Here is a 114,606-nt window from a genome sequence, read left to right as displayed (position 1 = left end):
ACGCTGACGCGCGAGAGGCTGCGGAATGAATTGCCGTCGAGCGAGGCGATGCTGGACTGGAAGTCGACAGAACCGACACGGTACTGCTGGCCTTCCTCGATCTTGAAGGTGACGAGGAAGCCCTTGCGCTCCGGATCGTACTCGGTCAGCGCGGCGACGATCTGAACGTCGGCGTAGCCGTTCTTGAGGTAGAACCTCCGCAGGATATCGCGGTCGGCCTCGATGCGGTCCGGGTCGTAAGTGTCTGCGGAGCCGAGGAAGCTGAGGAAGTTGGTTTCGCGAGTCTTGATCACGTCCCTCAGACGATAGCCCGAATAAGCCTGATTGCCGACGAAATCGATCGATTTCACGCCGGTCTTCGCGCCTTCGGTGACCTCGAACACGAGATCCACGCGATTGTTCGGCTGCTCGATGATCTTAGGCTCGACCCTGACGTCGTAACGGCCGTTGCGGCGATAGATTTCGGTGATGCGCGCGGTGTCGGACTGAACCATCGCCCGCGACAGGGTTCCGCGTGCCTTGGATTGCACTTCGGCTTGAAGCTGCTCGTCCTTGACCTTCTTGTTGCCTTCGAAGGCGACGCGGCCAATGACGGGGTTTTCGACAACGACGACGACCAACCGGCCGCCGGCCTGGTTGATTTTCACGTCCTGGAACAGGCCGGTCTCGATCAGGGCCTTCAGGCCGTCGTCGATACGCGCGCTGTCGAGGCGCCCGCCGGGACCCGGCTTGAAATACGAACGAATGGTGTCTGCTTCGATCCGGCGGTTCCCTTCCACGCCAATGGAAGCCGCTGTCTGGGCCACAGCCTGCGACGATACGAGCGAAGCCGTCGCAACCGCGACGACCGGCAAAGCAACCATGATCAGGGCAGCGGTCAAACCACCCCGTAGCACTCGCAATCCAACCATCATGCGCCAGGCGCCCTTGTCATTCCAAAGCCGGTCCGTTTCCGGGCCGGGAGATTCCCCAAATATTGCACTGCTTGTAGCCAATTTTGCCTAACGGGCAAACGACCTTTCGCAAGACAATTCCAATTTCCCAACAAGACGTTGCTGATCGGCCACGCCTGTAAAAAAGCCGCAATCAGGACGCGGCCAAATGCAGGATGTCATTGTAGGTCGCGAAGATCATCAGCATCAGCACGAGGGCCAGTCCGACACGGAAACCCAGCTCCTGCGACCGCTCCGACAGGGGCTTTCCCCGCACCGCTTCGACGGCATAGAACAAAAGGTGTCCACCATCGAGCAACGGGACCGGAAACAGGTTGAGAAGGCCGATCGAGACCGAAAGAACCGCAGCAAGGTGAATCAGCGCCGCCAGACCGATGGTGGCGACCTGACCGGATATCTGGGCGATCCGGATCGGACCACCGACCTGATCCGCATTCTCACGGCCGGTGAAGATTCCGCCAATATAGGCCACGGTCCGGTCAACCACGAACCAGGTCTCCTTGATGCCCAGCCAAACAGCGGTCGCGGGATTCACTGGTTTGGTGACGGTATCGCCGGGACCCGTGGCACGGGTGATTCCGAGAATTCCGACCCGGTGGACGTTGCCGAAGGTGTCCTTGATTTCGCGAAGCTGGGGCGTTCCGGTCAGCTTCACGACCTCGTCGCCGCGCTTCACGGTGAAGACCAGCGGCGTGCCCGCCTTGGTGCTCACCAGACGCTGCATGTCGGTGAAGCTTTCGATCGCGTCGCCGTTGATCGCGGTCACGATGTCGCCGGGCTTGAAGCCGGCCGCGGCGGCAGCGCTGTTTTCCTGGATGGAATCGACGCGGGCGGTCTGGCTCGGCTTGCCGAAGAACGTGAAGAGAGCCGCGAAAATGACAATCGCCAGCAGGAAATTCGCAATCGGACCCGCGGCCACAATGGCAGCGCGCGGCCCGACCTTCTTGTGATGGAAACTGACCTTGCGCTCTTCGGCCGTCATGGTCTGGAGCGTGTCGGCGGACGGCGTGCTGGCCTCGGACTCATCGCCGAAGAACTTGACGTAGCCGCCGAGCGGAATCGCCGACAGCTTCCAGCGCGTGCCGTGGCGGTCGTTGAAGCCGAACAGTTCCGGCCCGAAGCCAAGCGAGAATGTTAAGACCTTCACCCCGGCCCAGCGGGCGACGAGGAAATGACCGAGCTCGTGGAAGAAAACAACGATGGTCAGGACAAACAGAAAGGGGATGATGTAGCCGATCAGACCGTGACTCAACGTGTTGAAACCATTCAAGAAAAAATCCACAACCCAATCCCTCGCCTCTGGGCCGTCCGGCCCGGTCCCCAACGCACCTAGTGTCCCAATTCCGAAGTTCGTACCGTTTTCCCGCGCATGCTCAAACGAACTTCGGAATTAAAGGGACACTAGTAACCTTATGATTCTAGTGCGGTTTTAGTTCGCAAATCCGCAAATGATATTACAGCGGGCATTATGCGGATTTGCGAACTACCGCACTACGATGCCTTTAAGGCAATTTGAGGCAAGAGGGCGGCAGCACTATTTCGTGCATCATGGTCAACGGAAATCGCGTCATCGGCCGACGTCAGCGGCGCGAGATTCCCTGCCCTCACCCAGTTGTTCAGGGTGGCTTCGACCAGTTGCGCAATCCCGCCGAACCGGATTCTCTGCGCGACGAACGCCGCCACAGCGACCTCGTTTGCCGCATTGTAGACGGTGGTCGCACCATTGCCGGTACGCAGCGCGTCATAGGCAAGTTTCAGTCCGGGGAACCGCTCGTAATCAGGTGCCTCGAACGTGAGCGAGCCGATTTTGGCAAGATCCAGCGTCGCGGCACGTCCGGCGATGCGATCCGGCCAGCCGAGGCAATGCGCGATCGGCGTGCGCATGTCGGGCGTTCCGAGCTGCGCCATGACCGAGCAATCCGAGAATTCGACCATGCCGTGAACGATGGACTGAGGATGCACCAACACGTCGATCTCGTCCGGCGACAGAGCAAACAGATAGGAGGCTTCGATGACCTCCAGCCCCTTGTTCATCATCGACGCGGAATCGATGGTGATCTTCTGGCCCATGCTCCAGTTCGGATGCTTCAGCGCCTGCGCCAGCGTCGCCTGCGCGATGTCGGCGGCCTTCCAGGTCCGGAACGGGCCGCCCGACGCCGTGATGATGACGCGAACCAGCTCTTCGCGGTTGCCGGAGGCGAGCGCCTGAAACAGCGCGTTGTGTTCCGAATCCGCCGGCAGAATGCACGCGCCCGCCTTGGCGGCGCGATCCATGAAGAAGTCACCGGCGCAAACGAGGCATTCCTTGTTGGCGAGCGCAATCGTGGCGCCGCGGTCAGCTGCGGCCAGCGCAGGCTTCAGTCCGGCCGCACCGCTCACCGCAGCCATCACCCAATCGGCCGGACGTTCCGCCGCCTCGATGATGGCGCTCTCGCCCGCACCAAACGCAATGCCGGTTCCAGCCAGAGCGTCGCGCAATTCACCGAGCTTCGACGCATCGGCCACGGCGACAAACCGCGCATTGAATTCCTTCGCGAGCTTGGCCAGTCCCTCGACGTTGCCGTTCGCGGTCAGCGCCTCGACCTGATAACGCTCGGGCGACGCCCGCAGCAGATCCATCGTGCTGTCGCCGATCGAACCCGTGGCGCCCAGCACTGTAATGGACCTCACGGCGGATGCCGCAGCCTTGTTGTTACGCAACGGAACAGCGTTCATCATATCACCAAACCATGAAACCGCGGCCGACGCCATCAAGGCCGCCGCGCATAAAGCCAATGAGGGCGGCGAAAACAATCGCCGCAACGAAACCGTCGAGCCGGTCCAGCAATCCGCCGTGACCCGGAATGATGTGGCTCGAATCCTTGACGTCGAAGCGGCGCTTGACGGCGGATTCGAACAGGTCGCCGAACTGCGAAACAATCGACAGCACGGTGCCGAGCAGGAGCATCGGAAGCATCTTGCCGAAACCGAGCAGCGCGAAGGCCGCCGCGATCACGAGACTGAGGACCAGGCCGCCGATTGCGCCCGCCCACGTCTTCTTCGGGCTGACGCGCGGCCAGAGCTTCGGTCCGCCAATGCCGCGCCCTGCGAAGTAACCGCCGATGTCGGTCCCCCATACAATGAGAAGAACAAACATCAACGCGACAAACCCGAAGTCCGCGTCGCGCCGGACGACAATCGAAGCGATCAGCGCGGCAGCGGCATAGACCAGCCCGCTTGCAACCCATCCGCGCCGTTCGCGCACGAGACCCGCGGCCAGCACAATTCCCATAGCCACGATCCCGAACGCGAGGTCCGTCCGCCGCAGCATCAGACAGATGCCGGCAACGGCGAGTGAGACGATGCCGACAGCAGCAACCAGCCTGTTGCCGGAGACGCCGGCGATCATCAGCCATTCGAAATACAGCAAGGCCGCGGCTGCGATCACGATGCAGGCCCAGGGCCAGCCGCCGATCCACGCGACGGCGATGGTCAGCGGTGCAAGCACCAGCGCCGCGACAACGCGCATGTAGAGATTGCTCGACCCTTTCGCGGTATCGGGTGTGACTGGGGTCTCCGGGGCCACGCCGCTCACGATCCGGTTTTGGCGACCAGCCCGCCGAAGCGGCGCTCGCGGGTCGCGTATTCGGCAATCGCGCCTTCGAGCGCAGCCTTGTCGAAGTCCGGCCAGTGAATCGGGACAAACACCAGTTCGCTATAAGCGGCCTGCCACATCAGGAAGTTTGAGAGACGCTGCTCGCCGCTGGTGCGGATAATCAGATCGGGGTCCGGAATGTCCGAAGTATCAAGATAGCCGCCCAGCACCTCCGGCGTGATCGTCGCCGGATCGCGCTTGCCCTCGGCGGCTTCGCGCGCAAGCCGCTGCGCCGCGTTGGCGATCTCCTGCCGCGATCCGTAGTTGAAGGCGACGACCAGCGTGAGCCGGGTGTTATTCCGCGTCAGATCCTCGGCTTCGGTGAGCAGCGCGCAGATGTCGGACTCAAGTCCTTCGCGTTCACCGATGACGCGAACACGGACGCCATCGGCATGCAGCGTCGCCAGATCGTTGCGGATGAAGCGGCGCAGCAGGCCGAACAGATCGCCGATCTCGCTCGCGGGCCGCGACCAGTTTTCGGAACTGAACGAAAAGATCGTGAGAAAGGAAATCCCGAGTTCGTGCGACGCGCGCACTACCTTGCGAAGCGCATCGACTCCGCGGCGGTGTCCTTCGGCGCGAGGCAATCCCCTCGCCGCCGCCCAGCGTCCATTGCCATCCATGATGATCGCGACATGCCGCGGCGCATCGGCACGATCCGGTTCTCCTGGCTTTGGCATGGCGCCGTTCGACATTGGCGATCTCTTAAACCGTGAGAATTTCTTTTTCCTTGGTCGCAAGCGCCTTGTCGACGTCAGCGATGGCGGCATCGGTGACCTTCTGAACGTCGTTCGAATGGCGCTTCTCGTCGTCCTCGGATATCTGATGATCCTTTTCGAGCTTTTTGAGGACATCGAGTCCATCGCGGCGCACATGACGAACCGCTACGCGCGCGGCTTCGGCATACTTGTGCGCGACTTTCACCAGCTCCTTGCGGCGCTCTTCGTTGAGTTCAGGAATCCGCAAGCGGATGACCTGACCTTCGGTCGCCGGGCTGAGGCCGAGGTTTGAATTGACGATCGCGGTCTCGACCGCCTTCACCATCGACTTGTCCCAGACCTGCACCGACAGCAGGCGCGGCTCGGGCACACTCACGGTGGCCACCTGATTGAGCGGCATGTGGCTGCCATAGGCCTCGACCTGCACCGGCTCGACCATCGAAATCGCTGCACGGCCGGTACGCAATCCGCCCAGCTCGTGCTTGAGCGAGGCAATGGCGCCTTCCATGCGCCGCTTCAGATCGTTGATATCGAAATTCCCGGCCGTCATGCGATGCTACTCCTTCAGTCTGACGCGGCTCAAACAATTGGCCGCATCGCGTATCTTATTGTTCGGGCGCAATTTTTCGTCTTCGCGCCACCGCGGCCTCCGCGCCTAGCCGGAGACAATCGTGCCCTTGCCCTTGCCGCTCAAAATAGCGCCGATAGAGCCTGGCTCGGCGATCGAGAACACGATGATAGGCAAGGACGTTTCGCGGGCAAGCGCGAAGGCCGTCGCGTCCATCACCTTATAGCCGCCTTCCACCGCCTGAGAATGGCTCAGCCGCTCGAATCGCTTGGCGGATGGGTCCTTCTTCGGGTCAGCGCTGTAGACCCCGTCGACATTGGTGGCCTTCAGCACCGCCTGCGCCCCGATTTCGGATGCACGCAATACCGCCGTGGTGTCGGTCGTGAAGTATGGATTGCCGGTGCCGCCGGCGAGCAGCACGATGCGGCCTTCGGCGAGATACCGATGGGCCGCGGCGCGGGTGAAAAGTTCGCTGATCTGCGGCATCACGAACGCGCACAGAGTGCGGGCCGACTGGCCCTTGCGCTCAAGCGCCGATTCCAGCGCCAGGCAATTCATTACAGTGGCGAGCATGCCCATCGTGTCGCCGGTGGTACGGGACACGCCACGCGAGGAAACTTCGACACCGCGAAAGATGTTGCCGCCGCCGACGACGACGGCGATCTCGACGCCAAGTTCCCGCGCCTTGATCAGGTCGCTGGCGATCCGGTCGATGGTGGGCTGGTGAATACCGAAGGATTGGTCGCCGGCGAGATATTCGCCGGAAACCTTGACCACGACACGCCGATAAGCCGGTTCAGCCATACGATCGCTCACTCATTCGAATTGAACGCATTCCAGAGCAAAACGGGGTGTCTTGCAGAATGCGCTCAGAATCCCGATCGGCGCGCGTCGTCTCGTTACCCCTGACCGGCAGCGGCGGCGACTTCAGCGGCGAAATCGGATTCCTGCTTCTCGATTCCCTCGCCCAGAGCATAGCGCACAAACCCGGCAACCTTGATAGGCGCGCCGACCTTGCCCTCAGCTTCCTTCACGGCCTGCGCCACGGTCTTGGCGCTGTCGTGGATAAACGCCTGCTCCAGCAGGGTTACTTCCTTGTAGAAGGTCTTGAGGCCCGATTCGACGATCTTGGCGATCATCGCATCCGGCTTGCCCTGCTGGCGATACTTGTCCGCCATCACGTCCTTCTCGCGGGCGACCAGCACGGGATCAAGACCCGCCGCGTCGAGCGCCTGAGGGTTGGAGGCGGCCACGTGCATCGCGATCTGACGAGCCAGGACTGCCAGCTCATCCTTCTTGCCGGTGGATTCCAGCGCGACAATCACGCCCATTTTGCCGAGACCGTCGACCACGGCGCCATGGACGTAGCTTCCGACAACGCCATCGCTGACCGAAAGCTCGGCCGCGCGGCGCAGCGTCATGTTTTCGCCAATGGTCGCAATCGCATCCGCGATGGCGCGATCGACGTCGAATTCACCTACCTTGGCAGCCTTGATCTTCTCGACGTCCGCGCCTGCCTTGAGCGCAACCTGGCCGATCATCTTGACCAGGCCCTGGAACTGCTCGTTGCGCGCAACGAAGTCGGTCTCGGAATTGACCTCGACGAGCACGCCCTTCTTGCCGTCGGTGACGGCTGCGATCAGGCCTTCGGCTGCAACGCGGCCAGACTTCTTCGCGGCCTTCGAGAGGCCCTTCTTGCGCAGCCAATCAACCGCCGCATCGATGTCGCCCGCGGTTTCAGTGAGGGCCTGTTTGCAATCCATCATGCCCGCGCCGGTTTTCTCGCGCAGATCCTTGACCATTGCCGCTGTGATTGTTGCCATTGCCGGATGTCCTTTGCCTGTGCGGGCCGCGCGGCGCAGCGATTGCTGGCTAGCCGGATTCGACGCGCAGGATTTTTCTAGTCGGGGAATGTCGCGGCCGGATGAACCGGCCGCGGGATACGTTTAAGGCTTATTCCGCTTCCGCGGTCAGCGCCTTGGACTGGGCGACCCAGCCGTCGGCACGCGCCGGCAAGCCGACTTCTTCGCCGATCTTGTGAGCGGTGTCGTGGTCGAGTTCGGCGATCTGCCAGTAGTGGAAGATGCCGAGATCGTTGAGCTTCTTCTCGATGGCGCCGGATACGCCGCTCAGCTTCTTGAGATCGTCGGCAACGCCGCGCGGACCCGCAAGACCCTGGAAGCCATCCGACTTGGCCGACTCGATGGCTTCCGGAATCGGATTGGCCATTGCGCCGATATCGATGCCCGCGCCGCCCTGAGCGCGCGAGATGCCGTCGATCGCAGCGCGGGCGATGAGATCGCAATACAGCGAGATCGCGCGGCCGGCGTCGTCGTTGCCGGGAACCACATACGAGATGCCTTTCGGATCGCAGTTGGTGTCGACGATCGCGGCGACCGGAATGTTGAGGCGCTGGGCCTCCTGGATCGCAATGTCTTCCTTGTTGGTGTCGATCACGAAGATCAGATCGGGCAGACCGCCCATGTCCTTGATGCCGCCGAGCGAGCGGTCGAGCTTGTCACGCTCACGCTGAAGCGTCAGGCGCTCTTTCTTCGTGTACTGGTGGCCTTCACCCGAGGCGAGCATCTCGTCGAGCTGGCGCAGGCGCTTGATCGAACCGGACACGGTCTTCCAGTTGGTCAGCGTGCCGCCGAGCCAGCGCGAATTGACGAAGTACTGCGCGGAACGCTTGGCGGCTTCCGCCACGCCGTCCTGCGCCTGGCGCTTGGTGCCGACGAAGAGGATGCGGCCGCCCTTGGCAACGGTGTCGCTGACAGCCTGCAACGCGCGGTGAAGCAGCGGCACGGTCTGAGCGAGATCGATGATGTGAATGTTGTTGCGGGCACCGAAGATGTAATCCGCCATCTTCGGATTCCATCGGTGAGACTGGTGACCAAAGTGAACGCCAGCTTCCAGAAGCTGACGCATAGAAAATTCAGGTAGCGCCATGGTTCAATTCTCCGGTTGGTTCCTCCGGAAGCGTGTGAGCAAACGAACTGCAAGAAAAATGACTTGCGTCCCGGTTGCCACCGGACGGCTTTTTAGAGCCATGCTTCCGTGTGAGATGCGCGGCTTATAACCGCCGCGCCGCGTCGAAGCAAGGATTTATGGCCGTTTTTCTTGGTCTTCAAGGCCCCGCAGAATGCCGGCTGGAGCGTGGTCCAGCCGGCATCGCATTCAGCATTTTGGAACATTCGGCGGACATCGCTTGACCGGAGCCGGTCTGGGCGGTGGGGCCGCCCGTGGCGGCGCTGCGGGGCGCGGCGGAGCCATTTGGGGCCGAGGCGCCATCTGGGGTCGCGGTGGCGGTGCCGCCGGCCGTTGGAACTGCGGTTGCGGACGCGGCGCCATCTGCGGCTGGGGCCGTGGGGCCACGGCGGGCCGCTGGAATTGCGGCTGCGGGCGTGGAGCCGCCTGCGGGAGCCGCTGGAACTGGGGCTGCGGCCGTTGAATCTGCGGGCGCGGCGCTATCCGAGGCCGTGGCTCGGGCCTCTGGAATTGCGGACGGGTCCGCTCCGGACGAACCTGGGGGCTTGCCGCTGGCCCTGACGGAGCGGCAGTTCCCGGCTGAACCGAAGGCCGAGCCAGGCCCGGTCTGGGACTGCGGTCGGGACGGCCCGGACGGCGATCCTGTCCCGGTTGCGGGCCCGTGGCGCCGGGCGCGGGCAACGTGCTGGGCAGAGGCCGGACGCCCGGCCCGGTTCCCGGAGCCTGCCCCGGCAGCACATTGCCCGGACGGAGATTGTTACCCGGCCTGACAGTGCCAGGTTGGACCTGGCCCGGCTGGACCTGGCCCGGACCACCCGGACGGCCGGTGCCCGGCAGAACGCCCGGAGGTGCCGCGACCTTGCCCTGGCGAATCAGGTTTGCACGCCGCGTCGCCGACGGCGGCAACGCCGGAGCAAATGCCGGACGGGTCGTCGCCACGACGCCCGGTCCCGGCCTGAGCTGCCCGCCCTGCCCGAACTGGCCGCCGGGTCTGCCCGTTCCGATCGCTCCGGCCGGCGGGCGCCGGTTGATGACGCTGTTGATGACTTCCCTGTTGTGGATGTTCGTGAACAGGAAACGGTTGATCGGCGGACGCACGTAGATCGGCGGCCTTATGAAGACCGGGATCGGAATGAACACCGGCTGCGGCAGGTAGTAGACATCGTCGTAGTAGATCGGCGGATCGAGCACGACGAAATCTTCCGGCGGCGGCGGCAGGAAGAAGATCGGCGGCGGTGGCGGCGGCGCGAACGCAAACACCGGATCGTCGAACATCAAGTATGGCCGATCGACATACTCGTATTCGTAGTCCGGCGGCGGCGGCACATCATAGGCATATGCGTCGAAGGCCGGCGGCGGCTCGAGCGCGGCAGCGATATTGGCAAGCCGGCGGCGCGCATCGGCGGCATGCGGTCCCTTCGGATAGCGCCTGAGATAGGACCAATAGGCCTGCTGCGTGTTCGCGCGATAAGTCTGCCGCCATGTGATCGCCTCGCGGCGTGCGGCGACGATCGCCCTCACCCGCTTCGCCATCGGATCGTCGGGATAGGCAGCGAGGAAGGCTTCGTAGTCGGCAATTGTGTCGCGCTCGAGCGCCGCCGTGTAAGCCTCCTGCGCGCTGAAATCGCGAATGGGCTTCGAGCGCGCGGCGGCGTCCTGATTGGCCTGAAGCGGCGGTGCGTCCGGCGCGCGATCGAAGAACACGAAATCACCTTCGAGCTTCTGCGCATCCCATGGTACCTGCGCACCCTTGGTCACCTCGTTCACGCGCAGCCGCACGCGGTTGAAAACCTCGGGAAGCGAAATGCCGCCGGTGCGCATCATCTCAGCCAGCGCCTGCGCGTAAGGACCGTAGTTGCCGGTGGGGTTCGGGGCCACCGTGCCCGGCGCGGCGTTAAACGCGATCAGACCTTTCGGCTCCGGCTCGATCAGTGCGAGACCACCGGCGAGCGGCTGGCCTTCCTTGGCGAACGGAGAATTGTATGCAGCGTCGAGCACGACGATGTTGGCCCTGAGCGGCAGCGCCGACAACTGGCGCACGTAATCGCCGATGCGAAGACCCTCGACCGGAACGTCGGTGTCGCGCGCCATGCTGGCGTCGACGGGCACAAAGTAATTCTCGCCCGCGAGTTGCAGGCCGTACCCCGCAAGATAGACAAATGCGACCGTATCCGGTCCCGCCGCTTTCGCCTTCTTGATGAAGTCGCCGAAGGTCTGGCGCAGTGTTTCGCCATCGAGGTCGCGCGCGCCGACCACATCGAATCCGGCGGCCTGCAATGTCTGGGCGATCAGACCGGCATCATTGGCCGCGGTTGCAAGCGGCGCGCTCTGATAGTTGCCATTGCCGATCACCAGCGCGATGCGGCTTTGCTGGCCCTGCGCGGGCGGCGGGGTTTGAGCGTGAAGGGGTAACGCCATGGCCATGAAAGCCAGTACAGCCGCAACGCCGAAGAACCTGCTCATTCCGCGCATGACATCATTCCCGTTCAGCCCAACGGCGCAGTCAATCCTGCGCCGCATGAACATTGTTTGAACGAAAGATAGTCGGAATAAGGCGGCAGCCCCGAAGGGCAACCTTTAAGGGCAATCGTCAGATTGTCTGCACGTCTACCACGCCGGAGACCGCCTTGAGCGCGCCGGCGATCTGGGGCGACACCTTGAACTTGCCCGGCAGCTTCATCTCCACCTCGGTCTGGAGATCGAGCATCATGATCAGCGTAACCTCGCCGTCGCCTGCCGGCGGCCCGGAAGACGCTTTCGCGGGCTGAAGCTTGTTGCCCCCGCCGGCTGCGGCCTGATGGCCTTCCAGACGCTTGGCGATCGACTCCAGCGGTTTGTCGTCGCGCACGAAAATGCGCAGGCCCTTCTGGGTTTTGGCAGCGGCATCGTCGAGCGGTTCGGCATGCAGAATCCGTGCGCGCACATCCTCGCCCTGTAGTTCCGCGCCGATCTGCATGAGTACGGCCGTGCCCGGTTCAAGTACGTCGCGATACTGCGCCAGTCCTTCCGAGAACAGCACCGCTTCGAAATGTCCGGTGGGATCGGACAGCCCGATGATTCCCATCTTGTTGCCGGTCTTGGTGCGCCGCTCCATCCGCGACACCACCGTCGCGGCGACGCGTCCCGCAGTCGCGCCGGTTTTCACCGCGCGGGAGAACTCGCTCCACGACTGCACGCGCAGCCGCTTCAACGCAGTGGCGTAATCGTCCAGCGGATGGCCCGACAGGAAGAAGCCGATGGCGTCGTACTCACGCCGCAGACGGTCTGCCGGCAGCCATGGCTCGAGGTTCGGAAGCACGATGCTCGGCGCATCCGCCATGCCGCCGAACATGTCGTTCTGTCCGATGGTTGTGGCTTCATGGCTGCGCTGACACGCCGCGACAATGGCGTCGGCGCCCGCGAACACCCGCGCGCGATTTGCGTCGATGGTGTCGAACGCCCCCGCCGCCGCGAGGCTCTCCACCACGCGCTTGTTGATCGCACGCGGGTTCACACGCGAGGCGAAATCGGCCAGCGAGGTAAAGGGCCGGTCGCCCCGCGCCTCCACGATCATCTCGACGGCTTGCTGGCCAACACCCTTGAGCGCGGCGAGCGCGTAATAGATCGTGTTCTCGCTGACCTCGAACGTCGCGCCCGAGCGATTGATCGACGGCGGTTCGACCTTGATGCCAAGCCGCTGCGCCTCGGCGCGAAACTCCGACAGCTTGTCGGTGTTGTTCATGTCGAGCGTCATCGACGCCGCGATGAACTCCACCGGATAGTGCGCCTTCATGTAGGCGGTCTGGAACGACACCAGCGCGTAGGCGGCGGCATGGCTCTTGTTGAAGCCGTAGTCCGCGAACTTCGCGAGCAGTTCGAAGATCGTCTGCGCCTGCCCCTTCGGCACGCTGTTCTTCGTTGCGCCGGCGACGAATATCTCGCGCTGCTTGTCCATTTCAGCGCGGATCTTCTTGCCCATCGCGCGGCGCAGCAGGTCGGCGTCGCCGAGCGAATAGCCGGCCATGACCTGCGCGATCTGCATCACCTGTTCCTGATAGATGATGACTCCGAAGGTCTCCTTCAGGATCGGCTCGAGCATCGGATGCATGTAGTCCGCCTCTTCGTCGCCGTGCTTGCGCGCGCAGTAGGTCGGAATGTTCGCCATCGGACCCGGGCGATAAAGCGCCACCAGCGCGATCAGGTCCTCAAGCCGGTCGGGCCGCATGTCGACCAGCGCGCGCCGCATCCCCTGACTTTCAACCTGGAACACGCCGACCACTTCGCCGCGCGCCAGCATCTCGTAGCTTTTCTTGTCGTCGAACGGCAAATGCGCAAGATCGACGTCGATCTTGCGCTGCTTCAGCAGCTTCACCGCGACATCGAGAACCGTCAGCGTCTTCAGGCCAAGAAAGTCGAACTTCACGAGGCCCGCGGGCTCGACCCACTTCATGTTGAACTGGGTGACCGGCATGTCCGATTTCGGATCGCGATACATCGGCACCAGTTCGGAGAGCGGCCGATCGCCGATCACGATACCCGCGGCGTGGGTCGAGGCGTGGCGGGTCAGGCCTTCGAGGCGCTGCGCGATGTCGAAGGCCCGCGCGACCACCGGGTCTTCGTCGCGGAACGCCTGCAACTTGGGTTCGCTGGCGATGGCCGCCGACAGCGTCACGGGCGCGGCCGGATTCTGCGGCACCAGCTTGGTGAGCCGGTCCACCTGCCCGTAAGGCATCTGCAACACCCGACCGACGTCGCGCAGCACACCACGCGCCTGCAACGTGCCGAAGGTGATGATCTGCCCGACCTGCTCGCGGCCGTAGCGTTCCTGCACATAGCGGATCACCTCAATGCGGCGGTCCTGACAGAAGTCGATGTCGAAGTCCGGCATCGACACGCGTTCGGGGTTAAGGAAACGCTCGAACAGCAGACCGAACCGGATCGGATCAAGGTCCGTGATCGTCAACGCGTAGGCAACCAGCGAGCCCGCGCCCGAACCACGGCCCGGTCCCACCGGAATGCCATGCGACTTCGCCCACTTGATGAAGTCCGACACGATCAGGAAGTAGCCGGGATATTTCATGCGCGTGATGACGTCGATCTCGAACGCCAGCCGCTTTGCGTAGTCTTCTTCCGTTGTACCCGGAGCAAGACCGTACTTTTGCAGACGCCAGGCCAACCCCTCCTCGGCCTGACGCCGCAGTTCGACGGCTTCATCGCTTTCGGCATCCGCGGCGTTGGCGCTTCCGACCACCGTGAAGCGCGGCAGGATCGGCTTGCGCGTCTTGGGACGGAACGAGCAGCGCCGCGCGATCTCGACGGTGGACGCCAGCGCTTCCGGCAGATCGGCGAACAGCACGGCCATCTCGGCGCGAGTCTTGAAACGATGGTCCGGCGTCAGCTGATCGCGGTCGGTTTCCGACACCAGACGCCCGCCCGCGATGCAGAGCAGTGCGTCGTGCGCCTCGTAATCGTCGGCGCTGGCGAAATACGGCTGGTTGGTCGCGACCAGCGGCAGGCCCATGGCATAGGCCATGTCGATCAGTGCGGGCTCAACGCGGCGCTCGCTATCAAGTCCGTGGCGCTGCAATTCGATGTAGAGCCGGTCGCCGAACAGCTTCGCGAGACTATCGCAGCGCGCCTGCGCCAGCGCGGGCTGATCGGCATTGATGGCCTGCCCGATCGGCCCTTCCGGCCCGCCGGTCAGCGCGATCAGCCCGGCGGTCTCGCCCTCCAGCCACTCGATCTTGATGTGAGGGGTCTGATTGACCGGCGTTTCCAGAAACGCGTGGGAATTCAGCTTCATCAGGCTGCGGTAGCCGTCCTCGCTGGTCGCGAGCAGCACGAGCCGCGCAGGCCGAAGCGCATTGCGTGCGCTGGTATCCTGGTCACCGAAATCGACTGTCACCGCGCAGCCGGTGATCGGCTGGATGCCGTAACCGGCGAGCTTGTCGGAAAATTCCAGCGCACCGAACATATTGTCATTGTCGGTCAGCGCCAGAGCAGGCTGATGGTCAGCCTTGGCGAGTTCCAGGAGCTTGCTGATGGTCATCGAGCCTTGCAGCAGCGAATAAGCCGACTGCACATGCAGATGGACAAATCCGGGGTCGAGCGCGGACGACTTCGGCGAAACGGTTTTGGACATGCGGACCTTGGCAACCTTCGCAGCGATTCACCGGCGCGATGAACCATTTGCGACGACGGAACGACTCATGTGGGTCGATGGTGGTGCCTTGTACAACAGGTGTCCACGCTACAGACGTGGACCCGTCGATCTATGCCGGATCCATCATCGTTTTCCCCAGCCCCGGCTATTCCGAGGCCGGGCAAGTCACTACATCTCAAGTCACTACATCTGAGGAATGACCTGCGCCCAGATCGCAATCATTCCGACGAAAAGCACAACCGAGGTCAGCGCAGCAGCTTCTTCAACGAATGTCTTCAACATGACCGAACTCCCTATCGACGCTCCAGCGACTCCATGAGAACGTAATAAGAACATTGTTCCTTTTTTGTTCTCAGAGTCAAGCGCCGGAAATCCGGCCTCACGGGTAGGCTCCAGCCAATGCTAACAAAACGTAAACGGCCCGCAACTTTCGCAAATCCATCAACAGCTACGCAGGAACGTGAGTTGACGGACGCGGTTGGAAACAGTCTGGCTCACAACCTCAAGACACACCGGGGATCGACCCGGCAGGAGAACATCATGCGCAGTACCCTTTTGGCCCTCGCCGTGCTTGGCGCCGGCTTCGCCGTCCAGTCAGCCCCCGCCGAAGCCCGAGGGAATTATCCGTTCTGTTTGCAGGGCCGGGATATTGCCACCGGTCAGGGCGATTGCAGCTTCGCGACCTATCAGCAGTGCCAGGCGACCGCGGCAGGAACTTACGCGGGCTGCTACGCAAATCCGTATTTCGCCTATGACGAAGAGCGGGTGTATCAGCCGCGCCGCCGCACGCAGCGGTCCTACTACTGAATTGCCGGGGTCAGTCGAGCTCGATGACGTGACCGTCCTGGAGCGAGACCCGGCGGTCCATTCGGGCCGCCAGATCCATGTTGTGCGTCGCGATCAGCATCGCGACGCGCGTCGCTCTCACAAGCTGGGTCAAAGCGTTGAAGACGTGGTCAGCGGTATGCGGATCGAGATTGCCGGTCGGCTCGTCCGCCAGCAGGACACGAGGCGCGTTGGCGACCGCGCGCGCAATCGCCACACGCTGCTGCTCGCCGCCTGATAATTCCGCCGGCCGGTGCGTCACACGTTCCGCCAGTCCGAGATACGCCAGGATTTCCTGCGACCGCTTCACGGTCTCCTTGCGCGGCAGGCCGCGGATCATCTGCGGCATCATCACGTTCTCGAGCGCCGAGAACTCCGGCAACAGCCGGTGGGACTGGTAGACGAACCCGATATCGGTGCGGCGGATCTGCGTCCGCTCGACGTCGGACAGCCCCGAGGTCGCGGTGCCACCGACATAAACCTCGCCCTCGTCGGCCTGCTCCAGCAGACCGGCGATATGAAGCAGCGTCGATTTGCCGGTGCCCGACGGCGCGATCAGCGCGACGGACTGTCCCTCCCACAGCGCCAGACTGGCGCCGTCGAGAATGGTCAGCGTGGCTTCGCCTTGTTTGTAGCGCCTGCGGACGTCGTGCAGATAAACGACCGGAACGCCATTTTCCCCCTGCTCCATCTGTGTACTCATTCGTATCTGAGCGCTTCGATGGGATCGAGACGCGCGGCGCGCCATGACGGGTACAGCGTCGCCAGAAATGACAGCGTCAGCGCCATGATGACAACGGCCGCGGTCTCTCCGACATCGACTTCGGCCGGGAGCTTGGAGAGGAAGTAGAGTTCGGGCGAAAACAGTTCGGTGTTGGTCATCCAGGAGATGAACTGCCGGATCGTCTCGATGTTCAGACAGATCACCAGTCCCAGCAGGAAGCCGACAAGCGTTCCGACCACGCCGATGGCGGCTCCAGTAATCAGGAACACCCGCATCACCGAGCCCTGCGACGCGCCCATGGTCCGCAGGATCGCGATGTCGCTGCCTTTGTCCTTCACCAGCATGATCAGGCCGGAGACGATGTTCAGCGCCGCCACCAGCACGATCAGCGTGAGGATCAGGAACATCACGTTGCGCTCGACCTGTAGCGCATTGAAGAATGTGGAATTTCGCTGCCGCCAGTCGACCAGGAAGATCGGCCGCTGTGCCGCCTCCGTCACCGATTTGCGAAAGACATCGATCCTGTCGGGATTGGTCGTGAAGACCTCGATGGCGGTGACGTCGTTGGCCCGGTTGAAATAGGCCTGCGCCTCGGTCAGCGGCATGAACACGAATGACGCGTCATACTCCGACATGCCGATCTCGAACACCGCCGCCACTTTGTATGGCTTGATGCGCGGCGTCGTGCCCATCGGCGTGACCGCGCCGCGCGGCGACACCAATGTGATGCTGTCCCCGGCCCGCAGCGACAACTGGTCCGCGAGCCGGCGGCCGATGGCGACGCCCTGTCCCTCGTCAAACCCTTCCAGCGTGCCCTGCTTGATGTTCTTGGCGATCGACGTGACGGCGTTGAGATCCTGCGCGCGGATGCCCCGGATAAAGACGCCGGCGGCATTGAACGGCGACGAGCCGAGGCCCTGTCCGTCAACCACCGGCGCCGCGAGGCGGATGCCGTCGGACTTGCTGATGCGCTCGGCGACGTCCTTCCAGTCGGTCAACGGCGATTCCAGCGGCTGGACAACGATATGGCCGTTCAGGCCGAGAATCTTGTCGAGCAATTCCTTGCGAAAGCCGTTCATCACCGCCATCACGATGATGAGCGTCGCCACCCCGAGCATGATGCCGAGAAACGAAAAACCGGCGATGACTGAAATGAAACCCTCTTTGCGGCGCGCCCGCAGATAGCGGGTCGACAGCATCCATTCGAATGGCGCGAAAGGTGGGGTCCGAACTGGCTCGCTCATGTTGGTTCCATAGTCCGGATTTTCACGCGAATCGGGCTAATTCTAGTCGCGGCCCGCAGCGACCGCGACCTTACCGAAGATTATTCAGTGGACGATCATGATTGCGTGAAGCGGTTGATCGCCTCATCCAGGCTCATGAACTCGCGCGATCCGTCGCTGCGGCGCTTGATTTCCACCTTGCCCTCGGCAAGGCCCTTCGGGCCGATCAACACCTGCCAGGGAATACCAATCAGGTCGGCGGTGGCGAACTTGCCGCCCGGCCGCTGGTCGGTGTCGTCGTAAAGCACGTCGACGCCCCTGGCGTTCAGCGCAGCATAAAACCTCTCGCAGGCCGCCCCGGTTTCCTCGCTGTCCTGCTTGAGATTGAGGATCGCGACGCGGAACGGCGCAACTTCCTCTGGCCACTTGATGCCGTTCTCGTCGTGGCAGGCCTCGATGATCGCGCCGACAAGACGCGAGACGCCGACGCCATAGGAGCCGCCATGGATCGGCTTCTCCGCGCCGTCCGGGCCGGACACAACCGCTTTCATCGTGTCGGAATACTTCGTGCCGAAATAGAAGATCTGCCCGACTTCGATGCCACGGGTCTGCACCCGCTTGTCGGCGGGCACTTCGCTCTCATAGCGCGCCGCGTCGTGAACGTCCTCGGTGGCGGCGTAGAGATCGGTCCACTGCTTGATGATCGGTGTCAGGTCGCCGTTGTAGTCCACATCCGCGCCCGGCACCGGCAGGTCGAGAACATCCTTGTTGCAGAACACGCCGGACTCCCCGGTCTCCGCCAGAACGATGAACTCGTGGGACAGATCGCCACCGATCGGTCCGGTCTCGGCCCGCATCGGGATCGCCTTCAGCCCCATGCGGGCGAAAGTGCGAAGGTAAGCCACAAACATGCGGTTGTAGGACAGCCGCGCCGCTGCCTCGTCGACATCGAACGAATACGCGTCCTTCATCAGGAATTCGCGGCCACGCATCACACCGAAACGCGGGCGCTGCTCGTCGCGGAATTTCCATTGGATATGATAGAGATTGAGCGGAAGGCTCCGGTAAGACTTCACGTAGGACCGGAAGATTTCCGTGATCATTTCCTCGTTGGTCGGACCATAGAGCAGCTCGCGCTTGTGGCGATCCTGGATGCGCAGCATCTCCGGCCCGTAGGCGTCATAACGCCCGCTCTCGCGCCAAAGGTCCGCAAGCTGCAACGTCGGCATCAGGAGTTCGATGGCGCCGGCGCGGTTCTGCTCCTCGCGCACGATCTGCTCGATCTTCTTCAGCACCCTGAAGCCGAGCGGCAGCCACGCATAGATGCCCGCCGCCTCCTGCCGCATCATGCCAGCGCGCAGCATCAGGCGATGCGACACGATCTCCGCCTCCTTGGGCGTTTCCTTGAGAATTGGCAGAAAAAAACGCGACAATCGCATGGGAACACTCAGGGTTTCGGGATTGATACGGGAATCGGTGGGGAAGCTTGGGAACCTTTTCAGTGAAAGCGGATCAAATGGCAAAACACAAGAGGAAGCATGGGTGTGGTTTTGGGGCCATTTGCGGTTCCCGCGCCCCGTGGTAACAGCCTGATGGGGTTTCAATGGCTGCAACACGGATCAGATCGATAGGACGATGGGCTGCGTTTGTCGCAGTCTACGCGCTTGTCTTCAACGTGATGCTGACCAGCGCCCTGTTGGCCTCGATCTCGCCGCTCAAGTTCAACGCCCTGCACGAACTCTGCCTCAACGGCAGTTCAGCGGCCCCTGACGCCGACGGCAACAGCGATCCCGCCAAGCCGATCGTCCGCTGCCCGCTGTGCCTGTCCAGTGCCGCGGCGATGGCTGACCAGCCGCCGCAGAGCCCGGCGCTGGCCATCCGCATCGCGCTGCGTGTTCTGTTCGAAACGGTGCAGCACGACGACGGTATCGCGCTTTTTGCAACCAGCGATCACCAGCCCCGCGGCCCTCCCCACCTGAGCTGACGACTTAGCGCTTTCGCGCATCCGTTCAATCGTCAATCTTATTGGTGGAACTCAATCCATGTTTTCCGTTTCAAGACGGGCGCGCAGCATTTTGCTGGCGTCCGCGTCAATCGCTGCTGCGATCCCCGTCACGCAATCCGACGCGCAAACCGCGCCCCCGCAAACTCTCCCAACAGTCAATGTTGAGGCGGAAAGGCAGCCTCGCCCGGCGCGAAGCCGCATCGTCATACCAACCCGCGCTGCGCAGAGTCCGGCACCTGCCGTGCCTGAACAGCTCGGCGTCAAAACCGCCGATCAGGCCCGCCAGGAGATTCAGCAGACGCCCGGCGGCGTCGCGATCGTTTCCGCGGAGGACTACAAGAACAACTCCGTCGCCAGCACGATCAAGGATGTCCTCGGCTATGTGCCCGGCGTCTTCGCGCAGCCGAAATGGGGCGACGACACCCGCCTCTCGATTCGCGGCTCGTCCCTGTCGCGCAACTTCCATCTGCGCGGCGTCCAGCTTTACATGGACAGCATCCCGATCAACACGTCCGACGGCTACGGTGATTTCCAGGAAATCGATCCGACCGCTTACAAGTATGTCGAGGTCTACAAGGGCGCGAACGCCTTGCAGTTTGGCGCCAACTCGCTCGGCGGCGCGATCAATTTCGTGACCCCGACCGGCCGCGACGCCAAGGTGAACAGCGCAGGCATCGACATGGGCGCGTTCGGCTATCGCCGCTTCCAGGGCAGCGTCGGCGGCGCCAACGGTCCGTGGGACGCTTTCTTCACGGCGTCGAACCAGAGCGCCGAGGGCTTCCGCGATCACAGCTACGGCCACTCGACCCGCGCCAGCGGCAACATCGGCTATCAGTTCTCGCCCGACTTCGAGACGCGCTTCTACATCAACGCCAATGACATCCGTCAGCGCATTCCGGGATCGGTGACACGAGCATCGGCTCTCACCTCTCCCGAGACGGCAGCTGCGGGCAACGTCATCAACGACCAGCAGCGCAACATCGACAGCGGACGGATCGCCAACAAAACGACAATCCGGTTCGGCGCGACCACGGTGGAGTTCGGTGCCTTCGCGGTGGACCGCCACCTGATGCACCCGATCTTCCAGTGGCTGGACTATCAGTACAAGGATTACGGTGGCTTCGGCAAAGTCACCGATGACCGGATCATCGGCGGCTTCCGCAACCGGCTGGTCGCAGGCGTCAATGTCGTCAACGGCGAGATCGACAACAAGCAGTATCAGAACATCGGCGGCTACAAGGGTGCGCTGCTTTCCTCGTCGCTCGACAAATCGAAGAACACGTCTGTCTACGTGGAGAACTCGTTCTACTTCCTGCCAAACGTCGCGGCGATCGGCGGCACGCAGTTCCTGTACGCGACGCGCGATCGCACCGCCCGGTCCGGCGCGACATCGAGCGGCTCAACGGAGTTCAACCTGTGGAGCCCGAAGGCCGGACTGCTCTGGGATATCGACCCGACCTGGCAGGCCTTCGCCAACATCTCGCGCAGCGCCGAAGTGCCAAGCTTCGGCGAAGGCTCGGCGATGGTTGGAATTCCGTTTTATCTGATCCGCCCGCAGACGGCGACGACCTATGAAATCGGCACACGCGGCAAGCGGCCTGACCTGACGTGGGAGCTCACCGGCTATCGTGCCGAAATCAAGAACGAACTCCAGTGTCTGACGACCATAGCAACCCCGGGCTCGTGCAATGTGATCAACGCCGACCGCACGGTCCATCAGGGCATCGAGGCGGGCCTGGGCGTCGCGGTGCTGAAGAACATCTTCACGCCCGACGCGGACAAGCTGTGGATCAACCTCGCCTACACCTACAACGACTTCCGCTTCGACAACGACGCGACCTTCGGCAACAACCAGTTGCCCGGCGCGCCGCGTCACTTCCTGCGCGCCGAGGCGCTCTACAAGCACGCGAACGGTTTCTACATCGGCCCGAATATCGAATGGGTGCCGCAGGCCTACTACGTGGATAACGCCAACTCGTTCACCACGCAGGCCTACGCGATCTGGGGCCTGAAGGCCGGCGTCGATGATGGCAAGTACTCGATATATCTCGAGGCACGCAACATCGCGAATACGGCTTACATCGCAAGCACGAGCATCGCGCGAAACGCAAACGCCACTTCCGCGCTGTTCGAGCCCGGCACAGGGCGCGCCGTTTACGCCGGAATGAAAGTGAGATGGTAGTTTGGCACCATTATTGGAGCGCGCAAATCCGCGCGCTCCAAAACCCCTTCAAAAACGGCCTGTTATCGGCTCGAATCCGAAAAATTGTGCGCTGCCGCAAAACTGGACATTTATTGCTGAAAAACGTGACAACTCGGAATCCTTCGGCTACAAAAACGCGTCAGCGCGATACGGCTATTCGTCGCATCGTCTGGTGGTCCAAGTCTCGGGAGGAGCCCCTGACGCGCACAAGCAGCGTCGCCCCGTCTAACCAAGGATAAATCCAACTTTTTCGGGGAAAATAGGGTCGACACAATTTTTCGAGCAGGGCTTCGGCCCTGCTCTTTTTTCTTTCGGGCATATTTGAAGTTGCGCGCTCGGTTACATCGAGCACAAACGCTACATACTCAGGATGAAATATATCGCCGGTGCGGGTGCGCGATTAGAGCGGAATGCCCATGAGCTGCGACAGGCGCTCGATATTCAGGTAACCGGCCCTGAAGGCCCACATCCCGATCGCGAAAATCACCGCCGAGATCGCCGTGGTCCATAGCAGCTTGCGTCCCATCCGCGCGGCGCTGGGCGCGCCGGGATCGGTGCCGGCGATCTCTTCTTCGCCATTCTCCATCTGACTGCGCACGCCGAACGGCAGCACTGCGAACAGCACCACCCACCAGAGTACGAAGTAGATCGCGAACGCGGTTGAGACCGAATAGACCATCTAATTTCTCAAGACTGTTCGATTTCGACGAGCGCGCCGGAGAAATCCTTGGGATGCAGGAACAGCACCGGCTTGCCGTGCGCGCCGATCTTTGGATTGCCGTCGCCCAGCACGCGGGCTCCCTCCGCGATCAGCGTATCACGCGCGGCAATGATCTCGGGCACTTCATAGCAGATGTGGTGGATGCCGCCGTCCGGATTACGCTCGACAAACTTCGCGATCGGCGAATCCTCGCCAAGCGGCTGGATGAATTCGATCTTGGTGTTGGGCAGCGTCGCAAATACCGTGATGACGCCATGCTCGGGCAGCGGCACCGCGCCGGAAATTTCCGCGCCGAATGCCTTGCCATAGATCTGCGCGGCCTTCTCGGCGTCCTTCACCGCGATCGCCACATGATTGAGCCGGCCCAGCATTTTTAGCTCCTTCAGAATATCGACGGGAATCAAACCATCAGCACGTGAACGACGCAAAGCGGCTTCTTGCCCCACTGGTCGTTGATCTCGGAGCGGACAGCGCGCCGCACGGACTCGGCGATCGCATCGGGATCGCGCTTGCGCGCCCGCGGCAGGTTCTCCACCGTCGAGACGACGAGATCGAACACCTCGTCCGCGATCACCTCGCCTTCCTTATTCTTTTCCGGAATGCCGACCAGATCAACCTCGGGATCGTCGGCAAGATCGCCCTTGTCGGTGACCGCGATGGCGACGAATGCGCAGCCTGCAAACGCCAGCCGGCGCCGCTCGATCACGGCGCGGGCCTTGTCCGGTTCGAGGATGTTGCCGTCCTTGTAGAGCCGCCCGCTCGGCAGTTCCGCGATGATCGCCGGATCGCCCGGACCCAGCCGCACCAGATCGCCGTTCTTGCAGATCAGCACCTTCGGCACGCCGCACTCGCGCGCGAGCTTGGCATGCTCGGACAAATGCAGCGCCTCGCCGTGCGCCGGGATCAGCAGTTGCGGACGAACCCACGAGATCATGTCGCGCAGTTCGTCGCGCCGGGGATGGCCGGAAACATGCACCATGTGGGTCCGGTCAGTGATGACCTCAACGCCCTGCATGATCAGGCCATTGATGATCGCACCGACCGATTTCTCGTTGCCGGGAATGGTCCGCGACGAAAAAATCACGGTATCGCCCTTGTTGAGCGTCACCTGCGGATGATCGTCGTTGGCGATGCGGGCCAGCGCCGCGCGCGGCTCGCCCTGGCTGCCGGTGCAGAGCGCCAGCACCTTGTCCGGCGGAAAGTTGCCATAGTAGTCAGCACTGCGAAACGCCTGCACGCCATCGAGATAGCCGGTCTCGCGGGCCACCTGCACCACCCGCTCCATTGCGCGGCCGACCACGACGACCTCGCGGTCGGCCGCCTTCGCGGCATCCGCGACGGCCCGCAGCCGCGCCACGTTGGAAGCAAATGTTGTCACCGCCACGCGTCCGCGCGCGGCCTTCACCAGTTCGGTGATGTTCTTCGCGACTTCCCGTTCGGACGGCGAGCGGCCTTCGCGCACCGCGTTGGTCGAGTCGCCGACCAGCGCCATGACACCTTGGTCGCCGATTTCGCGCAACCGCTTCTCGTCGGTCGGCTTGCCGATGATCGGCGTCGGGTCGATCTTCCAGTCGCCGGTATGCAGCACGGTTCCGGCGGACGTGCGGATCGCGAGTGCATGGGATTCCGGAATCGAATGCGCCACCGGAATGAATTCGACGCTGAACGGGCCGATCTGGACGGTGCCGCCGGACGGAATCACGGTCACGGGAATCTTTGGCGGATTGCGCTCGCTGGCGCATTTGGCCTCGAACAGCGCGGCGCTGAACTGCGTCGCATAGATCGGGCATTTCAGTTGCGGCCACAGATCGATGATCGCGCCGAAATGATCTTCATGCGCATGGGTCAGAACCAGCCCGACAAGGTTCTTCCGCTCCTTCACCAGAAAGCGGATGTCCGGCATCACCACGTCGATGCCCGGCAGGTGTTCCTCGTTGCCGAACGAGACGCCGAGATCAATCGCGAGCCAGCTTCGCTGCTGCCCCTTGCCGAGGCCGTAGATCGACAGGTTCATGCCGATCTCGCCGATGCCGCCGAGCGGCGCGAAAGTCAGTTCGTCGGGGCTAGTACCCAGTTTCCGAAGTTCATTAGTCATTGCAGCGCGCTCTCAAATGAACTTCGGAAACTCAAGGGGACCAGCAAACTCAAAGCCTCAGCACCGCTTTCGATCTGAAGTTCCTGAGGCCGAACTTGCGTCAAATGGTGTAGCAACTTCAGATCGGCGGTACTGGACATCAGGCTGCTCCAGACGATTTGGCTGATCCAAAATGGACATCGCCGGCGGCGATGATTGTGCGCTTGCCATCACGTCCGGCGACGATCAGGCATCCGGTCTCATCGATGGTCTCGAAAGTACCCTCAATGCTCGTTCCGTTCGACTGGATCGAGACAGCCTCACCGAGCCCGGCCGCACGATCGAGCCAGAGGCTGCGAATTTCGCCGAAGCCCCGGCCGTTGTCCCAGATGCCGCGGAACTCGGCCCACGCATCGGAGAGCGCCATGAACAGGTCGCCGGCTCCGGCCGTGATGCCGAGCGAGGCCAGAGAGGTCGCCGGATACGGCGTTCCCTCAGGTGCTGAGATCACATTGGTTCCCATGCCGACGGCGACAGCGAGATCCCCGCCGATCGTTTCCGCCTCGAGCAGGATACCGGACAGCTTCTTGCCGTCCGCCAGAACATCGTTCGGCCATTTCAGGAGAAATTTTGTGCTGCCCGATCCGCCGGATCGCATCCGATGCTCCACGCTCACCGCCTGCAAGGCAGCTTCAAGCGCGAGACCTGCGGCAAATCCAAGCGTCGCGGCAATTGGAGGCTGCACGTCCAGCGTCTCGACGATGGTAGCGGCAAGATTACCGCGCGGGGAAATCCATGCGCGCTGACGGCGTCCGCGTCCAGCGGTTTGGAGATCCGTTACCAGCCAGAGCGGCCCGCGCTCACCCGCCCGCGCCCGCTCGAGGGCCTCGGCATTGGTCGATCCGATGCTGTCGAACGTCTCGAGGCGATATCCCTGCGAGACGGCTCGCGGACCGAGCGCGAACGTCATTAAAACAGCGACTTCGCGGCCACCGTGGCTGCGTTTACCAGCGGTGCGGGATAGACGAAGAACAGCACGTTGAAGATGCCGGCGACAGCCAGCACCACCCGAAGCTCGACGCCCATCGGCTCCATCGCGTCCTTCGGCTCGTCGAAGTACATCACCTTGACGATGGCGAGATAATAGAACGCGCCCACCACGCTGGTCACAACGCCGATCACCGCGAGGGTGAACAGTCCAGCCTTGATCGCGGCGAGGAACACGTAGAACTTCGCAAAGAACCCGGCGAGCGGCGGAATGCCCGCCAGCGAGAACAGGAACATCGCGAAGAAGAACGCCAGCACCGGATTGGTGCGCGACAGTCCGGCGAAATCGCCGATGGTCTCGACAGCCCGGCCATTGCGCTTCATCGCCAGGATGATGGCGAAGGTGCCGAGCGTCATGGCGACGTAGATCGCGATATAGACCAGCACGCCCTGCGCGCCCTGCTCCGTCCCGGCGGCAAGGCCGACCAGCGCGAAACCCATGTGGCCGATGGACGAATACGCCATCAGGCGCTTGATGTTCTTCTGGCCGATGGCCGCGAACGATCCCAGCGCCATTGAGGCGATGGAGACGAACACCACGATCTGCTGCCACTGCGGCACGATGCCGGGGAACGCGGTGAGCGCCACGCGCGCGAACACGGCGAGCGCGGCAACCTTCGGCGCGGACGCGAAGAACGCGGTGACCGGCGTCGGCGCGCCTTCATAGACGTCGGGCGTCCACATGTGGAACGGCACCGCGGAAACCTTGAAGCAGAGACCGGCCAGCAGGAACACCAGTCCGAACAGCAGGCCGATGTTGCCGCTCTTCGCTTCCGCGGCGATGCCTGCGAAGCTCACAGTGCCCGTGAAACCATAAATCAGCGACGCGCCGTACAGCAGCATGCCGGACGACAGCGCGCCGAGTACGAAGTACTTCAGACCGGCTTCGGTCGACTTGGTATCGTCGCGATGGCTCGCGGCCACGACGTAGAGCGCAAGGCTCATCAGTTCCAGGCCGAGATAGAGCATGATGAGATCGCCGGCGGAGATCAGCACCATCATGCCGACGGTGGAGAGCACCACCAGGATCGCGTATTCGAAGATCTTCGCCTGTTCCGCGAGATAGGCGCGCGAAAGGATCAGCGTCACGGCGGAGCCAAGCAGCGTCAGGATTTTCAGGAACCGCGCATAATCATCGACGATGAAGCTGCCGCCGAAGGTCGTCAGCTTTCCGGCCGGCAGCCACAGTTCGAGAGCGCCCGTCACAACGAGCAGAAGGACGGCAATGGCGGTCACCAGCGACGTCGTCTGCGGGCCGCGGAACGCGCCCAGCATCAAAAGCGCCATGGCACCGGCGGCCAGCACCAGTTCCGGCAGCACGGGAAGCAGCGAATATCCTGCGAAAGTCATCGACCCGATTCCGTTACTGAACCAGCGCCGCCGCTTTCACGGCGGTAATGGCGGTGTTGTAGTTGTTGACAAGCTGCTGCACCGACGCCGCCGACATATCGAGGACCGGCTTCGGATACACGCCAAACAGAATGGTGAGGATCACCAGCGGCGCGAGAATGATCCCTTCCCGCAGCGTCAGATCCTTGATGCTCGCCAGCGACGGCTTGTCGAGTATGCCGAACACCACCTTGCGGTACAGCCACAGCGCGTAAGCCGCCGATAGAATCACGCCCAGCGTCGCAATCGTCGCGGTTGGGATGCTGACCTTGAAAGTGCCGATCAGGGTCATGAATTCGCCGACGAATCCCGAGGTGCCCGGCAGGCCGACGTTCGCCATCGTGAACACCATGAACACGAAGGCATAGAGCGGCATCCGGTTCACGAGGCCGCCATAGGCAGTGATCTCGCGGGTATGCAGCCGGTCGTAGACCACGCCGACGCAAAGGAACAGCGCGCCCGAGACGATGCCGTGCGACACCATCTGGAACACGCCGCCGGCAACGCCCTGCATGGTGCCCGCGAAAATGCCCATGGTGACGAAACCCATGTGCGCCACGGACGAATAAGCAATCAGCTTCTTGATGTCTTCCTGCATCAGCGCGACCAGCGACGTGTAGACGATCGCAACCGTCGACAGCGTGAAGATCAGCGGCGCGAAGTCATGCGACGCCAGCGGGAACATCGGCAGCGAGAAGCGCAGGAAGCCATAGCCGCCCATCTTCAGCAGGATCGCCGCCAGCACGACGGACCCCGCGGTCGGCGCCTCGACGTGCGCATCCGGCAGCCAGGTATGAACTGGCCACATCGGCATCTTGACCGCGAACGAGGCGAAGAACGCCAGCCACGCCCAGGTCTGAAGGCTGCGCGGGACCGCCGTGTTCATCAGAGCCGGGATATCGGTGGTCCCGGCATTCAGATACAGCGCCATGATGGCGAGCAGCATCAGCACCGAGCCGAGCAGCGTATAGAGGAAGAACTTGAAGCTGGCATAGACCCGGCGCGGGCCGCCCCAGACGCCGATGATGAGGAACATCGGAATCAGGCCGCCTTCGAAGAACAGATAGAACAGCACGAGATCGAGCGCGGAGAACGTGCCGACCATCAGCGTTTCGAGGAACAGAAACGCCATCATGTATTCGCGCACCCGCTGCGTGACCGACTTCCAGCTGGCCAGAATGCAGAACGGCATCAGCGCCGTGGTCAGGATCACGAACGGCAGCGAAATGCCGTCGACACCCATGTGATAGGTAATGGTGTTGGCGAGCCACGGCGCTTTTTCCACGAACTGGAAGCCCGGATTCGACGGATCGAACCGCATCACCAGAATGAGCGACACCGCGAAGGTGATGATCGTGGTCCACAGCGCGATCCAGCGCGCATTGCCGCGCGCGGCCTCGTCATCGCCGCGACTGAGATAAATCAGGATCGCGCCGACGATCGGCAGGAACGTCACAACGGAAAGGATGGGCCAGGTTGTCATCATTGGCCCCCGAGACCGAAGATAAACCACGTGATGAGACCGGCCACGCCGATCAGCATCGCGAATGCATAGTGATAGAGATAGCCGGTCTGGAGCCGCACGACGTTACGCGTGACATCGAGCACGCGGGCGGAGACGCCGTCGGGACCGAACCCGTCGATGATGAAACCGTCGCCCTTCTTCCACAGGAAGCGTCCGAACCATTTGGCCGGCCGGACGAAGAGGAACTCGTACAGTTCGTCGAAGTACCACTTGTTGAGCAGGAAGCGGTACAGGCCCGGATGCTGGTTCGCGAGTTCGACCGGCAGATAGGGCTTGCGGATATAGAACAGCCACGAGACGAAGAAGCCGATCACCATCATCACCGTCGGCAGGTAGGCAATCGCCGCTGGAATATGATGCATCTCGTCGATGATGTGCGGGTTCATCTTCAGCGACTCGCGGAAGAACTCATGAATGCCGTGGCCCGCGAACAGCTCCTTGAACGGGAAGCCGGCGAGGATCGAGCCGACCGCCAGCACCGCCAGCGGGATCAGCATGGTGTACGGGCTCTCATGCGCCGCCTCGTAGTGCTTCTGGTCGTGCGGCTCGCCATGGAACGTCTTGAAGATCAAACGCCATGAGTAGAACGAGGTCAGGCCCGCGGCGATCACGGTGCAGAGGAAGCCGTAGAGCGCGAACGGATTGTGCGCGACGAAGGCGGACTCGATGATCGCGTCCTTGGAGAAGTAACCCGCCGTCAGCGGGAAGCCCGTCAGCGCCAATGTGCCGATCACCATGGTGATGTAGGTGAACGGAATCTTGTCCTTGAGGCCACCCATGTTGCGGATGTCCTGCTCGTGATGCATCGCGACGATCACCGAGCCGGAGCCCAGGAACAGCAGCGCCTTGAAGAAGGCGTGGGTGAACAGGTGGAACATGCCGACCGAATAGGCCCCCGCGCCCATCGCCACGAACATGTAGCCGAGCTGCGAACAGGTCGAGTAAGCGACGATGCGCTTGATGTCGTTCTGCACGAGGCCGATCGTGGCGGCGAACAGCGCGGTGGTCGCGCCGATCAGCATCACGGCGGCCTGCGCATTCGGAGCGAGTTCGAACAGCGGCGACAGGCGCGCCACCATGAACACGCCTGCGGTCACCATGGTCGCGGCGTGGATCAGCGCGGACACCGGCGTCGGACCTTCCATCGCGTCCGGCAACCAGGTGTGCAGCAGGAACTGCGCGGACTTGCCCATCGCGCCCATGAACAGGAACAGGCAGATCAGCGTCAGCACGTCGATGTTCCAGGCGAAGAAGTGGATGGTCTTGCCGGTCAGGCCCGGGGCCGCTGCGAAGATCGTGTCGAAATCGACCGAGCCGACCATCATGAAGATCGAGAAGATGCCGAGCAGGAAGCCGAAGTCGCCGACGCGGTTGACGACGAACGCCTTGATGGCGGCGGCGTTGGCCGACGGCTTCTGGAACCAGAAGCCGATCAGCAGATAGCTCGCAAGACCCACGCCTTCCCAGCCGAAGAACATCTGCACGAGGTTGTCGGCGGTCACCAGCATGAGCATCATGAAGGTGAAGAGCGAGAGATAGGCCATGAACCGCGGGCGGTTCGGATCTTCGTTCATGTAGCCGATCGAATACAGATGCACGAGCGACGACACCGAGGTCACCACCACCAGCATCACAGCGGTCAGCGTATCGACACGCAACGCCCAGTTGACGATGAGGTCACCGGAGCCGATCCAGGTGAACAATTGCACGCGCGCGTCGTGATGCAAGAATCCGACATCGACCAGCGTCATCCATGATAGCGCGGCGGAAATCAGCAGCAGCGCGGTCGTGACAATTTCGGCGGTGCGTGAGCCAGCCGCTGGCGGCTCGGCCGGGCCATGATCGTTATGTCCGTGGTCGCCATGTCCATGATCGTCATGCGCCGCATGGGCGTGAGCGGTGCCGTGCCCGTGGTCATCGTGACCGTGGGCATGATCCATCTCGTCGCCACTCGGATTGCGTGAATGCGCGCCAAACAGCGACACCGCGCCCGCAATGAGCGCGCCGATCAGCGGCAGGAAAACGATAGCCTGAATCATTGCAGCGCCCCTGAGCGAAGCCTGACAGCACAACGCATCACCCGACCTCTACTCTTAGTATTGAGCATGATCTGATCCGAAAACCGGTTCCCACTTTTCGGGGTCATGCTCATCAGCCCTTCATCAGATTGATGTCCTCGACCGCGATCGAACCGCGATTTCGGAAGAACACCACCAGCACGGCAAGCCCGATCGCCGCTTCAGCCGCGGCCACCGTCAGAACCAGCAGCGCGAACACCTGTCCCACGATGTCGCCGAGGAACGAGGAGAACGCGACCAGATTGATATTTACGGCGAGCAGAATGAGTTCGATCGACATCAGGATGACAATGACGTTCTTCCGGTTGAGGAAGATGCCGAGAATGCCGATCGTGAACAGGATGGCGGCGACCGCGAGATAGTGACCGAGACCGATCGTCATCGCACCCACTCCCCGGAATCGGCGTCCTGAAGGCCCTGCCCCGACGCGACCTTGCGCACATCCATCGCGGCGGCCTTGGTGCGCGCGTTCTGCGCGTTGATGTCCTGCCGCTTGACGCTCGGCTTGTGCCGCAGCGTCAGCACGATGGCGCCGATCATGGCGACCAGCAGCACCAGACCCGCGAGCTGGAAGTAAGGCAGATACTTCGTGTAAAGCACGAGGCCGAGCGCTTCGGTGTTGCTGACCCCGCCCGGGATCGGCGACGTGATCGCCTTCGAGATCGCAGGATTGATCGCCCAGCCGAGCGCGACAAGAAGCAGTTCTGCGAGGAACACCGCTCCGATCAGCAGGCCGACCGGCAGATATTCGATGAATCCCTGGCGCAGTTCGGCGAAGTCCACGTCCAGCATCATGATCACGAACAGGAACAGCACCGCGACCGCGCCGACATAAACCACGACGAGGATCATCGCGAGGAACTCCGCCCCGAGCAGCATGAACAATCCCGCCGCGTTGACGAACGCGAGGATCAGGAACAGCACGGAATGCACGGGGTTGCGCGAGGTCACAACCATGATCGCCGACGCCACGCAGACGCCGGCAAAGAGATAGAAGAAGAGTGCGGGACCGATCATGAATGAAGACCCCACTCATTTACCCGCGATCGCGCCGCACTGTTCCCTCCCCCCTTGCAGGGGAGGGTCAGGGAGGGGGGTGAAATACGATCACCGAGAGGGAGGCATACCCCCCTCTCCACCTCTCCCCCGCAAGGGGGGAGAGAGCCGATCGTGCGCGTTGGAAGTTTACGGAACAACATATCCAACATCCTCACCGGTACGGCGCGTCGAGTTCGATGCTTTTCGCAATCTCGCGCTCCCAGCGGTCGCCGTTGGCGAGCAGTCTCGCCTTGTCATAATAAAGCTCCTCGCGCGTTTCCGTCGCGAATTCAAAGTTCGGGCCCTCGACGATGGCGTCGACCGGGCAAGCTTCCTGGCAGAGCCCGCAATAGATGCACTTCACCATGTCGATGTCGTAGCGCACGGTGCGGCGCGTGCCGTCGTTACGGCGCGGCCCGGCCTCGATGGTGATGGCCTGCGCCGGACAGATCGCCTCGCACAGCTTGCAGGCGATGCAGCGTTCCTCGCCGTTCGGATAACGGCGCAGCGCATGCTCGCCGCGGAAGCGCGGCGAGATCGGTCCCTTCTCGAAGGGATAGTTCAGCGTCGGCTTCGGTTTGAAGAAGTACCGCATGGCGAGGATGAACGCCGAGACGAACTCTTTCAGCAGAAGCTGGTTGGCTGTGCTTGCTATGCCCATGAATCTGTACCCATCATTTCGGTGCAAGCCCCGCGAATTGCAGCACACCGGCGACAATCACGACCATCGCCAGCGACAACGGCAGAAACACCTTCCAGCCCAGCCGCATGAGCTGGTCGTAGCGGTAGCGCGGCACGATCGCCTTCGCCATCGCGATCAGGAAGAACATGAAGAACAGTTTCAGCACGAACCAGATCACGCCCGGCACCCAGGTGAACGGCGCGAACGGGATCGGCGACAGCCAGCCGCCGAGGAACAGGATCGTCGCCAGCGCGCACATGGTGGTGATGGCGACATACTCGCCGAGCATGAACAGCAGATACGGCGTCGAGCCGTATTCGGTCATGAAGCCGGCGACCAGTTCGGATTCCGCTTCGACCAGATCGAACGGCGGGCGGTTGGTCTCCGCCAGCGTCGATACGTAGAAGATCACAAACATCGGGAACAGCGGCAGCCAGTACCAGCCGAGAATGCCGAGCTTGGTGTCCTGTGCCGCGACGACAGCCGTGAGATTGAGCGACCCGGCGCACAGCAGCACAGTGATGATGACGAAGCCGATGGAGACTTCATAGGAGACCATCTGCGCGGCGGAGCGAAGCGCCGCGAGGAACGGGTACTTCGAGTTCGACGACCAGCCGGCCATGATGATGCCGTAGACCGACAGCGACGAGATCGCGAAGATGTAGAGGATGCCGACGTTGATGTCCGCGATCACCCAGTTGAGATTGACCGGGATCACCGCCCACGCTGCCAGCGCAAGCACGCACGACACCAATGGCGCGAGCAGAAACACGGCCTTGTTCGAGCCGTCCGGAATGGTCGGCTCCTTCAGCACGAACTTGAGCAGATCCGCGAACGATTGCAGCAGGCCCCACGGCCCCACCACGTTGGGGCCGCGCCGGATCTGCACCGCCGCCCAGATCTTGCGGTCGGCCAGCAGGATATAGGCGATAGCGACCAGCAACAGCACGAGCAGCAGCACGCTCTGCGCGACCATGATGATGATCGGCCAGAGGTAGCCCGTCCACAACTCGCTTGCGAAGAATTCGGTCATCGGATCACGCTCACTCCGCCGCCGTCAGAAGTTGCCCGGAGGCGAGCTTGGAACATTCGGCCATCACCGCGGATGCCCGCGCGATGGGATTGGTCAGATAGAAATCCTCGACCGGGCTCTTGAATGTGCCCTTCTCAACCGTGCCGCCGCGCGCCGCAAGCGCTTTCACGCCCGCCGCGTCGTTGCCTTCGATCTGGTCGATCCGCATCAGATGCGGCGCGGCCTTGAAGATCGCCTGGCGCAGTTGCCCGAGCGAGTCGAACGGCAGCTTCTTGCCGAGAACGTCCGACAGCGCGCGGATGATCGCCCAATCCTCGCGTGCATCCCCCGGCGGGAACGCGGCGCGGTTGGCCATCTGCACCCGGCCTTCGGTGTTGACGTAAAGACCGGCTTTCTCGGTGTAGGCGGCGCCCGGCAGGATCACGTCGGCACGGTGCGCACCCTTGTCGCCGTGAGTGCCGATGTAAACCACGAACGTACCGTCGGCCGGGCTGACATCGTCCGCGCCCAGCGAGAACAACACATCGAGCGTGCCGAACGTGGTCATCTGCGCGACGTTGAGGCCGCCCGCACCCGGCGTGAAGCCGATATCGAGCGCGCCGACGCGCGACGCCGCGTTGTGGAGCACCGCAAACCCGTTCCAGCCGTCCTTCAGCGCGCCGAGATCGACAGCGAGCCTGGCGGCCTGCGACAGCACAGCCGCGCCATCGTGACGGGCGGCAACGCCCGCGCCGACCAGCACGATCGGATGCTTCGCGCCCTTCAGCACGTCGGCGAACGAGTGCTTGCCAGCGGCGAGATCGCCCAGCGTATCGGTGCCTGCGCCGAGATGCTCATAATCGTAGGTCAGATCGGCCTTGTCGCCGATCACACCGATCTTGAGCGCACCCGTGCGCCAGCGCTTGCGGATGCGTGCGTTGAGAACGGCAGCTTCCTTGCGCGGATTGGAGCCGACAATCAGCAGCGCGTCGGCCTGTTCGATGCCCGCGATGGTCGGATTGAAGATGTACGACCCGCGGCCCGCCTTCGGATCGAACCCGCCGCCATCCTGGGTGGCGAAATTCGCCGACCCGAACGAGGTGAGCAGTTCCTTGAGCGCGAACATCTCCTCGACCGCGGCGAGATCGCCGGCAATGGCGCCGGTGCGCCGGCCATCGGAGCGGGCAACCGCCCTGGCGATCGCCGCGAAAGCTTCGGTCCAGGTCGCCGCGCGCAGCTTGCCGTTTTCACGGATGTACGGACGATCCAGACGCTGGGTGCGCAGACCGTCGACGATGTGGCGCGTCTTGTCGGAAATCCACTCTTCGTTCACATTCTCGTTGACGCGCGGCAGAATGCGCATCACTTCGCGGCCGCGGGTATCGACGCGGATCGCAGAGCCGATCGCATCCATCACGTCGATGGACTGGGTCTTGCCCAGTTCCCACGGACGCGCGGCAAATGCATATGGCTTCGATGTCAGCGCGCCGACCGGGCAGATGTCGACAAGATTGCCCTGCAATTCGGACGTCAGCGCGCTCTGGAGATACGTCGTGATCTCGACGTCCTCGCCGCGGCCGGTCAGACCCAGTTCCGGCACGCCGCAAACCTCCGTGGTGAAGCGGACGCAGCGCGTGCATTGAATGCAGCGGGTCATCGAGGTCTTCACCAGCGCGCCGATATACTTGTCTTCCACGGCGCGCTTGTTTTCGGCAAAGCGGCTGGTGTCCACACCGTAGCCCATCGCCTGATCCTGCAGATCGCACTCGCCGCCCTGATCGCAGATCGGGCAATCGAGCGGATGGTTGATCAGCAGGAACTCCATCACGCCTTCGCGCGCCTTCTTCACCATCGGCGAGCGTGTCGAGATTTCCGGCAATTCGCCCTTCGGGCCCGGGCGGCAATCGCGCACGCCCCAGGCGCAGCTCGCCACCGGCTTCGGCGTGCCCTTCACCTCGACAAGGCACATGCGGCAGTTGCCGGCGATCGACAGCCGTTCGTGATAGCAGAAGCGCGGAATCTCGGCGCCCGCCGCCTCGCACGCCTGAAGCAGCGTGTACTCGGCAGGAACGTCAATCTCTTTTCCGTCGACGAGAATCTTGGTCATCGCCATTACTCCGCCGCGACCATGTTGACGGGATCGAGAACACCGATGTCATCGATGGTCGACTTGCGCGTGAAATCGTCGATGCGCCGTTCGATCTCCGGACGGAAGGCGCGGATCAGTCCCTGGATCGGCCATGCCGCCGCGTCGCCGAGCGCGCAGATGGTGTGGCCTTCGACCTGCTTGGTGACTTCCAGCAGCATGTCGATCTCGCGCTTGTGGGCGCGGCCCTCGACCATGCGCGACAGCACGCGCCACATCCAGCCGGTGCCTTCGCGGCACGGCGTACACTGGCCGCAACTCTCGTGCTTGAAGAAGTAAGAGATACGCGCGATCGCCGCGACCACGTCGGTGGACTTGTCCATCACGATGACGCCGGCGGTGCCGAAGCTCGACTTCACCGCGCGGGTGCCGTCGAAATCCATGATCAGATCCTGGCAATCCGCCGCCGGGATCAGCGGACACGACGCGCCGCCGGGAATGATCGCCAGCAGATTGTCCCAGCCGCCGCGAATGCCGCCGCCATGCTTCTCGATCAGTTCCCTGAACGGAATGCTCATGGCGTCCTCAACGACGCACGGCGTGTTGACGTGGCCTGAGATGCCGTAAAGCTTGGTGCCGACATTGTTCGGACGGCCGATGGCGGCGAACCACGCCGCCCCCCGGCGAAGAATGTCCGGCGCGACTGCGATCGACTCGACGTTGTTCACTGTGGTCGGGCAGCCATAGAGACCGACATTGGCCGGGAATGGCGGCTTCAGGCGCGGCTGGCCCTTCTTGCCCTCGAGGCTTTCGAGCAGCGCGGTCTCTTCGCCGCAGATATACGCGCCGGCACCGTGATGAACGTACAGATCGAACGGATAGCCGTGAATGTTGTCCTTGCCGATCAGCTTCGCCTCATAGGCCTGATCGACCGCCGCCTGAAGGTGCTCGCGCTCGCGGATGAACTCGCCGCGCACATAGATGTAAGCGACGTGCGCGCCCATGGCGGCGCTGGCAATCAGGCAGCCTTCCACCAGCAGATGCGGATCGTGCCGCATGATCTCGCGATCCTTGCAGGTGCCCGGCTCGGACTCGTCGGCATTGACCACAAGATAGCTCGGACGCCCGTCGGCATTGTCCTTCGGCATGAACGACCATTTCATGCCGGTCGGAAATCCCGCCCCGCCGCGCCCGCGCAGGCCCGACGCTTTCATTTCGGCAACGATCCAGTCGCGGCCCCGGTCGATGATCGCCTTGGTGCCATCCCACGCGCCGCGGCGGCGCGCACCCTCGAGGCCCCAGTCGCCCTGACCATAGAGATTGCGGAAGATGCGGTCCTTGTCGTCGAGCATAGTCGCTACCTTAAGACCCTGAACGCTTGGATTGCTGATAGGCGAGCCCGCCCGCCATCGCACCGAAGCCAATGGCCCAGAACACGGCTGACTGGAGTTCGGTTTTCAGAATGTAGAAATTCAGAAAGAAGATGAAAACGGCGGCGACAACCGCGTGAAGCGCAATGTAGCGAAGCGTGGCACCGCTCATGACTTCTCTCCTTTCGGAGGATTCGCCGCTTCGCCGTTCAGCGACGTCAGGCCGGCCGCGGGCGCGGCATGCTGGCGATCGATCTGCGGACCGGGCTTCGGCGGATTGCCAGTCTCGAAGCCGTCGAGCACCCTGTTCAGACTCTCCGGCGTCAGATCCTCGTAGGTGTCCTTCCAGATCATCACCATCGGTGCGTTCACGCACGCGCCGAGGCACTCGACCTCTTCCCACGAGAAGTTGCCGTCAGCCGACACGTGGAACGGATCGTGATGGATGCGATGCTTGCAAACCTCGATCAGATCCTTCGCGCCGCGCAGCATACACGGCGTCGTGCCGCAAACCTGCACATGCGCCTTCTTGCCGACTGGCTCGAGCTGGAACATCGTGTAGAAGGTCGCGATTTCCAGCACGCGGATGTAGGGCATGTCGAGCAGGTCCGCGACCGCGCGGATCGCAACCTCCGAGACCCAGCCGTCATGCTGTTCCTGCACACGCCACAGGATCGGGATCACCGCCGAGGCCTGACGGCCGGGCGGATATTTCTCGATCTGGGCCTTCGCCCACGCCAGATTCTCCGCGCTGAACGCGAAGCTTGCGGGCTGCACTTCTTTCGGGGCCAAACGGCGGACGGCCATCGTTTAACTCTTTCGATCTTTCATTGCGCCAAGTCTCATTGCACCAAGTCTTACTGCGTTAAGCTTCACTGCGTCATGGCGCGGCGCGCGTTGCCTGAATTCATGCTGTAGATACGCTGCTCCCAGAACACGCTCGAGGTCGCGAACACGTTATAGCCGACGTGCGATGCGACCTTGATACGGTCGAGCGTGGACAACTGGGTCAGCGCTTCGAAGCGATCCGTCGCCGGATCGTGGATGATTGCCTTCATCGGCGTCTGTTCGAGAATGTAGCGCGACACGCTGTGGGTCGGATCGTTGCCGTGTTCCTCGCAGACCACGACCGAATCCGTCTCCAGAATCCGCTTGCCGCCCTTCATGGCGTCGATCTCGACGCCCTCGACGTCGAGCTTGATGATGTACTTGCCCTGCGCCGGGATCTTGCCGTCCTCGATCAGGTTGTCGAGCGCAAGCACCTTTACGTCCTCGCCGCCGGCTTCCGGGGCGCCAGCGATGCTGAACGCTTCATGCTTGGTGCCGGACAGACGCGCCGTGCCGCGCGCGGAGCCGATGGCGGCATTGACCGCCTCGAAGCGGTTGCCGTTGATCTTCGCGTTGTGGGCCAGCCGCGGGAAATTCCGCGACGACGGTTCCATCGCAATCGAAGGCCGCGAGCCGAAACGCTTGCTGGACACCATCACCGACCAGTAGCCGTAGTTGGCGCCGCAATCGATCAGCGTGTAATCGACGTCCCGCGAGTCCAGCAGGAACAGTTCGAGTTCGTCCTCGTACTTGAAGGTGCGGTTGAGCAGCTTGCTCCAGTAGCCGTCGCCGAAAGGAAACGAAAACGTCGCGTCCGGATTGAGCATGATATTGATGTCGCGCTCGGGCAGCAGTGTCTTGAGAAGATTGGCCGCGCCGTTGTAGCCGCGATGCGAGATATACGCCCCGACCTTCGATCCCGCGAGCAGCGCGAAGCCGATGGTGCGCTCCCAGGGCGTAGCCCCGCGCATGTCACCGGTCGTTCGGTCGAACTGGATCGGCGGCTGGGACATCAGCGGTCCACCTCGCCGAACACGATATCGAGGGAGCCGAGAATCGCCGACACGTCGGCGAGCAAATGGCCCTTGCAGATGAAGTCCATCGCCTGAAGATGCGCGAAACCCGGCGCACGGATCTTGCACTTGTACGGTTTGTTGGTGCCGTCGGCGACCAGGAACACGCCGAACTCGCCCTTCGGCGCCTCGACCGCGGCGTAGACTTCGCCGGCGGGGACGCGAACGCCTTCGGTGTAAAGCTTGAAGTGATGGATCAGTGCTTCCATCGAGCGCTTCATCTCGCCCCGGCGCGGCGGCGCGATCTTGTTGTCCTCGACAACAACCGGCCCCTGCCCCTCGGGCGCGCGCAGCTTCTCGATGCACTGCTTCATGATGCGCACCGACTGACGCATCTCTTCCATGCGGATGCAGTAACGGTCGTAGCAGTCGCCGTTCTTGCCGATGGGAATATCGAAATCCATCTCGGCGTAGCATTCGTAAGGCTGCGACTTGCGCAGATCCCACGCCGCGCCCGAACCGCGCACCATCACGCCGGAGAAGCCCCACTCCCAGGCCTGCTCAAGCGTCACCACGCCGATGTCGACGTTGCGCTGCTTGAAGATGCGGTTGTCGGTGAGCAGCGTTTCGAGATCGTCGCAGACCTTCAGGAACGGATCGCACCACGCATCGATGTCATTGATCAGCGCGGGCGGCAGGTCCTGATGCACGCCGCCGACACGGAAGAACGCCGCGTGCATGCGCGAGCCGGATGCGCGCTCGTAGAACACCATGAGCTTTTCGCGCTCTTCGAAGCCCCAGAGCGGCGGCGTCAGCGCGCCGACGTCCATCGCCTGCGTGGTGACGTTGAGCAGATGGGAGAGGATGCGGCCGATCTCGCAATAAAGCACGCGGATCAACTGGCCGCGGCGCGGCACGGTGATGCCGAGCAGCTTTTCCGCCGCGAGGCAGAACGCATGCTCCTGATTCATCGGCGCGACGTAGTCGAGCCGATCGAAATACGGGATCGCCTGCAGATAGGTCTTCTGTTCGATCAGCTTCTCGGTGCCGCGATGAAGCAGACCGATATGCGGATCGACGCGCTCGACGACTTCGCCGTCAAGCTCCAGCACCAGACGCAGCACACCGTGCGCGGCCGGATGCTGCGGCCCGAAGTTGATGGTGAAGTTGCGCATTCCAGGTGCTTCGGTGCGAGCTGCCTCGGTCATCAGCCACCTGCCTTCGGCGTTTCAGCCTTCTCATCACCCGGCAGCGGATAGTCCGCGCCTTCCCACGGCGAGAGAAAGTCGAATTTGCGGAACTCCTGATTGAGCCGCACCGGCTCGTACACCACGCGCTTCTCCGCGTCGTCGTAACGGACCTCGACAAAGCCCGTCAGCGGGAAGTCCTTGCGCAGCGGATGACCGTCGAAACCGTAGTCGGTCAGCAGGCGACGCATATCCGGATGTCCGGTGAAGATGACGCCGTAGAGATCGTAGGTCTCGCGCTCGAACCAGTCCGCGCCCGGAAACACCGAGATGATCGACGGCACCTGCGTGGTCTCGTTCGCCTCGCCGCGCAGGCGGATGCGCGCATTCAGGACCGGCGACATCAGGTGATAGATCACGTCGAAACGGTTCTCGCGGCCCGGATAATCCACCGCTGTCGCGTCGGTGAAGTTCACGAAGCGGAAGCGCGGATCGGTCTTCAGCACGCGGACGACATCGACGATCTTCGCAAGATCGACCGAGATCGAGAGCTGATTGAACGCAACCGAATGCCCGAGCGCCGCGCCGGGAAGCGCGGCCACAATGGTCTGGCCAAGAGCGTCTAGCTTCGCATCATCCATGTGCGATTACCGTTCAATCGTTCCGGTGCGCCGGATCTTCTTCTGCAACAGCAGCACGCCGTACAGCAGCGCCTCCGCGGTCGGCGGACAGCCCGGAACATAAATATCGACGGGCACGATGCGGTCGCAGCCGCGCACCACCGAATACGAATAGTGATAGTAGCCGCCGCCGTTGGCGCACGATCCCATCGAGATCACGTAACGCGGCTCCGGCATCTGGTCGTAGACCTTGCGCAGCGCCGGCGCCATTTTGTTCGTCAGCGTGCCGGCGACAATCATCACGTCGGACTGGCGCGGCGACGCACGCGGTGCAAAGCCGAAGCGCTCGACGTCATAGCGCGGCATCGACACCTGCATCATCTCGACCGCGCAGCACGCCAGGCCGAAGGTCATCCACATCAAGGAGCCGGTGCGCGCCCAGGTGATCAGGTCATCGGTCGCCGCAACGAAAAAGCCCTTGTCGGACAGCTCGCTGTTGATCTCGAGGAAATACTTGTCATCCGCGCCGACCGGCTGGCCGGTACGCGGATCGAGAATCCCCGTCGCCGCCTGCGAGACCGCGGGCTGCATGATCGAAGGCGCCGTGTTCGGGCTCAATCCCATTCCAGGGCTCCCTTCTTCCACTCATACGCAAAGCCGACAGTCAGCACGGCGAGGAACACCATCATCGACCAGAACCCGGCCAGGCCGAGCTTGCCGAACGCCACTGCCCACGGAAACAGGAAGGCGACTTCCAGATCGAAGATGATGAAAAGAATGGCGACCAGATAGAACCGCACATCGAATTTCATGCGCGCGTCATCGAATGCATTGAAGCCGCATTCATAGGCAGAAAGCTTTTCCGGATCGGGCTGCTGATAGGCCACGATGAACGGTGCGATCAGAAGCGCCAGACCGATCACGGTCGCGACCCCGATAAACACAACAAGTGGCAGGTAATTCTGCAGAATTCCGCCCATCGGCGACCCTCATGCTGCCCGATTTTGTCCCGCAGATTCGCGAAACATTGGAATGGTTCGAAAGGGATAGCGCAGCGCAACAGGGAGGGCAAGACAAGCTGTTTTGAGGCCTGAGCCGCTGTTATCGCCGATCGGAAACCCGCTTGCACCGGGACCTCCCGCCGTCAATAAGCTCCACCGATAGACCCATGTGCGGTGCTTATTGGCAGCGAAGCGAGACATGAGAAGCAAGGCTTGGAAACGACGCCGGGAACAACGGGATCTACGACCTTCGGCGTAGTCCCCCATCTCGGGCGCTGATTATGACAAGATGCGCGCGATTTCCTTGCCGCATGCAACCGTGTCGGCCTTGCCGCCGAGGTCCCGCGTCCGCAGCTTTTCATCCGCCAGAACGGTCTCGATTGCTGTCACAATCGCCTTGCCCGCTTCCGGCTCGCCGAGATGATCCAGCATCATCGCCGCCGACCATATCTGCCCGACGGGATTGGCGATCCCCTTCCCGGCGATGTCCGGCGCGGAGCCGTGAACCGGCTCGAACAGCGAGGGAAACTTGCGTTCCGGATTGAGACTGCCGGACGGCGCGATCCCGATGGTGCCGGTGCAGGCCGGACCGAGGTCGGACAGGATATCCCCGAACAGATTCGAGCCGACCACAACGTCGAACCAGTCGGGATGCAGGACGAAGTTCGCGGCCAGAATATCAATATGATACTTGTCCCACTTCACGCCCGGATAGGCCTTGGCCATCTCCTCCACGCGCTCGTCCCAATAGGGCATCGTGATCGAAATACCGTTCGACTTGGTGGCGGACGTCAGGTGCTTTTTCGGGCGGCTTTGCGCAAGCTCAAAGGCGAACTTCAAAATCCGGTCGACGCCGGTGCGCGACATGACGGTTTCCTGGATCACCACCTCACGGTCTGTGCCCGGAAACATCCGGCCGCCGATGGATGAATATTCGCCCTCGGTGTTCTCGCGCACGACGAAAAAGTCGATGTCCCCGGGCGCTCGACCCGCCAGCGGAGACTTCACGCCGGGCATCAGGCGCACCGGGCGCAGGTTCACGTACTGGTCGAATTCCCGCCGAAACTGGATCAGCGAGCCCCACAGCGAAATGTGGTCCGGCAGAATCGAGGGCATGCCCACCGCCCCGAAGAAGATCGCGTCGTGGCCGCCGATCTGGGCCTTCCAGTCGTCCGGCATCATCTTGCCGTGCTTCTGGTAGTAGTCGCAGGAGGCGAAGTCGAAGCTGTCGAGGGTCAGTTCGAAATTGAACTTCCTGGCCGCCGCTTCCAGCACCCGCAGCCCCTCGGGGACCACCTCCTTGCCGATGCCGTCGCCGGGAATCACGGCCAGTCTGTACTTCCTGTTGGTCCCGGTGGTCGCCATGCTGACGTTCCTCGCCTGATTATCGTGTTGATAAGCCATTCTTGGTGTCCGCGGCCGGACGCGCGCCTAGCAATACAGGAGAGCGCGCGAGCGCCAAAACGCACAATCGCAACTGGCGGGGATGCAGGCGGCGCGGTTCGCTCGACGGCTTCAATCCGCGCGAGCGGGTTGCGCGATCAAACGCTTAGGATCCAATAAGCCACTGATTAAATGATGAGATTTGAACCGTGGCGCGAGAGACGGGGCTCGAACCCGCGACCTCCGGCGTGACAGGCCGGCGCTCTAACCAACTGAGCTACTCCCGCGTAGACCGAAGCGATCTGCGCACAGGAGGTGGGACTTAAAGGTGGCGGGATGCCAAGTCAAGGTTGTTGCACTTCCCCTTGTGTGTCAGGCTCTTTTCCACCGTCGATTTAAATAAGGCGCTATTTACAGGCAAAACTCGTAGTCAGGACGCTCCCGAATCAATTAAGCCCTGATGTACCGTTAGTTTTGTGAAGCCTAGTATCCACGAGGAGGGCCAAATATGGCAAAGAAAGCAGCTACCCCAGCGACCGTTACCCTGAAGCACCTTGCCGCCGCTCTCGCCGAAGAGCACGAGTTGTCGAAGAAGACCGCTGAAACCATCCTCGGCGACCTGGTCACCAAGATCACCAAGCACCTCAAGAAGGGCGAGCGTATCCGCATCGTCGGCCTCGGCATTCTCCAGGTCCGCAAGCGCGCTGCCCGTATGGGCCGTAACCCGGCCACCGGCGAAGCAATCCACATCAAGGCGAGCAAGAAGGTCGCCTTCCGCGCTGCCAAGGAATTGAAGGAAGCCGTCTAAGACCGGCATCCAGACTTAAAGGCCCTGACGCCATTCCGGCTCCGCCGGGATGGCGTTTTCTTTTGAGGTGGCACTTTCACATCGGTGGGTTAAGTACACGCAGGATCCAAGCCTTGCGGATCGCTTGCCGTCACCCTGAGGTGCCGTAGCGAAGCGAAGGCCTCGAAGGGCGACGGCGTTGCCATCCTTCGAGGCTCGCCGGTGAAGCGGCTCGCACTCAGGATGACGGAGCAAATTTTGTCTATCCAATTCAGCCACACCGTTCTCGAACGCTTCCTGCGCTACGTGCGAATCGACACGCAGTCGGACGCTGCGTCCCCTACCTGCCCGTCCACCGGGAAGCAGAAGGACCTTGGCCGCCTGCTCGCGCAGGAATTGCGCGGCCTCGGGCTTGCCGACGCGCACATGGACGAACACGGCTACGTCTACGCGACGCTGCCCGCCAACACCGGCAAGACCGTACCGGTGATCTGCTTCTGCTCGCATATGGACACCTCGCCGGACTGCACCGGCAAGGACGTGAAGCCGCAGATCGTGCGCAACTACCAGGGCGGCGACATCGTCCTGCCCGCCGATTCCACACAGGTTATTCGCGCTGCGGACAATCCCGCGCTCAAAGACCAGATCGGCAGCGACATCGTCACCACCGACGGCACCACCCTCCTTGGCGCCGACAACAAGGCCGGCGTCGCCGAAATCATGGATGCCGTGCAGGTCCTGATCGCCAATCCACAGATAAAACACGGCGCGATCAAAATTCTTTTCACGCCGGACGAGGAAATCGGCCGCGGAGCGGACAAGGTCGATCTCAAGAAGCTGGGCGCGGCCTTCGGCTACACCATCGACGGCGAAAGCGCGGGCCATCTCGAGGACGAGACGTTCTCGGCGGACGGCGTCACCATCGCCATCCAGGGCGTCAGCATTCATCCCGGCTTCGCCAAGGGCAAGATGGAGCACGCGCTCAAGATCGCATCCCGCATCGTCGACAGGCTGCCGAAGGACCTTGCCCCGGAAACCACCGAAGGCCGTGAAGGCTTTCTGCATCCGGTCGGGCTTCAGGGCGGTCTGGACAGCGCCGTGCTGTCGCTGATCGTGCGCGATTTCACCGTGCCGGGCCTGAAGGAAAAGGAAGCCCTGCTGGAAGACATCGTGCGCGGCGTCATGAAGGACTTTCCGCACTCGTCCTATACCTTTGAGGTCAAGGAGCAGTACCGCAACATGAAAGAAGTTCTCGACCGCCATCCGCAAGTGGTCGAATACGCGCTGGAAGCGATCGGCCGCGCCGGACTTCAGCCGGTCCTGAGCAGCATCCGCGGCGGCACCGATGGCTCGCGGCTGTCATTCATGGGACTGCCTTGCCCGAACATCTTCGCCGGCGAACATGCCTTCCACTCGCGACTCGAATGGGTCAGCGTTCAGGATATGGAAGCAGCGGTGCGCACCATCGTGCATCTCGCAGCGATATGGGAAGAAAAAGCATGATCCGGATTTTGAACCGCCTTGGCGCATTGCTGGTGCTTGCCCTGCTCGTGCCGCTGGGCGTCCAGGCGCAGGAGCCGCGCTTCGACATCACGGTCACGGCCGATGCCACCAAGGTCAACGGCAGCCCGTGGGACGGCGTGCCACGGCTCGGCAATTCGAAGCTCAACCTCAACGCCGCGCCGGACATCGCGGTATGCCTCGTGCGCGCGAACGCGAAACCGGAATGTCTGTGGAAGCCACAGGGACGCCGCCTGCTCTCGATGTGCCAGAACGCTTGGACCTGCAAGTTCGACAATGCCGCGCTCGCGCCGCTGCCGATCGGACTGGTGTTTGTCGATATCGACGCGCGCAATCACGACATCATCGATGTGGCTATCCTGACCGACAATAACGACGCCAAGGCGAACGAGGACATCGCCGATTCCCTGCGCACCGCGATGAGTGTGCTGACGCCGAACCGCTCCGAGGACACCAGGGAACGCCTCGTTCGCGGCGCGAAGCTGCTTTCGATCGCCGATTGCGCCAGCGGAAAGCCATGCCGGCTGACGCAGTCGCAGTTCACGCTGACCAGGAAGTAGCCGGATGGTATCGCGGTTAGAGCATCTCGTTTACACCGAGAGGGCCGGGAGTTCTCGCCCCCTCTCCCGGCGGGGAGAGGTGGAGCTTAAATACTCTACCCCCGCATCCGCAACTGAAGCATCGGCAGCACCTCGTAGCGTGCGCCGATGTTCGCCTTGACCATCGGGTCTTCGGCAACGATGGCGCGGACATCGTCGGCGCTCTCGTCGTCGGCCATCTCGAACAGCGACATGCCCCAGCCGCCCGCCGGATCGGCCACCGGCCCGTGCGCGACAACGCCGCCCTGCTCCAGCAATGCCTGCAAGAACTCGCCGTGCGCCTTCATCAGCAGCTTCTGCTCCGGCGTCATGGTCTTGAGGAAGTCCGGGCCCGGCGGAACGAAGCGGCACAGGAAATACTTCATCGGACACTCCGGGCGGACAGCAGTGAGAGGAGATCTTCGCGATGCTTAGGCAAGCAAGATGGCAGCGCCGTGACAGCGCCGCCGCAGGGATGGTAGGCGGCGAGAGATTCGAACTCCCGACCCTCTCGGTGTAAACGAGATGCTCTAACCAGCTGAGCTAGCCGCCCGTCCAGCCCTGTATGTGCCCTGCCGCAGCGGCGGGTGCAAGCCATTCGCGTGATTAAGCTGATCTTTGGCCGCTCTATGGTGTCACAAAAGAAAACGGCGCCCCGAAGGGCGCCGTTTCCGTATCATGAGCTTCTCTGTTCAGTGCGCGGTCAGGCCGCCGGCAGCTTCGTCCGCTCCGTCAGGCTTCGCCAGCGCCTTGACATCTTCTTCCCAGACGATCGGGGTCGGAACCCGTACCAGCGCCTTCGCCAGCACTTCGTCCATCCGCGCGACCGGGATGATCTCCATGCCGCCCTTGATGGCGTCGGAAATCTCCGTGAGGTCCTTGGCGTTGTCCTCCGGAATGAAGACCGTCTTGATGCCGCCACGCGCGGCCGCAAGCAGCTTCTCCTTCAGACCGCCGATCGGCAGCACCCGTCCCCGCAACGTGATCTCGCCCGTCATGGCGACATCGTGCCGGATCGGAATGCCGGTCAGCACCGAGACGATCGACGTCGTCATCGCGACACCCGCAGACGGACCATCCTTCGGCGTCGCGCCTTCCGGCACATGCACGTGGATGTCACGACGCTCGAACAGCGGTGGCTCGATGCCGTAGTTGATCGCGCGCGAGCGGACGTAGGACGCAGCAGCCGAAATCGACTCCTTCATTACGTCGCGCAGGTTGCCCGTCACCGTCATGCGGCCCTTGCCGGGCATCATGACGCTTTCGATGGTCAGCAGCTCGCCGCCCACCTCGGTCCACGCCAGACCGGTCACGACGCCGACCTGGTCCTCGCTGTCGATCTCGCCGTAGCGATACTTCGGCACGCCGAGGAACTCCTCGACCACCGCCGGCGTCACCTTCACCGACTTCTTCTTCGAGATCATGAGTTCCTTCACACCCTTTCGGGTGAGTGTCGAAATCTCACGCTCGAGGTTACGCACGCCCGCTTCGCGGGTGTAGCGGCGGATCAGGAACAGCAGCGCTTCGTCGTCGATCGACCATTCCTTCGAGTTCAGGCCGTGCTTGGCGATCGCGGCCGGAATGAGATGCTTGCGGGCGATCTCGACCTTCTCGTTCTCGGTGTAGCCGGCGATGCGGATGATCTCCATGCGGTCCATCAGCGGTCCGGGAATATTGAGCGTATTCGCGGTCGTGATGAACATCACGTTGGAGAGATCGTAGTCCACCTCGAGATAGTGATCGTTGAACGTGCCGTTCTGCTCGGGGTCGAGAACCTCAAGCAGAGCCGACGACGGATCGCCGCGGAAATCGGCGCCCATCTTGTCGATCTCGTCCAGCAGGAACAGCGGGTTCGAGGTCTTCGCCTTGCGCATCGACTGGATGATCTTGCCGGGCATCGAGCCGATATAGGTGCGGCGGTGTCCGCGGATTTCCGCTTCGTCCCGCACGCCGCCCAGCGACACGCGCACGAACTCACGTCCGGTCGCCTTCGCGATCGACTTGCCAAGCGAGGTCTTGCCGACGCCCGGAGGGCCGACGAGGCACAGGATCGGTCCGGTCAGCTTGTTGGCGCGGGACTGCACGGCGAGATACTCGACGATGCGATCCTTGACCTTCTCAAGCCCGTAGTGATCGCTGTCGAGCACTTCCTGCGCGGCAACGAGGTCCTTCTTGACCTTGGACTTCTTGCCCCATGGAATCGACAGCAGCCAGTCGAGATAGTTGCGCACGACCGTGGCTTCGGCGGACATCGGAGACATCTGCCGCAGCTTCTTCAGTTCATGCGCCGCCTTCTCGCGAGCTTCTTTCGAGAGCTTGGTCTTGTTGATCTTCTCTTCCAGATCGGCGAGCTCGTCGCGGCCTTCGTCGTCGCCGAGCTCCTTCTGGATCGCCTTCATCTGCTCGTTGAGATAATACTCGCGCTGGGTCTTCTCCATCTGGCGCTTGACGCGCGAGCGGATCTTCTTCTCGACCTGCAACACCGAGATCTCGCTCTCCATCAGGCCCATCACCTTCTCAAGGCGCTGGGAGACGGACAGCGTTTCCAGGATGGTCTGGCGATCGGAAATCTTGACGGCGAGGTGCGACGCCACGGTGTCCGCGAGCTTCGCGAAATCCGTGATCTGCTGAACGACGCCCACCACCTCGGCGGAAATCTTCTTGTTCAGCTTCACATAGCTCTCGAAGTCGGACACGACCGAGCGCGACAACGCTTCCGCCTCAACGCTCTTGGCGTCGAGGTCGGCGAGTGCCACGGCTTCGGCCTCATAGAAATCGGAGCGATCGGAATACTTGCCGGCCTTGGCGCGCTCCAGGCCCTCGACCAGCACTTTCACGGTGCCGTCAGGCAGTTTCAGGAGCTGCAACACGCTGGCGAGCGTGCCGATCTCATAAATGGAATCGGGAGCCGGATCGTCATCGGACGCGTTCTTCTGCGTCGCAAGGAAGATCAGCGCATCGTTCTTCATCACCTCTTCGAGCGCCTTGATCGATTTCTCGCGGCCGACGAACAGCGGCACGATCATGTGCGGGAAGACGACGATGTCGCGAAGCGGCAGCACCGGATAGGAGTGGCTTTCGCCGTGAACGATGACTGGACGAGGCTTTGAGGCAGTTGTCATGCCCATATTCCTTTTGTTGCGCCCCCTTGCACGCAATCCGCCGTTCTGACGCGACTGCCACAAGGTGCCTTGTGTACCGGACAAAGAAGGAGCTCTTTTGAGCCAGCGGCCGTTGTGCGGCCTCTCCCTGCCCGGGTCGAAACTGCGAATCTAGGAAGGTCTTCGTTCCGCAGCACACCATTAGGTGGCTATCGTGTGTGGGGGTGTCAAGAGAGCGAAAACCCCTGTGAATATAGGCTTATTCTAAAGTCGCGGCCGAAAGCCAAAGGGCCGCGGAACAAGGTTCCACGGCCCTTTCGGGATTACTCTCGATGTTTCCTGCCAGCCCGCTCAGGCGCTCGCGCTGGTCTCCGCCGCCCGATCGGACCGGTCAGCATAAATATACAGCGGACGTGCCGTCGCCTCGACCACTTCGCGCGAGATGACGACTTCCTCGACGCCTTCAAGGCCCGGAAGGTCGAACATGGTCTCGAGCAGGATGCTTTCGAGGATCGACCGCAACCCGCGGGCGCCGGTCTTGCGCTCGATGGCCTTGCGGGCTACCGCGCCAAGCGCCTCGTCGGCGAAGGTCAGCTCGATATTCTCCATTTCGAACAGCCGCTGGTACTGCTTCACCAGAGCGTTCTTCGGATCGGTCAGGATCTTCTTGAGCGAAGCCTCATCCAGGTCCTCGAGCGTCGCCACCACCGGCAGACGTCCGACGAATTCCGGGATCAGGCCGTACTTCAGCAGATCTTCCGGCTCGACCTCGCGGAAGATTTCGCCGGTGCGGCGATCTTCCGGCGCCAGAACCTGCGCGGCGAAGCCGATCGAGGTGGTCCGGCCGCGCGAGGAGATGATCTTCTCCAGGCCCGAGAAAGCGCCACCGCAGATGAACAGGATGTTGGTCGTGTCCACTTGCAGGAACTCCTGCTGCGGATGCTTACGGCCACCCTGCGGCGGCACGGAAGCCACGGTGCCTTCCATGATCTTCAGCAACGCCTGCTGCACGCCCTCGCCCGACACGTCGCGGGTGATCGACGGGTTGTCCGATTTACGCGAAATCTTGTCGATTTCGTCGATGTAGACGATGCCGCGCTGCGCCCGCTCGACATTGTAGTCGGCAGCCTGCAACAGCTTCAGAATGATGTTCTCGACGTCCTCACCGACATAACCGGCTTCGGTCAGCGTCGTCGCGTCGGCCATCGTGAACGGCACGTCGAGGATGCGGGCGAGCGTCTGCGCGAGCAGCGTCTTGCCCGAACCCGTTGGTCCGATCAGCAGGATGTTCGACTTCGCCAGCTCAACATCGTTGTGCTTGGTCTGATGGTTCAGACGCTTGTAGTGATTGTGGACCGCGACCGAGAGCACCTTCTTGGCGTGCTGCTGACCGATCACGTAGTCGTCCAGAACCTTGCAGATTTCCTTTGGCGTCGGAATGCCGTCGCGCGACTTCACCAGCGACGACTTGTTCTCTTCGCGGATGATGTCCATGCACAATTCGACGCATTCATCGCAGATGAATACGGTCGGGCCCGCAATGAGTTTGCGGACTTCGTGCTGGCTCTTCCCGCAGAACGAGCAATAGAGAGTGTTCTTTGAATCGCTCGTACCGACCTTGCTCATTCCTATCTCCGTCCGCCGCTCGATCTCATTTTAGGGGCTCGCCCCATCCCGGCACACACCGAGATGATGTGTAGATAGGAGCAAAAACCGTACCAAAAAAGACCCGTCACCTCAGTTACCGTGCGAATCAAGCTTCAATCGAATCCTGATCCACGGTCCCTAGCCAATCATGGTGCCATCCGACTATCAAGAATTCGCTAACCGCCCAACTACTCAACTCCGTGATCTTGGCGCAATTTTGCGCGTTTTCAGGAGCTTGGCCTGTCGAATTCATTGCAGCGTTGCGGGAATGACACGGGCTTTTGCCCGATGGAACTCCGCTAGGCAATCGCTGGTTGGCTGTCGATTGGCTGTTATGTCCCCAGGATTCCCTTGAGGCCCGCATATATCGACCCGGCCGCTGTGGACAAGATACCAAGCAGCGGACCAGCCGTGCGCATCAATTCCTGAATAATCCGCGCCCGGCGCCGAAGCTGATCCTCTCCGACATACGGACCCAGCAGACGCGCCGCGCGATAGGCCGCGGCATTCGGCCGGTCTCCCTGAGACAGAGAACTGGCCAGAAGCTGAAGCATCAGAATGGCCAGGATGTTTCCGGTCACGAAAGCGAGTGCGATGCTCGCCGAGTATTCCAGCACCTCGCGCCACTCCACCCACGATCCCGGGAGGATGGGAACATGATCGTTCAGGCCCGTCACGGTCAGCATGCAGAACACGCTGAGCAGCGCCGTCAGGCCCCCTATGAGGACGGCACCGCGATATCCGACTTTCTGGATCGCGTAGATGGCAAAACCGAACGGCAGCGGAATGATCACCGAGGCGATGCGCAGATACAGCGGTGATGCGTTCAGCACGATGGTCACGATGATATGCGCCGCGACCAGCAGGATCGCCGGAACCAGGATGTAGCCGATACTGTGAGTGGCGAACGATCTGACCGGATGGCTCCGCCGGTAGAGCCGCGCGCTGACGTTGTCGAACTCACGCCTTATCTTCTCGATATCCGCGACGATGCTATCGATCTCGCGAAGCACCGGGAGCACCACCCGCAGATCGCGGGAGCAGTGCTTGCAGACCAGCGCTTCGTCTTTGACCTTCTCGGCGCAGAAAGGGCACTCCATCAGCTTCGCCGCAGTGAGATGCGCTGGCGGCGCCGGAGCGCCTCAAGCTCGGCCTTCGCCTGTGCGAGTTCTTCGCCGGCCAGAGCGCGCTTGCGGATGAGATCATCACGTTCGGCGATCAGCGTGTCCGGAATCGCGATGTCGCGCGAACACGAACTGCACACCAGCGCCTCCGCGGCGGTGGGCTGTGCGCAAAAGGGGCAATGCGCCGGCATGCGGCTCAGGGCGCGACTTTGAGGGTGAAGCTCGTGCTCGCGGCGCGGCCGTCCGAATCCTTCACATCCACGCGAATGACGTGATCGCCGGCGGGCAATTCAGCGTCGGGCATATCGATCCCGTCCGGTTTCACGAATGGCTTCAGCCGCGGCGTCAGATCGACCGACGGGCTCTTGATGTAGGTCACTTTCAACGAATCCGTGTCGATCCTGGCCCCGCCGAACGATTCGAACTTCAATTGCAGGCGCATCGGCGATTTCGATGCATCGGCGGCCCCGACATACGCGACCTTGGGTCCGCGCGTGATGCCGCGGGTGGCAACCGCGACCGCGCCCTTCGGTGGGGGAAGCTTCGCCTCATCGGCTGAAATCAGGACAGTGCCGGCGCCCGCCGGAGCCGCAACCGTCAGGACAATACCTGTCGCCAAAACCACGGCCTGCAACAACGATCGACGCATCCTCAAATCTCCTTCCGCGCAATGGTCCGTTCTACCGCACGGCGGGGCCGTCCGAAAGATGCGCCCCTGCTCTTCCTTAACGCCCCCCGCCGTCGCCGATGATGGAGTATGGAGCCCAGAACAGCGGATGCGCGTAGGCAAACTCCGTCTTGCCGTCCGCGCCGAGGTAGCCCGGCCCGTCGGCCAGCGCCATCATGGCCTGCCGCAGCGCCTCGCCGCGTGTCAGCTTCGGATCGTCCGCCTGCCGTTTGAACAGATCGGTCACCAGTTCGCGGGCCGACTGCGAATGCACTGACCAGTTCGTCACCAGAAGTGCGCGCGTCCCGGCATAGAAGAACGCCCGGCCAAGGCCCGAGGCTGCTTCAGCGCCCGCTCCGGCTCCGGCCGCTGTGTTACAGGCGGACAGCACCACCCAGTCGGCATCGAGCTTGAGCGACAGGATTTCTTCCATCGTCAGCAATCCGTCGCCATCGGAATCCGACAGAGCGGGTGCGGACAGCGCAAGCGCCGGTTGCGTGAGGCCATCGAGTTCGCCCGGCACCAGCCCGTGGGTTGCGAAGGCGATAATCTTGAACCCGGAAAGGTCCATCGACTTCACCTTCTTCTCATTCGCCTCCTTGCCGAGATTGAGGACCTTGGTGGGATCGGCCTGAAGCGCCAGCGCGATCGAGGTCAACTCGTCGGACGTGTCCGGCAGGCGCGGCAACTGTCCGAGCTGCGCGCTGTCGACCCCCTCAAGCTGCGGACTGTTGCGCCGCTTGAGCGGTACACCGCGGGTGGCGATCGATGCGTCGGCGACCTGGATCAGCTTGTCGGTCTTCCCCGCGTCGTCGGCCTGCTCCTTGCTGAAATAAGGATCGCCGAACGCAATCAGATCCTGCCGCGTGGCCTTCCCCGCAGGCAGCTTGCGCAAGGTCTGCAAGGCAGACGCCGACGGCACCAGCGTCACTGCATGGGTTCGCGCCAGCCATGGCACATTGCGGTAGCTCACGAACAACGGATCATCGTCCGTCTTGACCTCCGCGTCGGCGGTCGGCAACAGCGACAGCGGCAGCAGACCAAGCGCGCCGTTGGTCACGACGATCAGGCTTTTCGCGGGCTTCCAGCTGCTCTCAAGCGGCTTCAGTAACTGATCGTACAGTTGCGATGCCAGTTTCACATCGAACGCCGGAATGTCCGAGATCATCGCCGCCTTCGGCTCCAGCGCCTCACGCAACCTGGTCACGATCGCATTCAGATCGCCGAGCGACATCTTGATCCGGGCGAACTGCACGGGAGCATCCTTCCGCACCACCCAGACGAAACTGTCGAACCGGCCGAAGTAGAACGACAGCAGCGCTTCATCGCCCGTGAGCTGCCTTTGCAGATCGCTCGCGTTCGGCGGCGGCGGATTCACAAGGTTGCCGTAGTCGGGAAACTTCTTGGCAATCTCGTTCAGCGTCCGGGTACGCGCCGCCTGCAACGCCGCGATTTCCGCCTGCGTTGCCTTGACGGCCTTCTCCTCGCGTTCAGCGGGCGGAAGCGTCAGCAGGTTATTCAGCGTGGCCACCGACGCGCCGATCCGCTTCTCGTTGTCCTGCGATGTGCGCATCAGCTTGGCGAGTTCGGGGTTGCTGGTGGACGCGCGGGCGGACGACGCCTGCAACGCGCGCTGCACGGATTGCCCGCGCAGCAAATCCGCATAGCTGAAGGTTTCCTCAGCGACGTTCGCCGGCGCGGCCGCCGGATTGAGCGCCAGCGTGCGGAGATAACCTTCGACCACGAACCGGACGCGGCCTTCGCGCGCCGCTGCCGTCGATCCTGCATCGTCGTCGCTGCCGCCGGACGCGGTTTGCAGGACCGGAATGGAGTCCTTGAAGGCTTGCAGCGCCTCTGGTATCCGCCCCTTGCGCGCCAGCGTCACGGCGTAATAACCGCGCGTCACCGCGGTATTGAGGCTCTTGTCGCCGGAGCGCGCTTTTTCCCGCTCATAAGATCGTTGCGCGATTTCAAGCGCGTTGTCGTAGTTGCCCTGTGTGAGCATGATGGAGACGCGGGCAAGGCCCCCGCTGACGCGCTCACGGCGCGACGGCTCCCAGTTCGCCGTCCAGACATCGACCTGATCGTAGAGCTTCGTCGCCTCGTCGTACTTGCGCTCAAGATTCAATATCTGCGCGAGGAAGACATTGGCATTGACCATCTGACCGGAGTCGTCAGCATAACCGAGTCCCTTGTAGATACCGATGACTTCACGCTGAAGCTGCTCGGCCTCCGCGTAGCGGCCCTGCTCCTGAACCACATAGACGAACACCGACAGGATGCCCGCGGTATCGGCATGGAATTTTCCGGATTTGCTGAGACGGCTGAGCAGCGCGCGCCGCACATCCGCCTCGCCTTCACCGACCCGTCCCTGCTTGACCTTGGTGCGGCCCTCGAAGGCCGTGGCCCAGTCCGTGAAACGCTCCATCTCGCCTTCGGCGGGCCTAGTCTCCCATTGCGACATGGTGGCGAGCGCGTTCGTGTAGAAGATCGCGGACTTGCGATAGGCGGCCTCCGCATCGGCATAGCGGCCGCGCGCTTCGGCAACGCGCGCGTTGCCGTCTTCCACGATCGCCTGCCAGCTCATGCCGTAAATCGGGAAGACCGGCCAGCGCTGCGCCTCAGCCAGCAACGAACGATTGCGGGCGGCATAGGATTCGGCAGCATTGATGTCGCCCGACCGGATCTGCCCGATCACCTGCCCCAGATTGAGACCGAAAAGCCGGCCCTTTCCCTTGGGCTGGGTGTTTGCGGCGGCGATCTGTTTCGCGGCCAGGGCGTCAGCACGCTTGTTCTCGCCGGCTTCGCGAAGCCGCCGCATCAGGAACTGCACGTAGCGGGCAAAGACCTTGGCGTCTTCGCTCTTGCCCAGAGCAACAGTCTGCTCGGCATCGGCAAGCGCCTCGGCGTTCCGTCCAAGAAGCGTCCGGGCCTGTCCTCGCTTGTAGTGAAATGCCGCCAGTTCGCTTCCTTTCAGCCCGGCGGGCACCGCGGAGTCAGCCGTCGCGGTCAATTCGGCGATCTTGGCGGGATCCGGCTTCTGCTGGTCGAGAATGGCGGTGATATCCGACACCGTGCGCGGCGGCGCCACGAGGGGCGCGTTGGTCTTCGCCAGGGCCGCGGCGCCCGCGGCAATGTCTTCCTTCTTCGGCGCGGACACCTTCGCTGCGTCGAACAGCGCGGCCTTTGGCCGTGCAGCCATCATCGCATTGCGCACGCACGGCGTGGCAGCGGCCTTCGCGCGCGCCATGCATGCCTCGTGCGGGCCGCCACTCTGCTTGCAGGCCATATACGTCGGCCGCCCGATCGAGTTGCGGCAGCTTTCACGCGCCTGTTCGAGCTCCAGGGCGGAGGCTGGAAGAGTGGCGATGAATGAGCAGAGCGAAACGATAAACGCGGCCACGCCGCTCTTTGCTGCTGTCATCATGGTTTGCTCCCGGACATTATCGTTCCCACCGAAATCCGGCGTGTCCGGTGCGCAATTGGGTGCCGTCCAAAATAAACATCGGAAATAAGACGGGCCAACAGTCCCGGATCAATTGGAAAGAATTAGCGGCCAAGAACGGTAAGCGGTCAAGTACAGGGCGGGGGCGAAACTCAAAAAGCCCGCGCAATCCCCCAAATGGGTGACGCCGCTCATGCAAAAACGGACGCCCGAAGGCGTCCGTTTTAATTGTCACAACCAAGCCGGAACCTTGAGTTACGGCGCCTTCGGCGCTGCTTCCTCGGCGCGCTTGTCGATCACCTTGTCGACCAGGCCGAAGTCCTTCGCCATTTCGGCGGTCAGGAACTTGTCGCGCTCCAGCGCATCCTCGATCGCCTTGTAGGGCTGGCCGGTGTGCTTGACGTAGATTTCGTTCAGCCGCTTCTTCAGGTTCAGGATTTCCTGAGCGTGCAGCATGATGTCGGTGGCCTGGCCCTGGAAACCGCCCGAGGGCTGATGGACCATGATCCGCGAGTTCGGCAGCGAGAACCGCATGTCCTTTTCGCCGGCTGCGAGCAGCAGCGAACCCATCGACGCCGCCTGCCCCGTGCAGAGCGTGGAGACCGGCGGGCGGATGAACTGCATGGTGTCGTAGATCGCCAAACCCGATGTCACCACGCCGCCCGGCGAGTTGATGTACATCGAGATTTCCTTCTTCGGATTCTCGGCTTCCAGGAACAGGAGCTGCGCGACAATCAGCACCGACATGCCGTCCTCAACCGGACCGGTCACGAAAATGATGCGCTCTTTCAGGAGGCGCGAGAAAATGTCGTATGCCCTCTCGCCGCGGTTGGTCTGCTCGACCACCATCGGCACGAGGTTCATGTAGGTTTCAACGGGATCGCGCATTTATCACCTGAAGGTTGGCGGAGGCAGTCGGCCGGGAATGCCTCGTGATGCAGAAAGGTTGGGCACTACAGATATGGGCCGATAGCCCGGCCACAAGAGCGAAATCAGCGCCGGAAACAGCCGAAGTGGCGGCAGTTGAAACTGATTCGGCCCGACCGCAAAGCGGCGCTGGCGCGCCGCCCTGCTCATTCGATGCTTATCGTTAACGCGCGTCCGAACGCTGCGAAGGTCAGGCCGCGGTCTTGTCTTCTTCTTCCTTGAGCAGATCGTCGCGCGTGACCTTCTTTTCGGTCACGGTGGCAAGCTCGAGGATGAAATCGACGACCTTGTCCTCGTAGATCGGCGCGCGAAGCTGGGCCAGCGCGTTCGGATTGCTGCGATAGAAATCCCAGACTTCCTTCTCGCGGCCCGGCGACTGGCGCGCACGGTCGATCAGCGCACGGCTGACTTCATCGTCGGTGACGGTGATCTTGTTCTTCTCGCCGATCTCGGAGAGCACGAGGCCGAGGCGGACGCGGCGATCCGCGATCTTCTGGTACTCTTCCTTCGCCGCTTCCTCGGTGGTGTTCTCGTCGGCAAAGCTCTTGCCGGTCGATTCCATCTCGGCCTTGATCGAGTTCCACATCAGGTTGAACTCTTCCTCGACCAGCGACGGCGGCGGACCGAACTTGTGGGTCTCGTCGAGCTTGTCGAGCAGCGTGCGCTTCACGCGCTGACGCGAGGCGCCGGAAAATTCCTGCACCAGCCGATCGCGCATGGCTTCCTTCAGCTTGTCGAGCGACTCCATGCCGAGGTTCTTGGCGAACTCATCATCGACCTTCGACTCCTGCGGAGCTTCGATCAGGCTCGCGGTGGTCTCGAATTCCGCGTCCTTGCCGGCCAGATTCGCCGCCGTGTAGTTCTTCGGGAACGAGGCCTTCACGTTGCGGGTTTCGCCCGACGCGATGCCGACGAGTTGATCCTCGAACCCCGGAATGAAGGTGTTTGAGCCGATCACAACCTGAATGCCCTCGCCGGTGCCGCCGTCGAACGCCACGCCATCGATCGTGCCCTTGAAGGCAACCGTGACGCGATCGCCCTTCTCGGCCTTCGCGCCCTCGCCCCTGGCTTCATAAGGGCGGCTCTGGTCGGCGATCCGCTTCAGCGCTTCGTCCACGTCGGCGTCAGTGACTTCGGCCACCGGCTTCTCGACATTGAAGGTCTTGAAGTCAGCGAGTTCGATCGCCGGAACAACCTCGATCGCGACCGAATAGGTCAGGTCGGACTTGCCCGCGAGAATGTTCTCGATTTCCTTTTCCTCGGTCGGCATCGTGACCTTGGGCTCGGTCGCGAGACGGAAACCGCGCTCGGTGAAGATACCGGCGTTGGTGTCGCGGATCAGCTGCTCGACGGTCTCGGCGGCGACGGAGCGGCCATAAACCTTCTTGAGGTGAGCGACTGGCACCTTGCCGGGACGGAAACCGTTCAGCCGAACCTTGTCCTTCATATCGACAAGACGGGCATCCACCTTGGCATCGATATCCGTTGCGGGAACGCTGACCTTGAACTCGTGCTTCAATCCCTCGGCGAGGGTTTCAGTAACCTGCATGGCGTCAATCTTCTTCCGGCTTGACCCGGCACGGCCGGGTCGTTGTCAATCTATGGATACAAACCATTCGGCCGCGGAGCCGTTCGGAATGCATCGGTGGTGCGGCGGACACGTTCCCGCGAGGGACGCCTCCTCCAGAATGTCGTGCGCAAACGAAAATCGCGCTTGGTGCGCTCGGAGGGACTCGAACCCCCACATCTTTCGACACTGGAACCTAAACCCAGCGCGTCTACCAGTTCCGCCACGAGCGCGCAGTGGTTGTATGTCCCGGCACAGCCGCGAGCGGCGGGCTTATAACATGGTGTAACCGCTTCGCGAGCCAAAAAAATGGCTTTCGCAACGCGGCCTTAGGGCGCGCTGGGGATGGCCCCCAAGCGCCCACGCGTCCGCTGGACAGGCCGATGAGAAAGTGGTCCGCATGGACCATGAAAAGGACCATGACAAATCAGGTTTTTTCGCCCTCCAGACGGGTTCTGCTGACCGGACTTGGCGGGACCGCCCTTGCCTCCGGGCTGCGGCTGCCTGCACTTGCTCAGGTTCAGACCGGAGCCAACCTGTCCCTGCGGGCCCGGCCCGCGACGGCGGCGCTGGGCGCGGGCCTGCCCAAAAGCCCAATCTGGGCGCTTGAGACAGGCGCGCCGGGTCCCCTGCGGTTCGTCAAGGGCGATCTGGCCGTTACGCTTTCAAATGAACTCCCGGCCCCTATCGTCCTGAGCTTACTTGGAATCGACGGCGCGCAGGCGGCATCCCCGCTGACCGGACAGGCCCCGGTCCCGCCCGGCGGACGGGCAGCGTTCAGCGTGCCCCTGCGGCAATCGGGAACGTATCTGGTCAACGCGCAGCTCTCTGGCGAAGCATCCGCGCAGCCGATGGCCGCCCGCGCACTGATCGTCGAAGGCAACCCGGCGGTCGCTGTCGACCGCGACGAGGTCCTCCTGATCGAGGACTGGCGGGTGAAGGCCGACGGCAACGCCATCGCGCCGGGCCAAAACCCCGATGGCACCACAGCCACCTATACCGTCAACGGACTGACGGCACTCAACATCGCCGCGAAGCTGAACGAACGGCTGCGCCTGCGTTTCATCAACGGCTGTGCGCGTTCGCCCATCGGTCTGCGAATCGAGAACCACGACGTGCGTGTGATGGCGATCGACGGACTGCCTGCCGAACCATTCCTCGCCCGTGACGGGCAACTCGTGCTAGCGCCCGGTTCGCGGATCGATGCGTTCATCGACGCGACGCGCGCGCCGGGCACGATCTCACAGATTGTCCTGCATGACGGCAGCGTGCCCCGGACCATTGCGCGGCTGGTGATGTCGAACGACGCGCCCGTTCGCCCCGCTCCGTTACCACCGGCGGATGCGTTGCCGTCCGGCAATCTGCCCGCGCGGATGAACCTTCAGGGCGCGCTGCGCAGCGATCTCTCGCTCGATCCGAACATGCAGTGGGTGACGCCCGCGAATTTTTCCTCTGCGACGCCACCGGCCTATGCGGTGAAGCGTGAACGCACTGTCGTGATGGCGATCAGCAATCCCACCGCGACACCTGTCGCCTTCCGCCTGCACGGTCATCACTTCCGTCTGCTCGACCGGCTCGACGATGGCTGGAAGCCGTTCTGGCTCGACACCCTGATGCTGGACAAGGGCCAGACCCAGCGCATCGCATTCCTTGCCGAATATCCCGGACGCTTCCTGATGGAAGCCGCCGCGATCAATTGGTCCGCACCGAAGCTGGTGCGCAGCTACGCGGTGGAGTGAGTTCGTCATCCTGAGGTGCGAGCACTTGCTAGCCTCGAAGGATGACATCAGGTACCCTTCACCTCTCCCGTGGGGAGAGGGAGTTCGATCGCGCCAGCATCAAAACCTCGCGTCCAGACTTACGAAGCCAACCCATGCACCAGCAGGGCAATCGTATCCGCGCCTGCGATGCGGTCCTTTGAAATCTCCCGGTAGCCGGGCGACTCCAGAAAAGCCCTCGCCTGCTGCTCGTCGGGGAACGACATCACCACGGCCTTGTCGCGCGGCCATTCACCTTCAAGAACGACAGGCTTCTCGTCGGCGGCCAGCAACCTGCCGCCGGAGTCCTTGAACACGTCGAAGAACCTCGCCTGATACTTGCGGTATCTGTCCTCGTCCGTGAACTTCAACTGAGCGATTACGTAAACTGTCATTTTTGCTTCCATCCGGCTGATGCGATGGTTCAGGACTAGCGCACGCTGTTAAGCCTTGCAGAATGATCGACAGCGTTTGTGCAACGATACCGCTCAATACGCGATGCCGAGTTCGTCGTAGAGATTGCGCAGCACAGCCGGCAGCATCTCCGGAAGATCCTCGGCGATCAGGCCCGGACCAAACTCCTGTCCGGCTTCGCCGTGCATCCACGCGCCGATAGAGGCCGCTTCAAAGGCCGGCACGGCCTGCGCCAGCAGGCCGCCGATGATTCCGGCAAGCACGTCGCCCGATCCCGCCGTCGCGAGCCATGGCGGCGCGTTGGCCGTGATGGTGGCGCGCCCGTCCGGTGCCGCGACAACCGTATCGGCGCCCTTCAGCAGCAGCACGGCGCCCGATTGAACCGCGGCTAGCCGCGCTCGTTCAAGCTTCGACGCATGTGGATGAGAAGATTGTAACCCGCTGAACAGGCGTCCGAACTCTCCGTCATGCGGAGTGAGGACAACCTGTGGATCGCTTTGCTTTTTGATCTCGGCAAAAAGCTGCCCGGGAGCATCGGCGAAGCTGGTCAGCGCATCGGCATCGAGCACAAGGCCACGCTGCGCGGACAGCGCGGCATGTACGATCGCCCGCGTGCGCTCGCCGATGCCCGCCCCCGGTCCGATCACGCAGGCCCTGAGCCGCTTGTCGGCCAGCAGCTCACCGAACTGCTTCGGCGTCTCCGTCTCGCGCACCATCACCGCTGTCAGCGCCGCCGCATTGACCGCCAGCGCATCGCGCGGCGACGCCACCGTGACCAGCCCCGCACCGGCCCGCAGCGCGGCCCGCGCAGCGAGACGCGCCGCACCCGTGGACGCGAGATCGCCCGATGCGACCACCGCGTGCCCGCGCGCATATTTGTGACCATCGGCTTGCGGAAACGGAAACACGTCGGCCCACAGATCCGGGACGTTCTCGAATGTCCTTGGCGCGATCCTGTCGAGCACGTCCGCATCGATGCCGATGTCGGCCACATCGGCCTCGCCGCAGTGGATGCGTCCCGGCAACAGCAGGTGTCCCGGCTTGCGGCGAAAGAACGTGACGGTGACGGACGCTTCCACCGCGATGCCCATCACCTCGCCGGTGTCGCCATTGATGCCGCTCGGCAGATCGACGCTCAGGATCGGAACGCCGCTGGCGTTCATCGCGGCGATCATCGCATGAGGGTCGCCCTTCACCGGACGATTGAGACCGGCGCCGAACAGCGCATCGATAATGAGGTTCGGTTTGCCGATCGCCTGCGGATCGCACGGCAGGACGGCGCCTGTCCATTCTTCGGCGGCGAACGCGGCATCGCCCTTCAGGGAGGCGCGGTCGCAGAGCAGAATGACGGAAACGTCCCGCCCGCGCGCCGCCAGTTCGGCCGCCGCGATGAACCCGTCACCGCCGTTGTTGCCACGGCCCGCGACAACCAGAATGCGGCCCCGTTCCGCCATCGCCTCCGCAACCTGCGCGACCGCCTGCCCGGCGCTGCGCATCAATGCGAAACCGCTGGTGCCGCCCGCGATCGCGGCCTCATCGGCGCTCGCCATTTCGGCGACTGTCAGGATCTCCATATGCCGTTCGCCTGTTCGGTTCGCCTCATCCAGAGGCACTCTGATAGGAGAGAAGTGGAAAGCGTCAGCCTAATTTTTGTGCAATTGCCCAATTAATAGACTTTCGCTCTCACGGCACCCGCCGCACAAAGAGGCAAAATCCCACCTAACAGAATGATCTTGTTGCTCAATTCAACGTCTTAATAAATTGGCACAGACCCTGCTTTTAAGGGGAGACTTTCGGATTGTCTCTCCCACCCGCCCAAGGCAGGTGGGCTGGCTATCGTTTTCCGGGTTATTCACCTGCCCGCGGCGATGATGGACCGGACGAGCCGACGTGACGAGCGCGTCCATCGCGCGATATGGAAGTACAGACAGGCCAGTTGGAAGTGCCGGGGAGACGTTCAGTGAAAAAGATCGAGGCCATCATCAAGCCCTTCAAGCTCGACGAGGTGAAAGAAGCCCTTCAGGAAGTGGGAATTCAGGGCATCACCGTCACCGAGGCCAAGGGCTTCGGCCGGCAGAAGGGGCATGCCGAACTCTACCGCGGTGCCGAATACATCGTGGACTTCCTGCCCAAGGTCAAAATTGAGATTGTGATCGGCGACGATCTTGTCGAGAAAGCCATAGACGCGATCAGGCGCGCCGCGCAGACTGGCCGTATCGGCGACGGTAAGATATTCGTATCCAACGTCGAGGAAGCCATCCGCATCAGAACGGGAGAGTCCGGCCTCGACGCCATTTGAAGCTGATTTCAGGCTAGTGCCCTGAATCCGAAGCCCAGTCCCTCGCCTCGCCGGCAGCCCCCTGCTGGCCGAGGTTCCCGCCGTATCCAGACCATTCCACGACGAACGCCAAAGCAGACATAAGGGGTATCCATGAAGACCGCCAAAGACGTCCTCAAATCGATCAAGGACAACGACGTAAAATACGTCGACCTGCGTTTCACCGACCCGCGCGGCAAATGGCAGCACGTGACCTTCGACGTCTCGATGATCGACGAGGACATCTTCGCCGAGGGCACGATGTTCGACGGCTCCTCGATCGCCGGCTGGAAGGCCATCAACGAGTCCGACATGACGCTGATGCCCGATCCGGCGACCGCGACGATCGATCCGTTCTTCGCCGAGACCACCATGGTCATCACCTGCGACATTCTCGAGCCGTCGACCGGCGAGCCCTACAACCGCGACCCGCGCGGTATCGCCAAGAAGGCCGAGGCCCAGGTCAAGGCGATGGGCGTGGGCGACAGCGTGTTCGTCGGCCCGGAAGCCGAGTTCTTCGTGTTCGACGACGTGCGCTTCCAGACCACGCCGTACAACACCGGCTTCAAGCTGGACTCCTCCGAACTGCCGATCAACTCGGACACCGAGTATGAGGGCGGCAACCTCGGCCACCGCATCCGCACCAAGGCGGGCTACTTCCCGGTGCCGCCGCAGGACTCGGTGCAGGACATGCGCTCCGAAATGCTCGGCTCGATGGCCAAGATGGGCGTCAAGGTCGAGAAGCATCACCACGAGGTCGCGTCCGCCCAGCACGAGCTCGGCATGAAGTTCGACACGCTGACCCACATGGCCGACCAGATGCAGATCTACAAGTACTGCATCCATCAGGTCGCGCACATCTACGGCAAGACCGCCACCTTCATGCCGAAGCCGGTCTATGGCGACAACGGCTCGGGCATGCACGTTCACCAGTCGATCTGGAAGGACGGCAAGCCGGTGTTCGCCGGCAACAAGTACGCCGACCTCTCCGAGACCTGCCTCCACTACATCGGCGGCATCATCAAGCACGCCAAGGCCATCAACGCCTTCACCAACCCGTCGACCAACTCCTACAAGCGTCTGGTCCCGGGCTATGAAGCGCCAGTGCTGCTCGCCTACTCGGCGCGCAACCGTTCGGCCTCCTGCCGCATCCCCTACACGACCTCGCCGAAGGCGAAGCGCGTCGAGGTGCGTTTCCCCGATCCGATGGCCAACCCGTATCTCGCCTTCGCGGCGATGCTGATGGCCGGCCTCGACGGCATCAAGAACAAGATCGATCCGGGCCCGGCGATGGATAAGGATCTGTACGATCTGCCGAAGGAAGAACTGAAGACCATTCCGACGGTGTGCGGCTCGCTCCGCGAGGCGCTCGAAAGCCTCGACAAGGACCGCGCGTTCCTGAAGGCCGGCGGCGTGTTCGACGACGACTTCATCGACAGCTTCATCGAACTGAAGATGACCGAAGTCGCGCGCTTCGAGATGACCCCGCACCCGGTCGAATTCGAAATGTACTACTCGCAGTAAGCTGACCTCAGCTACCGCAAACAGAAAGGCGCTCCAAACGGGGCGCCTTTTTTGTTTTTTGCGTCGCCATCCGAGCTTGGAGCAGGATGGATCACCTTGTGCGATGTCGTCCCCGCGCAGGCGGGGACCCATAACCACTAAATGCAATGATGATAACGAGACGGCTGCTCCAGCCGTTCCCTCAAATCGATGGCTCAGGGAGTATGGGTCCCCGCCTGCGCGGGGACGACGTGGGAAGGCTTCGCGCCTGAAAGCTACGCCTTCCGCTTCACCACCTTCGCGCGCACGTCCGGCGCAGCTTTCTTCGCTGCTTTGGCTGCTACCTTCTTCTTCGCCTTCTTCTCCCGATTAAACTCAATCCCCGCACGCACCAGCTTCTTCAGAGCAGCCGCATCGATCTTGTCACCCTCGAAAAGATCAATCGCGCGCCACACCTTGCCCTCAAGCCCTGCGTTGAAGAGCTTGTCGGGATCGGGAAGACTTGCGCCGTGGGCGAAGGTCAGCTTCACCTTGTCCTTATGCGCGTTGCCGACCGCGATGATGCCGTCGCGCTCCCATACCGGGCTTCCCATCCACTTCCATTCCTCGACGATCTCTTTGTCGGCACTGAGGATGACCTTGCGGACGCTTGAGAGGATTTTACCACGCCAGTCCGTCAGCTTTGCGATCAATTGGTCGATCTTTTCCGATGGAGTCATTTATGTCCCCTCATTGTGGTCCGGTTTCATGTGACCGAAATGTGCGTCATTCCGGGGTGCGCCGAAGGCGCGAACCCGGAATCCAGAAAAGCAGAAAACCGATGTTTCTGGATTCCGGACCTCCGGACCGACTTTCGCAGCTTATCGTTCTCGATATTTTGCCTACTTACGATTACTGGACCAATCTCAGTCGTCTTTCAGCTCTGGGGTCAGCGTCCGGGCCAACTACGTGGCTCTGCCTTCAGTGGCTGGACGCGGACAGGTACGAACGCGGCGAAAGCCGCCGGATCGGGGCGTGAAAGCGTCCGTCCTGTCCCGGAAGCACGCTCCCCTCGCCAAAAATCGCCGCTGATAGAGCGCTGTGAGGCGATGCGCTTCCTCATCGCAAGAAGAAGCGAGACAACACATTTGCGCCTCGCGGCGCTCCATGCCCCTCATTAGGGGCGCGAACGAGGCAGGCCTCGCGCGCGCTGTGAGGGGCGAGACTTAAAAGCTCACCTCGCGCGTGGCGCGAGAGCGAATGCGCGTGGCTGAACGGAAGTGGCTGTTTGAAAACTGAATCTGAATGGAGTGCGTGATGCCCGACATCTCCCTCCCCCTCCGTGGGGAGGGTCGGCCGAGCGAAGCGGAGGCCGGGGTGGGGGTCAATTGCAACGCCTTAGGCTCCCCCACCCGGCACGTTGTTCGCTTTGCTCACAACGCGCCACCCTCCCCACAAGGGGGAGGGATAAGAACCGCTTGCGCGGGGACGACATCGAAAAAAATCGCGAAGCCGGACCCGTAGGCCGGGACGATGCGAAGAGAGAGCGGGTGGAGTTAAAGCACACACGCCCCTACTCCCGCTGGAACGCCTGCGCCGGATTGAAGCCGGCATCCGGCGGCGGCACGGCGACGATCCCCGCCGCATGCAATGCCGCAGCCGCTTTCGCCGGATCGTTCAACCACGGCAATCGTGACTGGATATTCCGCGTTACCGGCTCGCCCAGCGCGCCGCCAAAATCCAGCGGCCAGACTCCCGCCGGTACGATCTGAAGCGACACCCGGCGCAACCCGAACCCTTGTCCAAGCACGTCCGACAGCTTCGCCGGATCGGCCACGCGCGCGGACGCGGGATTCGAGACATCCGCGAACATCACCAGCGTCGGGATCAACTCGCCCGTGACGGCGACGGCCTCGGTCTGCTTTTTGACCTCGCGGAAATCGACCCGTCGTCCGGCGGACGCGAACGCGCGCAGCGGCAGGTAACTCAGACCATCTGTCTCGGCCGGATTTGTCCCATGAAGCAGAAGCGCCGTGAGGTTTCGCCCGTTGCCGAGATCGACGAACACGGCATCGCCCTTGATGCGCGGACCGGCCGGTCCGCTGCCGGAGCCGCCATAGCCGCGATTGGGGTGTACCGAGATCACGCCGGACGCCGACCGGACGCCGCCCGGCGTATCGACGTCAACGGTGAGCCGGTACTTGTGGTCAGGCCGGTAAAGATAGGTCCGCTCGCCGATCACCAGCGCTGCCAGCAGCACCGCCAGGCCGATCCACTTTTTCCAGTTCATGCGGCGTGACCTTTGATTCTGCGCGCAGCCATCTGAATTAGGCGCTGGCCGCTTGGCTGTCACGCCATCTTCTCTTGATCCGGCGCGGCCTTTCGGGAAAGACTGAACCCGCAATAACGGAAGAGGACAGCACGTGTCAGCCCCCATCGAGACCCGAGTGCAGACCCGCGGTGACCTTGCGTGGTCGATCGCAGTGGGGGGCATCGGCGTCGTCGCCTTCACGGCCTTCCTGCTGTTCGCCTGGTACTACGCAGCCACGCTGTTTCTGGTGTTCGCGGGCATCCTGCTCGGGGTTGCCCTTACCGCCGTGACGCATCTTCTGCAAAAGGTCATGGGCGGGCCCCACGCGCTGCGCCTCGCGCTGGTCTGTGTCGTACTCGCGGGCCTCCTGTCCGGCGTGGTGTTTCTCGGTGGTGCGACCATCGCGCGGCAGGCGGCCGTTCTGAGCAACACTCTCAAGTCGCAGCTCGTGACCGTGAAGACGTTCCTTGAACAGCACGGCGTCGACACCAGCTATCTCGAACTCGGCTCTGTCACGGCGACGCCAACGGCTTCCGCCGACAGCGCAACGGCGGCCCCCACACCCCCAGCCGGCCTGCCGAAAAACCTGCCGAGCGCCGGCGCGCTGGCCTCCGGCGGCGGCGCCATCGTCAGCCAGACTTTGAAGCTGTTGTTAGGGACGGTCAGCGCTGTCGGCAATTTCTTCATCGTGCTGTTCTTGGGGTTGTCGTTCGCGGCGCAGCCGGGCGTGTATCGAAAAGGCCTGCTGGCGCTTTCGCCCAAAGGTCATCGCCACAGCGTCACCGCCGTGGTCGACCGCATCAGCGATACGCTGGAGCGGTGGCTGATCGCGCAGATGATCACGATGGCCGCCGTGTTCCTGGTGACATGGATCGGGCTTACGATCATCGGGATCGACAGCTCCTTCATCCTCGGCATTCAGGCCGGATTGCTGGCGTTCATCCCGACGGTCGGCGCGCTGATCGGCGGACTGATCATCGTGCTGGCGAGCCTTGCCTCGGGATGGGTCGCCGCTTTCAGCGCCTTCGTGCTGTTTCTCGGCGTCCACGCTCTGGAAAGCTACATCCTGACGCCGATCATCCAGCGCCAGGCGCTCGACATCCCGCCCGCGACGCTGTTCGCGTTCCAGATCCTGCTCGGTGTCGTGTTCGGGCTGTGGGGACTGGCGCTGGCGCTGCCGCTGATGGCGATCGTGAAAGTCATCATCACCTATCTGCGCGAAGACGGCGACGAACGCCCGCCTGAATTTGTCATTGCCGGCAAGTCTTGAACGGGTAGATCCTGAACGGGGAAACCCTGAAACAGAAAAAGCGCCATCGCTGGCGCTTTTCTTCATCGCGACGAGAGCTTCCTAGAAGCTCATCACCGTGCTGGTGTGCTCGACCTCCGGCGGCGAGGCGAAATGCGGCCCGACCAGCGCGCGCCATTCCTGGAAATCCGAGGATTCGCGGAAGTCGACCGTGTGATTTTCCAATGTTTCCCACTTGATCAGAAGCCGGTAACGCGACGGCTTTTCGATCGAGCGGTGCAGTTCGAAGCTCTTCCAGCCCTTGCAGCGCTTGAATATCTGTTGCGCCATGCCGACGGCCGTCTCGAAGTCCTTCTCGCTTCCCGGCTTGATCTCGATCTGTGCGATTTCGGTGATCATGGTCTCCCGCCCTTTCTGGCGCATGATCCGCCAAAGTGTGAGCGGTTTGGCGAAAAGATCATGCGCTATTCCAATAGTATCAGGGGGCTCTAGCGCAAAAATGCTAGCCGGAAAAGACAAAGGGCGCCTTCGGCGCCCTATTGAAGCCATGTCGTGCGCTATCAGCCTTCAGATGAAAGTCACCAGCGCCCCCAGGAGCGCCAGCGCGCAGCCTCCCAGAACCACCGGCTGCCAGTCGAACACCGATCCATAGCGGCCCTCGGCGCGGCGCGCGGTGATCAGGGCGTTCTCATATTCATCGGACGTCGAAAACATGCAGGCGAAGCCGGCCCGTGCGGAGGCAACGGTCGCTTCGAGTGCGTTGATGTCGGCTTGTGAATCGTGGCTACGTGCGATGGTCATGCCACATGGTACGGCGCGCATGGTAAACAGACGGTTAGCGCGGCGATCCCGTCAGGCGTGAGCTTCCACCGGAGCGCGGTTCGCCCCGGTTTTGTCCGGCTCCGGTGAGCCGCTGCGGATCTGGTTGCGGCGCGCGTTCTCGAGCGACAGCGGCTGTTCCATCGCGGCCTCGACACGATTACGCCCGGAGCGTTTGGCCTGATAGAGCGCTGTATCAGCCGATGCCATCAGCACTTCGAGTTCGGTATTGGCCGGGCCGCCTGCGACACCGATGCTGACCGTGGTTTCCAGCGGCGCATCGTCGACGGCGACACCGGACGCCTCGAAAGCTTCGCGCACCCGCTCCGCGGCGACCAGCGCTTCCTCGATCGAGCATGGCAACAGGGCGGCGAACTCCTCGCCCCCGACGCGGCCGACGAGATCGCTCATGCGCAGCGACGCGACAACAATGTTGGAGAAAACCCTGAGAACGTCATCCCCCGCGGCGTGACCGAAACGGTCGTTGACCGATTTGAAATGGTCGATGTCGAAGATCATCACGGTCACGGGGCGCCCGGCCTTGGCCTCGCGCTCGATCATGCGCGATGTCGCCTCGCTAAAGCCGCGGCGGTTTAGGAGCCCAGTCAGCGGATCGATGGATGCAGCCGTCTTGTGTACACTGACCGTCCGCTCCGACACCAGCATGACGATGATGAACACCGTACCCACGGCATAAATCACAAGCTCGGCGGCGAAGGCCGCGACCCAGACCTGGGCCATGATCGCGACATCGGCTGACCGGTACAGATCGCCGAGAAGGATGGGCAGCATCAGCACAACGCCATGCATCAGCGGCACAAGGATCGCGGGCCAGCGCGCACGCAGACTCTTGCGCCGCTCGCGCCAAAGCTCGCCGGCGGTCAGCGCCGCATAGATAGCGACGATAGCCGCGCCGATGATCATCCGCAGTTCGGGATTGATCGGAACGAGCGCGACGACCGCAGCGACCCAGAGCGCAGGTCCGGCGATCACCCCGATCCAGCTCGCTGGGCGGCCATGGAACGCGCGCGCCGCATCCCAGACCAGCCCGCAGGCGACAAAGCCGACGGCGTTAACAGCGAGCGATAGCTCCCAGCCGAGTTCGGATCCGCCCACCGTCCACAGCGCGACCGATGCCGCGCCAAGGATGTAGGCCGCGCCCCACCAGCCCAGCGCCGCGATCTTCTCCTGACGCCAGAAGAACAGCAGCATCGCGCCGAGCAACGCGGCTGCCAGCGTCGCGACGAGATAGAGCGTCGAAATATCGAGAGACAAATGTGTACCAGCCGGCATGTTCTATGCAGCGCTTAAAAATTCGATGGAGCTGGAATAGCTCCCTCAGCCACATCAACGCTAACAGCGGTGTCTTGGCACTCCGTTTGCGGCGGTCACAAAATTTTCGGGAAAAATCGCTGCAATTCGGCTGCATCTGGAACAGAAAAAGGCGCCCGAAGGCGCCTTTTGAATCTTGTAGATCCCGCGAACTGCGGAAAATTTGAACGAAACGATTAGCGCTTCGAGAACTGGCAGCGAAGCGCGCCTTAGCGCTTCGAGAACTGGAAGGACCGGCGGGCTTTCGCCTTGCCGTACTTCTTACGCTCAACGACACGCGAGTCGCGGGTCAGGAATCCGCCCTTCTTGAGGACGCTGCGCAGATCCGGCTCGAAGTGGGTCAACGCCTTCGAGATGCCGTGACGCACGGCGCCCGCCTGGCCCGACAGACCACCACCGGCGACGGTGCAGACCACGTCGTACTGGCCCTGACGGGCAGCGGCGACGATCGGCTGCTGGATCATCATGCGCAGCACCGGGCGGGCGAAATAAACCTCGACCTCGCGGGTGTTAACGACGATCTTGCCGGAGCCTGGCTTGATCCAGACGCGGGCAACGGCGTCCTTGCGCTTGCCGGTGGCATAGGCGCGGCCTTGCTTGTCGACCTTCTTCTCGTACTTCGGAGCTTCTGGCGCCGCCGTCTTCAGCGCCGACAGCTGATCGAGGGACTGCATGGTATCGGACATTATGCGGCCCTCGTGTTCTTGCGGTTCAACGATGCGATATCCACGACCTCAGGCTGCTGTGCTTCGTGGGGATGTTCTGCGCCGGCATAAACGCGGAGGTTGCCGAGTTGCACACGGCCCAGCGGACCGCGCGGGATCATGCGCTCGATGGCCTTCTCAACAACGCGCTCAGGGAAGCGACCCTCGAGGATCGACTTCGCGGTGCGCTCCTTGATGCCGCCGATGAAACCGGTGTGGTTGTAATAGACCTTGTTGTCACGCTTGCGTCCGGTGAGGACGACGTGAGCCGCGTTGATGATGATGACGTTGTCACCGCAATCGACGTGGGGGGTATAAGTCGGGAGGTGCTTGCCGCGCAGGCGCATGGCAACCAAAGTCGCGAGGCGACCAACGACCAGACCCTTGGCGTCGATCAGCACCCACTTCTTGTTGACCTCGGCTGGCTTTGCCGAAAACGTCTTCATGTGAGTTGTCCGTGAAATGGAACGTCCGGCGCAATCGCCGGACTGGGCGCGGTTCTAGATAACCAGCCCGCTCCGGTCAATGCCATTCTGACGAAAATAGTTCATTTAAATCAGCGTATTACAAATATGGTATTTTATTACCTGTAAAATCACTGAATGTTCGGAATAGAGTATGTCGAGGTGACATGAGCGATCGGATCGGGTGAAGTCCCTGATAACAGGCTCACTTCTCCGACGGCGAGGCGCTTTCCGAGTTTCATGAGCTTCGCGGCAGCCAGCACATCCTGACCGGGCTGGCCCTTGCGCAGAAAATTGATGTTGAGGCTGGTTGTCACGGCCAGCCCGACGGGGCCGATGGCGGAAAGCAGCACCACGTACATGGCGAAATCCGCCAGCGCCATCAGCGTAGGACCCGACACCGTACCGCCGGGGCGTAGCATCCGCTCGCTATAAGGCTGCCGCAGCAGGCTCGTTGCACCGTCGGCGCTCTCGATCAGGATTTCACCGCTGGCAAAGGCCTGCGGAAACTCCCTGTGGAGAAACGCTTCGAGTTCTGCCACCGTCATCTTCGCCTTGCTCATGGAACGTATGTCCTGCCCTGCTCTCGTATGTGACGGTTTTGTATCTTAGGGTGAGCACGATGGCGAGCCTGACGGAACCCAAAAGCGAACCCGGAATCTGAGCCTAAAGACTATGACCGCGCAAACATCACGTGCTCCATTGCAGCCCCCCTCGCCGCTTCTGCGCGAGACCATCGGCAGCATCGCCGTGCTCACGCTCGATTCACCCAAAACGCGCAACGCCTTGTCGGAAGCGATGATCGCCGCGCTCCACGACGCGATCGATTCCATTCGCGATGACAAAAACGTCCGCGCCGTCGTCATCGCCGCGCAGGGACCGGCCTATTCGTCCGGTCATGACCTCAAGGAACTCACCGCACGCCGCAGCGACGCGGACAAAGGCAAAGCCTATTTTTCGCAGATGATGAAATCATGCAGCGACATGATGCAGGCCATCGTTCGTCTGCCCAAGCCTGTGATTGCAGCCGTGCAAGGCGTCGCGACGGCGGCGGGCTGCCAGCTGGTGGCCACCTGCGATCTGGCGGTCGCGTCCGAACAGGCCACGTTCGGCACACCCGGCATCGATATCGGGCTGTTCTGCTCGACGCCGATGGTTGCCCTGTCACGCAATGTGCCGCGCAAACACGCCATGCACATGCTGCTCACTGGAGAGCATGTCTCCGCGCGGCGCGCGTATGAGCTTGGGCTGGTCAACAGCGTGGTCCCGGCAGGAACGGAACGCGATGCCGCGATCGATCTCGCGAAGAAGATTGCGCTGAAATCAACGTATACGTTGAAGGTGGGCAAGGAAGCGTTTTACCGGCAGGCCGAAATGAATCTCGCGGACGCCTATACGTATGCGGCGCAGGTGATGGCCGAGAACATGATGGCGCGCGACGCGCAGGAAGGCATCGGCGCCTTCATCGAAAAGCGCGATCCGAAGTGGGAAGACCGCTGACGCCGTCGATCAGAAAAGTGAATCTTATCCGAATGAACCACGACGCTTACGACGATAATTATATCCGCGCCATTCTCACGAGCGTGAAATCGATTGCGATGGTCGGCGCATCGCCGGTCAATGTGCGGCCGAGCTATTTCGCCTTCAAATATCTCGTCGAGCGCGGCTACGACATGATCCCGATCAATCCGGGTCAGGTCGGCAAGAGCCTTATCGGAAAGCCATTCGTCGGATCGCTGAAAGACATCGGCCGCCCCGTCGACATGGTCGACATCTTCCGTAATTCGGATGCCGCCGCGGCGGTTGTCGATGATGCGCTGGCGCTGCCGGTGCTGCCGAAAGTGATCTGGATGCAGCTCGGCGTCCGCAACGACGCAGCCGCTGCGAAGGCGGAAGCTGCCGGCATCAAGGTGGTGATGAACCGCTGTCCGAAAATCGAATACGCCCGGCTGACATCGGAAATCCAGTGGCTCGGCGTGAACTCGCGCACCATCAGCTCGAAGCGCGCTCCTATTCCAACCAGCAACATGCGGCTGTCATTGAATCGCAGCAGCATGAGCGGGGGCGCAACCGCGGCCGCCGACCGCGCCGCCAAGGACAAGAACGACCTGCCCTAAATCCGGCGCGCCGCAGAACGATCATTTCGGTGCGGCTGTGAAAATCGTCAGGTTCATTGCCAGTTATCGCCGATTGCCGCGAACGGCTTGACGCCGAACGCATCCACCCGCAGCATAATCTTCTCCAAGCCCGATCGCGGCGCTCAGAAGGACACCTCATGACGGAAAGATTGCCGGGCTTCTCCACGCTCTCCATTCACGCAGGCGCGCAGCCAGACCCCACTACGGGCGCGCGCGCGACGCCGATCTACCAGACCACATCGTTCGTGTTCAACGACGCGGACCACGCCGCCTCGCTGTTCGGCTTACAGGCGTTCGGAAACATCTATACCCGCATCGGCAATCCGACCAACGCGGTGCTCGAAGAGCGCGTCGCCGCGCTTGAAGGAGGCACGGCGGCGGTTGCGGTTGCATCGGGGCATGCCGCGCAGGTGGTCGTATTCCAGACCCTGCTGCAACCGGGCGACGAGTTCATCGCGGGCCGCAGGCTTTATGGTGGTTCGATCAACCAGTTCAGCCACGCGTTCAAAAGCTTCGGCTGGAACGTGGTCTGGGCCGATACTGACGATGTTTCGACATTCGAGAAGGCACTGACACCCAAGACTAAGGCGATCTTCATCGAGTCGATCGCCAATCCCGGCGGCACCATCACCGATATCGAGGCCATTGCCGCCATTGCACGTAAGGCGGGCGTACCGCTGATCGTCGACAACACGCTGGCGTCGCCCTACCTCATCAAGCCGATCGACCATGGCGCAGACATTGTCGTTCATTCGTTGACGAAATTCCTCGGCGGCCACGGCAATTCCATCGGCGGCATCATCGTCGATGCCGGCACCTTCGACTGGTCCCGCGACGGCCGTTATCCGGTCCTCAGTGAACCGCGTCCCGAATATCACGGCATCAAACTGCAGGAGACCTTCGGCAACTTCGCTTTTGCGATAGCCGCGCGCGTCCTTGGCCTGCGCGATCTCGGGCCCGCGCTATCGCCGTTCAACGCCTTTCTCATTTTGACCGGGATCGAGACGCTGGGCCTTCGCGTGCAAAGGCACTCGGACAACGCAAAGGCTGTCGCGGAGTGGCTCTCCACACATCCTGCCGTCGCATGGGTGAACTACGCCGGGCTGCCCGGCGACCGTTATCACAACCTCGCGCGCAAATATTCGCCGAAGGGTGCGGGCGCTGTGTTCACGTTCGGCCTGAAAGGCGGCTACGACGCGGGCATCAGTCTTGTGTCGAACGTCAAGCTTTTCTCGCATCTGGCAAATGTCGGCGACACGCGGTCGCTGATCATCCACCCGGCTTCGACCACCCACAGCCAGCTCAGCGATGCGCAAAAGGCGCAGGCAGGCGCCGGCGTCGATGTCGTGCGGCTTTCGGTCGGGCTTGAAGACAAGGAAGATCTGATCGCCGATCTCGATCAGGCATTGAAGGCGTAGACGACATTAAACCCCGCCTCTGAATGCAAGAACGCGGCGCCGGGGCATGGCGCCGCGTTTTTCAATATGCAGAGAGCAAAAAGTGCTTTCAGAAATTCAGGTCTTTACGGTCCCCGCCGCTGCCCTTGCCTTGTCTTCACGGCTCAGGCGGGCGTTGCGCTGGACGATTGAAAATGTCGCGAGGGCGAACAGTATGACAAGAAGCTGGGCCGACACTGCTTCGAGCGTTGCATTGAACCCGAGGGACTGGAGCCAGCCAAAGCTCTTCAATTCGGTGACGGACAACAGGCTCTGTTCCTGGAATTCCTGAATCGCCTCGCCGATGAACTTGATGCCCATCGCGAACAGGAACGCCGACGTGATGATGAACAGCGGACGCAGCGGGATCTTCCGGGCGATCAAATTAATGAAGTAGAACAACACAACGAGACCAGCGGTCGCGGCAGCAAGGCCGGCGAACAGTCCCAGGCTCCAGCCGCCCTCTGTCACGGCGAGCGCGTTGATGAAAAGCACGGTTTCGGCGCCTTCGCGGAACACCGCAAAGAACGCAAGCGCGCCGACGGCCCAGGCTGTCTCCTGCGCAAGCGCATTATCCGCCTTGTGGGCAAGATAATCCTGCCAGCCGCGCGGGTCCTGCTTCACCATCAGCCAGCCGCTGACGTAGAGCATCAGCGCGGCGGCGAAAAGGATCACGACCGCTTCGAAGATGTCGTTATGCTCGCCCGAATTGAGGACCGCGAACAGCCACGCCGCGATGATGCTGCAACCGACCGCGGCAAGCGCACCGGCATAGAGCGCCGTAACGCGGTGACCGCCTCCGACCTTCCGGAGGTAACCGGCAAGCGCCGCGATCACAAGCATGGCCTCAAGGCCCTCACGCAACAGAATGACGGCTGCCTGGACGAATGCGTTGGACATGGAAGGCCTTGTAACAAAATCCGCGTTTTGGGGATTTCGTTCTATCGCGGGGCAAATCGAAGTTAAAGCAGATCCGGGCCGCACCAAATCGTGACCCAGGCCTGAAATGCAAGAAATGCCTGAGAGGCAGCGACTTTTAGTATTCCCGCCACTTTAGAATAGTTCGATTTCAACCACCCTTGCCCACCACAAGGCGAAGCTTGGCTGATGTTCTGTCCGGCAGCGTTCGGCCCAGCCGCTCGACATGAAACAGCAGCATCGTGAGAATGACGATAGCCACGGCCTGATGGGCCAGTCCGAGATCAATCGGCACCTGATTGAGCAGCGTCAGGATGCCGATGGCCACCTGAACGACCATCGCCGCCACGATCCAGAGCGCGCCGGACACGACAGCGGGGCTTGTCCGGGAGCGGAGCGCGTCGATCGCATGAACAATGGCAACGGCCACAAGCGTATACGCGATCATGCGATGGCTGAACTGAACGGTCAGCGTGTTGTCGAAGAAATTTCGCCACCATGGCTGCTCGAAGAACAGCCGCGCGGACGACGGAATGAATGCGCCGTCGATCAGCGGCCAGGTGTTGAACACCCGGCCAGCGCGCAGTCCTGCAACCAGCGCGCCGAAGTAGAGTTGCAGAAACACCAGTGCCAGCAGAATTCTGCCCACGACCTTGACACGCAGCGGGGCAATCGACGGCACGCCGCCTTGCATATGACGCCGCAGGAGCCAGACGATTGCCGAGAAAATGAAAAGCGCCAGCATGAAATGGATGGCGAGCCTGTACTGCGAGACCGAGACCCGTTCGGTGAGGCCGGAACTCACCATCCACCACCCGACTGCGCCCTGCAAACCGCCGAGCACGAAGATGATCCACAATCTGCGCTTAAGGCCGGGCGACAGAAATCCGCGCCACAGGAACCAGAGAAACGGCAGCAAGAACACCGCGCCGATCAGCCGCCCCAGCAACCGATGTCCCCACTCCCACCAGAAGATGGTCTTGAATTCGGACAGGCTCATGCCGCGATTCATTTCGCGATATTGTGGAATGGTCTTGTAGGCCTCGAATTGCCGGCTCCATTCGGCATCGGTCAGCGGCGGAATCGTGCCGGTGACCGGCTTCCACTCGACGATGGAGAGGCCGGATTCCGTCAGCCGCGTCGCGCCGCCAACCATCAGCGTGCAGACCACCAAGGCGGCCACGACGATGAGCCATGCGCGGACGCCGCGCATGGCGGAGGTCCCTGCCTGTCGAACATTTGGAATTGCAGCGGTCATGACCCGAAATGCAGCCTTGAATGAATTCGCGCGGTCCTTATAGTCGCCGCACTTTTCCACGCAAGGCGCGTGTTTGCAGCCACCAGCACAATTCTGTCATGACAATTCGCACGCGAAAACTGATCGGAACCTTCGGCCTTTTAGGGCTCGTTATTGTCTGGTCGCTTGCAGGTATGGCGATTGCGCAGACTCCCTGGCTTGCAGCGTCGAAGCTAGCGCAGGCGATCTTCTATGTGGTGGCCGGTCTCGGCTGGGTCCTGCCGGCGATGCCGCTGATCGCATGGATGTCGCGGCCCGATCCTCAGCCGTAGTTGGTTGCCGGTTCCGGCGCACGCACCTTCGCCTTCCGTATGGTGATACCCGAAAGAACGACGCGCAGCGCGCGGAGTGAATTCCGCCGTCCATCCCATGCGATCCGAGGCAACGCCATCAGGTCCGACTGACCATCGGACCGGACAACACCGGGGCCGGCGGACACCGCCGTTGTAAACCCGGCCTCCCGTGCCAGCATTATCTCCCGGGAGCCGAAACAGTCCGGTCCACCGAACGGATAGGCAAAATGCCGGCACGGACCGCCCAGCGCGGTCTCCAGCACCGTCCGCCCCATGGACATTTCCCGCGAGGCGTTCGTGCCTTTTGTGCGTGCCAGGTTCGGATAACTGACGGTAGAGCTTCCAATCGTCGCCTGCGGATCGCGCGCCAGTTTGGCGAGATCTTGCCAGCTCATCGTGATGTCACGCGAGACAGACTTGATATCGACACCGTAACGGCCGCACAGATCGCCAATCGCGATCGCAAGGTCGTCCGGCGATAGTGTCATCATCCACGCATGCAAGGCATCGTAGAGCTGATACTTGTCCGCAAGACTGGCGGCGGAGAAATGCCTTTCAGTGCGGTTCATCACGAGACCGATCCGCGCATGGCGCGCAATCACCTGTTCAAGCGCGAGCCACCACGCCTTGCCGATGCCATCGACAAAGCCGGTCGGAACGTACAGGGCGAACGGTACGCGATGGCGCGACAACACCGGATAGGCATACGTCATGAAATCGCGATGCCCGCCGTCGAACGTCAGGCAGACAAAGCGGCGTGCGAGGGCTGGCTGTTGCGCACGTTCAGCCACCTCGCCGATGGAGAGAAAATCAAAGTCCCACCGCTTCAGGGCGGAGATCGCCCTATCGAGGAATTCGGGGGTGATGTCATGCGATCGCAGCGGCTGGAACGGATCGTCGCGCCGTGGCCGAACATGTTCGAATTTGAGGATGGCTCCCGAGCCGCCGGTTCGCCGTTCCAGGATATGCGCCATGCCGCTGAAATAGCCGAGCTCCAGCCCCACATCCGCCAGCATGCCCCTCCGAAACCGCACTTAGCCACCCCTCCCGCGCGCCAGCGCCCGCCGCGCCCCCATACTCATTACTCTTTGTTGACATTTCTTTGAATAAGGTCGGCCACGCCGCAATCTCAAAATGCCCAGGAATTCAGGTCCTCCAATGGCCATGGCCGCAGCACTTCACGGCTCCGACACAAGCTCACAGACGAAATCGGTTTCCAACCGCATTGCGCGTGTGGATGTCGTCCGCGATATGGCGAAGTCCGAGCCTCACTGGCGGGCCTTCGAGGGTCCCGATTACCTCTCCACTCCCTATCAGCGTTTCGAACTGCTCGACGCATGGCAACAGAACATTGGCAAACATGAAGGCGCTATGCCCTTCATCGTTGTCGCCAGCGACGCGGATAATCAGCCGCTGCTGTTGCTGCCGCTCGTGGTCTGCCGCGAGAACGGCGCAAAGGTCGCACGCTTCATGGGCGGCAAACACCCGACCTTCAACATGGCGCTATGGCGCCGCGATTTCGCGGAAACCGTGACCCGGACCGAACTCGATGCGCTCGTTTCTGCGATCCGTTGTCAAACCGATGGCGTCGATGTCCTCGCCTTCGCGCAGCAGCCGCAGCGCTGGCAAAACATCGTCAATCCGCTGGCGCTGCTTGCCGGACAGCCTTCGACCAATGCCTGCCCCATGATGACGATGACTCCGGGTTGCAAACCGGAAGACCGCGTCAGCACGTCGACGCGGCGGCGTTTGCGCAACAAGGAGCGCAAGCTGCAAAGCCTTCCCGGATATCGTTATTCGGTCGCGGCGACCGACGCCGATATCAACCGTATCCTGGATGCGTTCTTCATCATCAAGCCGCAGCGCATGGCGCTTTCGAAGTTGCCGGACATCTTTTCCGACGAAGCGACCAAGGCCTTTGTCCGGAGTGCCTGTCTGGCAAGACTGCCGAACGGCGACCGCGCCATCGAGCTTCACGCCATCGAGTGCGACAGTGAACTGATCTCGGTTTTTTCCTGCGTTGCTGACGGCGAACGCTTCTCCACCATGTTCAACACCTACACGATTTCGGACAATGCACGTTACAGCCCGGGCCTGATCCTGCTGCGTTACATGATCGATCATTTCGGCGATCGCGGCTACCGCTCGGTGGATTTCGGCGTGGGTTCGGACGAGTACAAGCTGACCTTCTGCAAGGAAGATGAGCCTCTGCTTGATGCGTTTATTCCCTTGACCGCGCGGGGCAAATTCGCCGCGCTGGGCATGTCGTCGCTGACTCACGCCAAGCGGCTGGTCAAACAGAACCCGGCGCTGATGCACATGGCGCAACTGCTGCGAAACGCCATCTCGCGCTAATCAATATATTCGGAACGGCTCAGGCTGCCGCGACCCGCTCACCCGGCGCGCCGAGATCCATTGACCTCGGCGGCGTGGTCAGAATGGTCACGCCGATAAATCCCGATTCAAGAAGCTGGCTCTTCATCATGTCGCGGGCAGTCGCAGTGATCGCAGGATCGGGGATAATTACCGCATGCGCCTGCGCGGCGATGACGTTCGCCGGCAGGTCCGACGCGGTTCCCGCATCGAGCACGACGTAGTCATAGGCCCGCGACAGCGCATCGATCGCGAGATTGATCCGCGGCAGTTGCAGCAACTGGCGCTGGGCGATCTCCCGCCCTGCACCCACGATATGAACGCCGGACAGACGATCCTTCGTGATGATCTCGCTGAATGAAGCTGAACCCTGCATCAGCTCCGTCAATCCCGGTGATGCAGGATCATTCGACACGGCCGCCAGTGTCGGCGATGCCATCGCAAGATCGACAAGGACGACTTTGGAAGCCCGCGACAGCAGCCGGGCAAGCGTGAGCGCGACCAGCGTTACACTTTCATCCTGACGGGCGCCAATAATGGTAATCTTGCGAGCCGCGCCACCGCGCAGCATTGCCGCGAGCCGTTCGACTTCCACGATACCGGCAGGCATCTGCGGAGGCGAGTCGCGTTGAGGCGCTACAGGGGCACGCACCGCAACGCTCTGGCGCGGCGCGGTCATACGCAGCAACTCACCGGTTGCAATGTACCCCGCACTCAGCATCAGCATCGCCAGGGTCGCGATCAGCACCGTTGGCAGCTTCTTCGGAAACGCCGGCGTGTTCGAGACGATCGCCCGGGAAATGATCCTGCCATCCGCCGGAGCCGTATCGATGTTCTCACGGGTCGTCGCCTCGCGATACTTGGCGAGATAGGATTCCAGCAGGTCGCGCTGCGCCTTGGCTTCGCGCTCAAGCGCGCGCAATTGGACGTCCTGGCCATTGGTGGATGACGCCTGACGCTTCAATTGATCGAGACTGCCGTTGAGCCCGTCAGCACGGGCTCTCGCGATACGGGCGTCGTTTTCAAGCGAGCGGGATATCTTGCTCGCCTCCTCGCGGATCTGCCGATCGATATCCAGGATCTGCGCCTTCAATTCCTTGATACGCGGATGACCGCCGAGCAGTGTGGAGGATTGCTCCGCAAGCTGGGCACGAAGCGTCACGCGCTGTTCGGACAGGCGGCGAACCAGCTCGGAATTGAGAACCTCCGATGCCTCGATCGGCTTGCCGCTCTGAAGCATCTCGCGGATCAGCCGCGATTTTGATTCCGCATCGGACTTCAGCGCCCGCGCATTGTTGAGCTGCGTATTCAATTCGCCAAGCTGCTGGTTGGACAGCGTGGTATTGTTCGTGCCGACGAAGAGATTGGACTTCGAGCGAAACTCCTCGACCCGAGCCTCGGCGTCCGCGACCTTCTTGCGCAGGCTCTCGATCTCGACAAGCAGCCATTGCGAGGCGGACTTCGCCTGACTTTGTCTCGCCGCCTGCTGAAGCACCAGATAACCATCGGCGATCGAGTTGGTGACACGCGCCGCCAGTTCAGGATTCTGCGACTGGAATTCGATCACCATCACGCGCGATTTGTCGACCGCATAGGCCGTCAATCGCTCATAATAAGCTTCAAGGACCCGCTCCTCCGGGGTCATCTTGAAAGGATCGCGGACGATGCCGAACAGAGCAAGCAGTGTTCGCAGCGGCGACACGCCGCGCAGAACCGGATCGAACTCGGGCAACTCGGAGAGTTTGTTGGCTTTGATGACGTCGCGAGCAAGCTCGCGCGACAGCAGCAGCTGGACCTGACTTGTCACCGCTTCCGCGTCGAGACTACCCCGTTCCTCGGCGCGATCACCATTCGGGCGTAGAAAGACGTTCTCCCGGCCATCGATCAGGATGCGGGCTTCGGATTTATATCGCGGCGTGATGATATTGACGACGAGAAGCGACAGCACGAATGCAAGCGCCGTCGGTCCAATGACCCACATCCGCTTGCGAACCAGCGTGTCCCAGATCGCGCGAAGGTCGACGTCGCCAATCTCGGGAGATGCCGTATGTGCGGCTGGAGCGCGGGCCGCGATCACCGGAGTGGCCTCAGCCTTGGCCCGGAACGGCACCTTATCCATCCAGTCACGCCAGAACGAAAAACGCATCGAACACTCTCCACCCGGGACGCTACTGCACTGGCGCGAATCCAGATCTCCTGTGGGCCGATTACAGTCTATTAAGGTTGCTGCCGGGTTAATCGGAGGGGCGCTCACCCTGCCCTGCGGCAGGCTCCGCCGGTTCAGGTCATATTTTATTAACCATGAAAGTCCTTAATCAGACTCGATACTTATTTGGATTCTCCCATGCAGCGCAGCCGCGCGCGTCTCACCTGCCTCATCCTCGCGCTCGTGGTGTCGGGCTGCATGCGGACAGCTGCGCCCGTGGCTGTCATCGACAACGGCAGCCTCGACGCAATTGCCTACGGCCCGGTTCAGCCCGTACACGCCGTCAGCGTCGCGACAACGCCGGTCTCTTCCGCTGACGGCGCCCACGACGAGCCCTATCGCCTGAATGCCGGCGACAGGCTGCGCATTGTCGTCTACGGCCAGGAAGGCCTCACCAACACCTACATGGTGGATGCGAGCGGCTCGATCACCATGCCGCTGATCGGCGCGGTGCGTGCGCGAGGCCTGACGCCGGCGGGATTGGCCGCGGTCGTCACCTCCCGGCTGAAGAACGGCTATCTTCGAGAGCCCTATGTTGCGGCGGAGGTCGAAACCTACCGGCCCTTCTTCATCCTCGGCGAGGTAACCGCCCCCGGCCAATATCCCTATGTACCGAACATGACGGCGGAGAGCGCCGTCGCCATTGCCGGCGGCTTCACCCCTCGCGCGCAGCGAAGCAGCATCAAATTAACCCGAATGGGCGAAGCTGGCGCCGTTCAGGCTGTCGTACCGCCTGGTACGCTTCTGAAACCCGGGGACACCGTCGTGGTCGCCGAACGCTGGTTCTGACGATGCCCGAGACTTCGACTTCTCCGCTGCGAATTCTGCACGCTGTTCGCGCGCCGGTCGGCGGGATTTTCCGTCACATTCTCGATCTTGCAGTTGGACAGGCCGAGCGCGGACATGAGGTCGGTATTCTCGCCGACAGCCTGACCGGCGGTGAGCGCGCCGAAACTGCGCTCAAGGAGATCGCCCCCAAGCTCAAGCTCGGGGTTTACCGCCTCGCGATTCGCCGGGAACCGCATCCCATCGATAGCGTGACGGCCCTGCATTTCCTGCGCCTCGCGCGGTCACTGAAGCCGGATGTTCTGCACGGACACGGCGCGAAGGCCGGCGCCTTCGTTCGCCTGAAAGGCAAATCGAACAAGTCTATCCGGGTCTACACCCCGCATGGCGGGTCCCTGCACTATCCACCGGGGACGCTGAAGGGCGGCGCGTATGCGCGAATGGAACGCGCTTTCATGAATCGCACCGACCTGTTCCTGTTTGAAAGCGCCTTCGCGCGCGACACCTATCTGCGCGTCGTCGGCAAGCCCACTGGTCTGGTTCGCTGCGTTTTCAACGGCGTCACCGCATCCGAATTCGACCCGGTGCCCACGGCGGAAGACGCGACCGACCTTGTTTACGTCGGTGAGTTTCGGGAAATCAAAGGCGCGGACCTGTTGATCGAGGCCGTGGCACGGCTGCGGGCCGACGGCAAACCTATCACGCTGACGCTTGCGGGCGACGGCGAAGAAACCGAGGCCCTGAAAGCGATGGTCAGCCGCTTGAACCTCGGTGATGCTGTGCGATTCATCGGCCATGTGAGAGCGCGGTTTGGCTTCTCGAAAGGCAAACTGCTCGTGGTCCCTTCCCGCGGCGACTCGATGCCATACGTCGTTATCGAAGCCGCCGCCGCCGGTATCCCGATGGTCGCGGCCAGCGTCGGCGGCATTCCGGAAATTCTGGGTCCGCATACCAGCGGACTTTTTGTCGCAAACAGCATCGGCGCGATGGCAGACGCAATCGAAATGGCGCTTGGCGACATGGATGCAACCCGCGAGCGCGCCAGGAGCCTCCGCGAGCGCATCTTTGTCCATTTCTCCCAGAAAGCGATGGTCGATGGCGTCATCAGCGGCTATCGCGACGCGTTCAACGCTCGTTAACCTACCTTTATCGACGATAACCAATTCTTCCGATTTGTTGTCTAGGCATGGGGCTGGGAACCCTTGGTTCCCCTTGGCCTGTCGCCACATGACGGTACAGCAACGGAAATTTTGGCCGTGGAACCGATCGACGTCCGAACGATGATGAACGCCGCCGCGGCGGGATCAGCCACCATGAGCGCCGTTGACGGCCCGCCGAGGCTTGAACGCCGCAAGCGCCTGTCTCCTGCGGCACTCGCAGTAGCAAACGAGAAAGTCCGCAAGGCTTACTCGACAGTCGTTATCAGCGGCGTTGTCCGCATCGTGGATTTCCTGCTCCTGACCGTGGTCGGGCTTGCGCTGTATCTTGGGTATGTGCTGCCCGGCACCAGCGGTTTCTCCTGGCAATATGCCGCGGCCATTGTCGGCGTGGCTGCCTGCGCGGTCGTCAGTTTTCAGGCCGCTGAAATCTACGACGTGCAGATTTTCCGCGGCCAGCTTCGTCAGATGACGCGCATGGCGTCGTCCTGGGCTTTCGTCTTTCTGCTGTTCATCGGCGCATCGTTCTTCGCAAAACTGGGAGATACGATCTCCCGTGTCTGGCTTTCGGCATTTTTCTTCGTCGGACTGGCTGCGCTGTTTGCGGACCGGATTGTTTTGCGCTCGATGGTCCGCCGCTGGGCGCGCGAAGGCCGCCTCGACCGCCGGACTATCATCGTTGGCTCAGATCAGAACGGCGAGAACCTGATCCGGGCGCTCAACGCGCAGGACGATTCCGATATTCAGATCCTCGGCGTGTTCGACGACCGCAACGATTCCCGCGCGCTGGACACATGCGCCGGTCAGCCGAAGCTTGGAAAGATCGACGACATCGTTGAATTTGCCCGCCGCACCCGGATCGATCTCGTGCTGTTTGCCCTGCCGATTTCAGCGGAGACGCGCATTCTCGACATGCTGAAAAAGCTGTGGGTGCTGCCCGTCGACATCCGCCTGTCGGCGCACACCAACAAGCTGCGCTTCCGTCCCCGCTCCTATTCGTACCTCGGCGAGGTTCCGACCCTCGACGTGTTCGAGCAGCCGATCACCGACTGGGACATGGTACTGAAGTCGGTGTTCGACCGCGTCGTCGGCGCGATCATTCTCATTCTGCTTGCGCCGGTGATGGCAATCGTCGCACTCGCCATCAAGCTCGACAGCCCCGGTCCCGTGCTGTTCCTGCAAAAGCGATATGGCTTCAACAACGAGCGCATCGACGTATTCAAGTTCCGCTCGCTGTTTCACGACCAGGCCGATCCGCTGGCATCGAAGGTCGTCACCAAGGGCGACAAGCGTGTCACCCGCGTCGGCCGCTTCATCCGCAAGAGCAGCCTCGACGAACTGCCGCAGCTCTTCAACGTCGTCTTCAAAGGCAATCTTTCGCTGGTCGGGCCTCGTCCTCATGCCGTGCAAGGCAAGCTGCAAAGCCGCCTTTTTGACGAAGCCGTCGACGGGTACTTCGCGCGTCATCGCGTCAAGCCCGGCATCACGGGGTGGGCGCAGATCAACGGCTGGCGCGGCGAAGTCGACACCGACGAGAAAATCCAGAAGCGCGTCGAGTTCGACCTGTATTACATCGAGAACTGGTCAGTCCTGTTCGATCTCTACATCCTCTTCAAGACACCGTTCGCTCTGATCAAGGGTGAGAACGCCTACTGAGCTGACGCGCAGAACGCGCGGAGAGGATTTCGGTTCGCATGGCTTCACTCGCTGCCGCAGACTACGCCCTTCCCGCGACTGCGACGCCGCCCGGCGTCGCAGCGATCCAGCGGGCGCTGATGTGGGCGGTCGGCGCCGGCGGTGCGATCGTCTTCATCGAGCCGAGCCCTTATGAGTTGATGACGCTAGCGTCGGTGGTTTTCTTTTTCGCGACCGGCCTGCGCATGCGTCCGGTCTTCATCCCGCTGCTGATACTGCTTTTTCTGCTGAACATCGGCTATACTATTTGCTCGGTGTACCTGATCGACAAATCCGAGATCCTGAACTGGATCCTGACGTCATGGTACATGGCCATCACCTGTCTGTTCTTCGCGATGGTGTTGTCCGAAGATACCGCCACCCGGCTCGAATTTCTTCGGCGAGGTTTGATCTTTGGCGCGCTGGTTGCGTCCATCGCCGGTATCGCCGGCTACTTCAATCTCGTACCGGGCGGAGGTTACGACCTCTTCACGCTATACAGCCGCGCGCGCGGGACGTTCAAGGACCCGAACGTGCTGGGCGCCTATCTGATCCTGCCCGCTTTGTTCCTGCTACAAACCGTCGTGACACAGCCGTTCGGGAAGTCATTCCGCAGTGCGATTGCGCTCGGGATCGTCAGCCTCGCTGTCTTGCTTGCGTTCTCGCGCGCTTCCTGGGGGCAATTGATAGGCTGCTCTGCCTTCATGCTGATTCTGATGTACGTCACGGCGCCATCGCAGGCACAGCGCACGCGCATCGTGACCGTGACGGTCGCCGCGGCGATCTGTTCGGCGTTGCTGCTGGTCGCGCTGCTCTCCATCGATTCCATTGGCGATCTTTTCAAGGAACGGGCGAGCCTGAATCAAACCTACGACAGCGGCCGCTTCGGGCGTTTCGGACGGCATGCGCTCGGCTTCCAGATGGCCCTTGAACTTCCGCTGGGAATTGGGCCGCTTCAATTCACGAAATTCTTCCCCGAAGACACCCACAACTCATTCCTGAATGCCTTCATGTCTGGCGGCTGGATCGCCGGAGTTTGCTTCCCGGCGCTTGTGTTCATCACCGTCATCATGGGATTCAAGCTGATTTTCGTGCGCGTGCCGTGGCAACGGATGTATCTGGCGGTTTTTTCCGCGTTCTTTGGCACAGTCTGCGAAGCCTTCATCATCGACGTCGATCACTGGCGTCATTTCTGGATGATGCTGGGCGCGATGTGGGCGATGTTTGCGGCGGCTCACGCCTATGGCTACCGCGTGCAATCACAAGACACTCTGTAATCTGAAAAAATTTCGCGCCTCATTTGGGAGATGTTCCCGATGAACCGCCGTTCACGCAACATGACATTTTTAAACGGAACAGAGCCGATGGCTTCTCGTTGAAGGGTGGGCAGATAACGAGGAGGATATCATGAAGACCAGGCTTTTGATGACTGTTGCAGCAGCCGCTATGATCGGCAGCGCGGGGCTGGTTTCGGCGCAAGCTCCAGGCAACGCGCCGAATGCACCTGCCGCGTCGCAGACAGCGCCGCCTGCGGGCGCACCCGCGGAGAAGATCGCACCGTCCGGTGAGACGAAGAGCGGCAAGGCTGCGTCCGAAACCAACATGAACAAGTCCAAGGACGGTATGAAAACCGACCGGAAGAACGCGGCCGAAAAGGACGGCATGAAGGCCGATCAGAAAAATGCCTCCGAAGGCAAGGCTGGAGCAACGACCGGTCAGGCTGGCGCCGGCGCAAAGCTCACAACCGAACAGCGCACGACGATCCGCACCTCGATCACCAGGCAAAACATCAGGCCTGTGACGAACGTGAACTTCTCGATCTCCGTCGGCACGCGCGTTCCGAGAACAGTGAGCTTCCACCCGCTTCCGGTGGAAGTCATTACGATTTATCCCGCTTGGCGTGGATATGAGTTCTTCCTGGTCGGCGGCGAGATCGTGGTCGTGAACCCGCGCACGCTCGAGATCGTCGCTGTGCTCGAAGCGTAATCCGCGCGTCTTCAAAATGATATGGGGCCGGTCCGAGCGACCGGCCTCTTCTATTTGCTGAACCGGAGAACGATTTAGCGGAGCCGTCCCCGCGCGACATCATAAGTCCATGAGCGGCGGCCGCTGCTGAAGACCACCCGCCTGAACTGCAAGGCCCTGGCCTGCTCCGGAATCTTCGCCGTCTCGACCAGTTGCATGGCCATCTGCCGCGTCATCTGCGGCGACACAAACCGAACCGTGCTGTTTCCACGCCCTGACGCCTCGACCTTCATTCCGTCGTCCCGCATCCGCTGTCCCATCTCGTGGGCATAGAGTTCACGGTTGGCGACGGCCGCGATCTGAATGGACGGCTGAAGTATTCCGTACTGAATCATGCGCATGGCATTGGCCATGTCGAGCGCCGGCGCATTTGCCGGATCTGCTGCGGCGGCCATCTGAAGGCGCAATTCCATGCTTCGAAATGCGGACAGCGATATCGGCATACTGTTCCTGCTCCGCCTTGAGTTTTCATAACTCGTCCTCAACGCGTTCGCTTCGGCGAGCAACGCGTCAAGAGCGGCCTTGTTGTCGGCTGCTTTCTGCTCCGCCGGAGACAGCGGGACAGGCGCCGGAGCGGGTGTCGCCTCCGCCGGCTGGGCTGGCGGAACGGTAACAGGCTCCGATTTCTCCGGAATCGTACCTGTTGCCTGGGTGGCTGCTGCGTCCTGCGGCTTATCAGTTTGGGTTGTTTGTGGGCTGGGCGTCGTCGCTTGTGTCGTTTGACCCAAGACAAGCCCGCCAGAAACCATGGAGAGAGAGATCAGCGATAAAGCAATACTCTTGCGTCGCAACACGTCCGCACCCAATCGGTTGGGATCGATGCCAAATATTGATCGACGCTCTAAAACGCATCAAGCGGAGTTTTGTTCTGGCCGGAGATAAATGTTTTGGCGGGGCTAATCTCCCAAAAAAAGGGCCCGGCGACCTTTCGGAAGCCGGGCCAGTTTGAGACGCAAGTCAGGGAGACCAACGCCGTACAGTGTTCAATGCAAGATTTCGAAAAGTCCCGCCGCGCCCATGCCGCCACCGATGCACATGGTCACCACGCCGTACTTGGCCTTGCGGCGGCGGCCCTCGATCAGGACGTGACCGGTGAGACGCGCGCCGGTCATACCGTAGGGGTGCCCCATCGAGATCGAGCCACCGTTGACATTGAGCTTCTCCGGGTCGATCCCCAGCTTGTCGCGGCAATAAATGACCTGGACGGCATAGGCTTCATTCAGTTCCCAGAGATCGATGTCATCGATCTTGAGGCCGTGCCGCTTCAGCAGGCGCGGAATCGCGGCCACCGGGCCGACACCCATCTCATCCGGCTCGACGCCTGCGGCGACGAAGCCACGGAAGATGCCGAGCGGCTTGAGACCCTTCTTGGCGGCGACCTTGTCGCTCATGATGACGCAGGCCGACGCGCCGTCCGACAACTGGCTGGCGTTGCCGGCGCTGATGGTCTTGCCTTCAAACACAGGCTTGATGCTGGCCAGACCTTCGGCAGTGGTCTCCGGGCGCGGCCCCTCGTCCCCGGTCAGTGTGATGTCCTTGAACGAGACCTGCTTGGTCTCCTTGTCAACCACCGCCATCTTGGTCTTGAACGGCACGATCTCATCATTGAACCGGCCGCCCTGGATGGCTGCACCGGTGCGGCGCTGACATTCGAGACTGTACTCGTCCTGCTTGTCGCGCGGGATGTTGTAACGCGCAGCGACCACTTCCGCGGTCTCCAGCATCGACATGTACATGTCCGGCTTCATCGCCATCAACTCGTCGTCGACGACATGAAACTTGTTCATGTGATCGTTCTGCACGAGGCTGATCGATTCAATACCGCCGCCGATCGCGACTTCGACGCCGTCCAGCATGACCGAGCGAGCAGCCACGGCAATCGCTTGCAGACCGGATGCGCATTGGCGATCGATGGTCGTGCCGGCGACCGTCACCGGAAGTCCGGCGCGGATCGCGCCCTTGCGCGCGACGTTCATCACCATGGTGCCCTGCTGCATGGCGCAGCCCATCACGACATCCTCGATCTCGCCCGGCTCGATCCCGGCACGCTTCACCGCCTCGGCCATGACGTGACCCGCCATCGTCGGACCCTCGGTGTTGTTGAGCGCACCGCGATAGGCCTTGCCGATGCCGGTACGGGCTGTGGAAACAATAACTGCATCTACCATCCGATGACCTCCAAGACGTGAGTCGAGTCAATGAGACAGACTCTGGTTGAATACGATGTTATATGATAATCATCATTCAATAAGAAGCGTCTCGACCCGCAGCAAAGCTGCCATGTCCGCCCCTCAGAATGCCTCGATCAGGCCGCGCGGGCGTAGCGCAACAGGTGGTACGTCGGATCGCCGAACTGGATGTTGATCGACAAAATGCGTTTGAAATAGTGACCGACGTTAAGTTCATCGCTCATGCCCATGCCGCCATGAAGCTGGATCGCCTGCTCGCCAACAAAGCGGGCAGCCTCGCCAATCTTCGACTTTGCGCCTGACGCAAGTTTCGATGCCTGCTGATCGCCCTCGGCCACCGCCAGGTTCAAATGCTGCGACAGCGACATCGCCTCTTCGAGCGCGATGAACATGTCGACCATCCGGTGCTGCAACACCTGGAATGTGCCCAACGCCACACCAAACTGCTTGCGCGTCTTGGTGTATTCCAGCGTCGAACTATTCAGGACGTCCATCGCGCCGGTTGCCTCGGCACACAGGGCCGCGATGGCGCGATCCCGGCACGCCTCAAGAGCAGCAACACCCTTGCCCTCGACACCGAGCAAACGGCTTGCCGGGACACTGACATCCTTCAGCGCAATCTCGGCGGCGCGGCGTCCGTCGATGGTCTTGAAGCTTTGCAGATGAAGCCCGGCTGACTGACGGTCCACGATGAAAAGGCTGACACCGGCATTGTCGCGCGGCCCGCCCAAGGTTCGCGCCGATACGATCAGCTTGTCGGCCCACGGCGCTCCGATCACCGCAGCCTTCGCACCGTTCAGAACATAAGTATCACCACTACGCTTCGCGGTCGTCGCGACATTGTTGAGGTCGTATCGCGACTTGCTTTCCGTCCAGGCCAGCGCCCAAATCGCCTCACCTCCCATGATGGCGGGCAGCAATTCTTCACGCTGCGCGTCGGTGCCGACGTTCTCGATCAAACCGCCCGCAAGAACGACCGTCTCGAAGAATGGCTCGACCACGAGATGACGGCCGAACTCCTGCATGACGATCATTGTCGAAAGCGGCCCACCGCCGAGTCCGCCGGACGTTTCCGAGAATGGGGCCGCGAGCAATCCCATCTCCGCGAAAGCATTCCAGTGCTTTCTGCTCCAGCCCTCTTCCGTCGCGACGATCTTGCGACGCGTCTCGAAATCGTACTGATCGCGTAACAGACGCTGAACGCTGCTTCGCAGGAGTTCCTGTTCTTCCGTAAACTGAATATCCACCGGATGCCCTCGTGCGACGCGATTAAAGACCGAGCACCGCTTTCGCGATGATGTTGCGCTGAATTTCGTTTGATCCGCCGAAAATGCTGAGCTTGCGCATATTCAAATATTTCTCGGAGACCGTGTGCATGTAGTCCGGTCCGGGCACAAAGATGTTCTCGCTCGCCGGAATTTCCCGAAGCGCGAGACCATAGTTGCCGATGGCGCGGTGCGTCAGATCGGTAATTCGCTGCAGGATTTCGGTGCCACGGATCTTGAACAGCGAAGCCGCTGGTCCCGGATCGATACCGCGCGACATCTGCGCCACGACGCGCAACTCGGTCGCCTCGAGCGCAAGCAGATCGAGTTCTACCCGCGCGATATCCTTGGTAAACTCGGCAGATGCCGGATCGTCTTCGGCGATCTCCGCCTTCACGATCTTCTTGAGGCGCTCGATGTAGCGCGTGGAACGGCCGATGCCGGCCATGCTGGTGCGCTCGTTGCCAAGCAGGAACTTGGCATAGGTCCAACCTTTGTTTTCCTCGCCGACGAGATTTTCGACGGGAACGCGGACGTTCTCAAGGAACACATCGTTGACTTCGTGCGAGCCGTCGATCGTGATAATGGGGCGCACAGTCACGCCGGGCGACTTCATGTCGATCAGCAGGAACGAAATGCCGGACTGCGGCTTGGCTGCCGGGTCCGTGCGCACCAGACAGAAAATCCAGTCCGCGTGCTGGGCCAGCGTGGTCCAGGTCTTGTGACCGTTGACGATATAATGATCACCGTCACGCACGGCCTTGGTCCGGACAGTCGCCAGATCGGAACCTGAGCCCGGCTCCGAATAGCCCTGACACCACCAGTCCTCGCCCGACAGAATGCGCGGCAAAAACTTCTTCTTTTGCGCGTCGTTCCCGAACGAATAGATGACAGGGCCAACCATGGTGACGCTGAAGGCCAGCGGCGGCAAGGTACCCGCGCGCGTGGTCTCCTGCTCCCAGATGAAACGTTTGGTGAGATCCCAGCCGGGACCGCCGTATTCCTTCGGCCACAGCGGAGCGATCCACCCCTTCTTGTGCAGGATCTTGTGCCAGAGCATCGACTGCTCCTTGGTCAAATCCGTTTCCGGATTGGGCACGCGCATTTCCTGCGGATAGTTCTCCGCGATAAAGGCCCTGACCTCATCCCGGAACGCCGCGTCTTCACTGGAAAGCTTCAGCTCCATCGGATGGCTCCGTTACCACTTCTCGCCAAAGGGGCGGATTTCGGCTTCAAACATCCAGGCATCGCGCGGCTGCTGATAAAACTGCCAGTAGGTTTCCGCGACAGCCGCCGGGCGCATCATGCGATTGGGATCTTGAAGGGCTTCCTTGCCCTCGCGCTGCGTGATCAGCTGGCGCACCCACTCGGTATCGACGCTCGCATCTATAATGAGATGGGCGACGTGGATATTCTTCGGTCCCAGTTCGCGGGCGATCGCCTGCGCGACGGCGCGAAGGCCGAACTTGGCACTGGCGAAGGCCGCGAAACCCGAACCGCCGCGCAAGCTTGCGGTTGCACCGGTAAAGAAGATGGCGCCCTTGCCGCGCGGCAACATCACCCGGGCGGCTTCACGGCCTGCGAGAAATCCGGAGTAGCAGGCCATTTCCCAAACCTTGCGGAAAACGCGCTCGGTGGTCTCCAGGATCGGAAAATTGACGTTGGCGCCGATGTTGAAGATGCAGACTTCCAGCGGGGCATGCTTGTCGGCGTCAGAAATGAAAGAAACGATCTCTTCCTCCTTGCGCGCATCGAGCGAGCGGCCAAACACCGTGCCGCCTGCATCCCTGATCTCCTTCATCAGAGGCTCTAGCTTCTCGCCCTGACGCCGTCCCACGAAGACCGAGAAACCTTCGGCTGCGAACTTCTTGGCGATCTCGCCGCCAATGAAGTCACCGGCGCCGATCACGGCCACGGTCGCGTTTCGCTTTTGCAAGATCGTTCTCCTGATAGTCCGAGTAAGATTTAAGTTTCGAGTCCAGCTGCTGCGGAGGCCTCACGAAGACGTCAGGTTCCCCGCAGGGACTCGGCAAGCTTGTGTTTCAGTATCTTTCCGGTCGATGTCGCCGGCAGTGCATCCAGCACAATGATTTGCGATGGACGTTTGTAGGATGTCAGCTGCTTGCCGGCGAAAGCCATCAGTTCGGACGGCGTCACATTCGATCCCTTCAGCAACTGGACGAACGCCACCACCTCTTCGTTGCCGTCGGCCGCACGACCAACGACGGCGGATTGCACGACGGCATCATGTGAGCTGAGCACAGCCTCTACCTCGGCGGGATAAACGTTGAATCCCGAACGAATGATCATTTCCTTGGTGCGGCCGACGATGAAGAAACAATCGCCGTCCGCGCGAGCCAGATCGCCGGTGTTGAACCAGCCTTCGCTGTCAATTGCCTTCGCCGTGATATCCGGCGCACGATAATAGCCAAGCATGACATTGCGGCCGCGCACATGCAGCTCGCCGACCGTCCCGTCCGCAACGACCGCACCATCGCGGCCGACGATTCGCGCCTCGATGCCCGGAAGCAGCACCCCGACAGCCTCATCCGGACGCGGCGACTCTATCCGCACCCCGGAAATGCCCGGAGAACACTCCGTGATACCGTATCCGTTCAGCAGCGGCAGACCGAGCTCCGCCTCGACGCGCGACTTCAGATCGAGGTCGAGCGGCGCCCCCGCGACTCCGATGTAACGAAGCGACCCCGTATTCAGTTTCCCGATGCCTTGCAGGGTTTTGTACTCAAGCAGGCGCTGGAATGTCGCGGGAACGCCGTTGAGGATGGTTACGCCCTCCTCGGCAATAGCCGTCGCCAATACCGCCGGGTCATACTTGCTGACCATCTGGACCGTGCCGCCGGTCATCAGCGTCTGGAGCAGGAGCGAGACGCCGACGATGTGGGAAATCGGCAGCACGACATAAACCCTGTCGCGATTGTCCATCTTCCGGAACAGCGCAATTGCCCTGGCGCTGAACAGCAGGTTCTCATGAGTCAGCATCACGCCTTTTGGCGTCCCGGTGGTCCCCGACGTATAGATCAGCACCGCGACCTGCTTCGCCGGATCGACCTGCACCGGCTCGGCGATCGTCGTCTCGTTCAATTGGCCGACGCCGATATCCTCCAGCGGACCGACCTTGCTCAGGATTGCACCGACCCGCGTCGCATGGCTGGCCGCTTCGGGTGAAACATTCACCGTAAAAAACATCCGCCTTGCACCGCTGTGATCTCGGATCTGATCAAGCTCACGCGGCGACAACCGCGGATTGGCGACGATAGCCCAGGCGTTGATCCGACTGGCCCCAAGCAGCAAGGCAGCTAGCGCAATACAGTTCTCGCTGACGATCATGATCCGATCGCCGGGCCGCACGCCAAGTTCGCGCAAGGCGGATGCAACCTGCTCCACAGACTCCGACAGCTTGCGGTACGACCAGGTGGCAGACCCTTCCACGAGTGCCGTATGATCGGGCGTCGCGGCAACCGCGCGATCCATGGCCTGGTGTAGGCGGTCAGGTATGTCTTTAATGATGTCAGCGACGTCAATCGCCTGAGCCGCGCTCGCCACCCCAACCTCCCGGTATTGTTCGGCCGCTTCCGAGGCGGCCTTGACGCGAATACAAGTTAGCGTTCTTTTTTAGAACTAGTCAATCTGAATTGATGCAGCGCGACAAACCTTAGTTCCAGTTCGTGACCGCCCATAGGCCACAAGTGGTAACGGATTGCGACGATAATCGTTTACAAGACTTGGCATGGCCGCTATGAATGAAAGTATCAAATAAGAACTTTATGGGAGAATCGGTCTTGGCTCAGGGCAACGGCGTGGTTTTGCTTGTCGGCGCGGGTGACGCCATCGGTGCGGCGGTCGCACGGCGATTCGCCAAGGGCGGATACAAGGTATGTGTGGCACGCCGCGAAGCCGCGAAGTCCCAAGCGCTTGTCGATGAGCTGAAGGCGGATGGATGCGAAGTCCACGCCATCAGTGTGGATGCCCGTCAGGAAGCCGACGTGCAGGCCATGTTTGCGCGCATCGAAAAGGAAATCGGGCCGATTGAGGTTTGCCTCTACAACGCCGGTTCCAACGTCAACAAGCCGCTTCTGGAGACCACCGAGAAGCTGTTCTTCAAGGCATGGGAACTCGCCTGTTATGGCGGCTTTCTTGTCGGCCGCGAAGCGGCCAAATACATGCTGCCGCGCGGCCGCGGCACTATTCTGTTCACCGGCGCAACGGCGAGCGTGCGCGGCGGAAAAGGTTTCGCCGCCTTTTCATCAGCCAAGTTCGGCCTCCGTGCCGTGGCTCAGGCGATGGCGCGAGAACTCGGCCCCAAGAACATCCATGTGGTCCATCTGCTGATCGACGCCGCCGTGGACAGTGAGGCGATCCATCAGCGCATGAAGGCCGCGAAGGGGATTGAAGCAAGCGATATCCCCGCTGACAGTCTGACCAAGACCGAGTCCATTGCCGACGCGTATTGGTTCACCCATCATCAGAAGCGCGACGGCTGGACCCACGAACTTGACCTGCGTCCCTCTGTGGAGACCTGGTGAGATGGCCGCGCCAAACCTGATATTGTGGGGTGTGGGAACCAGCCGAACCGTGCGGCCGCACTGGGCTTTTGCAGAACTCGACCTGAAATATGAAACCCGCGCGATCGGCCCCCGCACGGGTGAAACCAAGACCGCGGAATACACGAAGCTCAATCCGCGGCAGAAAGTTCCGCTGCTCCAGGATGGCGATTTCGCGATTGGCGAAAGCGCCGCGATCGTCGCCTACCTCTCACGAACCTACTCGACTCCCGACAGATCGCTGATCCCGGAAGAAAAGCAACAGTACGCCAAATGGCTGGAATGGTGCTTCTTCATCGTGACCGAACTCGATTCCACAAGCCTGTATGTGATGCGCCGGCACAGCGCTGATGCGCTGGGGCCGATTTACGGCGTGGCGCCCGATGTGGTGGCCAAGGCCGGAGAATATTTCCGCGAACAATTGCGTCACGTCGAAGTCGCGCTCGCGGACGGACGAACGTTCCTGATGGGTGATCAGTTCACCAGCGCGGATATTTTGCTGACGACGTGCCTCGATTGGGCGATCGCTTACGGCGTCGGCATTTGTGACAATGCCCATCCCTATCTCAACCGTATCCACGCGCGACCGGGATACCGGCGTGGAATGGCGGCGAACATGACGCCGGCGGCCGACGATCCGGTCAGACAGCCAGCCTGACTCTCCGCGTGAACAACCAATAAGGCCGACGTTACGTCGGCCTTATTTCGTTTAGCTCGCGACTCTGACCGCCTTGCCGGCGATCATTGTGTCGATGGCGCTGTCGCTGTACCCGAGTTCGCGCAGTACGGCGCGGGAGTGCTCGCCGACGCGGGGCGCCGGGCCGCCGATCTTCGCCTTGTTGACCTCGAAGATCGCCGCGGGCTTCGGCTGCCGCACCCGGCCCACCGTCGGCTGATCGAACTCCTCGATCAGGCCGCGTGCCACCACCTGATCGTTGCCGATGATCTCGCCCCGGCGCAGGATCGGAGAACACGGCACATCGGCGGCGTCGAGACGCTCCAGCCACTCGGCCGTGGTGCGCTGGCTGATGTATTCCTGCATCTTGTTGATGCGCGCGGTGGCATTGATGAAGCGCGCGCTGGGCGTCGCAAAGCGTTCGTCCTTCGCAAGCTCCGGATCGCCCGAGGCCTTGCAGAAGCCCTGCCATTCGGAATCCGAGATGGTGCCGGCGGTGATGTAGCCGTCGAGTGTCTGGAACACGAGGTCCGGCCGGTCGTTGGGATCCGCCGCGGCCGCCTCGGTGCCGACCACGGTGTACTGCATCATGCCTTCCGGCCACAGATACGAGATCATGGTGTCCAGCATCGCGACCTGGATGTAGTCGCCCTGGCCTGTCTTCTCGCGGGCATACAGCGCCGACGACACCGCCTGCGCGGTGAACACCGAGGTGGTCTTGTCGCAGACGATGGTGCGGATCATCTGCGGCCGGTTGGTCACCGGCTGCGACTGGATGTCGGCAAAGCCCGACAGCGCCTGGACGATCGGGTCATAGACGCGCTTCTTGACGTAAGGCCCGCTGTCGCCCACCCCGCTGATCGAGACATAGATCAGCCGCGGGTACTTCTTGCGCAGCTCTTCGTGGCCCAGCCCGAGGCGCTCCATTATGCCGGGACGGAAGTTCTGCACCAGCACGTCAGCCTGCGCCGCCAGCTTGGCCAGCACCTCGCGGCCGGCCTCGCTCTTGATGTCGATCGACAGCGAACGCTTGCCGCGATTGCACGACACGAACAGCGCGGAGAACTCACCGGCCGCATCGATCAGCGTCCGGCTCCGGCGGGTGCCATCACCGCTGGTCGGCTCGATCTTCAGCACATCCGCGCCCTGATCCGCCAGGAACATCGTCGCATACGGACCCGACACCACCGCCGTCAAATCCAGCACGCGCACACCATGAAGGGGACCGGACATCTGTTTCTTCCCTGATTTCGTTGGCGGGATAGCCCGCCGGCCTTACCGCTGGATCCAACCGTTCTTTCAGACTTGAGCCGAGGTCAGGCCGATTTGGCCTTCGCCGCGCCAAGCTGTTCGACAATCGACTCTTCGACGTCACGAACCTGGTCCTTGCCGAAGAACATTTCCTTGCCGACGAAAAACGTCGGCGAGCCGAACGCACCGCGGTTCACCGCATCGGTCGTGACTTCGATCAGCTTCTTCTTCACATCGTCCTGCTGCGCGCGCGCGATCAGCTTGTCGATATCGATGCCGGATGAAATGAACGCATTGCGGAAGATCTCGACGTCGTCCATTTTCTTCGGCTCTTCCCACATGTGATGGTAGGCCGCACGAAAATAGGGTTCGAACATATTCTCGAACCGCGCGGCCCAGGCGCCGCGCATCAGCATCAGCGTATTGACCGGAAAGAAGTGGTTCTGTTTGAACTTGGTGATGTTGTACCGGCGGATGAACCGCTGAGTCTCCAGCGCGTTGTACTCGGGCTTGTTCTTGATGCCGCGAAGCGAGTCGAACGGCGACATGTTGTTGGTCGCCTTGTAGATTCCGCCAAGAAGCACTGGAACATAGTCAAACTTGACGCCGGTGCGCTTTTCGATGCCCGGAATCGCGTATTCTGCCAGATAGGCATTGGGGCTACCGAAATCGAATTGAAACTCGACCTTCAAGGGACTGGCCACCGCGCTTCTCCTCCTCTGTCACACGCCGTTCGACGTGCCTTTTTTACATCATCGCCCGTGCCCGGAGCGTGGACCATTCATAGAGTTCTAAAATTGAACTGTCAATTCGATCCGCCCTTCCGGGCATATTTTACTTCGGTCCAGCCCAGAATAGGACTTTTGTCCAACTCAGTGCCTATTTAGAATGGTGCGCAAGCAGGCTATAATACGGTCTGACGACCCGCCCTGCGCACGAACCGGAGACGACTATGAGATGGGATGAACTTGAAGAAGAGCCGTGTTCCATGGCCCGCACCATCGGCGTGATCGGCGACCGATGGAGCCTCCTGATCCTGCGCGAATGTTTCCTGCGGACACGCCGGTTTGAGGCCTTCCAGTCCGCCCTCGGCATCACCCGGCATCTTCTGGCCGAACGCCTCAAGAAGCTGGTCCGTCTCGGCGTCCTGCGGCGGGTCGCCTATCAGGAGTCGCCCAAGCGGCACGAATACATCCTGACCCAGAAGGGCCTCGACCTCTACCCGATCATGATGGCGATCGTCCATTGGGGCGATATCCATATGGTCGACGAGCGCGGCCGCCCGTTGCTTCACGAACATCAGAAATGCGGCCACCAGTTCGACCCGGTCACCGTTTGCTCCGAGTGCGGCGAACCGTTGCTGGCGAAGGAAGTTCACGTCCATCCCGGCCCGGGGGCACGCCCGAAGACCATCCCGCCGAAGCCCGCGAAGGCGGCCAAAGCAAAAACCTCACGCACAAAGGCCCGCGCGGCCTGAACGAAACGTCGCAATCTGACACACAGCCATATCGACTCGCGAAACAAAGGCGCCAGATTTCTGGCGCCTTTTCGTTATGCGCTCTTTTGCGACGTGTAATGGCCGGCAAAGCGGCGGCGCAGCTCCATCTTCTGCACCTTCCCGGTGGCTCCGTAGGTCAACGCGTCGACAAAAATCACATCGTCGGGCATCCACCACTTGGCGATCTTTCCCTCAAGGAAGGCAATGATCGACTTCGCGGTCGCCGGCTCGGAGGCGGACGGCACCACGACGAGCAGCGGACGCTCCTCCCATTTTGGATGCGGAATGCCAATGACCGCCGCCTCAGCCACGCCGGGACAGCCGATCGCCAGATTCTCGACGTCGATCGAGCTGATCCACTCGCCGCCGGATTTGATGACGTCCTTGGCGCGATCGGTGAGCTGAATGTAATTGTCGTCATCCATCACGGCGAGGTCGCCGGTGTTGAACCATCCATCTTCCAGCAACGGCTTTTCTTCGCGGTAGTAACCACTGAGAACCCAGGGGCCGCGGACCATCAGGCGGCCGCTCGATTTGCCATCGCGTGGCATCTCGGCGCCGTTTTCATCGGCGACCTTCACATCGACACCGTAAATGGGTTGCCCCTGCGTGGTTTTTCGGCGTAACCGTTCTTCCGGCGGTGCCTTTGCGGTCTTGCGCGACGGCTGCGTTGACGTCCCGCATGGGCTGGTTTCGGTCATGCCCCAGACGTGGTTGACCGAGACACCGAGGCGCTCAAAGCCCGCGATCATGCTCGGCGCGGGAGCGGAGCCTGCAACCACAAGCCGTTGCATCGTACCGGCTCCGCGGCCTTGCTCCTCGAAGTGCTGGAGCAGTGCCGAATAAAGCGTTGGAACACCGGCCGTAACGGTAACGCCCTCCGACCCGATCAGTTCGGCGATACTCGCCGCATCCATTTTGGGTCCCGGCAAAACAAGCTTCGCCCCGACCATCGGCGCGGCATGAGTAAATCCCCAGGCTCCGTTGGCGTGAAACATCGGTGTCATTGGCAGCATCGTATCCACTGCCGCCAGTCCCATCGAATAAGCCCCGGTGATCGAAAGGCAATGCAATACGTCCGAGCGGTGGGAATAAAGGACACCCTTCGGATTTCCCGTTGTGCCCGACGTATAGAACAGCGACGAAGCGGACAACTCGTCGAATATCGGCCAGGCGAAGCCTTCATCGCCGGCGGCGATGAAATCTTCATAGCATTGAAGATTTGGAATACGCGTGGCGGCGGGCATCGACGCGCGGTCGGCCATCAGAACGAACAGACCAACGGTCGGAAGATCAGGCGCGAGCTTCTCCACCAGCGGCAAAAAAGTACTCTCGAAAAACAGGACTTTGTCCTCGGCATGATTTGCAATGTAGACGAGTTGCGCCGGGATCAGTCTCGGGTTGATCGCGTGCCAGATGGCACCCATGCCCGTCACGCCGTGTTCGATTTCGAAATGGCGATAGTTGTTCCAGGCCAGTGTCGCCACGCGGTCGCTGTGCTTGATGCCGTGGCGCTGCAAGGCGCTTGCCAGTTGACGTGCTCGCCGCGCCGCATCGCGATACGTGTAACGATGGATCGGCCCTTCAACCGTGCGTGACACGATTTCCGTACCTGCGTGAAACCGGTCCGCATGCTGCAACAGCGACGACAGCAGCAACGGCTGATTTTGCATCAAGCCCTTCACGGCCTCTCTCCTTAAATTCTCAAGCACGGATCAATGAAAAAAGCCGGCATCTCGAAAAAGAGTACCGGCCTTGATTTACCTCGCAGGCTATTCAGACTTCGCATCGAGCACTTCGCTGAACTGATCCCAGTTCTCGCCGGTCCAGCGCTGCAGGCGCATTTGAGTGAAGTCCTGGTTCACGCTCTCGCTCGTGTTTACGACGACACCTGGCAGTGCGGTCGGAAGAGCGATGTCCTTCAGGTTCTTTGCCTGCTTGAGAATGTTTTCACGAGACAGGTCGTTTCCGCACTGTTTGATGATCTGCTCGAGGATCATCCCCTGCGTGTATCCAAAGATATAGTTGCCATCCGAGATATCGACGCCAGGCATATACTTGTCGACAAAGGCCCGATAGTCATTCATGCCCTTGTCCTTGTCCCACTTGGTGTCCGTCGGATCCTTGATAATCGTTCCGACGACTACGCCGATCGACTTGTCCAGCCCTGCGGGCTTCAAGGTGGCACCCACCGAGGCTGACGGGTAGTTCAAGATCAAGAGAGGCTTCCATCCGATCTCGGATGCCTTGCGGATAGCTTGTGCTGCGAACTTCGGCGTTCCCGCCACAAGCAAGGCTTCCGCGCCCGAACTCTTCAGATTGACGATTTGGGAATCGACCGTCGGATCGGCGATCTCATAGGCGGCGGTGACAACGCGCTTGTCGAATTCGTCTTTCATCAACGCCTTAAAGGCATTGACGTAGTCTTTTCCAAGATCGTCGTTCTGATAGAGGATCGCGTATTTCTTGCCCGGCAGGGTCTTGTTCAAATATTTCGCGTAGATTTTTCCTTCGGTATCGAAGCTGACAAGACTCGTCGTGGTAATCGGGAAGTCCGTTATGTTGGTGAACTTGTTCGAACCGCTGACAATGCCAAGCGCCGGAACTTTCTTGCCAATCAGATATTTTGCCGTTGCTGTATTGCCGGGCGTGCCAAGCTGGCCAAACATGAAGGCAATTTCATCGCTCTCAACCAGCTTACGAACATGTTCGACCGCCTTCGGCGGGCTGTAGGCATCGTCATAGGCGATGTAGTTGATCTTGCGGCCGTTGATGCCACCGCGATCGTTGACCGACTGCACGTAGGCGAGCACACCCCGACCGACGAGGCCAATGGATGATGCCGGCCCGCTGAACGGGAACACGCCTCCGACCTTGATTTCGGTCGCTGTGACACCGGGCATTTCACTGGCGGAAGCAGACGCGGATAACGCCAGCACCAGAGCCGACGCGAGTTTCAATCCCTTGATCATCGTTTCTCCTCCCCTTGTGACAATGCCCTGTACCGCATCACTCGGATCGGGCTGGCAGGCCTGTTTCAGCTGCGGCCATTACATTGGTCGTCACTGGAGAGAGGTTACAGTTCTTTTTTTGAACTAGTCAAGCAATCTTGGTTTCTATGCTGCTGTCATTCTTTGACCAACACTACCGCCTTCACTAATGCACTTGATTTTATTTAAGAATTTTGGGTTCGTTCTGCTAATATTGCACCAAGAGCGCGATGTTTTCGGCCTATAAATTTGGCCTCATAGTGATCAATTCTCTTCAGGTGGCGATTTAGTTCCAAAATCAAACGCTCCTGATCTGTTGAGTCATTGTTTGACAGCGCTTGCTCGATGGCGGCAACACGCGCCTTGTAAACGCACTGCAAGCCAAACGCTGCCAACGCCGCCTTGCGCGCAGCAGACATCGACAAGTCATTGTTCGACCGGACGATAGCTTTCGCCAGCCTATCGGCGGAATAAGCCGCTACCGGATCTCGAGCAAAATCTGATGCCAAGCCGTGCTTTTTCGAATTTCGCGCGGATCGCACTTTTCCTCCGGGGCTGCGCGGGCCCGTACTCTTCAAAGCATTCCGACGATTTGCTTCGATCTGCCGATTAGAAGCCACAACCACCTCCCTACTCATCTGCCTGAGTGAATTCTCCTTCGATGATCGCTAATGAGGCTTGCTCCAAACGCTTAGCCCTGACCGCATCAAGCCGTGCTATTTCACGCAATGTTCTTGCGCGTCGAGATTCGAGATCAGAAATACTGTCATCGATATCACCAAGTCGCGACGCACAGAGTTTGTAAGCGTCGGCCAACACCGAATTGCGATCATGTCCTCTTGCAGCAAAGCGCTCATCAATCCTCGAGCCGAACTCACCGCCTGTTGCCCACTTACGCGCTTCGCTCTCCGCCTGAATAATCGAGTAAAGTGCCGAAGGAATATCATCGGTGTCATCGTAGGTCGTCCTCATTAGGCGAACCACGACCTCAATTTCAGCTTCCAGCAGTACACCAGCGCGTATACTCCGCAGACGCCGAATGTCCCACGTCTGATAGGTTACGTCGGCACAATAGTTCCAGCTGACAATATCGTCCGCACCAACCGCGCTTGCCACCGCGAGTAGGTATGCCTCAAACTCTTCGCGCTTTTCCAAACGCATCAAGATCGGCTCGCCTAACAGTTCCCAAATGTGTTTAGGAATTTTTGTTGGCTTGGCTAAAACTCGTCGGTTCGACACCGGAACTTCCTCCTATCGCGGTCGAATCAATCTTGAGTTTGGAACCAGATAGTGAGCGCCAAAGTGTCCTAACAAGGAATCTTTTCAGCTGTGAACAGCGGGGACTACCTTTTTCCGGCCGCAAACAAGCCGTTTTAAAACCCAGCAGTGCCAGCTCGGAGCGCCAGACATGGAAATCATCGATATAGATCGCGCCACGGACACATATGATGCTTACAGCGGTCGCCTCACCACAATAGGAGACGCCATTACCTCCTACTTGAACGGGGGCATTCAAGCATCCCTGGCAGATCATCTCCTGCGTCTTGAACAGGCGCTAAGGAAGACGTTCAGGGAGGCCAGCATCTTCTCGATTATGCTATCCGAGCATTCCATCCAAGAAATGCCGTTGCTTGTGTTTCAACCGGCTAAGTTGGCCAAACAAGTGAGCGCAAAGACCCGATTGTTGCTCGAAATCAGGCGGTCTGTCGAAATTCTGGCGAGGGTAGATGCAGCGAAGCCAAAAATTCCTGCAAAAGATGAGTTTGCTTCTAACCCGTAACTAAAACGAACGGACGAAGATGCCAAGCGTCGTCCAACGTCTGGTGGAAACGCCGAGGAATCCGCGATCTGGCCTTAGGAGCGAGAAACGAAAGGCGGTTTAATTTTACTTGCTTCCGAGAAATCCCGAAACGCCAAAAACTACGATTGGGCGATGCGCAGCGCGGTGATTTTCGGCGCCTATGGAAACATCAATTTCTTTCCGAGCAATGCGGCCAGCACCGGTACTAACTAGGGCGCGCCTTCATACGGGCTCTATGCCTAACTCCCCAAAAGCGGGATACCGAGCGGACCGCTCGTAAAGTCTATCGCTCCAGGAACGAGGCCAAGGCGGATGTGTTCGATTACATCGAGCGGTTCTACAACACGACCCGGCGTCATTCGACGATCGGGTACGTCAGCCCCGTTGAGTTCGAACGGAAGCTGGGATTAGCTTAACAAGCCGTCCATCAAACCGGCAGCAGCTCATGTTGGAGAGATTTGGTGTGGAGAGACCGCATTATTCGGCGACACGACTTCAACAAACAAAACAGATCGGATTTTCGAATTTACCGAGACGCGCGGCTACACTGTTGAACTGATTTCCAGGAAGAGTGGGAACCTGCGGACAAGAATCATAGATCGCAGTCAGTTCTAATCGCGCTATGACGCACAGCGCGAACGTGCGGCGCTTATTCCTCCACATGCTGTTCTACATCACCAAGCGCGTCGTCAGCAGCGTCCAGGATTGCAACGCCATTTAGCTAGCGAAGTTCACAGCGAGCTGAACCGCAACGTGCGACGCGCATCATCTGCGCGCCGCCATGTGCGTGTTAGCAGCGGCCCTGCTTCCAAAGTCCGGGAGGGCAGCCGCGGCCACGCCAGCCGACCTTACGGCCATGGCTCCAGCCGTGCCGCTTGAAGCTGTGATGTTTGCCCCAGCCATGTCCCCTGCCATGGCCACCCTTAACCTCAATGAGGTCGGAGGACCCGGTTTGGCTGATTGCGGGACTCGTTGAATGGATGGGCAGTGCGGAGGCCTGGGATGCCGCGAACGCGACAGGCAGGGCAATGGCAAGGGCGAACAGAATCTTCTTCATCGCGTAGTCCTCCGTGATGGTGGTCCAAGATGCCGTGCGGGTGAGGTCTCGCAAAGGCCATCGAGAGCATCCTTGCGTCGCGTGCCTGAACACCAGATGAAGGAACTCATTCCGCTTCGAAAGGCCTCCATGCCACCGCGGTAGTATCTCGGAAACGGGACCAAGCCCTTCTTGAAGTATCACCTCGCGGGTTGGTCGATTTCACGGGACGTGCTTAAGTGCCAGATGAGGAGAAATTAGCGAATGAGAAACACCATCAGACTCCTGGTAACATTCCTGGTGCTCGTTGCTGTGACGCAGTTCTCCACCATCACCCCGATCTCTGCACGCGGCGGAGGAGCGGCGAATATCATGGCTTCTCCCGGTTATCAGCGTGCGCTGGAGGAATCGCGCAAACGCTATCGGGACTCCGCGAAACGGCCAACTGCGCGATCGCAGGCGGTTACTCCGCGCAAGACATGGCGACATCGCGGGCAACGTCACTGAGCCCGCGGAGCGCTGCGCGCTGCCGCGCTCAAATTTCCCGATTCTGATCCTGTCTTGCCGTGCGAATCACATTTTAAGGCACGGCGCCCACGCCGATCCCAACATCGCCGCCAAAGCGGATGCAGCTATCCGAACCTGGCATGCGCACGAAGCCCGAACCGAATTCGACGCACGGCGCTGGGCGAGCGCGCGCGACGGGTTGCGGTTTGGCTGTCTGATGCGACGGCGCGGCGTGCGGGCGTTGCCGTTTGACTTTCGGGTCGCTCTGCTGCGCGGACGCGGCAGACGTCAGTGCGACGGACAATGCAGCAGTCGCGATCGATCGGAGAGTATGTGCGAGAGCCTGATGCATCGTCGTCCCTCTCAGCTGGTTGCGGATGCGCGAGTTAGCGCGGTTGCTGTGCCACGCGCTGCACGAGGATACGCATGTTGTTGCGGCTGCCGGCGAACACCGCGTGGCGATTTGTATTGATGTACAGTAAGCGGTCGCCATCGGAGATGCGAGCTTGCAGCGAATAAGTGCGGCGCGACTTGATCAGCGTCTGGTCAAAGCGCAACCGATAGGGGATCGGGCTGCCGGTGGCACCGGTGATTCGATCCTCGGCAATCACCTGCGCCGACGCGTCGGCGAGCGAGATGTCGATGAGTTGCACAAGCACGGTTGTATTCGGAGGCAATATCATGCGTTCATGATAATTTACGGTTCCCATCAGCATGGTGTTCTGCGCGGAAGCGCTTGCAGCAGGCAACAGGGGACGAGAATTACGATGATACCGCGTTGTGAAATCTTGAAAGCCTCCCGCTTCTTCCTATGAACCGGAAGTTAGGCCATCGTCCGTCGTTTGTCAGGCCTTGCTATAGGAACCCTAACTTACGGAATCTCCGCGCCCCAGCTCCGCGCGGTTTTCACGATCCAGTCTCTATATAAAGTGAGTGGCGTCACGCCGGTGAGGCCGCCGCAGCCCGCGGAGTTGTTCGCGCCGGTCGACCAGCTCACCACGCCTGCGATTACGCTGCGGCCATCCTGATCTTCGAACGCAGGTGCGCCCGAGTCTCCGGTGCAGGCGCCCATGCCCGCACTTTTGTTCTGGGTTTGCGGATCGACCAGGCGCACCTGCAAGGTGCCGGGCTGGCCGGTGACGGCAAGCGGCGCCGCGCGCACCGTGCCAACGCCGGAATCGCTGCCTGCGACTGTGGATCCTATGCCGACGACGGTGAAGCGCGACACGGCCGAAAAGGGAATGCGCGGCACACCCAGAAGCGCGGCCGATTTGCCGGGCATCGGCGCGGACAAGCGCAATAGCGCGACGTCCGCCGTCGCCCGATGCGCCGCGATGGATTGCGCATTGTAGCGCGGATGAACCGCCACCTGCCGCGGCGTGATTAGCCGCGGCAGCTTTTCTGAATAGTCGATCACGCGATTAGCTGTGCCCGGCGCGATGCAATGCGCGGCGGTCAGGATGATGTTCGGAGAAATCATCGTTCCGGTACAGACGCCACCACCCGCAGCAGCGACCGTGACGATGGACTGCGCAACGCCCGCGCTCGGCGCGGAGCGGCTGCCGACGATGGCCACCGCGGGACTCGAGCATGCAACGGAAAGTGCGACGAAGACGGCGAGGCATATTTGACTAGGGCTCATGGCTTCATGGTCCCTGAATCATCAATCCTGTCAACACCTCATATCTTAGCTGAAGTACGTCGGGCGAATCGGGGTTCGTCATTCGCGAGGAAATGGTCCATCCATGATCAAGGTTATGAAGGTGTCTTTAAAATCCCCTATGAAGCCAGGCCATGTTCTCTCAAGATAGTTGGCAATCTGCGGGCTCCCAAGCATTGGAAATAGGAATTTCCATGCAACCACGAAAACGAGAACGCAATTTGCGATCTGCTCGTCAGTCATTTCATCGGATGTCAGGACATCTTGCCGGTAGAGGCAATCAGGAGCTGTCGTAATTTTCTGAGCGGCCAGGAGGGCGGTGAACTTCTCGTCGCGAATAATCGTCTTTACCTGGCTCAGGACTTCCGAAATATGCGCTCTTCGAGCAGCGGCCTGCTGTTGCGCTAGCTTCTTTCCGATCGCCCGGCGCACTCGCGCTCTTTGCGCCAAGAACTCTCGTGTCTTCGTCATGTTGGCGCCCCCATCCCAATTCTCTTGCAGAGACGGAACAGCGGTTCGAGTGTGTTCGATCTATAAACCCGCATCCTTTCAAGTCGCGCTTTCGTAACGCTCAACCAGATCTCGTTTGGTAAAACGAGAAGCGGAACGATGATGTATCCCTTTATCTCCGAGGTCCAATCATCAACTCTGACGACCACGAGTATGTCAGGCTTAGCCAACCCGTGCCGTCGAAGCTGCCACTGGTTCTTCCCGCACGCTGGATCGGCGCATCCTGCCACGACCGCGATTTCTAGTTCCTCGTTTACACAGACCTGCGAACAATCCCGGTCGTGGCTAACCACCCCTCCCCTTTTTGCAATCTCTTCTGCGATGTCGGCCACGATTGACTTGCGGAACTGCGGAGCTTTTCCTCTTTGAAACCTGCCGATGTAGCCGATCTTTCGATATGCTGGTACGAGGCCCCCGAAATGCTCCTTGTAGGTATTTACACACGGGGAATGACGATCATTCCCGACGATGCTGGCATTGATGCGTCCGTTGTTGCACCAGATTGCCGTGAGTGAATCGAGCATCTCCCGCTCAGAGTATGGGCGAGCATTCTCAATCAATCGATATTGCGCCTCCCGGAACCTGCCAGCTGACACAAGTGCATCGAATGCTCCATCGCATATGACCCATTCTGATCGGGGTCTTTTGATCGACTTTGAATTGAGCTTTCGTGCGGTACGCGCGAAGACGGCGGCTCCCATATATTTTGGATTTGCCAGGATGTCACGTATAGCGACCGGCTTCCATATTCGCCCCGAGGAGTTGACTATCTTTCGATGGTTGAGCTTGCGCGCGATCTCATTGATCGAGCAATTCTGGTCCAAGAACATGTTGTAGATGTCATGAACGATCGCCAACTCCTGCGGCGGACCTGGCACCAAAATTGTTCGATCTGTCGTGATTGCCTTTCGATCTCCGGCGCTCATCATCAATCTTGCCCTTCCGCTATCATCTACAGCAAGACGTCGCAGGCCGTATCCGGGGGAAGAGCCGACGTAGAATCCCTTTGAAACACTCCGACATTGACCGGCAAATACTTTTGCAGAGAGCTCTCGACTAAATTCTCCAGCCATCGCACGTTTGATGTTTTTGAGCAGTGTCGAAAGCAGACTTCCATCGTTGATAAACTGTTCGGCGCAATACTCGACCGTTACACCGGCTTCTTTGCAGAGAAACTCGTAATATGCGCTCTCATCGGCATCCTGAAAGCGTCCCCAACGGCTGACATCGTAGACCAGAATCGTACTGAAGTTGGCAAAACCGGATCGAACATCCTGCATCAAGCCGCGAAGCGCCGTGCGCCGCTCAATTCCAAGTCCGCTTTTGCCAGCGTCCTCATAGCTGCGTACGATTGTGAGACCTCGCCTGGCCGCATACAGAGCAATTGCTTCAGACTGATTTGCAATCGAGTAGATCTGCATGTCGGTTGACATGCGCACGTATTGAGCCGCGCTATTTTCGAGCAGGAGCATGCGCGATCAAACCGCCAAAGGATGAAGGTGTTACCAAGACGCTTGGTACAATTAGGTTCGACACTGCGATGTAAGTTACTCAACTGGAACCATTGCGGAATCAACGAACATTTGTCCGCGAACCGTGATCGCCGCCCCGTTTGACATTGCCGATTTTCGGAATATAATCCTAGACAACAATTTGAGGATTTGCGATGGGCCCAGACGAAGTAGACATCCGCTTTTGGCCGCTGAGGGTAATGGTGCGCGGCAACCGCGCTGTGGCTGCGTTGCGATGGCCACTTACCATCGCGTTGATCGTCCTCGCGCTCACCCTTGGCATCGCAGTGGGGTTCCACCTTTGAGGTTTTATGGAATGCACCCCGCGCCCAATTCGAAGATGTGGGCGAAGGCTGCCCAGATCCGCGTTCGAGCCAGGGACGACACCCGGCAGCGTCAGGTTTGGGGATAGCTTTACTGCGAGCTACCGTACATTCTGCGCGCTCATTTCACGCCTCGGGATGTCATCCAGAGATCGAGTGCCGAGTTGAGAGGATCAATCCCCCTGCTCTTCCACCAATTTTCTTCTCTGCCAACGCGATGGTTTTCGCGATGATGTGCTCGGCAAAGCGGTACGACAAATTCGTCGCTTGTTTTTCGCCCCAATGCGCGTGGTTGGGGGAAGCGCAGATGATGGGCGTCCGAGGGAGATCGTTCGCAGATCAAACAAGGCTGCGAGGCGACAAATCGTAGGTGGGCTTTGTCACGATGGCGTCGAGGCTCGCCAAGCGTAAGCTCGCTCTTGTCGATCTTCGGATTCTCGATTGGATCGGCGGCCGGCTCTGTCGGGATAGCTTCAATAACCCCCGAAGGGGGTATGACACCTTCCCTGCTTCCGTTACCCCTCCTTTTCTTCGGATTCCTTCTCTGTTTCTTTGATGATCCAATCGGTGCAGTACCTGAAGGCGTTGATTGAGTATCGTCGCTCGGCTTGCGCTCCGAGACCGACGGGCGCGCAGTTGTCTCCGTTGCTTGATCTTGAAGCTCAGCCATCTTGTCCGTGAATGCTTGTTCTATGAGCTTGGCATCGCTCGCCACGAGGCGGTTTTTTGCTTTAAGAATGTCTGTGGCGCGTACCTGCAGATCTTCGATCGTGGCCAAGGCATCGATCCAAGATTGAATTTGAAGCCGCCTTGAGCATGAAGTGTCGGTATCCACAACAGCTGCTTGCGTTTTACTCCGGGTCGTGGGAGCCGAAGCAGCATCAGCATGCTGAGAATTTCCATTCTGGGCAGGTTCAATCCTCCGGCTGAGTTCCGGATTTTGCAGATCGGGCGCATCCAAATCATCTTCGCCCGCGATGCCAACGAGGGTGAACAAGGCATAGCGCCGTGCGTAAGTCAGGGCTGCTCCCATTCGTCGCGGCGCGGCGGTGTCCGACAGCTGGCAGACTGGCCAGTCCGACGAAATCCATTCCCCTGAGGTATGCATCAGGATCGTCGTCAGATTGACCAAACCACTCGCCCGATCGATGTCGGTCGTTTGGGCGACGGCAATCTGCTGGCCGCCTAACGTTTTGCGAACAATCTCGAGACCACTCGACAGCGACGCATACCGAAACGTCTGGGGGTTATCGCCTCGGTTGTTGTGATGGATCAGGCCAACCAAGGATTTTTCCGGGTTGGAGAGTTCGGTCTGGGCCTTGGCCAGAGCGGTCGCGATCGCGGCCACGCTTTCACTGGAGCGATGCATGGCCGCCCTCCATGTCGACCAGATCAAAGGTCACCGCGCCGGATTTGGAGCGTTTGGCTCGGATGCCACGCCCCATGGCCTCCTTGGCGTCGTCCGGCATGAGCACTTTGAGCTCGGTCTTGGCCCGCTCGTGGTTGAGATGAGCGTTTCGTGTTTCAAGGTAGAGAGATGCGAACTCGGCCCAGGAGTTGGACGCGTTCATATCGACCACCCGGACGGCTTCGATCCGCGGCTTCGGTGGTTCGCAGTCGAACAATGCCGGCGGCTCACCCGTCTTGACCGCGCGCCAGAAGGCCTTCTCTGCGGCAATCAGGACAGTTTGGTAAATCGGATCGGCCTCGATCGCCAGTTCCACCCATTTGCCGCCACCACTGATGATCGAGAGCACCGACGTCCTGGTCTCGGCGACCAACATGTTGTGTTGAAGCTGGGCCATATGTTTCTCCGCGGCGGCCCCCTCCGAGAACGACCACGGCAGCATGAATTTGGCTTCAAAGACCGCGCCGGTTGCTTCCACCAGCCCATCGAGGGTGGCCGCCATCCAGGGAAATGCCCGGTGAATGGTGTGGCGCTGAACGGCCACGATGCGATGCCCGGACTGACGTTCGAACCAGCGGCGATTGAGGTCCTCCGTCACAAGACCCAGCTGGACAATTAACTCACCCGAAAGATCCAATCCGGCGACCTCGCCCCGCTTTTCCTTCCAGAGCCGCAGCAACGCCTTCTCGTCCTTGCCCATAATGATACGGGCGTCCGATCCACCGATGAAATAACGCCGGTCGATGCTATGCGATTGTTTCTTTTGCGAAATTGACATTGGTTAGCCTCTAGTTGCGGTTTTGAGGTAAGTATGAGTTTGCCTATGTACGATCATCCAATCAACATTTTATATTGAACCATGCAGAAAACTTCATGTCAATTGGAATTGTGTATTCGATAACCGCGGGCCAGTGCCGCGCAGCGCGCGCGTTGCTGAACATCACGCAACCGGCCCTCGCCGAGATGGCGGGCCTTGGACTGTCGACGATCGTGGATTTTGAGAAGTCCCGGCGTGATGTGTCACGGGACGCCGTTCATGCCATCCAGAAGGCGCTAGAAGGCGCCGGTGTTCAGTTTATCTCGCGAAATGGTGCAGGACCTGGCGTGCGCCTGCGCAAATAGTACACACGAGGTGGGGGTTGCTACACCAAAAGCGCGGAAATCCGCGCAGGTATCTCAGCCTACACCACCGGCCAAAAGACAAAGACGATGTCTAAGCTGATAGAAGCTTGATTACCTGCCGAGTCGTATCGCCGATAGCCGCGGCCCCGACTCTGTCTCGATGATGACGCGTGCAGTTTGGCCGGACTTGAGTTGCGCCAACAGCGGAGCCTGATCGCGCGGCATGATCAGCCACGCTGGCGCCGTTACAGATGCAATATTGCGGGGATCGATGCAGCGGATCGGCACCCGCGCGTAGAATAGCTGATTTGTAGCGAGATCAGTGCAGAGCGCCGGAGCCGGATCGGCGCGTATGGCGAGCTCGATGGCCTGGCCCGCAATGCGCGACGCTCCAAACCGATCCGCAAACAGTGGCACGACCACATTCGCAAGCGCGATCTGGAAAGCAGCCAGCGCGCAGACGCCAACCACCATGATGCCTCGCAGGCGTGCATACGCTGTTCCCGCAAGTGTATCCCAAGCGAATCCGGCAAGCACCGCGAGCGCGGGGACCCATGGCATCGCATAACGGCTGTTCGAGCCCGGCCAAATCACCACCGCGATGGTGCAAATGCCGGCATAGAGCGCGAGGGGCAATGCGACCGGCGGAACGTCCGCGCCGGACTTATTGCGCCCCGCGTGCCACATCAGGAAGGGTGCCAGCAGAATGGACGGCAGCACCTCAACAATAAGATTGAGAAAAACCCACGTATTCTGCACCAGATAGTCCACGAGGCTGGGTGCGGAGTGCAAGCGCGCGTAACTGATCCACGTCGCTTCATCGCCAGGCTGATAAACCGCCACCGCCCAAGCAATGGTCGCCGCTGCAGGCATCGTCAGACAAACAAACAGTCCAGGAATGTCGCGCCAACGGCGAATGACGACGACATAGGCGGAAACACCGAGCGCAAAATAACCGACGGGCTGCGGGCCTTTGGCCATTGCCAGAACGGCTAGTAGCAGTCCGCATCCGATCCAGCGCCAGAAACCGATACGTCCAGCTTCAACACCATTCCACCACAGAACAAAGGCCGCGAAGGAAAGTAACGTCACCAGCGTATCCGGCTCCGCAATCGCCAGCTTCTGCAGCAGCATCGGCGAAAACATGAAGAACAGCGCAGCAAGCAGCGATGCATTGCGGCTGGCATATCGCCGCGTCAGCGACTGGACCAGCAGCGCGGTCAGTACCACCGCGATCATCGCAGGCAACCGCGCGGAAAACTCATTGACCTCGCCTGTGACCGCCGCAACTCCGGCGATCAGCCACGGCAGCAGCGACGGCTTTTCGTTCCAGCGAGTTCCATAGACCTCAGGCTGAAGCAGGTTGCCGTTGGACAGAATGTCCCGCGCGATCTCGGCGTTCGTCCCTTCCTCCCAAATGAACGATCGCACCGAAAGGTTCGGAAACACCGCAATTGCCCAGAGGCAGACGATCAGCAGCGGAGCAGCCCCTCGCCATGCCATCAGCGAGGACAGCCAGGCGGCCATGCTTCGCATCTCAGCGGGCCGCACGCGGCGGGACAAGAAGCCCGGTAATCCGCGCCGGGACGCCCGCCGAACCCCACCACCGCGGCTGAACCACGAAATCGAAGCTGATGGCTCCAGGCGCGGCCGGCGCGACCTGGTGCTTCAGCCAGACCTGACAGGTTTCCTCGTCCGGAAGGCATATCGTCGCCCAGCCCTCCCGCAGCGCCGCCTCGGAGGGCGTTTGCCAGACATATTGCTGATTGAAGGGTATGACGAAAGCAGGATGATCCGGGGCGTAGAAGGCCAGCGCCGTTGCCAGCTTGTCGCCGCTGACGGTTTTCAGGGGACTGGACGAGATCTGACGCCAGCGCTTCATCACCTCGGCCGCGGCAGGACTGTAGTAATTGCGCCCCTCGCTGAACGGGTGCCGGTTCCGGTAATAGGCATGCGCAGGAGCAAGCAGAACCACCGCGATCAGGGTAAGCGCAAGCACGCCCGCCGCCAGCCTCCGCGTCTCGGTCCGGCTGACCGGAAACTTCGCGGCACAGACCGCGACAAGCACAAAGGCAAATAGCCCCGGTGAGGCCCAGACTGCGCTAAGCGAGTTTCCAAGCATCAGGCTGACGGCAGGCGGGGAAATGATCGCACCTACTGCCACCAAAAGAAGCAACATCAGGCCTGGATCCAGCCGCCTCAGCCCTTTGAGATAGTCCCCGGCTCTCGTGCGGATCATGACGGCCCAGACCAGCCCCGGCAGTGCCAGGGTGGCTGCGAGCCCCAACAGGAAGATCAGGCCGGACAGGAAAGCGCGGCCCATGGTGAGGCCGCCATGGGTCGCCAGCGCGTAGCCGAAAGGACTGATCCCCGAACTGAGCATCCAGTGAATGTGAGGCGCCAGGAGCGGCAGGCCTGCGACCGCAGAAATCCAGGGCGCCGGCGACGCAAAGTAGGTCCGGCGCGCCGGGTGACAGATGGCGGCGAACGCGAACCCGAAGACCAGAAAAGCGGAATAGTACTTGCCAAGGATCGCAAGAGCAGCGGCCAGTCCCGCCGCCACGGCCCATCCGGCGTGCCGTGTCTCAAACGACCGCAGGAAGCAATAGATCGCAAGCGGCCAGACCGCGAACAACACCGAATTCGCATTGAAGCGCTGCGCCTGGAATTGATAGACCGGCAGCAGCAGCAACAGCAGCAGCACAATCGCGCGCTTGTCGCCTTGCGCAAACCGGCGCGCCGT

At 61.2% G+C, this 114,606-nt stretch carries 105 protein-coding genes, 3 tRNA genes and 1 pseudogene (2 of these 109 running past the window's edge); 27 read left to right on the top strand and 82 right to left on the bottom strand.

Going from position 1 to position 114,606, the window contains the following annotated elements; all coding sequences use genetic code 11:
- The 11 genes from bamA to dnaE all read right to left on the bottom strand — a co-directional run.
- Positions 1-914: the 5' end (the start) of an outer membrane protein assembly factor BamA gene (gene bamA, locus AC1Q6J_RS11040; RefSeq protein WP_492279361.1), read on the bottom strand. 1,597 nt of this gene lie to the left of the window's left edge; 914 of the gene's 2,511 nt are visible here — the first part of the coding sequence; its start codon is at positions 912-914; its stop codon lies off the left edge, out of view.
- 172 nt (positions 915-1,086) lie between these two features.
- Positions 1,087-2,235 carry an RIP metalloprotease RseP gene (gene rseP / locus AC1Q6J_RS11035; protein ID WP_492279360.1) on the bottom strand — a complete coding sequence of 383 codons (1,149 nt, stop codon included), beginning with the start codon at positions 2,233-2,235 and terminating at the stop codon, positions 1,087-1,089.
- A 209-nt stretch (positions 2,236-2,444) separates the two neighbouring features.
- Positions 2,445-3,668: a 1-deoxy-D-xylulose-5-phosphate reductoisomerase gene (dxr, locus tag AC1Q6J_RS11030; RefSeq protein WP_492279443.1), complete on the bottom strand. Its 1,224-nt coding sequence runs from the start codon at positions 3,666-3,668 to the stop codon at positions 2,445-2,447.
- Between the two features lie 4 nt (positions 3,669-3,672).
- Positions 3,673-4,461 (bottom strand): phosphatidate cytidylyltransferase, encoded by a 789-nt coding sequence (locus AC1Q6J_RS11025; RefSeq protein WP_492279442.1) that lies wholly within the window; start codon positions 4,459-4,461, stop codon positions 3,673-3,675.
- A 62-nt stretch (positions 4,462-4,523) separates the two neighbouring features.
- Complete coding sequence (locus AC1Q6J_RS11020; protein ID WP_492279359.1) at positions 4,524-5,282, bottom strand: isoprenyl transferase; 759 nt, start codon at positions 5,280-5,282, stop codon at positions 4,524-4,526.
- Positions 5,283-5,292: 10 nt separating this feature from the next.
- Entirely contained in the window at positions 5,293-5,856 is a 564-nt protein-coding gene (frr, locus tag AC1Q6J_RS11015; protein WP_492279358.1) for a ribosome recycling factor, read from the bottom strand.
- Positions 5,857-5,961: 105 nt separating this feature from the next.
- Complete coding sequence (gene pyrH, locus AC1Q6J_RS11010; protein ID WP_492279357.1) at positions 5,962-6,678, bottom strand: UMP kinase; 717 nt, start codon at positions 6,676-6,678, stop codon at positions 5,962-5,964.
- Between the two features lie 95 nt (positions 6,679-6,773).
- A complete protein-coding gene (tsf, locus tag AC1Q6J_RS11005) occupies positions 6,774-7,697 on the bottom strand; it encodes a translation elongation factor Ts (protein WP_492279356.1) in 924 nt (307 codons plus the stop codon).
- Between the two features lie 130 nt (positions 7,698-7,827).
- Positions 7,828-8,823, bottom strand: a complete 996-nt coding sequence (locus AC1Q6J_RS11000) for a 30S ribosomal protein S2 (protein ID WP_492279355.1) — start codon at positions 8,821-8,823, stop codon at positions 7,828-7,830.
- A gap of 228 nt (positions 8,824-9,051) precedes the next feature.
- Positions 9,052-11,334 carry a caspase family protein gene (locus AC1Q6J_RS10995; protein WP_492279354.1) on the bottom strand — a complete coding sequence of 761 codons (2,283 nt, stop codon included), beginning with the start codon at positions 11,332-11,334 and terminating at the stop codon, positions 9,052-9,054.
- Positions 11,335-11,452: 118 nt separating this feature from the next.
- On the bottom strand, positions 11,453-14,983 hold the full coding sequence (gene dnaE, locus AC1Q6J_RS10990) for a DNA polymerase III subunit alpha (protein WP_492279353.1): 3,531 nt from the start codon (positions 14,981-14,983) through the stop codon (positions 11,453-11,455).
- Positions 14,984-15,544: 561 nt separating this feature from the next.
- On the opposite strand from dnaE, the gene AC1Q6J_RS10985 reads away from it, so the two are divergent.
- On the top strand, positions 15,545-15,811 hold the full coding sequence (locus tag AC1Q6J_RS10985; RefSeq protein WP_492279352.1) for a DUF3551 domain-containing protein: 267 nt from the start codon (positions 15,545-15,547) through the stop codon (positions 15,809-15,811).
- Positions 15,812-15,821: 10 nt separating this feature from the next.
- Here AC1Q6J_RS10985 and AC1Q6J_RS10980 read toward each other — a convergent pair whose 3' ends face one another.
- From AC1Q6J_RS10980 to proS, 3 genes are all read right to left on the bottom strand, one after another.
- Positions 15,822-16,520, bottom strand: a complete 699-nt coding sequence (locus AC1Q6J_RS10980; RefSeq protein ID WP_492279441.1) for an ABC transporter ATP-binding protein — start codon at positions 16,518-16,520, stop codon at positions 15,822-15,824.
- A gap of 8 nt (positions 16,521-16,528) precedes the next feature.
- Positions 16,529-17,797: a lipoprotein-releasing ABC transporter permease subunit gene (locus AC1Q6J_RS10975; RefSeq protein WP_492279351.1), complete on the bottom strand. Its 1,269-nt coding sequence runs from the start codon at positions 17,795-17,797 to the stop codon at positions 16,529-16,531.
- 95 nt (positions 17,798-17,892) lie between these two features.
- Positions 17,893-19,215, bottom strand: coding sequence for a proline--tRNA ligase (proS, locus tag AC1Q6J_RS10970; protein WP_492279350.1), 1,323 nt, complete (start codon positions 19,213-19,215; stop codon positions 17,893-17,895).
- Between the two features lie 164 nt (positions 19,216-19,379).
- On the opposite strand from proS, the gene AC1Q6J_RS10965 reads away from it, so the two are divergent.
- Both AC1Q6J_RS10965 and AC1Q6J_RS10960 read left to right on the top strand, forming a co-directional pair.
- Positions 19,380-19,760, top strand: a complete 381-nt coding sequence (locus tag AC1Q6J_RS10965; RefSeq protein WP_492279349.1) for a hypothetical protein — start codon at positions 19,380-19,382, stop codon at positions 19,758-19,760.
- Positions 19,761-19,818: 58 nt separating this feature from the next.
- A complete protein-coding gene (locus tag AC1Q6J_RS10960) occupies positions 19,819-21,963 on the top strand; it encodes a TonB-dependent receptor family protein (RefSeq protein WP_492279348.1) in 2,145 nt (714 codons plus the stop codon).
- Between the two features lie 421 nt (positions 21,964-22,384).
- Here the strand turns inward: AC1Q6J_RS10960 and AC1Q6J_RS10955 are convergent, their stop codons facing one another.
- From AC1Q6J_RS10955 to AC1Q6J_RS10850, 22 genes are all read right to left on the bottom strand, one after another.
- Positions 22,385-22,663, bottom strand: a complete 279-nt coding sequence (locus AC1Q6J_RS10955) for a DUF1467 family protein (RefSeq protein WP_492279347.1) — start codon at positions 22,661-22,663, stop codon at positions 22,385-22,387.
- A gap of 8 nt (positions 22,664-22,671) precedes the next feature.
- Positions 22,672-23,076, bottom strand: coding sequence for a methylmalonyl-CoA epimerase (mce, locus tag AC1Q6J_RS10950; RefSeq protein ID WP_006020751.1), 405 nt, complete (start codon positions 23,074-23,076; stop codon positions 22,672-22,674).
- Positions 23,077-23,105: 29 nt separating this feature from the next.
- Positions 23,106-24,800: a ribonuclease J gene (locus AC1Q6J_RS10945; protein WP_492279346.1), complete on the bottom strand. Its 1,695-nt coding sequence runs from the start codon at positions 24,798-24,800 to the stop codon at positions 23,106-23,108.
- A gap of 139 nt (positions 24,801-24,939) precedes the next feature.
- Entirely contained in the window at positions 24,940-25,749 is an 810-nt protein-coding gene (locus AC1Q6J_RS10940; protein WP_492279345.1) for a biotin--[acetyl-CoA-carboxylase] ligase, read from the bottom strand.
- Entirely contained in the window at positions 25,749-27,176 is a 1,428-nt protein-coding gene (gene nuoN / locus AC1Q6J_RS10935) for an NADH-quinone oxidoreductase subunit NuoN (RefSeq protein WP_492279344.1), read from the bottom strand. The genes AC1Q6J_RS10940 and nuoN overlap by 1 nt, the downstream gene beginning before the upstream one ends.
- Positions 27,177-27,189: 13 nt before the next feature.
- Positions 27,190-28,698 carry an NADH-quinone oxidoreductase subunit M gene (locus AC1Q6J_RS10930; protein ID WP_492279343.1) on the bottom strand — a complete coding sequence of 503 codons (1,509 nt, stop codon included), beginning with the start codon at positions 28,696-28,698 and terminating at the stop codon, positions 27,190-27,192.
- Complete coding sequence (gene nuoL / locus AC1Q6J_RS10925; protein ID WP_492279342.1) at positions 28,698-30,779, bottom strand: NADH-quinone oxidoreductase subunit L; 2,082 nt, start codon at positions 30,777-30,779, stop codon at positions 28,698-28,700. The genes AC1Q6J_RS10930 and nuoL overlap by 1 nt, the downstream gene beginning before the upstream one ends.
- A 112-nt stretch (positions 30,780-30,891) precedes the next feature.
- Positions 30,892-31,200 (bottom strand): NADH-quinone oxidoreductase subunit NuoK, encoded by a 309-nt coding sequence (nuoK, locus tag AC1Q6J_RS10920; protein WP_024575298.1) that lies wholly within the window; start codon positions 31,198-31,200, stop codon positions 30,892-30,894.
- On the bottom strand, positions 31,197-31,835 hold the full coding sequence (locus AC1Q6J_RS10915; protein WP_492279341.1) for an NADH-quinone oxidoreductase subunit J: 639 nt from the start codon (positions 31,833-31,835) through the stop codon (positions 31,197-31,199). The genes nuoK and AC1Q6J_RS10915 overlap by 4 nt, the downstream gene beginning before the upstream one ends.
- Positions 31,836-32,028: 193 nt before the next feature.
- Positions 32,029-32,517 (bottom strand): NADH-quinone oxidoreductase subunit NuoI, encoded by a 489-nt coding sequence (gene nuoI, locus AC1Q6J_RS10910; protein ID WP_006020759.1) that lies wholly within the window; start codon positions 32,515-32,517, stop codon positions 32,029-32,031.
- A 13-nt stretch (positions 32,518-32,530) separates the two neighbouring features.
- The gene (nuoH, locus tag AC1Q6J_RS10905; protein ID WP_492279340.1) at positions 32,531-33,571 is read right to left on the bottom strand and encodes an NADH-quinone oxidoreductase subunit NuoH; all 1,041 of its coding nucleotides are present in this window, start codon (positions 33,569-33,571) and stop codon (positions 32,531-32,533) included.
- 10 nt (positions 33,572-33,581) lie between these two features.
- On the bottom strand, positions 33,582-35,657 hold the full coding sequence (gene nuoG / locus AC1Q6J_RS10900) for an NADH-quinone oxidoreductase subunit NuoG (protein ID WP_492279339.1): 2,076 nt from the start codon (positions 35,655-35,657) through the stop codon (positions 33,582-33,584).
- Positions 35,658-35,662: 5 nt separating this feature from the next.
- Entirely contained in the window at positions 35,663-36,988 is a 1,326-nt protein-coding gene (gene nuoF / locus AC1Q6J_RS10895; protein ID WP_492279338.1) for an NADH-quinone oxidoreductase subunit NuoF, read from the bottom strand.
- Positions 36,989-36,998: 10 nt separating this feature from the next.
- On the bottom strand, positions 36,999-37,178 hold the full coding sequence (locus AC1Q6J_RS10890) for a hypothetical protein (protein ID WP_492279337.1): 180 nt from the start codon (positions 37,176-37,178) through the stop codon (positions 36,999-37,001).
- Entirely contained in the window at positions 37,175-37,813 is a 639-nt protein-coding gene (gene nuoE, locus AC1Q6J_RS10885) for an NADH-quinone oxidoreductase subunit NuoE (protein ID WP_492279336.1), read from the bottom strand. Before nuoE ends, AC1Q6J_RS10890 begins: the two co-directional genes overlap by 4 nt.
- 65 nt (positions 37,814-37,878) lie before the next feature.
- A complete protein-coding gene (locus AC1Q6J_RS10880) occupies positions 37,879-38,847 on the bottom strand; it encodes an FkbM family methyltransferase (protein ID WP_492279335.1) in 969 nt (322 codons plus the stop codon).
- A complete protein-coding gene (locus AC1Q6J_RS10875) occupies positions 38,847-40,055 on the bottom strand; it encodes an NADH-quinone oxidoreductase subunit D (RefSeq protein ID WP_492279334.1) in 1,209 nt (402 codons plus the stop codon). The genes AC1Q6J_RS10880 and AC1Q6J_RS10875 overlap by 1 nt, the downstream gene beginning before the upstream one ends.
- A complete protein-coding gene (locus tag AC1Q6J_RS10870; protein WP_492279333.1) occupies positions 40,055-40,675 on the bottom strand; it encodes an NADH-quinone oxidoreductase subunit C in 621 nt (206 codons plus the stop codon). Before AC1Q6J_RS10870 ends, AC1Q6J_RS10875 begins: the two co-directional genes overlap by 1 nt.
- Positions 40,676-40,681: 6 nt before the next feature.
- Positions 40,682-41,278, bottom strand: coding sequence for a NuoB/complex I 20 kDa subunit family protein (locus AC1Q6J_RS10865; RefSeq protein ID WP_024575288.1), 597 nt, complete (start codon positions 41,276-41,278; stop codon positions 40,682-40,684).
- Positions 41,269-41,634 (bottom strand): NADH-quinone oxidoreductase subunit A, encoded by a 366-nt coding sequence (locus AC1Q6J_RS10860; RefSeq protein WP_024575287.1) that lies wholly within the window; start codon positions 41,632-41,634, stop codon positions 41,269-41,271. The genes AC1Q6J_RS10865 and AC1Q6J_RS10860 overlap by 10 nt, the downstream gene beginning before the upstream one ends.
- A 300-nt stretch (positions 41,635-41,934) precedes the next feature.
- Positions 41,935-43,020, bottom strand: a complete 1,086-nt coding sequence (locus AC1Q6J_RS10855; RefSeq protein ID WP_492279440.1) for a tartrate dehydrogenase — start codon at positions 43,018-43,020, stop codon at positions 41,935-41,937.
- A 228-nt stretch (positions 43,021-43,248) separates the two neighbouring features.
- Positions 43,249-43,325 (bottom strand) — tRNA-Asp (locus tag AC1Q6J_RS10850).
- Positions 43,326-43,546: 221 nt separating this feature from the next.
- On the opposite strand from AC1Q6J_RS10850, the gene AC1Q6J_RS10845 reads away from it, so the two are divergent.
- The 3 genes from AC1Q6J_RS10845 (at position 43,547) to AC1Q6J_RS10835 (ending at position 45,906) form a co-directional block, all read left to right on the top strand.
- Positions 43,547-43,846, top strand: a complete 300-nt coding sequence (locus tag AC1Q6J_RS10845; RefSeq protein WP_006020773.1) for an HU family DNA-binding protein — start codon at positions 43,547-43,549, stop codon at positions 43,844-43,846.
- A gap of 222 nt (positions 43,847-44,068) precedes the next feature.
- Complete coding sequence (gene pepT, locus AC1Q6J_RS10840; RefSeq protein ID WP_492279332.1) at positions 44,069-45,328, top strand: peptidase T; 1,260 nt, start codon at positions 44,069-44,071, stop codon at positions 45,326-45,328.
- Positions 45,325-45,906 carry a hypothetical protein gene (locus tag AC1Q6J_RS10835; protein ID WP_492279331.1) on the top strand — a complete coding sequence of 194 codons (582 nt, stop codon included), beginning with the start codon at positions 45,325-45,327 and terminating at the stop codon, positions 45,904-45,906. The genes pepT and AC1Q6J_RS10835 overlap by 4 nt, the downstream gene beginning before the upstream one ends.
- 95 nt (positions 45,907-46,001) lie before the next feature.
- Here the strand turns inward: AC1Q6J_RS10835 and AC1Q6J_RS10830 are convergent, their stop codons facing one another.
- The 11 genes from AC1Q6J_RS10830 to AC1Q6J_RS10780 all read right to left on the bottom strand — a co-directional run bounded on the left by AC1Q6J_RS10830 (position 46,002) and on the right by AC1Q6J_RS10780 (position 58,635).
- Positions 46,002-46,310, bottom strand: a complete 309-nt coding sequence (locus tag AC1Q6J_RS10830; RefSeq protein ID WP_492279330.1) for a YciI family protein — start codon at positions 46,308-46,310, stop codon at positions 46,002-46,004.
- Between the two features lie 90 nt (positions 46,311-46,400).
- Positions 46,401-46,477 (bottom strand) — tRNA-Val (locus tag AC1Q6J_RS10825).
- A gap of 139 nt (positions 46,478-46,616) precedes the next feature.
- On the bottom strand, positions 46,617-49,046 hold the full coding sequence (gene lon, locus AC1Q6J_RS10820) for an endopeptidase La (protein ID WP_492279329.1): 2,430 nt from the start codon (positions 49,044-49,046) through the stop codon (positions 46,617-46,619).
- Positions 49,047-49,376: 330 nt separating this feature from the next.
- Positions 49,377-50,651, bottom strand: coding sequence for an ATP-dependent Clp protease ATP-binding subunit ClpX (clpX, locus tag AC1Q6J_RS10815; RefSeq protein ID WP_019196881.1), 1,275 nt, complete (start codon positions 50,649-50,651; stop codon positions 49,377-49,379).
- 353 nt (positions 50,652-51,004) lie between these two features.
- Positions 51,005-51,772 carry a hypothetical protein gene (locus AC1Q6J_RS10810; RefSeq protein ID WP_492279328.1) on the bottom strand — a complete coding sequence of 256 codons (768 nt, stop codon included), beginning with the start codon at positions 51,770-51,772 and terminating at the stop codon, positions 51,005-51,007.
- Positions 51,772-51,936 (bottom strand): hypothetical protein, encoded by a 165-nt coding sequence (locus tag AC1Q6J_RS10805; RefSeq protein WP_492279327.1) that lies wholly within the window; start codon positions 51,934-51,936, stop codon positions 51,772-51,774. Before AC1Q6J_RS10805 ends, AC1Q6J_RS10810 begins: the two co-directional genes overlap by 1 nt.
- Positions 51,937-51,992: 56 nt before the next feature.
- Positions 51,993-52,445 (bottom strand): hypothetical protein, encoded by a 453-nt coding sequence (locus tag AC1Q6J_RS10800; protein ID WP_492279326.1) that lies wholly within the window; start codon positions 52,443-52,445, stop codon positions 51,993-51,995.
- Between the two features lie 76 nt (positions 52,446-52,521).
- Complete coding sequence (locus AC1Q6J_RS10795; protein WP_492279325.1) at positions 52,522-55,890, bottom strand: CHAT domain-containing protein; 3,369 nt, start codon at positions 55,888-55,890, stop codon at positions 52,522-52,524.
- 273 nt (positions 55,891-56,163) lie between these two features.
- Complete coding sequence (locus tag AC1Q6J_RS10790; RefSeq protein ID WP_492279324.1) at positions 56,164-56,796, bottom strand: ATP-dependent Clp protease proteolytic subunit; 633 nt, start codon at positions 56,794-56,796, stop codon at positions 56,164-56,166.
- A 229-nt stretch (positions 56,797-57,025) separates the two neighbouring features.
- A complete protein-coding gene (gene tig / locus AC1Q6J_RS10785; RefSeq protein WP_492279323.1) occupies positions 57,026-58,384 on the bottom strand; it encodes a trigger factor in 1,359 nt (452 codons plus the stop codon).
- Positions 58,385-58,550: 166 nt separating this feature from the next.
- A tRNA-Leu gene (locus tag AC1Q6J_RS10780) sits at positions 58,551-58,635 on the bottom strand.
- Positions 58,636-58,821: 186 nt separating this feature from the next.
- On the opposite strand from AC1Q6J_RS10780, the gene AC1Q6J_RS10775 reads away from it, so the two are divergent.
- On the top strand, positions 58,822-60,141 hold the full coding sequence (locus AC1Q6J_RS10775) for a multicopper oxidase family protein (RefSeq protein ID WP_492279322.1): 1,320 nt from the start codon (positions 58,822-58,824) through the stop codon (positions 60,139-60,141).
- A 119-nt stretch (positions 60,142-60,260) separates the two neighbouring features.
- On the opposite strand, the gene AC1Q6J_RS10770 is transcribed toward AC1Q6J_RS10775, so the two are convergent.
- On the bottom strand, positions 60,261-60,554 hold the full coding sequence (locus AC1Q6J_RS10770; protein WP_492279321.1) for a DUF1330 domain-containing protein: 294 nt from the start codon (positions 60,552-60,554) through the stop codon (positions 60,261-60,263).
- A 93-nt stretch (positions 60,555-60,647) separates the two neighbouring features.
- Entirely contained in the window at positions 60,648-62,147 is a 1,500-nt protein-coding gene (locus tag AC1Q6J_RS10765; RefSeq protein WP_492279320.1) for an NAD(P)H-hydrate dehydratase, read from the bottom strand.
- 386 nt (positions 62,148-62,533) lie between these two features.
- On the opposite strand from AC1Q6J_RS10765, the gene AC1Q6J_RS10760 reads away from it, so the two are divergent.
- Positions 62,534-62,872, top strand: a complete 339-nt coding sequence (locus AC1Q6J_RS10760; RefSeq protein WP_006020791.1) for a P-II family nitrogen regulator — start codon at positions 62,534-62,536, stop codon at positions 62,870-62,872.
- A gap of 132 nt (positions 62,873-63,004) precedes the next feature.
- Entirely contained in the window at positions 63,005-64,414 is a 1,410-nt protein-coding gene (gene glnA, locus AC1Q6J_RS10755; protein WP_492279319.1) for a type I glutamate--ammonia ligase, read from the top strand.
- A gap of 254 nt (positions 64,415-64,668) precedes the next feature.
- Here the strand turns inward: glnA and AC1Q6J_RS10750 are convergent, their stop codons facing one another.
- The gene (locus AC1Q6J_RS10750; RefSeq protein WP_492279318.1) at positions 64,669-65,112 is read right to left on the bottom strand and encodes a DUF1801 domain-containing protein; all 444 of its coding nucleotides are present in this window, start codon (positions 65,110-65,112) and stop codon (positions 64,669-64,671) included.
- A gap of 833 nt (positions 65,113-65,945) precedes the next feature.
- Positions 65,946-66,662, bottom strand: coding sequence for a hypothetical protein (locus tag AC1Q6J_RS10745; RefSeq protein ID WP_492279317.1), 717 nt, complete (start codon positions 66,660-66,662; stop codon positions 65,946-65,948).
- A 133-nt stretch (positions 66,663-66,795) separates the two neighbouring features.
- Between AC1Q6J_RS10745 and AC1Q6J_RS10740 the strand changes: the two genes are divergently transcribed.
- Positions 66,796-67,953: an AI-2E family transporter gene (locus AC1Q6J_RS10740; RefSeq protein WP_492279316.1), complete on the top strand. Its 1,158-nt coding sequence runs from the start codon at positions 66,796-66,798 to the stop codon at positions 67,951-67,953.
- Positions 67,954-68,034: 81 nt separating this feature from the next.
- Here AC1Q6J_RS10740 and AC1Q6J_RS10735 read toward each other — a convergent pair whose 3' ends face one another.
- The 6 genes from AC1Q6J_RS10735 to AC1Q6J_RS10710 all read right to left on the bottom strand — a co-directional run bounded on the left by AC1Q6J_RS10735 (position 68,035) and on the right by AC1Q6J_RS10710 (position 71,814).
- On the bottom strand, positions 68,035-68,331 hold the full coding sequence (locus AC1Q6J_RS10735) for an antibiotic biosynthesis monooxygenase family protein (protein ID WP_492279315.1): 297 nt from the start codon (positions 68,329-68,331) through the stop codon (positions 68,035-68,037).
- 168 nt (positions 68,332-68,499) lie between these two features.
- Positions 68,500-68,733, bottom strand: coding sequence for a hypothetical protein (locus tag AC1Q6J_RS10730; RefSeq protein WP_492279314.1), 234 nt, complete (start codon positions 68,731-68,733; stop codon positions 68,500-68,502).
- Between the two features lie 51 nt (positions 68,734-68,784).
- Entirely contained in the window at positions 68,785-70,044 is a 1,260-nt protein-coding gene (locus AC1Q6J_RS10725; RefSeq protein WP_492279313.1) for a GGDEF domain-containing protein, read from the bottom strand.
- Positions 70,045-70,292: 248 nt separating this feature from the next.
- Entirely contained in the window at positions 70,293-70,769 is a 477-nt protein-coding gene (gene rpsI, locus AC1Q6J_RS10720; protein ID WP_492279312.1) for a 30S ribosomal protein S9, read from the bottom strand.
- A complete protein-coding gene (gene rplM, locus AC1Q6J_RS10715; RefSeq protein WP_492279311.1) occupies positions 70,769-71,233 on the bottom strand; it encodes a 50S ribosomal protein L13 in 465 nt (154 codons plus the stop codon). Before rplM ends, rpsI begins: the two co-directional genes overlap by 1 nt.
- 149 nt (positions 71,234-71,382) lie before the next feature.
- Entirely contained in the window at positions 71,383-71,814 is a 432-nt protein-coding gene (locus AC1Q6J_RS10710) for a PaaI family thioesterase (RefSeq protein WP_492279310.1), read from the bottom strand.
- A gap of 112 nt (positions 71,815-71,926) precedes the next feature.
- Between AC1Q6J_RS10710 and AC1Q6J_RS10705 the strand changes: the two genes are divergently transcribed.
- The 3 genes from AC1Q6J_RS10705 to AC1Q6J_RS10695 all read left to right on the top strand — a co-directional run bounded on the left by AC1Q6J_RS10705 (position 71,927) and on the right by AC1Q6J_RS10695 (position 74,807).
- Positions 71,927-72,751, top strand: a complete 825-nt coding sequence (locus AC1Q6J_RS10705; protein ID WP_492279309.1) for an enoyl-CoA hydratase — start codon at positions 71,927-71,929, stop codon at positions 72,749-72,751.
- Positions 72,752-72,783: 32 nt separating this feature from the next.
- The gene (locus AC1Q6J_RS10700; protein ID WP_492279308.1) at positions 72,784-73,368 is read left to right on the top strand and encodes a CoA-binding protein; all 585 of its coding nucleotides are present in this window, start codon (positions 72,784-72,786) and stop codon (positions 73,366-73,368) included.
- Positions 73,369-73,526: 158 nt separating this feature from the next.
- Complete coding sequence (locus tag AC1Q6J_RS10695) at positions 73,527-74,807, top strand: O-acetylhomoserine aminocarboxypropyltransferase (RefSeq protein WP_492279307.1); 1,281 nt, start codon at positions 73,527-73,529, stop codon at positions 74,805-74,807.
- 96 nt (positions 74,808-74,903) lie between these two features.
- On the opposite strand, the gene AC1Q6J_RS10690 is transcribed toward AC1Q6J_RS10695, so the two are convergent.
- Both AC1Q6J_RS10690 and AC1Q6J_RS10685 read right to left on the bottom strand, forming a co-directional pair.
- On the bottom strand, positions 74,904-75,725 hold the full coding sequence (locus AC1Q6J_RS10690; RefSeq protein WP_492279306.1) for an FTR1 family iron permease: 822 nt from the start codon (positions 75,723-75,725) through the stop codon (positions 74,904-74,906).
- 169 nt (positions 75,726-75,894) lie between these two features.
- The gene (locus AC1Q6J_RS10685; RefSeq protein WP_492279305.1) at positions 75,895-76,956 is read right to left on the bottom strand and encodes a COX15/CtaA family protein; all 1,062 of its coding nucleotides are present in this window, start codon (positions 76,954-76,956) and stop codon (positions 75,895-75,897) included.
- A gap of 143 nt (positions 76,957-77,099) precedes the next feature.
- Between AC1Q6J_RS10685 and AC1Q6J_RS10680 the strand changes: the two genes are divergently transcribed.
- Positions 77,100-77,312, top strand: coding sequence for a DUF2842 domain-containing protein (locus tag AC1Q6J_RS10680; protein WP_492279304.1), 213 nt, complete (start codon positions 77,100-77,102; stop codon positions 77,310-77,312).
- Here AC1Q6J_RS10680 and AC1Q6J_RS10675 read toward each other — a convergent pair.
- Positions 77,303-78,349, bottom strand: coding sequence for a polysaccharide deacetylase family protein (locus AC1Q6J_RS10675; protein WP_492279303.1), 1,047 nt, complete (start codon positions 78,347-78,349; stop codon positions 77,303-77,305). The two genes, AC1Q6J_RS10680 and AC1Q6J_RS10675, sit on opposite strands and share 10 nt — an antisense overlap.
- 142 nt (positions 78,350-78,491) lie before the next feature.
- Here AC1Q6J_RS10675 and AC1Q6J_RS10670 point away from each other — a divergent pair, with 142 nt between their 5' ends.
- On the top strand, positions 78,492-79,688 hold the full coding sequence (locus tag AC1Q6J_RS10670) for a GNAT family N-acetyltransferase (protein WP_492279302.1): 1,197 nt from the start codon (positions 78,492-78,494) through the stop codon (positions 79,686-79,688).
- A 19-nt stretch (positions 79,689-79,707) separates the two neighbouring features.
- Here AC1Q6J_RS10670 and AC1Q6J_RS10665 read toward each other — a convergent pair whose 3' ends face one another.
- A complete protein-coding gene (locus tag AC1Q6J_RS10665) occupies positions 79,708-81,852 on the bottom strand; it encodes a GumC family protein (RefSeq protein ID WP_492279301.1) in 2,145 nt (714 codons plus the stop codon).
- A 198-nt stretch (positions 81,853-82,050) separates the two neighbouring features.
- On the opposite strand from AC1Q6J_RS10665, the gene AC1Q6J_RS10660 reads away from it, so the two are divergent.
- From AC1Q6J_RS10660 to AC1Q6J_RS10640, 5 genes are all read left to right on the top strand, one after another.
- Positions 82,051-82,701, top strand: coding sequence for a polysaccharide biosynthesis/export family protein (locus tag AC1Q6J_RS10660; RefSeq protein WP_492279300.1), 651 nt, complete (start codon positions 82,051-82,053; stop codon positions 82,699-82,701).
- A gap of 2 nt (positions 82,702-82,703) precedes the next feature.
- Positions 82,704-83,837: a glycosyltransferase family 4 protein gene (locus tag AC1Q6J_RS10655; protein ID WP_492279299.1), complete on the top strand. Its 1,134-nt coding sequence runs from the start codon at positions 82,704-82,706 to the stop codon at positions 83,835-83,837.
- A gap of 117 nt (positions 83,838-83,954) precedes the next feature.
- The gene (locus tag AC1Q6J_RS10650) at positions 83,955-85,511 is read left to right on the top strand and encodes an undecaprenyl-phosphate glucose phosphotransferase (protein ID WP_492279298.1); all 1,557 of its coding nucleotides are present in this window, start codon (positions 83,955-83,957) and stop codon (positions 85,509-85,511) included.
- A 38-nt stretch (positions 85,512-85,549) separates the two neighbouring features.
- Complete coding sequence (locus AC1Q6J_RS10645; protein ID WP_492279297.1) at positions 85,550-86,806, top strand: O-antigen ligase family protein; 1,257 nt, start codon at positions 85,550-85,552, stop codon at positions 86,804-86,806.
- Between the two features lie 130 nt (positions 86,807-86,936).
- Positions 86,937-87,515: a DUF1236 domain-containing protein gene (locus AC1Q6J_RS10640; protein ID WP_492279296.1), complete on the top strand. Its 579-nt coding sequence runs from the start codon at positions 86,937-86,939 to the stop codon at positions 87,513-87,515.
- 74 nt (positions 87,516-87,589) lie between these two features.
- Here AC1Q6J_RS10640 and AC1Q6J_RS10635 read toward each other — a convergent pair whose 3' ends face one another.
- The 6 genes from AC1Q6J_RS10635 to AC1Q6J_RS10610 form a co-directional block, all read right to left on the bottom strand.
- Positions 87,590-87,997, bottom strand: a complete 408-nt coding sequence (locus AC1Q6J_RS10635; protein ID WP_492279295.1) for a hypothetical protein — start codon at positions 87,995-87,997, stop codon at positions 87,590-87,592.
- Between the two features lie 540 nt (positions 87,998-88,537).
- The gene (locus tag AC1Q6J_RS10630; protein WP_492279294.1) at positions 88,538-89,722 is read right to left on the bottom strand and encodes an acetyl-CoA C-acyltransferase; all 1,185 of its coding nucleotides are present in this window, start codon (positions 89,720-89,722) and stop codon (positions 88,538-88,540) included.
- 137 nt (positions 89,723-89,859) lie between these two features.
- On the bottom strand, positions 89,860-90,990 hold the full coding sequence (locus tag AC1Q6J_RS10625; RefSeq protein WP_492279293.1) for an acyl-CoA dehydrogenase family protein: 1,131 nt from the start codon (positions 90,988-90,990) through the stop codon (positions 89,860-89,862).
- A gap of 22 nt (positions 90,991-91,012) precedes the next feature.
- The gene (locus AC1Q6J_RS10620) at positions 91,013-92,194 is read right to left on the bottom strand and encodes an acyl-CoA dehydrogenase family protein (RefSeq protein ID WP_492279292.1); all 1,182 of its coding nucleotides are present in this window, start codon (positions 92,192-92,194) and stop codon (positions 91,013-91,015) included.
- Positions 92,195-92,206: 12 nt separating this feature from the next.
- Positions 92,207-92,944 carry an SDR family NAD(P)-dependent oxidoreductase gene (locus AC1Q6J_RS10615; RefSeq protein WP_492279291.1) on the bottom strand — a complete coding sequence of 246 codons (738 nt, stop codon included), beginning with the start codon at positions 92,942-92,944 and terminating at the stop codon, positions 92,207-92,209.
- Positions 92,945-93,015: 71 nt separating this feature from the next.
- Positions 93,016-94,500 (bottom strand): class I adenylate-forming enzyme family protein, encoded by a 1,485-nt coding sequence (locus AC1Q6J_RS10610; protein WP_492279439.1) that lies wholly within the window; start codon positions 94,498-94,500, stop codon positions 93,016-93,018.
- A gap of 308 nt (positions 94,501-94,808) precedes the next feature.
- Between AC1Q6J_RS10610 and AC1Q6J_RS10605 the strand changes: the two genes are divergently transcribed.
- Both AC1Q6J_RS10605 and AC1Q6J_RS10600 read left to right on the top strand, forming a co-directional pair.
- A complete protein-coding gene (locus AC1Q6J_RS10605) occupies positions 94,809-95,552 on the top strand; it encodes an SDR family NAD(P)-dependent oxidoreductase (RefSeq protein WP_492279290.1) in 744 nt (247 codons plus the stop codon).
- A 1-nt stretch (position 95,553) separates the two neighbouring features.
- Positions 95,554-96,228: a glutathione S-transferase family protein gene (locus AC1Q6J_RS10600; RefSeq protein WP_492279289.1), complete on the top strand. Its 675-nt coding sequence runs from the start codon at positions 95,554-95,556 to the stop codon at positions 96,226-96,228.
- 51 nt (positions 96,229-96,279) lie between these two features.
- Here the strand turns inward: AC1Q6J_RS10600 and AC1Q6J_RS10595 are convergent, their stop codons facing one another.
- Positions 96,280-97,479, bottom strand: coding sequence for a CaiB/BaiF CoA transferase family protein (locus tag AC1Q6J_RS10595; RefSeq protein ID WP_492279288.1), 1,200 nt, complete (start codon positions 97,477-97,479; stop codon positions 96,280-96,282).
- Between the two features lie 83 nt (positions 97,480-97,562).
- Positions 97,563-98,201 (bottom strand): 2-hydroxychromene-2-carboxylate isomerase, encoded by a 639-nt coding sequence (locus AC1Q6J_RS10590; protein ID WP_492279287.1) that lies wholly within the window; start codon positions 98,199-98,201, stop codon positions 97,563-97,565.
- Positions 98,202-98,449: 248 nt separating this feature from the next.
- On the opposite strand from AC1Q6J_RS10590, the gene AC1Q6J_RS10585 reads away from it, so the two are divergent.
- Positions 98,450-98,974: a winged helix-turn-helix transcriptional regulator gene (locus AC1Q6J_RS10585; RefSeq protein WP_492279286.1), complete on the top strand. Its 525-nt coding sequence runs from the start codon at positions 98,450-98,452 to the stop codon at positions 98,972-98,974.
- A gap of 74 nt (positions 98,975-99,048) precedes the next feature.
- On the opposite strand, the gene AC1Q6J_RS10580 is transcribed toward AC1Q6J_RS10585, so the two are convergent.
- The 4 genes from AC1Q6J_RS10580 to AC1Q6J_RS10565 all read right to left on the bottom strand — a co-directional run bounded on the left by AC1Q6J_RS10580 (position 99,049) and on the right by AC1Q6J_RS10565 (position 103,224).
- Entirely contained in the window at positions 99,049-100,668 is a 1,620-nt protein-coding gene (locus AC1Q6J_RS10580; protein ID WP_492279438.1) for a long-chain-fatty-acid--CoA ligase, read from the bottom strand.
- Positions 100,669-100,767: 99 nt separating this feature from the next.
- The gene (locus AC1Q6J_RS10575; protein WP_492279285.1) at positions 100,768-101,967 is read right to left on the bottom strand and encodes an ABC transporter substrate-binding protein; all 1,200 of its coding nucleotides are present in this window, start codon (positions 101,965-101,967) and stop codon (positions 100,768-100,770) included.
- A gap of 203 nt (positions 101,968-102,170) precedes the next feature.
- Positions 102,171-102,494, bottom strand: coding sequence for a hypothetical protein (locus AC1Q6J_RS10570; protein WP_492279284.1), 324 nt, complete (start codon positions 102,492-102,494; stop codon positions 102,171-102,173).
- 121 nt (positions 102,495-102,615) lie between these two features.
- Positions 102,616-103,224: a hypothetical protein gene (locus AC1Q6J_RS10565; RefSeq protein WP_492279283.1), complete on the bottom strand. Its 609-nt coding sequence runs from the start codon at positions 103,222-103,224 to the stop codon at positions 102,616-102,618.
- A 169-nt stretch (positions 103,225-103,393) separates the two neighbouring features.
- On the opposite strand from AC1Q6J_RS10565, the gene AC1Q6J_RS10560 reads away from it, so the two are divergent.
- Positions 103,394-103,765, top strand: a complete 372-nt coding sequence (locus AC1Q6J_RS10560; protein WP_492279282.1) for a hypothetical protein — start codon at positions 103,394-103,396, stop codon at positions 103,763-103,765.
- 281 nt (positions 103,766-104,046) lie between these two features.
- Positions 104,047-104,202, top strand: a pseudogene (locus AC1Q6J_RS10555) (IS3 family transposase); the annotation flags it as partial.
- 374 nt (positions 104,203-104,576) lie between these two features.
- Here the strand turns inward: AC1Q6J_RS10555 and AC1Q6J_RS10550 are convergent.
- The gene (locus tag AC1Q6J_RS10550) at positions 104,577-104,843 is read right to left on the bottom strand and encodes a hypothetical protein (protein ID WP_492279281.1); all 267 of its coding nucleotides are present in this window, start codon (positions 104,841-104,843) and stop codon (positions 104,577-104,579) included.
- Between the two features lie 243 nt (positions 104,844-105,086).
- Between AC1Q6J_RS10550 and AC1Q6J_RS10545 the strand changes: the two genes are divergently transcribed.
- Positions 105,087-105,329, top strand: coding sequence for a hypothetical protein (locus AC1Q6J_RS10545; RefSeq protein WP_492279280.1), 243 nt, complete (start codon positions 105,087-105,089; stop codon positions 105,327-105,329).
- 386 nt (positions 105,330-105,715) lie between these two features.
- Here the strand turns inward: AC1Q6J_RS10545 and AC1Q6J_RS10540 are convergent, their stop codons facing one another.
- From AC1Q6J_RS10540 to AC1Q6J_RS10515, 6 genes are all read right to left on the bottom strand, one after another.
- Positions 105,716-106,045 carry a YbaY family lipoprotein gene (locus AC1Q6J_RS10540; protein WP_492279279.1) on the bottom strand — a complete coding sequence of 110 codons (330 nt, stop codon included), beginning with the start codon at positions 106,043-106,045 and terminating at the stop codon, positions 105,716-105,718.
- Between the two features lie 155 nt (positions 106,046-106,200).
- A complete protein-coding gene (locus tag AC1Q6J_RS10535) occupies positions 106,201-106,971 on the bottom strand; it encodes a S1 family peptidase (protein ID WP_492279278.1) in 771 nt (256 codons plus the stop codon).
- Between the two features lie 78 nt (positions 106,972-107,049).
- The gene (locus AC1Q6J_RS10530; protein WP_492279277.1) at positions 107,050-107,460 is read right to left on the bottom strand and encodes a hypothetical protein; all 411 of its coding nucleotides are present in this window, start codon (positions 107,458-107,460) and stop codon (positions 107,050-107,052) included.
- Entirely contained in the window at positions 107,457-108,971 is a 1,515-nt protein-coding gene (locus AC1Q6J_RS10525) for a recombinase family protein (protein WP_492279276.1), read from the bottom strand. Before AC1Q6J_RS10525 ends, AC1Q6J_RS10530 begins: the two co-directional genes overlap by 4 nt.
- A gap of 483 nt (positions 108,972-109,454) precedes the next feature.
- A complete protein-coding gene (locus tag AC1Q6J_RS10520; protein WP_492279275.1) occupies positions 109,455-110,702 on the bottom strand; it encodes an ERF family protein in 1,248 nt (415 codons plus the stop codon).
- The gene (locus AC1Q6J_RS10515; protein WP_492279274.1) at positions 110,686-111,441 is read right to left on the bottom strand and encodes a YqaJ viral recombinase family protein; all 756 of its coding nucleotides are present in this window, start codon (positions 111,439-111,441) and stop codon (positions 110,686-110,688) included. Before AC1Q6J_RS10515 ends, AC1Q6J_RS10520 begins: the two co-directional genes overlap by 17 nt.
- A 173-nt stretch (positions 111,442-111,614) precedes the next feature.
- Between AC1Q6J_RS10515 and AC1Q6J_RS10510 the strand changes: the two genes are divergently transcribed.
- Positions 111,615-111,863 (top strand): helix-turn-helix transcriptional regulator, encoded by a 249-nt coding sequence (locus AC1Q6J_RS10510; RefSeq protein ID WP_492279273.1) that lies wholly within the window; start codon positions 111,615-111,617, stop codon positions 111,861-111,863.
- A 111-nt stretch (positions 111,864-111,974) separates the two neighbouring features.
- Here the strand turns inward: AC1Q6J_RS10510 and AC1Q6J_RS10505 are convergent, their stop codons facing one another.
- Both AC1Q6J_RS10505 and AC1Q6J_RS10500 read right to left on the bottom strand, forming a co-directional pair.
- Complete coding sequence (locus AC1Q6J_RS10505) at positions 111,975-113,390, bottom strand: ArnT family glycosyltransferase (RefSeq protein WP_492279272.1); 1,416 nt, start codon at positions 113,388-113,390, stop codon at positions 111,975-111,977.
- A 10-nt stretch (positions 113,391-113,400) separates the two neighbouring features.
- A protein-coding gene (locus AC1Q6J_RS10500) for a glycosyltransferase family 39 protein (protein WP_492279271.1) crosses the window boundary here: on the bottom strand, positions 113,401-114,606 show its 3' portion. The gene runs 306 nt beyond the window's last position; only the last 1,206 of its 1,512 coding nucleotides appear in the window; its start codon lies off the right edge, out of view; the stop codon is at positions 113,401-113,403.

It is taken from the genome of Afipia sp. MLSD5-FHT05B12, from assembly GCF_058793355.1.
This window is presented reverse-complemented; position numbering and strand designations above follow the sequence as displayed.

Bases quoted from the DNA above. Each gene is read 5' to 3' on its own strand.
- AC1Q6J_RS10525 (WP_492279276.1), bottom strand. From the start codon at position 108,971: ATGCTCCTGCTCGAAAATAGCGCGGCTCAATACGTGCGCATGTCAACC.
- frr (WP_492279358.1), bottom strand. From the start codon at position 5,856: ATGACGGCCGGGAATTTCGATATCAACGATCTGAAGCGGCGCATGGAA.
- AC1Q6J_RS10665 (WP_492279301.1), bottom strand. From the start codon at position 81,852: ATGCGTTTTTCGTTCTGGCGTGACTGGATGGATAAGGTGCCGTTCCGG.
- AC1Q6J_RS10510 (WP_492279273.1), top strand. From the start codon at position 111,615: ATGTCAATTGGAATTGTGTATTCGATAACCGCGGGCCAGTGCCGCGCA.
- AC1Q6J_RS10545 (WP_492279280.1), top strand. From the start codon at position 105,087: ATGAGAAACACCATCAGACTCCTGGTAACATTCCTGGTGCTCGTTGCT.
- AC1Q6J_RS10725 (WP_492279313.1), bottom strand. From the start codon at position 70,044: ATGCCGGCTGGTACACATTTGTCTCTCGATATTTCGACGCTCTATCTC.
- nuoL (WP_492279342.1), bottom strand. From the start codon at position 30,779: ATGATTCAGGCTATCGTTTTCCTGCCGCTGATCGGCGCGCTCATTGCG.
- AC1Q6J_RS10700 (WP_492279308.1), top strand. From the start codon at position 72,784: ATGAACCACGACGCTTACGACGATAATTATATCCGCGCCATTCTCACG.
- AC1Q6J_RS10955 (WP_492279347.1), bottom strand. From the start codon at position 22,663: ATGGTCTATTCGGTCTCAACCGCGTTCGCGATCTACTTCGTACTCTGG.
- AC1Q6J_RS10865 (WP_024575288.1), bottom strand. From the start codon at position 41,278: ATGGGATTGAGCCCGAACACGGCGCCTTCGATCATGCAGCCCGCGGTC.
- AC1Q6J_RS10730 (WP_492279314.1), bottom strand. From the start codon at position 68,733: ATGACCATCGCACGTAGCCACGATTCACAAGCCGACATCAACGCACTC.
- AC1Q6J_RS10630 (WP_492279294.1), bottom strand. From the start codon at position 89,722: ATGGTAGATGCAGTTATTGTTTCCACAGCCCGTACCGGCATCGGCAAG.
- rplM (WP_492279311.1), bottom strand. From the start codon at position 71,233: ATGAAGACGTTTTCGGCAAAGCCAGCCGAGGTCAACAAGAAGTGGGTG.
- AC1Q6J_RS10680 (WP_492279304.1), top strand. From the start codon at position 77,100: ATGACAATTCGCACGCGAAAACTGATCGGAACCTTCGGCCTTTTAGGG.
- AC1Q6J_RS10855 (WP_492279440.1), bottom strand. From the start codon at position 43,020: ATGGCGACCACCGGGACCAACAGGAAGTACAGACTGGCCGTGATTCCC.
- nuoI (WP_006020759.1), bottom strand. From the start codon at position 32,517: ATGGGCATAGCAAGCACAGCCAACCAGCTTCTGCTGAAAGAGTTCGTC.
- AC1Q6J_RS10585 (WP_492279286.1), top strand. From the start codon at position 98,450: ATGAGATGGGATGAACTTGAAGAAGAGCCGTGTTCCATGGCCCGCACC.
- nuoH (WP_492279340.1), bottom strand. From the start codon at position 33,571: ATGACCGAATTCTTCGCAAGCGAGTTGTGGACGGGCTACCTCTGGCCG.
- AC1Q6J_RS10660 (WP_492279300.1), top strand. From the start codon at position 82,051: ATGCAGCGCAGCCGCGCGCGTCTCACCTGCCTCATCCTCGCGCTCGTG.
- rpsI (WP_492279312.1), bottom strand. From the start codon at position 70,769: ATGTCCGATACCATGCAGTCCCTCGATCAGCTGTCGGCGCTGAAGACG.
- AC1Q6J_RS11020 (WP_492279359.1), bottom strand. From the start codon at position 5,282: ATGTCGAACGGCGCCATGCCAAAGCCAGGAGAACCGGATCGTGCCGAT.
- AC1Q6J_RS10735 (WP_492279315.1), bottom strand. From the start codon at position 68,331: ATGATCACCGAAATCGCACAGATCGAGATCAAGCCGGGAAGCGAGAAG.
- AC1Q6J_RS10985 (WP_492279352.1), top strand. From the start codon at position 15,545: ATGCGCAGTACCCTTTTGGCCCTCGCCGTGCTTGGCGCCGGCTTCGCC.
- AC1Q6J_RS10975 (WP_492279351.1), bottom strand. From the start codon at position 17,797: ATGAGCGAGCCAGTTCGGACCCCACCTTTCGCGCCATTCGAATGGATG.
- AC1Q6J_RS10875 (WP_492279334.1), bottom strand. From the start codon at position 40,055: ATGACCGAGGCAGCTCGCACCGAAGCACCTGGAATGCGCAACTTCACC.
- nuoE (WP_492279336.1), bottom strand. From the start codon at position 37,813: ATGGCCGTCCGCCGTTTGGCCCCGAAAGAAGTGCAGCCCGCAAGCTTC.
- AC1Q6J_RS10770 (WP_492279321.1), bottom strand. From the start codon at position 60,554: ATGACAGTTTACGTAATCGCTCAGTTGAAGTTCACGGACGAGGACAGA.
- AC1Q6J_RS10535 (WP_492279278.1), bottom strand. From the start codon at position 106,971: ATGAGCCCTAGTCAAATATGCCTCGCCGTCTTCGTCGCACTTTCCGTT.
- AC1Q6J_RS10610 (WP_492279439.1), bottom strand. From the start codon at position 94,500: ATGGATCGCGCGGTTGCCGCGACGCCCGATCATACGGCACTCGTGGAA.
- AC1Q6J_RS10560 (WP_492279282.1), top strand. From the start codon at position 103,394: ATGGAAATCATCGATATAGATCGCGCCACGGACACATATGATGCTTAC.
- AC1Q6J_RS10690 (WP_492279306.1), bottom strand. From the start codon at position 75,725: ATGTCCAACGCATTCGTCCAGGCAGCCGTCATTCTGTTGCGTGAGGGC.
- AC1Q6J_RS10750 (WP_492279318.1), bottom strand. From the start codon at position 65,112: ATGACTCCATCGGAAAAGATCGACCAATTGATCGCAAAGCTGACGGAC.
- AC1Q6J_RS10835 (WP_492279331.1), top strand. From the start codon at position 45,325: ATGATCCGGATTTTGAACCGCCTTGGCGCATTGCTGGTGCTTGCCCTG.
- AC1Q6J_RS10600 (WP_492279289.1), top strand. From the start codon at position 95,554: ATGGCCGCGCCAAACCTGATATTGTGGGGTGTGGGAACCAGCCGAACC.
- AC1Q6J_RS10550 (WP_492279281.1), bottom strand. From the start codon at position 104,843: ATGAAGAAGATTCTGTTCGCCCTTGCCATTGCCCTGCCTGTCGCGTTC.
- AC1Q6J_RS10580 (WP_492279438.1), bottom strand. From the start codon at position 100,668: ATGCAAAATCAGCCGTTGCTGCTGTCGTCGCTGTTGCAGCATGCGGAC.
- AC1Q6J_RS10675 (WP_492279303.1), bottom strand. From the start codon at position 78,349: ATGCTGGCGGATGTGGGGCTGGAGCTCGGCTATTTCAGCGGCATGGCG.
- AC1Q6J_RS10505 (WP_492279272.1), bottom strand. From the start codon at position 113,390: ATGGCCGCCTGGCTGTCCTCGCTGATGGCATGGCGAGGGGCTGCTCCG.
- AC1Q6J_RS10830 (WP_492279330.1), bottom strand. From the start codon at position 46,310: ATGAAGTATTTCCTGTGCCGCTTCGTTCCGCCGGGCCCGGACTTCCTC.
- AC1Q6J_RS10620 (WP_492279292.1), bottom strand. From the start codon at position 92,194: ATGGAGCTGAAGCTTTCCAGTGAAGACGCGGCGTTCCGGGATGAGGTC.
- AC1Q6J_RS10710 (WP_492279310.1), bottom strand. From the start codon at position 71,814: ATGAGCAAGGCGAAGATGACGGTGGCAGAACTCGAAGCGTTTCTCCAC.
- AC1Q6J_RS10775 (WP_492279322.1), top strand. From the start codon at position 58,822: ATGACAAATCAGGTTTTTTCGCCCTCCAGACGGGTTCTGCTGACCGGA.
- AC1Q6J_RS10930 (WP_492279343.1), bottom strand. From the start codon at position 28,698: ATGACAACCTGGCCCATCCTTTCCGTTGTGACGTTCCTGCCGATCGTC.
- AC1Q6J_RS10800 (WP_492279326.1), bottom strand. From the start codon at position 52,445: ATGCGTCGATCGTTGTTGCAGGCCGTGGTTTTGGCGACAGGTATTGTC.
- AC1Q6J_RS10980 (WP_492279441.1), bottom strand. From the start codon at position 16,520: ATGGAGCAGGGGGAAAATGGCGTTCCGGTCGTTTATCTGCACGACGTC.
- AC1Q6J_RS10765 (WP_492279320.1), bottom strand. From the start codon at position 62,147: ATGGAGATCCTGACAGTCGCCGAAATGGCGAGCGCCGATGAGGCCGCG.
- AC1Q6J_RS10640 (WP_492279296.1), top strand. From the start codon at position 86,937: ATGAAGACCAGGCTTTTGATGACTGTTGCAGCAGCCGCTATGATCGGC.
- AC1Q6J_RS10540 (WP_492279279.1), bottom strand. From the start codon at position 106,045: ATGCTGATGGGAACCGTAAATTATCATGAACGCATGATATTGCCTCCG.
- AC1Q6J_RS10655 (WP_492279299.1), top strand. From the start codon at position 82,704: ATGCCCGAGACTTCGACTTCTCCGCTGCGAATTCTGCACGCTGTTCGC.
- AC1Q6J_RS10890 (WP_492279337.1), bottom strand. From the start codon at position 37,178: ATGAGCGGTGCCACGCTTCGCTACATTGCGCTTCACGCGGTTGTCGCC.
- AC1Q6J_RS10940 (WP_492279345.1), bottom strand. From the start codon at position 25,749: ATGACGTTCGCGCTCGGTCCGCGAGCCGTCTCGCAGGGATATCGCCTC.
- AC1Q6J_RS10995 (WP_492279354.1), bottom strand. From the start codon at position 11,334: ATGCGCGGAATGAGCAGGTTCTTCGGCGTTGCGGCTGTACTGGCTTTC.
- dnaE (WP_492279353.1), bottom strand. From the start codon at position 14,983: ATGTCCAAAACCGTTTCGCCGAAGTCGTCCGCGCTCGACCCCGGATTT.
- AC1Q6J_RS10960 (WP_492279348.1), top strand. From the start codon at position 19,819: ATGTTTTCCGTTTCAAGACGGGCGCGCAGCATTTTGCTGGCGTCCGCG.
- tsf (WP_492279356.1), bottom strand. From the start codon at position 7,697: ATGGCAACAATCACAGCGGCAATGGTCAAGGATCTGCGCGAGAAAACC.
- AC1Q6J_RS11025 (WP_492279442.1), bottom strand. From the start codon at position 4,461: ATGCGCGTTGTCGCGGCGCTGGTGCTTGCACCGCTGACCATCGCCGTC.
- AC1Q6J_RS10790 (WP_492279324.1), bottom strand. From the start codon at position 56,796: ATGCGCGATCCCGTTGAAACCTACATGAACCTCGTGCCGATGGTGGTC.
- AC1Q6J_RS10945 (WP_492279346.1), bottom strand. From the start codon at position 24,800: ATGACTAATGAACTTCGGAAACTGGGTACTAGCCCCGACGAACTGACT.
- AC1Q6J_RS11000 (WP_492279355.1), bottom strand. From the start codon at position 8,823: ATGGCGCTACCTGAATTTTCTATGCGTCAGCTTCTGGAAGCTGGCGTT.
- AC1Q6J_RS10595 (WP_492279288.1), bottom strand. From the start codon at position 97,479: ATGTCCGGTCCCCTTCATGGTGTGCGCGTGCTGGATTTGACGGCGGTG.
- AC1Q6J_RS10915 (WP_492279341.1), bottom strand. From the start codon at position 31,835: ATGATCGGTCCCGCACTCTTCTTCTATCTCTTTGCCGGCGTCTGCGTG.
- AC1Q6J_RS10870 (WP_492279333.1), bottom strand. From the start codon at position 40,675: ATGGATGATGCGAAGCTAGACGCTCTTGGCCAGACCATTGTGGCCGCG.
- nuoK (WP_024575298.1), bottom strand. From the start codon at position 31,200: ATGACGATCGGTCTCGGTCACTATCTCGCGGTCGCCGCCATCCTGTTC.
- AC1Q6J_RS10810 (WP_492279328.1), bottom strand. From the start codon at position 51,772: ATGGAGTGCCCTTTCTGCGCCGAGAAGGTCAAAGACGAAGCGCTGGTC.
- AC1Q6J_RS10515 (WP_492279274.1), bottom strand. From the start codon at position 111,441: ATGGGCAAGGACGAGAAGGCGTTGCTGCGGCTCTGGAAGGAAAAGCGG.
- AC1Q6J_RS10635 (WP_492279295.1), bottom strand. From the start codon at position 87,997: ATGCCGATATCGCTGTCCGCATTTCGAAGCATGGAATTGCGCCTTCAG.
- lon (WP_492279329.1), bottom strand. From the start codon at position 49,046: ATGACAACTGCCTCAAAGCCTCGTCCAGTCATCGTTCACGGCGAAAGC.
- AC1Q6J_RS10670 (WP_492279302.1), top strand. From the start codon at position 78,492: ATGGCCATGGCCGCAGCACTTCACGGCTCCGACACAAGCTCACAGACG.
- clpX (WP_019196881.1), bottom strand. From the start codon at position 50,651: ATGAGCAAGGTCGGTACGAGCGATTCAAAGAACACTCTCTATTGCTCG.
- AC1Q6J_RS10530 (WP_492279277.1), bottom strand. From the start codon at position 107,460: ATGACGAAGACACGAGAGTTCTTGGCGCAAAGAGCGCGAGTGCGCCGG.
- AC1Q6J_RS10795 (WP_492279325.1), bottom strand. From the start codon at position 55,890: ATGATGACAGCAGCAAAGAGCGGCGTGGCCGCGTTTATCGTTTCGCTC.
- dxr (WP_492279443.1), bottom strand. From the start codon at position 3,668: ATGAACGCTGTTCCGTTGCGTAACAACAAGGCTGCGGCATCCGCCGTG.
- AC1Q6J_RS10860 (WP_024575287.1), bottom strand. From the start codon at position 41,634: ATGGGCGGAATTCTGCAGAATTACCTGCCACTTGTTGTGTTTATCGGG.
- mce (WP_006020751.1), bottom strand. From the start codon at position 23,076: ATGCTGGGCCGGCTCAATCATGTGGCGATCGCGGTGAAGGACGCCGAG.
- AC1Q6J_RS10520 (WP_492279275.1), bottom strand. From the start codon at position 110,702: ATGCATCGCTCCAGTGAAAGCGTGGCCGCGATCGCGACCGCTCTGGCC.
- glnA (WP_492279319.1), top strand. From the start codon at position 63,005: ATGAAGACCGCCAAAGACGTCCTCAAATCGATCAAGGACAACGACGTA.
- AC1Q6J_RS10705 (WP_492279309.1), top strand. From the start codon at position 71,927: ATGACCGCGCAAACATCACGTGCTCCATTGCAGCCCCCCTCGCCGCTT.
- pyrH (WP_492279357.1), bottom strand. From the start codon at position 6,678: ATGGCTGAACCGGCTTATCGGCGTGTCGTGGTCAAGGTTTCCGGCGAA.
- AC1Q6J_RS10965 (WP_492279349.1), top strand. From the start codon at position 19,380: ATGGCTGCAACACGGATCAGATCGATAGGACGATGGGCTGCGTTTGTC.
- pepT (WP_492279332.1), top strand. From the start codon at position 44,069: ATGACGGAGCAAATTTTGTCTATCCAATTCAGCCACACCGTTCTCGAA.
- proS (WP_492279350.1), bottom strand. From the start codon at position 19,215: ATGCGATTGTCGCGTTTTTTTCTGCCAATTCTCAAGGAAACGCCCAAG.
- AC1Q6J_RS10645 (WP_492279297.1), top strand. From the start codon at position 85,550: ATGGCTTCACTCGCTGCCGCAGACTACGCCCTTCCCGCGACTGCGACG.
- tig (WP_492279323.1), bottom strand. From the start codon at position 58,384: ATGCAGGTTACTGAAACCCTCGCCGAGGGATTGAAGCACGAGTTCAAG.
- nuoN (WP_492279344.1), bottom strand. From the start codon at position 27,176: ATGACTTTCGCAGGATATTCGCTGCTTCCCGTGCTGCCGGAACTGGTG.
- AC1Q6J_RS10685 (WP_492279305.1), bottom strand. From the start codon at position 76,956: ATGCGCGGCGTCCGCGCATGGCTCATCGTCGTGGCCGCCTTGGTGGTC.
- AC1Q6J_RS10745 (WP_492279317.1), bottom strand. From the start codon at position 66,662: ATGAACTGGAAAAAGTGGATCGGCCTGGCGGTGCTGCTGGCAGCGCTG.
- nuoF (WP_492279338.1), bottom strand. From the start codon at position 36,988: ATGCTCGACGACAAGGACCGCATCTTCCGCAATCTCTATGGTCAGGGC.
- AC1Q6J_RS10575 (WP_492279285.1), bottom strand. From the start codon at position 101,967: ATGATCAAGGGATTGAAACTCGCGTCGGCTCTGGTGCTGGCGTTATCC.
- AC1Q6J_RS10880 (WP_492279335.1), bottom strand. From the start codon at position 38,847: ATGTCCCAGCCGCCGATCCAGTTCGACCGAACGACCGGTGACATGCGC.
- nuoG (WP_492279339.1), bottom strand. From the start codon at position 35,657: ATGACCAAGATTCTCGTCGACGGAAAAGAGATTGACGTTCCTGCCGAG.
- AC1Q6J_RS10845 (WP_006020773.1), top strand. From the start codon at position 43,547: ATGGCAAAGAAAGCAGCTACCCCAGCGACCGTTACCCTGAAGCACCTT.
- AC1Q6J_RS10695 (WP_492279307.1), top strand. From the start codon at position 73,527: ATGACGGAAAGATTGCCGGGCTTCTCCACGCTCTCCATTCACGCAGGC.